The organism is Burkholderia sp. AU31652 (genome assembly GCF_002223155.1).
Taxonomy (GTDB): domain Bacteria; phylum Pseudomonadota; class Gammaproteobacteria; order Burkholderiales; family Burkholderiaceae; genus Burkholderia.
On the sequence record NZ_NKFG01000004.1, the window covers coordinates 618,261 to 731,298 of the forward strand.

Genomic DNA, 113,038 nt, shown 5'->3' on the forward strand with positions numbered 1-113,038 from the left:
AAAAATTTTCCCGCATTTCCCGCCTAAGCCCGAAGCAGGTGCACGATGAGCAGCCATGACGGCCTGATGGTTTTTACTGGCAACGCGAATCCCGCGCTCGCCCAGGAAGTCGTCAATATCCTTGGAATTCCCCTCGGCAAAGCAATGGTCAGCCGTTTCTCCGACGGCGAGATCCAGGTCGAGATCCAGGAAAACGTGCGTGGCAAGGACGTCTTCGTCCTGCAATCCACGTGCGCACCGACGAACGACAACCTGATGGAACTGATGATCATGGTCGATGCGCTCAAGCGCGCATCCGCCGGCCGGATCACTGCAGCCATCCCCTACTTCGGTTACGCCCGTCAGGATCGCCGCCCGCGTTCGGCGCGCGTCGCGATCTCGGCGAAGGTCGTCGCGAACATGCTGGAAATTGCCGGCGTCGAGCGGATCATCACGATGGATCTGCACGCCGACCAGATTCAAGGCTTCTTCGACATCCCGGTCGACAACATCTACGCAACGCCAATCCTGCTGGGTGACCTGCGCAAGCAGAACTACCCGGATCTGCTCGTCGTGTCGCCGGACGTCGGCGGCGTGGTGCGTGCCCGGGCACTCGCGAAGCAGCTCAACTGCGATCTCGCGATCATCGACAAGCGTCGCCCGAAGGCGAACGTCTCCGAAGTGATGAACATCATCGGTGAAGTCGAAGGCCGCACCTGCGTGATCATGGACGACATGGTCGATACGGCAGGCACGCTCTGCAAGGCTGCTCAAGTGCTGAAAGAGCGCGGCGCGAAGCAGGTCTTCGCCTACGCGACGCACCCGGTGCTGTCGGGTGGCGCAGGCGACCGCATCGCCGCATCGGCCCTCGACGAGCTGGTCGTCACCGACACGATCCCGCTGTCCGCCGAATCGCTCGGCTGCTCGAAGATCCGTGCACTGACGAGCGCGAGCCTGCTGGCCGAAACGTTCTCGCGGATCCGCCGCGGCGACTCGGTGATGTCGCTGTTCGCGGAATCCTGATCGCGAATCGACTGAACAAAGCATGCGCAGAAAGCGAAGCGGCAACGCTTCGCTTTTTGCACAATCGGACGGGATAGACGAAACCCCGGCCGTTTCATCGGGGGCCGCAATTTGACGGCCCCGTTTTACTGCCTGGTCGCGGGCAGCTATTGGAGAATCACATGAAAGTCGTCGCTTTCGAGCGCCAAGAGCAAGGTACGGGTGCGAGCCGCCGCCTGCGCAACGCTGGTAAGACCACGGGTATCGTTTACGGTGGCGAAGCAGCCCCGCAAAAGATCGAACTCGATCACAACGCCCTGTGGCACGCCCTGAAGAAGGAAGCTTTCCACTCGTCGATCCTCGACCTCGAAGTGGCTGGCCAGTCGCAACAGGTTCTGCTGCGCGACGTGCAATACCACCCGTTCAAGCAACTGGTGCTGCACGTGGACTTCCAACGCGTTGACGCGAAGAAGAAGCTGCACACGAAGGCTCCGCTGCACTTCCTGAACGCTGAAATCAGCCCGGCCGTGAAGCTGTCGAGCGCGATCGTTTCGCACGTCGCGACGGAAATCGAAATCGAGTGCCTGCCGGCTGACCTGCCGGAGTTCCTCGAAGTCGACCTGTCGAAGATCGAAGCCGGTCAATCGCTGCACGCGAAGGACATCACGCTGCCGAAGGGCGTCGCGCTGGTCGCGCACATCGACGCGGAAAACCCGGTTGTCGCATCGGCGACGGTCCCGGCTGGTGCCGTGTCGGACGCAGCAGAAGGCGAAACGCCGGCTGCCTGAGCGGGCTGCCCACGCGCCCCATCGATCCGTTTCTCGAAACGGTCGACGCAACCCGCCGCGGCTTGCCCGGCGGGTTTTTCTTTTTCTGCGCCCAGGCGGCCGTTGCCGCCTTCGAAACGTCATGATCAAACTGATCGTCGGCCTCGGCAATCCCGGGGCGGAATACACCGCGACGCGCCACAACGCCGGCTTCTGGCTGATCGACCAGCTCGCCCGCGAAGCCGGCGCGACGCTGCGCGACGAGCGCCGCTTCCACGGCTTCTACGCGAAAGCGCGCCTGCACGGCGAGGAAGTCCACCTGCTCGAGCCGCAAACCTACATGAACCGCTCCGGCCAGTCGGTCGTCGCGCTCGCGCAATTCTTCAAGATCCTGCCCGACCAGATCCTCGTCGCGCACGACGAGCTCGATCTGCCGCCCGGCACCGTGAAGCTGAAGCTCGGCGGCGGCAGCGGCGGCCACAACGGCCTGAAGGACATCACCGCGCACCTGTCGTCGCAGCAGTACTGGCGGCTGCGGATCGGCATCGGCCATCCGCGCGACCTGATTCCGGAAAGCGCGCGCGCCGGCGCGAAGCCCGACGTCGCGAACTTCGTGCTGAAGCCGCCGCGCCGCGAGGAACAGGACGTGATCGACGCGTCGATCGAACGCGCGCTCGCCGTGATGCCGATGGTCGTCAAGGGCGAACTCGACCGCGCGACGATGCAGTTGCATCGCAACTGACCGCATCGCACCGCTCCGGTGCATCGAGCCGTCCGGCGCCGCCGGGCGGCCCCGCCCGCCCCTTCCTGCGCGCACATGCGGTAATCTGGTCGCTTTGCCCGACAGGAGCCAAGCGGTGAGCCGTTACTGGAGCGACATCGTTCAGCAACTCGTGCCTTACGTGCCGGGCGAGCAGCCTGCGCTCGCACACCCCGTCAAGCTGAACACCAACGAGAATCCCTATCCGCCGTCGCCGCGCGTCGTCGCGGCAATCGCACGCGAACTCGGCGAGACCGGCGACACGCTGCGCCGCTATCCCGACCCGGTTGCGCGCGCGCTGCGCGAAGCGGTCGCGGCGCATCACCGGATCAAGCCCGAGCAGGTGTTCGTCGGCAACGGTTCCGACGAGGTGCTCGCGCACACGTTCCAGGCGCTGCTCAAGCACGACCGGCCGCTGCGCTTTCCCGACATCACGTACAGCTTCTATCCGACCTATGCGCGCCTGTACGGCGTCCAGACGTCGATCGTGCCGCTCGCGGACGACTTCTCGATCAGAGTCGACGACTATCTCGACGACGCCGGCGGCGTGCTGTTTCCGAACCCGAACGCACCGACCGGGCGCGCGCTGCCGCTCGCTGACGTCGAGCGGATCGCAGCGGCGAATCCGTCGTCGGTCGTCGTGATCGACGAAGCGTATGTCGACTTCGGCGCGCAGTCCGCGATCACGCTGATCGACCGCTACCCGAACCTGCTCGTCGTCCACACGACGTCGAAGGCGCGCTCGCTCGCGGGCATGCGCGTCGGCTTCGCATTCGGTGACGCAGCGCTGATCGACGCGCTGAACCGCGTGAAGGACAGCTTCAACTCGTACCCGCTCGACCGGCTCGCGCAAGTGGCCGCGCAGGCCGCCTATGAAGACACCGACTATTTCAACGCAACCTGTCGGCGCGTGATCGACAGCCGAACGCGTCTGACGCATGCGCTGGACGCACTCGGCTTCGACATCGTGCCGTCGGCCGCGAATTTCGTGTTCGCGCGCCATCCTGCGCACGACGCGGGCGCGATCGCAGCGAAACTGAAGGAACGGGAGATTTTCGTGCGGCACTTCCGGCTGCCGCGGATCGACCAGCACCTTCGCATCACCGTCGGCACCGACGCCGAATGCGATGCGCTCGTCGCGGCGTTGCGCGAGCTGCTGGCCTGAAACGGAAGAACCGGCGCCGGGCGGCGCCGACCCGGATGCGTGACGGGCGTGCCGAAGGACTCGAGCGCGCGCGTCACCGCTGAATCACGACGCGTCGTCGCCCTTTTCGGCGGTCAACGCGTGATACTTCTCCATCAATTGCGCGTGCGATTCGTCATGCTGCGGATCGCGCGGAATGCATTCGACCGGACACACCTGCTGGCACTGCGGTTCGTCGAAATGGCCGACGCACTCGGTGCACTTGTTCGGGTCGATCACGTAGATGTCCGGGCCCATCGAAATCGCGCCGTTCGGGCACTCGGGCTCGCACACGTCGCAATTGATGCACTCGTCGGTAATCATCAAAGCCATACTGATCTCACTTCTTCAGGCCGACGGCCGGCTTCACGACGAAACCGGCCGGCGCCGCATCACGCGGCAGGGCCTCCGATCGCAGCGACTTTCTCGGTCAGCCACTTCTCGACGGACGGGAACACGAACTTGCTGACATCGCCGCCCAACTGCGCGATTTCGCGCACGATCGTCCCCGAGATGAACTGGTACTGATCGGACGGCGTCATGAACATCGTCTCGACGTCGGGCAGCAGGTAGCGGTTCATCCCCGCCATCTGGAACTCGTATTCGAAATCGGACACGGCGCGCAGGCCGCGCACGATCACGCGCGCATTGTTGGTGCGGACGAAATCCTTCAGGAGGCCGGTGAAACTCATCACCTTCACGTTCGGATAATGGCCGAGCACCTCGTTCGCAATCGTCAGACGTTCTTCGAGCGAGAAGAACGGCTTTTTCGCGCGGCTGTCGGCCACACCGACCACCAGCGTATCAAAAATGCTCGACGCACGCCGCACGAGGTCTTCGTGCCCGCGCGTCAGCGGATCGAACGTACCGGGATACACGGCGACTACCATGTCGCTCCTCCTGTCATCACGCAAACGGGATGGCAGCCGTGCGATGCGCACGCCGCTGCCGAGATGGGCATGCGTCGCCTTTGCGGCGCGCCGCCTCGTATGGAACGCGCATTATTCATCATTTTCGCGCCGCAGCAAATGATAGTGAACCGCACCGGCCTTGCCGTGCTTCACGACCTCCCAGCCGGCGAGTGCGTCGTGCGCGGCCGGATCGAGCTCCGCCCCCGTCTCGACGTACAGCGCGCCGCCCGCCGCGACGAGCGGCGCCGCCAGCGCAATCGCGCGCTCGAGCGCGGCCAGATCGTCGAACGGCGGATCGAGAAACACGACGTCGAACGCGCCCGGCGTGAGCCCGGCCGCGAGCCGCAGCGCGTCCGCCTCGGCAACCTCGACCGCACGCGCGCCGAGCTTGTCCTTGATCGCTCGCAGCTGCTGCGCGGCGCGCGGATGGCGCTCGACCATCACGACGCTCGCCGCGCCGCGCGACACCGCCTCGAAACCGAGTGCGCCGGTGCCCGCGAACAGGTCGAGGCAACGCCGGCCTTCGAGATCCTGGCCGAGCCAGTTGAACAGCGTCTCGCGCACGCGATCGGGCGTCGGCCGCAGGCCGTCGAGATCGAGCACCGCGAGCGGCGTGCGTTTCCAGTCACCGCCGATGATGCGGATCGTGTGCGGCTTGCCGCGGCCAGAAGGGGCCGCCGGGCGGCCGGGAGAGGAACGGGACATACGGAATATCGACGACGGAGGGACCGGGCGCGCGCGGGGGCGCACCGCTAAACAGGCGCACGTTACCACAGCGGCGATGCGCGCTGGCGCGAGCGCCACGCCGCACTGATAAAATGCACGGTTTCGGCCGCCGTGCGCCGCGCCCGCGCGAACGCAGAACGGCCCGTCCGGTGCCCGCCCCTGGCGGCGGCCCGCCCTCTTCCCGACGTCAGACCATGTTCAGCTTCTTCAAACGATTCAAGAAAACGCAGGAGCCCGATCCGGCGGAATCGCAATCGGCCGACGCGCAGCAAACGGACGAGCCGTCCGAAGCGCCTGCGGTCGAGGCCCCGCCTGCGGCCGACGTGCCGCAAGTGCCCGCGCACCCGGCCGCGCCGGCCGTCGTGATGACGGTCACGCCGACCAACGACGGCCGCGACGAAGTCGTCGAGACGGTCGAAATCGTCCCGCCGCCGCTGCAGGACGCCACCGCGAAGAAATCGTGGCTCGCGCGCCTGAAAACGGGGCTCGCCAAGACGGGCTCGAGCATCACCGGCGTGTTCGTCAACACGAAGATCGACGAGGATCTGTACGAGGAGCTCGAGACCGCGCTGCTGATGTCCGACGCGGGCGTCGACGCGACCGAGTACCTGCTCGGCGCGCTGCGCGAAAAGGTGCGCACGGGCCGCCTGACCGACCCGCAGCAGGTGAAATCCGCACTGCACGACCTGCTCGTCGAGCTGCTGACGCCGCTCGAGAAATCGCTGATGCTCGGCCGCGCGCAGCCGCTCGTGATGATGATCACCGGCGTGAACGGTGCGGGCAAGACGACCAGCATCGGCAAGCTCGCGAAGCACCTGCAGAGCTTCGACCAGTCGGTGCTGCTGGCCGCGGGCGACACGTTCCGCGCGGCCGCGCGCGAACAACTGGCGGTCTGGGGCGAGCGCAACAACGTGACGGTCGTGCAGCAGGAAAGCGGCGATCCGGCCGCGGTGATCTTCGATGCGGTCAGCGCCGCGCGCGCGCGCAAGATCGACGTGATGATGGCCGACACGGCCGGCCGCCTGCCGACGCAGCTCCACCTGATGGAAGAGCTGAAGAAGGTGAAGCGCGTGATCTCGAAGGCGCACGACGGCGCGCCGCACGAAGTGCTGCTGGTGATCGATGCGAACACCGGCCAGAACGCGCTCACGCAGGTCAAGGCATTCGACGACGCGCTCGGCCTCACCGGCCTCATCGTCACGAAGCTCGACGGCACCGCGAAGGGCGGGATTCTCGCCGCGATCGCGCGGCAGCGCCCGGTGCCGGTCTACTTCATCGGCGTCGGCGAGAAGGTCGAGGATCTGCAGCCGTTCAGCGCGGTCGAATTCGCGGACGCGCTGCTCGGCTGAACACCGCGGGCACGCATCGCACAGGGCGCCGTCGGGCGCCCTTTTTTCATGCGCGCCCGGTCACGCGTGGCCCGGGCGCGCCGCGCTCATTCGGCGTCGGGCTGTGCGCCGGGCTCGGCGGCCTTGAACGCATCGAGCGTCGACGCATGGTCGACGATCCGCTGGATCGTCGGATAGCGCGTCGTGTCGATCGAGAAGCGGTTCGCGTTGAACACCTGCGGCACGAGGCATATGTCGGCGAGCGTCGGCGTATCGCCGAAGCACAGCTTGCCGGTGCGCGGATCGCTCGCGAGACGCGTCTCGAGCGTCTCGAAGCCCGCCTCGATCCAGTGCCGGTACCACGCGTTCTTCGCCTCCTCGGGCACCTTCAGCGTGTGCTTCAGGTACTTCAGCACGCGCAGGTTGTTGAGCGGATGGATTTCGCACGCGATCTGCAGCGCGACCGCACGCACATACGCGCGATCGACAGGCTGCTTCGGCAGCAGCGCCGGCTCCGGATGGGTTTCCTCGAGATATTCGATGATCGCGAGCGACTGCTGCAGCGTCGCGTCGCCGTCGATCAGCGTCGGTACGACCGCATCCGGATTCAGCGCGCGGTACGCGTCCTTCAGTTGCTCGCCGCCGTCGCGCAGCATGTGCACGGGGACATAGTCGAACGGCAGCTGCTTCAGGTTCAGGGCGATCCGCACGCGGTACGACGCGGAACTGCGGAAATAGCTGTAAAGCTTCATGGGATGTCTCTCGTAGTCGTATTCGGCCGGCGACGGCACGGGCGCGGCGCAGCCGGCGCGCACCGCCGGGACTCAGAGTGTAGCGCGCCGCGCCGCGCGGCCTCGCTTGGCGGCAGCCGCACCCGTGCGATACTCGGGGCATTCCTCACCGCTCACAGCGCGGCCCGATGCCGGCCGCCCGCCCCACGCCCCGATGACCGCTTCCCACGATCCCGCCGCCGTTCCGTTCCCGTGCGCCCGCTTCATCAAGGAAATCGGCCGCGGCCCGCACGGCGCACGCGCGCTGTCCGCCGAGGACACGTTCGAGCTCTATCGCGCGATGCTCGACGCACGCGTGTCGGACGTCGAACTCGGCGCGATCCTGATCGCCTATCGGCTGAAAGGCGAATCCGCCGACGAGCTGGCCGCGATGCTCGCCGCCGCGCAGGCGTCGTTCGAGCCGGTGCACGTGCAGGATGCCGCATTCCGCCCCGTGTCGATCCCGAGCTACAACGGCGCGCGCAAGCAGCCGAACCTCGTGCCGCTGCTCGCGCTGCTGCTCGCGCGCGAAGGCGTGCCGGTGCTCGTGCATGGCGTCGAGCAGGATCCGGGCCGCGTGACGAGCGCCGAGATCTTCTCGGCGTTGTCGCTCGCACCGTCGGCTTCGCACGATGCCATCGAGGACATGCTCGCCGAGCGCCGCGTCGCGTTCGCGTCGATCGAGGTGCTGGCGCCGCGCATCGCACGCCTGCTGTCGATGCGCAGCGTGCTCGGCGTGCGCAACTCGACGCATACGCTCGTGAAGATCCTGCAGCCGTTCGCGCCGGCCGGCCTGCGGCTCGTCAACTACACGCACCCGCCGTACCGCGACAGCCTGGCGCAATTGTTCCGCGACCATCCGGATGCCGCGCTCGGCGGCGCGCTGCTGGCACGCGGCACCGAGGGCGAAGCCGTTGCCGACACGCGGCGCCAGGTGCAGGTCGACTGGCTGCACGACGGCGTGTGCGACACGCTGATCGAGGCCGAACGCTCGTCGACCGATGCGCCCCCTGTTCCCCTGCCCGAATCGCGCGACGCGGCCACGACGGCCGCGTGGACCGACGCCGTATTGCGCGGCGAAGTGCCGGTGCCCGACACGGTCGCCCGGCAGGTCGCGACGATCGTGCAGATCGCCCGCATCGCACGCTGACGGCACGCTCGCGAACCGGCCCCACTTGCAGGGCATTTGACACGCGAGCGCATCCTGGCATAGAGTGGCCCTCATGCGTTCCTTTCCGAACACCCTCCGAATTACCTCCGGCCGCCTAGCGCGGCCGCTATCGCTACGACTAGCCTAAGGCTTTCGTAGCGCCGTGTGCTGTCCGCACGGTCCCTCCCAGCAGTTCCTCGCAGTACCCCTCTCGTAGTTTTTACAACCCGAAGTCGTCAGCATTCGTCCGTCTATCCGTCGGCCGACTCGCGAAGATCATCCGCATCCGCAGCGCGTTTACGTGCCGCGGAGCGAGGCAGCGCCAACCGTCGCCCATGCCGCCCGTCTTCGCTCGCGACTTGAGACCCGAGGTCCAGAAGATGCAGCGCAATCCGCAAGACAAGTACCGTCCGTTCGAGCCCGTCCGCCTCAATGGCCGCAAATGGCCGTCGCGCACCATCGAGCGCGCGCCCGTCTGGATGAGCACCGACCTGCGCGACGGCAACCAGTCGCTGATCGAGCCGATGAGCATCGAGCAGAAGGTCGAGTTCTTCGAGATGCTGGTCGCGATCGGGTTCAAGGAGATCGAAGTCGGTTTTCCGTCGGCGTCGCAAACCGACTTCGATTTCGTCCGCAAGCTGATCGACGACAAGCGGATTCCCGACGACGTGACGATCGAAGTGCTCGTGCAGGCGCGCGAGGACCTGATCGCCCGCACGTTCGATGCACTCGAAGGCGTGCCGCGCGCGATCGTGCACCTGTACAACGCGGTGTGCCCGTCGTTCCGCCGCATCGTGTTCGGGATGTCGAAGGCCGACGTGAAGGCGCTCGCGATCGACGGCACGCGCATCATCAAGGAACACGCCGCCGCGCGCCCCGACACGCAGTGGACCTTCCAGTACTCGCCGGAAACCTTCAGCATGACCGAGCTGACGTTCGCGCGCGAGATCTGCGACGCGGTCGCGCAGACCTGGCGGCCGACCCGCGATCACAAGATGATCATCAACCTGCCGGCCACCGTCGAAGCCGCGAGCCCGAACGTGTTCGCCGACCAGATCGAATGGATGGACCGCAACCTCGCGTACCGCGACAGCATCGTGTTGTCCGTGCATCCGCACAACGATCGCGGCACCGCGGTCGCGGCGGCCGAACTCGCGCTGCTCGCGGGCGCCGACCGCATCGAGGGCTGCCTGTTCGGCAATGGCGAACGCACCGGCAACGTCGATCTCGTCACGCTCGCGCTGAATCTCTACACGCAGGGCATCGATCCGGGCCTCGATTTCTCCGACATCGACGCGGTGCGCCGCGTCGTCGAACGCTGCAACCAGATTCCCGTGCATCCGCGCCACCCGTACGCGGGCGACCTCGTGTTCACCGCGTTCTCGGGCTCGCACCAGGACGCGATCCGCAAGGGCTTCGCGCAGCAGCGCCCCGACGCGGCCTGGGAAGTGCCGTACCTGCCGATCGACCCGGCCGACCTCGGCCGCAGCTATGACGCGGTGATCCGCGTGAACAGCCAGTCCGGCAAGGGCGGCGCGACGTTCCTGCTCGAACGCGGGATGGGCTTCACGCCGACGCGCCGCGTGCAGATCGAATTCAGCCATGCGGTGCAGACGCTCGCCGACGCGTCCGGCGAGGAAGTGACCGGCGACGCGATCTGCGCGTTGTTCGCGCGCGAATTCTTCGACACCGACGGGCCGGCCGAGCGACACGGCAACGGCGCGCGCTGGCAGAACCGCGAGATCGCGGCAGCGCCTGCGGCAGATGCAACGCCCGACGAGGCCGTGCGACGTTTGGCCGCGGCATTCGCGGCGGCCGCCGGCGCGGCGATCGACGTCGCGTCGTGCGAACACGCCCGCGCGACGGATGGACGGATCGCGGTATCGGTCGGCTGCCGGGTCGGCGATGCCCCGCTGCGGCACGGCGTCGGCCTGCACGCCGATGCGGCGAGCGCCGCGCTCGACGCGGTCGTCAGCGCGATCAACCGCTCGGCCTGGCACTGCGCGGATCGCCGCGCGGCGGCCTGAGCGGCAGGTTCCGTTCAGGGTTCAAACGTCAGCGAGCGGGGCGTGACCGCCCGTGCGCCGCGCGATCCGCGTCGCACGAGGCAGCAAAAAGCGGCCCAGAAGGCCGCTTCGCTGGGGACATGAAAAGGAGCGCCACGCGCGCTCATGTCTCGGTCGCGCACCGCGTCGCCTGCCACGCGAACAGGCTCCAGCGGCCCTGTTGGTGGGTGTGGACGGAGGTATAGGCAATCGGGAAGACCAGGCCGCCGTTGTTCGTTTCCATCTCGATCAACGCGCGCCCGGTGACGACGCAGGTTTCATCGCCGACGGGCAGCACGTCCTGCGACTGGATTTCGATCTGGCGATAGCGGCGGCGGCCGGCGACGATGGCGTCGATGAACTGCTGCTTGGTTTCGCGTTTGCCGTTGGTGTGGACGAAGAACACCTTGTCCGACAAAAGCGTGTCGAGCGCCTCGCCGTCCCCGTCCACCATCGCCCGGAACCGATCGCGCTCGAGCGCGCGGATCGCATCGACCACCTTCGCCATCGCCTGACTCCTCGGCAACGCGCACGCCGTGCGCGGGCGTGCGGATCAGAAGTTGTACTGCAAGTAGAACTGGTGGAAATTTATACCAGGATTCGGCTCTTTGATACCCGCGTTAGACACATGTTCAAAACGGTAGCCGACCTGATACTGTTGCCGTTGGCCGAACTGCACGCCCACGCCCCCCGTCGGCGCGAACTGGAACGCGGTGCCCAACGAGAAGTGATCCGAGATCGTCGGGTGCGTCAGCAGCCTCACGCCGCCGCCGGCCTCGATGAACGGGCGGATCTCCCCGGCGCTCTTGATGAAGCGGAACATCGGCGTCACGCCGAATTCGCCGATGTTGCCGTGGACGTTGCCGCCCGTGTGCCAGTAGGCGGCGTGCCCTTCCACGACGAACGCAAAGTGCCAGCCGCCGATTTCCCACCAGTTCCAGCCCGGATCCCACACCACGCCGAGATCGGCCTTGTCGACCCCGCGGCGATCCGAAAAACCACCGCCCGCCTGAATCCCCCATCGATCCGCACATGCCGCACCCGATCCGGCCAGAAGGGACGCCGCCAGCATCGCGTGCAGCGCAAGCCGGCTGCGGGGCCGGCGATTCTTCTTATTGTTCATCTGTCACTCCAACTTTGGGGGTTGAATGGAGCCAGCCGCATCGGCCGGCTCAAGCGAACTGAATGGTATGGTAAAGGACTTTTCGGATCGGCATCACAAAGCGAAATGGCTTGCTTCCAAAACGACAAAAATTGAAATCGTCTACTGATTACCATCAGAAACAACGGCTTACGGAACTTCGCTTCGCCCCCTCTGTCGCAGAATAGACTATCGACTCGACTTGCTCGATAGAAAAAACGGGAACTCCGATGCCCACGCTTGCTCTAAGGAATTAGCACTCGGTTTCCGGGAGTGCTAAGATGGCTCCCGGAATCTCATCCGAGACCGGGGGTTTGTCCCTGATTCCAAAGGAGTTTTTTAGTGAGCAACGCCCTGACCCTCCCGAACACCCTGAGCCCGACGCCGGCCAAGGCCGCATCGGCAGGCTCGCTGGCGCTCGCAGCCCAATCGATGTTGCCGGGCCAGCTTGGCAACATCGACGCGTATATCCAGGCCGTCAATCGCATTCCGCTGCTGACGCCGGAAGAGGAACGCCAGTACGCGACCGAATTCCGCGAGGGCAACAACCTCGACTCGGCACGCCGCCTCGTGCTGTCACACCTGCGGCTCGTCGTGTCGATCTCGCGCAACTATCTCGGCTACGGTCTCCCGCACGGCGACCTGATCCAGGAAGGCAACATCGGCCTGATGAAGGCCGTGAAGCGCTTCGATCCGGCCCAGAACGTGCGTCTCGTGTCGTACGCGATCCACTGGATCAAGGCCGAGATTCACGAGTACATCCTGCGCAACTGGCGCACGGTGAAGGTCGCGACGACGAAGGCGCAGCGCAAGCTGTTCTTCAACCTGCGCAGCCACAAGAAAGGCCTGCAGGCGATGACGCCCGAGGAAATCGACGGCCTCGCGAAGGAACTGAACGTCAAGCGCGAAGACGTGACCGAAATGGAAACGCGCCTGTCGGGCGGCGACATCGCGCTCGAAGGGCAGGTCGAGGACGGCGAGGAGTCGTACGCGCCGATCGCCTACCTGGCCGACTCGCACAACGAACCGACCGCCGTGCTGGCCGCGCGTCAGCGCGACACGCTGCAGACGGACGGCATCGCGCAGGCACTCGGCGCACTCGACGCGCGCAGCCGCCGCATCATCGAGGCGCGCTGGCTGCACGTCGACGACGACGGCTCGGGCGGCTCGACGCTGCACGATCTCGCCGCCGAGTTCGGTGTGTCGGCAGAGCGCATCCGCCAGATCGAGGCGAGCGCGATGAAAAAGATGCGCACCGCCCTCGCCGAATACGCGTAAATCGCTGCGTTTTAGAGCGCTTCATCAAAAACCGCTGCCCGACCGGCAGCGGTTTTTTTTCGCCCGTCTTTTCCCCTGCTTTTCATGCGCTGCTTCGTTCGTTTCTCGACGCGTTTCAGTGCGGATTAATTGACCTGATTCGTCAGGTAATAGGCCGTTTGGGGGCCCCTTCCGCATAACCTTGATCTGCCTCAAGTTTCGGCCCGTGTTTCGCGACGGTCTGCCGCAGCGCAGCACTCGGCATCGGAAAGCCGTCCTTTTAAAATTGGCATGTCAGGCGCAAAAGGATTAAAACAGCTTCACGGCCGTCATAAATCCGACGTAAAGTCGCCCCAAATCAGATTTAAATCGATTCAGGATATTCGCCTTGATCTCGATCAATAAAGAGCCTGCGCCGCCGCCCGCGCGGCCGGCCGGCACGATCGGCTGGCGCGCGCGCATCGCCGCGTGGGCACGCGGACCGACCCTCGCCCGCGACATCACCCTGGTGCTGATCGTCAAGCTGATCCTCCTGATGTCGCTCAAATACGCATTCTTCAATCATCCGCAGGCCGAGCACATGTCGTTGCCGCCTGCCGCCGTCGCCGAGAAGCTGCTCTCGGTACCGGCGCCTGCATCTACCGAGGGAGACCACCATGATAAGTAGTGAAGTCGTCGATCTGTCACGTCTGCAGTTCGGCATCACGGCGCTCTACCACTTCCTGTTCGTGCCGCTGACGCTCGGCCTGTCCTGGCTGCTCGTCATCATGGAAGCGGTGTACGTGATGACCGGCAAACAGGTCTACAAGGACATGACCCAGTTCTGGGGCAAGCTGTTCGGGATCAACTTCGCGATGGGCGTGACGACCGGCATCACGCTCGAATTCCAGTTCGGCACGAACTGGTCGTACTACTCGCACTATGTCGGCGACATCTTCGGCGTACCGCTCGCGGTAGAAGGCCTGATGGCGTTCTTCCTCGAATCGACGTTCGTCGGCCTGTTCTTCTTCGGCTGGAACCGCCTGTCGAAGGTCAAGCACCTGATGGTCACGTTCCTCGTCGCGCTCGGCTCGAACCTGTCCGCGCTGTGGATCCTCGTCGCGAACGGCTGGATGAACAACCCGGTCGGCGCCGAGTTCAACTACCAGACGATGCGCATGGAGATGACGAGCCTGTTCGACGTGCTGTTCAACCCGGTCGCGCAGGTGAAGTTCGTGCACACGGTGTCGGCCGGCTATGTGTCGGCGGCGATGTTCGTGCTCGGCGTGTCGTCGTGGTACCTGCTGAAGAAGCGCGACGTCGACTTCGCGCTGCGCTCGTTCGCGGTCGCGGCCGGCTTCGGCCTCGCGGCGACGCTGTGCGTGATCGTGCTCGGTGACGAATCGGGCTATACGACCGGCGAAGTACAGAAGATGAAGCTCGCCGCGATCGAATCCGAATGGGAAACGCAGCCGGCACCCGCATCGTTCACGCTGATCGGCATCCCGAACCAGGAAGAACAGCGCACCGACTATGCGATCAAGATCCCGTACGCGCTCGGCCTGATCGCGACGCGCTCGATCGACGAACCGGTGATCGGCCTGCGCGAGCTCGCGAAGCACAGCGAGGAGCACATCCAGAGCGGGATGGTCGCGTACGGCGCGCTGCAGAAGATCAAGCAGGGCGACACGAGCGACGCGACCCGCGCGCTGTTCGACCAGCACAAGCAGTATCTCGGCTACGGGCTGATGCTCAAGCAGTTCACGCCTAACGTGGTCGACGCGACGCCCGAGCAGATCAAGGCCGCCGCGAAGAAGACGATCCCGCCGGTCGCGCCCGTGTTCTTCTCGTTCCGGATCATGGTGGCCCTCGGCTTCCTGTTCGTCGCGACGTTCATCGCCGCGTTCTGGTTCTGCGCGCGCCGCGAACTGCTGCAGGACAACCGCCGCTGGTTCCTCCGCTATGCGGTGTGGGCGATCCCGCTGCCGTGGATCGCGATCGAATTCGGCTGGATCGTCGCCGAGCTCGGCCGCCAGCCGTGGACGATCGCCGGCGTGCTGCCGACGCACCTGTCCGCGTCGAGCCTGCAGCCGAGCGACCTGTACCTGAGTCTCGCGGGCTTCATCCTGTTCTATACCGCGCTGTTCGTCATCGAGATCAAGCTGATGTTCAAGTACGCGCGCCTCGGCCCGTCGTCGTTGCATACCGGCCGCTATCACCACGAAATCGCGGCCGCCAGCGAGCGCGCCACGGCGTGAGCACGCACCTGAAACGGAACAAGGAATCGCTATGGACTATGCAACTCTCAAGCTGATCTGGTGGCTGCTCGTCGGCGTGCTGCTGATCGGCTTCGCCGTCACCGACGGCTTCGACATGGGCGCGACCGCGCTGCTGCCGTTCCTCGGCAAGACCGACGAGGAGCGCCGCATCATCGTCAACACCGTCGGCGCGACGTGGGAAGGCAACCAGGTGTGGCTGATCACGGCCGGCGGCGCGATGTTCGCGGCCTGGCCGCTCGTCTACGCGGCGTCGTTCTCCGGCTTCTACTTCGCGATGCTGCTCGTGCTGTTCGCGCTGTTCTTCCGGCCGGTGGGCTTCGACTACCGCAGCAAGCGCCCTGACCCGCGCTGGCGCGCGGGCTGGGACTGGGGCCTGTTCGTCGGCGGCTTCGTGCCGGCGCTCGTGTTCGGCGTCGCGTTCGGCAACCTGCTGCAAGGCGTGCCGTTCAAGTTCGACAGCGACCTGCGCGTGACCTACTACGGCGGCTTCTGGGCGCTGCTGAACCCGTTCGCGCTGCTGTGCGGGCTCGTCAGCCTCACGATGCTCGTCGCGCACGGCGCAGCCTTCATCAAGATGAAGACGGACGGCGTGATCGCGCGCCGTGCGTCGGTCGCGCTGCGCGTGGCGTCGTTCCTCGCGGTCGTGCTGTTCGTGCTGGCCGGCGTGCTGGTCGCGTCGACCATCGGCGGCTTCCACATCACGCACGCCGCGCCCACCGATACGGTCGCGAACCCGCTGCTCAAGGACGTCGCCGCCGGCTCGGGCCTGTGGCTCGCGAACTACGGCGAATTCCCGTGGATGATCGCAGCGCCCGTCGTCGCGATCGCGGGTGGCCTGATCGCGCTGCTGCTCGCCGGCTCGAAGCAGGAGAAGACGGCGTTCTTCTGCACGGGCCTGATGATCACCGGCGTGATCCTGACCGCCGGCTTCTCGATGTTCCCGTTCATCATGCCGTCGTCGCTCGACCCGCGCAGCAGCCTGACCGTGTGGGATTCCACGTCGAGCCACATGACGCTGCAGGTGATGCTGTTCGCGGTGATCGTGTTCCTGCCGATCGTCCTGCTCTACACGAGCTGGGTGTATCGCGTGATGCGCGGCAAGGTCACGCGCGAGGTGCTCGAAGAGAACAAGCATTCGCTGTATTGATGCTTTGAACCGGGCCGGGGCGCGCACGCGCCCTCGCCCACCGTTTCGCAAGGAGTCGGATCATGTGGTATTTCAGCTGGATTCTCGGTATCGGCGTCGCGCTGTCGTTCGGCATCGTCAATGCGATGTGGCTCGAAGCGCGGCAGAAGGCGCAGGAAGCACGCGTTCGCCACGACTGATGCGCGCGCGGCCGATCGCGCCGCCGCCGTCCCGAAGGAACCTCGCCGCGCGCGAGGTTTTTTTTCGCCCCCGGCCGGCTGGAGAGGCCCGCCGGCGCGATGCCAATTTAGCGCCAGATTGATACCACTTGAATACCAATAAAAGGTTTCATAAGATCTTTGGACACGGCCGCTGACAGGCCGAATCCTTCCGGGTGGGGGAGACATGCGAATCCCGTATGTGGCGCGCGCTGGCGCGCCGTCTCGTCGTCGGCGCGTGGCGGCCGGTTGTGCGTCGTCGGCGAGTGTCGCCGTCATCGACCGCGCAGGTCGCGCACGCGCCTTTGCCCATGGGCACGTCGTCACGGCATCACCATCAGCAGCAGCCGCTGCCGTGCACCGCCGATGAAGACGCGCACCCGCCCGCGCCGATCCGACCGGCACGCCTGCCCGCCACCCGTTCCGTAACGCACGCGCCCGCGTGCCGACTTCGCGCGGAGCAGCCGCATCGCCCGCGCACCCTGTTGTCCCCGCAGCTCCGTTGAAAGACCCGCTCGCAGCGACGTCATCCCGTGACGCCGCTACGCCCCCTTTTGTCTCAGGAGTCCGCATGAACCGAACCTTGTCCACCCTGTTTGCCGGCCTGCTGATCGCGGCGCTGTCGCCGGTCGCGCTCGGCGCGCCGCCGGCGTCGAGCGCGGCGGTCGCGACGGCCGGCACCGTCCGGCCACCCGTGCCGCCGGCCGATCTCGCGGCGCGGTTGTCGAACGGCCTCGCGTTGCGCGTCGCCGTCGACAACAATCATGCAGCCGCGGCCGGCGTGCCGTGCGCCGATCTCGGCGCCGACGGCGCGGCCTGCGCAACCGGCCGCCTGATCCTGCAGAACCGCGGCCACCAGGCGATTGCCGACGGCGGCTGGAGGCTCTACCTGCACAGCATCCGCCGCCTGCTGCGGATCGACCGCCCCGGGTTCGCGCTGCGGCGGCTCACCGGCGACCTGTACGAACTGACGCCGCAACCGGGCTCGGTGCGGCTGGCACCGGGCGAGCGCATCGAGCTGCCGTTCGTCGCCGAATACTGGCTGCTGCGCTACAGCGACGTGATCCCGCGCCCGTACGTGGTCGTCGACGGCGCGCCGCCCGCCGTGCTCCGCTACAACGACACCGACGACGAACTGCGCTACGTCGAATCGCTGCCGGCCGACGCGCAGAACAACTCGACCGGCAATGCGCCGCCCGTCGCCGCACGGCCCGACGCGAGCCGCGCGCTGCCGAGCGTGAAGCGCGAGCAGCCGCTGCCCGGCACGCTCGACCTGCGCGGCGTCGAGCTCACGCTGCCGAACCTGCCGGACGCGCAGGTCGCGGCGCTGCGCGAGCGCGCGGCGACACTCGGGCTCGACGGCGCACGCGTGCCGGTGTGGGGCGCCGTCGCGCCGCGCCGGCTGCCGGCCGACATCGCGACGCCGGGCGGCTACCGGCTCGCGATCGGGCCGCGCGGCGCGTACATCGAAGCGTACGATCGTGCCGGCCTCTACTACGGCGTGCAGACGCTCTACTCGCTCGCGCCCGCCGGCGGCGGCCCGATCCCGGCGATGCTCGTCGAGGATGCGCCGCGCTTCACGCATCGCGGAATGCACGTCGATCTCGCACGCAACTTCAAGCATCCGGCGACGCTGCGCCGGCTGATCGACCAGATGAGCGCGTACAAGCTCAACCGTCTGCACCTGCATCTGTCCGACGACGAGGGCTGGCGCATCGAGATTCCCGGCCTGCCCGAACTCACCGAGATCGGGGGGCGCCGCTGCCATGACCCGAGCGAGACGCGCTGCCTGCTGCCGCAGCTCGGCTCCGGCCCGGACAACCGCTCCGGCGGCGGCTACCTGACGCGCGACGACTACGTGTCGCTGGTGCGCTACGCGGCCGCGCATTTCGTCGAGATCATCCCCGAGATCGACATGCCCGCGCATGCGCGGGCGGCCGTCGTGACGATGGAGGCACGCTACAAGCGGCTGCATGCGGCCGGCCGCGAGCAGGAAGCGAACGCATACCGGCTGCTCGATCCGCAGGACACGTCGAACCTGACGACGGTGCAGTTCTACGACCGGCGCAGCGACCTGAACCCGTGCGTGCCGGGCGCGCTCAATTTCGCGTCGAAGGTGATCCGCGAGATCGCGGCGATGCATGCGGACGCGCAGGCGCCGCTGCACACCTGGCACTACGGCGGCGACGAGGCGAAGAACATCTTCCTCGGCGGGGGGTTCCAGCCGCTGAACGGCACCGATCCGAGCAAGGGGCGCATCGACCTCGCCGCGCAGGACAAGCCGTGGGCGCGTTCGCCCGCGTGCACGGCACTCCTCCAGCGCGGCGAGATCAAGTCGATCGACGAGTTGCCGACACGTTTCGCGCAACAGGTGAGCGCGGCGGTCAGCGCGAACGGGATCGACACGATGGCCGCGTGGCAGGACGGCATCAAGCATGCGAACGGGCCGCAGGACTTCAGCACGCGCCACGTGATGGTGTCGCTGTGGGACACGATCTTCTGGGGCGCATCGGACAGCGCGCGCGACCTGAGCGGCAAGGGCTACCAGACGGTGCTCGCGCTGCCCGACTACCTGTACTTCGACTTCCCGTACACGCTCAACCCGCGCGAGCGCGGCTACTACTGGGGCTCGCATGCGACGGACGAGTACAAGGTGTTCTCGCTCGCGCCGGAGAACCTGCCGCAGAACGCCGAAGTGATGGGCGACCGTGACGGCAACACGTTCGAGGTGACGGGCACGGGCCCCGCGCCGCGCATCGAAGGCATGCAGGGGCAGGCGTGGGGCGAGGTGATGCGCAACGACACCTTCCTCGAATACATGGCCTATCCGCGGCTGCTGGCGCTCGCCGAGCGTGCATGGCACCGGGCCGACTGGGAGCTGCCGTATGCGGCCGGCGTGCGCTTCAGGCGCGGCGACACGCATCACGTCGACACGGCCGCGCTGCAACGCGACTGGGCCGGCTTCGCGACGCTGCTCACGCAACGCGAACTGCCGAAGCTCGACCGGGCCGGCGTCGGCTACCGGAAGCCGACCTTCACGCTGACGAATCCGTGAACGGCTGAGTGACGAGGTGATGCGCGTTGCACGATGCGCGCGGGCGCATCGCATCATCCATCACCCGCACCAAAGAAAAACGGCTTGCGACGCATCGCAAGCCGTTTTCGTTTTGCCGGCCGGCCCGAACCCGCAGCGCGGATCGGATCGGCTTCATCGCATCAGCATCAGGCCGGTTGTGCGGCCGCCCCGCTGCCCGACGGCGGCAGGCGCGCGCCGAGCTGTTCGGCATAGCGCGCCGCCGCGTTGCCGCAGACGATGTGGAACGTGTCGAGCGACACCCATGCGACGTCGAGCGCACCGAGACGATCGCGATCGACCGCCGACGGATCGCGCACGACCACCCGCAGGCGCGTGGTCGCGACCGCGTCGAGCGACACGACGTTGGTCGCGCCGCCGAACACCGCGAGCCAGCGCGTCGGCTCCGGATCGAGCGGGCCGGCGGCCGCGCCCGTGACGGGCTGTGCCGCGGCGGCCGTCGCCGTCGATGCCGCGCCTGCCGCGCCGCTGCCGATGGCCGCACGCATCTCGTCGGCAATGATGTCGGCCTCGGGCCCGATGATCACCTGCACGCTGTTGCCGCCGCGCTTGAGCACGCCGCGCGCGCCGATCGACTTCAGTTCCGGCTCCGAGACCTTCTCCGGATCGACGACGGTCAGGCGCAGGCGCGTCGTGCACGCGTCGACGACCGACAGGTTGCCTGCCCCGCCGAGCGCGGCGATGTAGCGTTGCGCACGCGGTGCAGCGGCAACCGCAGCGGCACCTGCAGCCGGCGCGACGAAACCGCCCGATGCGTACGATTCCGCGGCCGCGTCGGCCGATGCCGGCTCACGGCCCGGCGTGGCCATGTTGAACTTGCGGATGAAGAAGCGGAACAGCCCGTAGTACGCGGCGCCGTACGCGATGCCGAGCGGGATCGCGATCCAGCCCTTCGTCGACAGCCCGTAGTTCAGCACGTAGTCGATCGCGCCGGCCGAGAACGTGAAGCCAAGCTTCACGCCGAGGATCTGGCAGATCGCGAGCGACAGCCCCGTCAGCACCGCGTGGATCACGTACAGCACCGGTGCGAGGAACATGAAGCTGAATTCGATCGGCTCGGTCACGCCGGTCAGGAACGACGTGAGCGCCATCGAGAACAGCAGGCCGCCGACCATCGCGCGGCGTTCCTTCGGCGCTTCGTGCAGCATCGCGAGGCACGCCGCCGGCAGGCCGAACATCATGATCGGGAAGAAACCGGCCATGAAGGTGCCCGCGGTCGGGTCGCCCGCGAAGAAGCGGTGCAGGTCGCCGTGCACGATCTCGCCGCCGGCGGGCGGCGTGAAGTTGCCGAACACGAACCATGCGAGCGAGTTGATGATGTGGTGCAGGCCCGTGACGAGCAGCAGACGGTTCAGGAAGCCGAACACGAACGCACCGATCGCGCCCGCCGTCGTCAGCCACTGGCCGGCCGCGTCGATCGCATGCTGGACCGGCTGCCAGACGTACCCGAACGCGATGCCGAGTACCACGCAGACCAGGCCCGTGATGATCGGCACGAACCGTTTGCCGCCGAAGAACGCGAGGTAGTCCGGCAGCTTGATGTCCTTGTAGCGGTTGTACAGCAGGCCCGCGACCACACCCGCGATGATCCCGGACAGCACGCCCATGTTCAGCTTGGGATCGATGTCCTTCATGATCGCGGTTTCGATCAGGTAGCCGATCGCGCCCGCGAGCGCCGCCACGCCGTTATTGTCCTTCGCGAAACCGACCGCCACGCCGATCGCGAACAGCAGCGGCAGGTTGTCGAAGATCGCACCGCCGGCGTCGGCGATCATCTTGATGTTGAACACGTCCGGCTGGCCGAGTCGCAGCAGGATGCCGGCAACCGGCAATACCGCGATCGGCAGCATCAGCGCCCGGCCCAGGCCCTGTATTTTCAGAAACGGATTCCCGTTCATTCAGTCCTCCAATCCTTGTCTCGTCATTAATCGTCGTTGACCTAATTGCTTTCGTCTTGAAACCGGTCGCGAACCTGCCGTCGACGCTCAGTCGAGCGGCCAGACTTCGCGGCTTGCTGCCCTTACCGCCTGTGCCGATTCGAGCGCGAGCAGATCCTGCGCGCGCTGACGGCACAACTGGTAATCGAGACGGCGCACACGCGCCTTGATGCCCGGCACCGACACGGGGTCGACCGACAGTTCGGTCACGCCGAGGCCCACCAGGATCGGCACCGCGAGCGGATCGCCGCCGAGCGCACCGCACACGCCCACCCACTTGCCGTGCTTCTCGGCGCCGCGCACCGCGATGTCGATCAGGCGCAGCACGGCCGGATGCAGGCCGTCGGATTGCGCGGCCAGGTCGGCCTGGCAACGGTCCATCGCGAGCGTGTACTGCGTCAGGTCGTTGGTGCCAATCGACAGGAAATCCGCGTGCTGCGCGAGCTGGTCGGCCAGCAGCGCGGCGGACGGCACCTCGATCATCACGCCGACCTCGATCGGCTCGGTGCGGCCCTGCGCGCGCGCGAATTCGTCGATGCGCTTTTTCAGGCGCACGAGCTCGCCCGCATCGGTCACCATCGGCAGCAGGATGCGCACCGCACCGAACGGCTTCACTGCCAGCAGGCCCTGCAACTGATCGTCGAGCAGATCGGGGCGCACCTGCGCGAGACGGATGCCGCGCAGGCCGAGCGCCGGATTCGGTTCGGGCGGCAGCGTCAGGTAGTCGACTTCCTTGTCGGCGCCGACGTCGAGCGTGCGGATGATCGCCGTGCGGCCCTGCAATGCGTCGACGATCGACTGGTAGCTCTGCTGGTGCTCGACGACCGTCGGCGCGGCCTGGCGATGGATGAACATCAGCTCGGTGCGCAGCAGGCCGACCGCGTCGGCGCCGTTGTCGACCGCGGTGTTCGCGTCGTCGAGCGTCGCGATGTTCGCGGCGACCTCGATCGCGCGGCCATCGACGGTCGCGGCCGCTTCACCGGCCAGTTGCCGGTTCGCCTCGCGCACGCCGTCCAGGCGCTGGCGTTCGTGCCGCGCGCGCTCGACGTCGAGCGCGGTCGGGGCGTGTTCGAGGCGGCCCGCGCTCGCATCGACGACGACCTGCGTGCCGTCCGGAATCGCGTACAGCGCATCGCCGACCGCGACCAGCGCCGGAATGCCGAGCTGCCGCGCGATGATCGCCGCGTGCGACGTCGCGCCGCCGCGCGCCATCACGAGCGCGGTCACGCGCTGGCGATCGAGCGACGACAGGTCGGACGGCGTGAATTCCTCGGCCGCGAGCACCGCTTCGTCGGGCAGCGCCCGTGCAGCACCGTTCGTATGGCCGAGCGCGCGCAGCACGCGCTTCTCGATGTCGCGCAGGTCAGCCGCACGTTCGGCGAGCAGCGCATCGTCGAGCTTCGACAGCGTGTCGATCTGCGTGCGGATCGTCGCGCGCCACGCGAAGCCCGCGCTCTTGCCGAGGCTGATCAGGTCGCGCGCCGCGTCGATCAGCGTCGGGTCTTCCAGCAGCACGCGGTGCACCGCGAAGATGCCCGCTTCGCCGACCGCGCCGCGCGCCGATGCGTTGCGCACCGTTTCGTCGAGTTCGGCGTCGACGGCCTTCAACGCCTGGTCGAGCTGGCGGCTTTCCGTGGCCGGCGTGCCGGCGGCCTGCTCGGGCGGCACGATTTCCGCAGCGTCGAGACGCACCAGCGTGCCGACCGCGATGCCGGGCGCCGCGCACACGCCTGCGAGCGTGTTCGGGTCGATGGGCGCACCGACGTTGCGCGCGACCGTCTGCGGCGCGGGCGACCTCAGCCGCGCCGGTTTCTCCTCGACTTCGCCGTGCGCTTCGCGCAGCAGCTCGTGCTCGACCGCATCGACGGCCTGCTGCGCATGCGCGCCACGGCCGACCAGTTCGACCGTCGCGCCTTCGCCGGCGCCGAGGCCGAGCAGGCCGACGACGCTCGCGATCGACGCCTTGCGGCCGTCGAACAGCACGTCGACGGTCGCGTCGAACCCGCGCACGGCTTCACGCGCCCGCGCGGCCGGCCGCGCATGCAGGCCGCCCGGCTGCGCCAGCACGATTTCACGGCGCACTTCGTTTTGCGCCGCGGCGCCGGTTTGTGCCGCCTGCGCGGCCGCTTCGCCCTTGCCGCGCAGTGCCAGCAGCGGCGTCTCGCCGGCCGTCGCGAAGCCACTGGCACGATCGACGACCTCGAACGCATCCGAGTTCGCGATCGCGATCACCGACACGAGCGAATGCGCGCTGCGCGCCACCGCATCCTGGTCGAACTCGATCAGCAGCGTGCCGGCCTCGACACGCTCGCCGGCCTCGACGTGCGCGATGAAACCCTGCCCGTTCAGCTCGACCGTGTCGATGCCGATGTGCAGCAGCACTTCCGCGCCTTGCGGCGTCGTGATCGTCACCGCGTGGCCCGTGCGCGCGAGATGCGACACGACGCCCGCGCACGGCGCGACGAGCTGGCCCGCGAGCGGGTCGATGCCGATGCCGTCGCCGAACATCCCGCCGGAGAACACCGGATCGGGCACGTCGGCCAGTGCGACGATCGGCCCCGTCATGGGGCTAAGCAGGACGATCTGATCGTGGGTGGGGCTCTTCAACTGGGACTCCTCGGCGCGTCTCATCGGCGGTCTCGGCTATCAGTGCGTTTCGGTGACTTTGTTCAGGTGGCGCGGCGTGTCGGGATTGCGGCCGCGCGCAACGGCGAGATCCGCCGCCATCACGTAGAACGAAAGAATGGCGGCGATCGGGTCGAGCGCCGAATGGGCAGACTGCGCGAGCGGCAGCGTCGCACCGGGTATGCCGGCGGGCGCCGCGAGCAGCACGGCGGCGCCGCGGGCGCGCATGTCCGCGGCAAGCTGCAGCAGGCCGGCCTGCTCGGGCCCCGGCGGCGCGAACACGAGCAGCGGATAGTCGCGGTCGATCAGCTCCATCGGGCCGTGACGGACTTCGGCACTCGAGAACGCCTCGGCCTGTATACCGGACGTTTCCTTCAGCTTCAGCGCGGCTTCCTGCGCGATCGCGAGGCCCAGGCCGCGGCCGATCACGATCATCCGCTCGACACCCGCGAGCGCCGCGACGGCCTGCGACCAGTCGAGCTGGCCGGCCTGTGCGAGCACGTCGGGCAGGCCGCGCAGTGCGGCCATCAGCGCGGCGTCGCGCTGCCAGTACGCGACGATCTGCGCGGACAGCGACAGCATCGCGATATAGCTCTTCGTCGCGGCCACCGACAGTTCGGGGCCGGCGAGCAGCGGCAACTGGTGCTCGCACGCGTCGGCGAGCGGCGACGGCAGGACGTTCACGGCGGCGACGGTACGCGCGCCGGCTTCGCGCAGCGCGGCCATCGTATTGACGAGATCGGGGCTCTTGCCCGACTGGGAGAAGGCAATCGCGAGCTGGTCCTGCACCTTCAGCGGCGCCTGCTGCAGCGTCGCGACCGACATCGGCAGCGACGCGACCGGCACGCCGAGGCGGCTCATCGTCAGGCTCGCGAAATAGCTCGCGGCGTGATCCGAGCTGCCGCGTGCGACCGTCAGCGCGACGGCCGGCGGGTGATCGAGCAATTGGCCGGCGAGCGCTTCGACGCGCGTCGTGTCGGCGAGCTGCGCGGCGACGACCTGGGCGGACTCGCGCGCTTCCTTAAGCATATTCGACAATCGATTCTCCTTCGACGTAGGTCGCGGTGAGGTTCAGGTCGCGGTCGAACACCGCGAGGTCGGCCCATGCGCCGCGCTCGAGGCGGCCGCGATCGGCAACGCCGAGGTAGTCGGCCGCATAGCGCGACATCCGGTTCGACACGTCGGCGATCGGCAGGCCCAGCGACACGAGGTTGCGCAGCGCCTGGTCCATCGTCAGCGTGCTGCCGGCGAGCGTGCCGTCGGCAAGGCGCACGCCGCCGAGGCACTTCGTCACGTGCTGGCTGCCGAGCCGGTATTCGCCGTCGGGCATGCCGGTTGCCGACGTGCTGTCGGTCACGACGTACAGGCGCGGGATCGCGCGCAGCGCAGCACGAATCGCGCCCGGGTGCACGTGCAGCAGGTCGGGGATGATTTCCGCGTATTCGGCGTGGGCAAGCGCCGCCCCCACCAGGCCCGGGTTGCGGTGATGCAGCGGCGACATCGCGTTGAACAGGTGCGTGAAACCGCACGCGCCGTGCTTGAGCGCGGCCACCGCGTCGTCGTAGGTCGCGAGCGAATGGCCGAGCTGGACGCGCACGCCGCGCGCGGCCATCTCGCCGATGATCTCGATGTGGCCGGCGATTTCCGGCGCGAGCGTGACGACGCGGATCGGCGCGATCGACAGGTACTTCAGGACTTCGTCGAGCACGGCCGACACAGCTGCGTCGGGCTGCGCGCCGAGCTTGCCGGGGTTGATGTACGGGCCTTCGAGGTGCACGCCGAGCACGCGCGCGCCGCCCGGCGTGCGGGTGCGCGCGACGGTGCCGAGGTTCGCGACGACCTGCATCAGTTCGTCGCGCGGCGCGGTCATCGTCGTCGCGAGCAGGCTCGTCGTGCCGAATTGCGCGTGCGTGCGGGCGATCGTCTCGATCGCGTCGCCGCCTTCCATCACGTCGGCACCGCCACCGCCGTGCACGTGCAGGTCGATGAAGCCGGGCAGGATGTACGGCGCGTCGTTCTTCGCGGGATCGACGGGCGTGCCGTCGAGGGTCGTGATGCGGCCGTTCTCGCTATCGAGCGAACCGTGAATCCAGCCGTCGGGGGTAAGGATGTTTCCAGTCAGCATGACGTTCTCTTGATGATCTGGTGACGCGGGCATCCGCGTCGTGATTTGCCAATCCGTGTCGTTGCTTCACGCGTGTCGCGCGCGGGCAGTCTCGCGCGTCAGCGTTTCAGTTCGGCGACGAAGTCGTAGTAATCGTCGCGGCAATACGTTTCACTCACTTCGATCGCGCGCTGGTCGGCGCCGTAGCCGATCCGCGTGATCACCAGCAGGGCCGAACCCGGCTTCACCGCCATCCATTTCGCGATCGCGTGGGTCGCGTTCGCCGCGCGAAAGTGCTGCAGCGCGCGCACGACGGTCATGCCGCGCGCTTCGAGGTATTCGTACAGCGACGCGCCGAGCACCTGCGGATCGGGCACCACCGCGGCCGGCAGCGTCGAGTGCTCGACGGCCATCACGATGCCGTCCGCGCGGCGCAGCCGTTCGAGCCGCGCCACCGTCGCGCCGGGCGCGAGGCCGAGACGCGTGATCTCGTCGCGGTTTGCGGCGCGCAGCGTGCGCGACAGCCACACCGAATCGGGCACGAAACCGCGCTGCTGCATCTTCGCGGTGAAGCCGACGAGACGCGACAGCGGATCGGCGACGCGCGGCGTGATGAAGCTGCCCGCCCCGCGCGCCCGCTTGATCAGCCCCTGCTCGACCAGCAGCGCGAGGGCGCGACGGGCCGTGATCCGCGACACGCCGACCGACACCGACAGCAGCCGTTCCGACGGCAGCGCCTCGCCGGCCCGCCACGCGCCGGCGTGGATCGCGCTCGCCAGGTTGCGGGCAAGCTGCAGATAGAGCGGCGTATCGCTGAGGGGATCGGGCGCCAGTTCGGACCAGCCGGTTTCCATGTGCCTCCGGGTGTCGGACGACGACCGCAGGCCGTCGAAAGTGAGGGCATTATATAACCACCATAATACCAGTCAACGAACTGGTATTAGCGATGCCGAAATCGCTAGGAGCCTTGCCCGGCAAGCGTTTTAGTCCTCACAAACCCTTTGTTTACAATGAAGTACGGGATAGGGATTTACCCGGATTGGTATGCAAGGGGACAGTTCCAGTATGTGGTTCGGCTTGGTTTTGGGCACGGATATGAGACCTGGATAGAACCAATTGAGCCAACTGGTATGCACGGATGGCGAGGCACCGCGCGTTCGGCGGCGCGCGCCGGTTGTGTCAGTGGAATCAGTGGAATTCGCGGCTCGACGTGCGCAGGCCGCCGAGCAGCGGCGTCAGATCCTCGAAATGCTGCACGACGAGGTGCCTCACGTCGCTCGCGACCTGCCACACGCCGGACGCGGCAAGCAGCCGCGAATCGAGGGTTTCGCGGCGCTGCCGCGCGAGCAGCTCGGGCCGGACGATCAGGTTCACGCAGCCCGTTTCGTCCTCGAGCGTCATGAACATCACGCCTTTTGCGGTGCCCGGCATCTGCCGCGCGGTCACGAGCCCGCACGCGCGCGCGAGCCGGCCGTCGGGGCGGTCGTGCAATTCGGCCGCGGACGACAGCCGCCGCGCGCGCAGCTCGGGCCGCAGCAGCGCGACGGGGTGGCGGTTCAGCGTGAGGCCGGTGGTGTGATAGTCGGCGAGGATGTCGTCGGCTTCCGACGGCGCGCCGAGTGCGGGCTTCTCCACTTCGTCGATCGGCGCGGTCGCGAGCAGGTCGCGTTCGGGGGCGGCCGCAACCGCTTGCCATAGCGCATCGCGGCGATGGCCGGCGAGCGTCGCAAGCGCGTTCGCGGCGGCGAGCACTTCGAGATCGCGGCGTTCGAGCTGCGCGCGGCGTGCGAGGGTGTCGACGTTGTCGAACCGGCCGGCCGTGCGCGCGGCTTCGATGCGGCGTGCGGCGGCTTCGCCGAGCCCCCGCACGAGCGACAGGCCGAGCCGCACGGCCGGCTGGCCGTGCGGCGGCGGCTGATCGGGCAGCGCTTCGAGCGATGCTTCCCAGTTGCTTTGCGTCACGTCGATCGGCAGCACCTGCACGCCGTGCCGCTTCGCGTCCTGCACGAGCTGCGACGGCGGGTAGAAACCCATCGGCTGGCTGTTCAGCAGCGCGGCGAGGAAGATCGCCGGTTCGTGACATTTGAGCCAGCTGCTGGCGTACGCGAGTTTCGCGAAGCTGGCTGCGTGGCTTTCGGGGAATCCGTATTCACCAAAGCCTTTGATCTGTTCGAAGATCTGTTCGGCGAATTCACGCGTGTAGCCTCGTTCGAGCATGCCGTGGACGATCTTGTCGTGGTACTTCTCGAGATTGCCCTTGCGCTTCCATGCAGCCATCGCGCGGCGCAGCTTGTCGGCTTCGCCGGGTGTGAAACCCGCTGCCACGATCGCGATTTGCATCACCTGTTCCTGGAAGATCGGAATGCCAAGCGTGCGCTCCAGCACCTTCTCGAGCGCTTCGCTCGGATAGGTGACCTCGCCATCCTCTTCACCGGCCACGATCCTGCGCCGCTTCAGATACGGATGCACCGCGCCGCCCTGAATCGGGCCGGGCCGCACGATCGATACCTGGATTACGAGATCGTAGTAGTTGCGCGGCCGCAGGCGCGGCAGCATCGACATCTGTGCGCGCGATTCGATCTGGAACACGCCGACCGTATCGGCGCGACAGATCATGTCGTAAGTTGCTTTGTCATCCTGCGGAATGTGTTTCAGCGCAAATGGCTTGCCGTCCTGTGACGGCGGCCCGCGCCACGCTGTGCGCAGGTCAAACGCGCGATGCAACGCCGACAGCATGCCGAGCGCGAGCACGTCTACCTTCATCAGCCCGAGTGCTTCGAGATCGTCCTTGTCCCACTGGATCACGCGCCGCCCGTCCATCGCTGCATTTTCGACCGGCACGAGTCGCGTAAGCTTGCCGCGGCTGATCACGAAGCCGCCCGAGTGCTGCGACAGATGACGCGGAAAGTTGAGGAGCCGCGCGGCAAGCCGGGCCCATGCCTGGATAAGCGGCGTCTCGGGATCGAGCCCGATCGTCGAGAATTGCTGCAGCAGGTCGCGGCTACCGTCGAACCAGCGGTGCGCTTTTGCGACACGATCGACCAGCATCGGATCGACGCCGAGCGCCTTGCCGGTTTCGCGCAGCACGCCGCGCGGACGATACGTCGATACGGCGGCGGCGAGTGCGGCGCGGTTGTGTCCGTATTTTTCGTAGATATGCTGGATCACTTCCTCCCGACGCTGATGCTCGAAGTCGACATCGATGTCGGGCGGCTCGCCGCGCTCCACGCTGATGAAACGCTCGAACAGCATCGTGCTCTGATCGGGATTGACTTCGGTGATGCCGAGGCAATAACAGACGACTGAGTTCGCCGCCGAACCTCGGCCCTGACACAGGATGTTCTGGCTGCGCGCGTATTTGACGATGTCGTAGACGGTCAGGAAGAACGGCTCGTAATTGAGTTTCGCGATCAGGGCGAGTTCATACCTGATCTGCCTTGCCACTTTCTCCGGCACACCATTCCAATAACGTCGAGCTACCCCAGCCCATGTCTCTTGCTTCAGGTAACTGGTCGGCGTGTGTCCGCGCGGCACGAGTTCGAGCGGATATTCGTACTGCAACTCGTCGAGCGAAAAATCGCACGCATCGAGAATCGCGCACGTCTCCGCAATCTCCTCCGGCGAGAACAGATTCCCGATCCGGTTCCACCCACGCAAATGCTGTTCCGCATTCGGCGCAAGCGCATACCCGCACTCGGAAACCGGCATGCCGACGCGAATCGCCGTCATCACGTCCTGCAGTTCCTTGCACGAGCGCCGGTGCATCGTCACGTCGCCCAGCGCGACGACACGCACGCCGCGCCGCTCACCCGCCGCACGAATCTCCTCGCGTTGCGCACCGTCCAGCGCGCGCTGCAGTTGCACGAGCCCCAGCCGCGCCCGCTCGCCGAACGTCGCGCGAAACCACGCGACCTGCGCATCGAGTACATCAGCACGCACCGGATACGTCGGCACGAGGATCGCGAAGCAATCAGGCATCCCGCGCAAATGCGCAAACTCGGCAGGCGGCGCCGACAGCATCCGCGACGTCAGCTTGTAAGTCCCCTTCGGCGACGCCATCCGCCGCCACGAAATCAGCTCGGACAGGTTGCCGTAGCCCTCGCGATTCTGCGCCAGCAACACGAGCCCGAACGCGCCGGGGCCCGGATCGTGGCCGGGCGCGACTTCATCCGGCGTAACTTCGAAATACGACCCGATGACGAGCGGCAGCCCTTTCGCCTTCGCCGCGACGTGCATGCGCGGCGCACCGGCAAGCGAGCATTCGTCGGTGATCGCGATCCCGCGATAGCCGAGCTCGAACGCGCGCTCGACCAGTTCCTCCGCATGCGACGCGCCATGCAGGAACGAAAAGTTCGAACGGCAGAACAACTCCGCGTAATCGGGCAGCCAGCTGAATTCCGCAACCATGACCGCTCACCCGAACAGGCCGTGCAGGAACCAGCGCGGCTCGGCCTCGCTCCCCGCCCGCTCCTTGAACACCCAGTAGCATGCCCCGGCTTCGTCCTGCGCAACGCAGTAGTCGCGTGCAGCGAACTGACCGTCGAACCACCCGGCCTCGATCCGCTCCACCGACGACATCATCCTGAGCGGCGTATGAAATACCGGCCGCTCCCCGCGCATCAACAGCGGCAGCGGCTCCGCCAGCAACCAGGCTGGCCTCGGCGGCACGGCGGGCGGCCCGGGAGCCGGCTTGCCCGCCTGCGCATCGAGCGGCAGCCAGCGGTTCGCCGCCTCGGGCCGGTGATCGGCGACGGGCGCCGCGCGCAGCACGTTGTCCGCGCCGAGCCGCGCGACCAGCAGCTCGAACAGCCGCGCGCGCGTCTCGCGCGTGCCGCCCGGCTCGGGGAAAAGATCGTCGGCCGGCGGCGCGACCGATTCGACGCGCGTGGCCTTCAGACGCACCGCAATCACCGCAGCCGGCAACTCGACGCGCGCGAGCCGCTCGCCGAGCAGCCGCATGAAATGCGCCTCGTCACGCACGGGCGACGCGAACGCGAGCTCGAGCGGCGTCGGCGGCACGGCCTGGCGGCCGCGCTCGTGTTCGAGATCGAACGTCATCGCGGCCAGCGACAGGTGCCGCGCGGCCAGCCAGCCGCACAGCTGCACGACGAGCCGCCGCGCCACGAACAACACGGCTTCCGCGTATTCGACGCGCTCCTGCAATTCGAGCCGCACGTCGAACACGGGCGGCACCGCCATCCACGCAAGCGGCTCGACCGCGTCGCCATACGCACGATCGAGCGCGGCCAGCAACGCGGGACCGCAACGGCGCTGCAGCCCCGCGCGCGGCAGGCCGCGCAGATCGGCGAGCGTGCGGCAACCGAGCCCGTCGAACCAGCCCGCATACGGACGCGCATCGGGCAGCAGCACGCAGGGCAGCCGGTCGAGCGCGCGGACAAGCGAGGCCGGGCTCGCGACGCGGCGCCGGATCCGCGCACGGGCCGACACACGCGCGAGCAGCCACGCGCCGCCCCCGGTCGGCGCGGCGGACAGGCGTGCCGCATAGCCGAGCGCCGCGAGCGTCGCGCGCACCTGGCGGCACAGCGACGGCAAGCCGCCGAACAAGCGCAGGCTCGGGCCGACGTCGACGAGCAGCGTGGCTTCGTCGCCGAGCGCGACGCACGGCGAGAAGCGCAGCAACGCGAGCGCGACCGCGCGCAGCGCATCGGCCTCGCGCGCGGGATCGCGTTCGACGAGCTGCGTGTGCGGCGCGAGCGTGAGCACGCCGCCGCGCTTCATGCCCGCGCGCACGCCCTGCCGGCGCGCGGCCGCGTCGGCGATCAGCACGACACCCTGCTCGAGCACCGCACTGCCTGCGCTGCCGGCCTCGCCCGCCTCGCCGTCAGACGGAAGCGCGACGCACACGTCGAGCGGCAGGCGCGGCAGATGGATGCCGAGCAAGACGCGCATAGCGGCTCTCCACGATGGGCGACGGCAGGTCGAGCACGAGCGGCTCGCTGCGGGCGGGGCCGCGTCGCTTGACGATGTCGAGCGACACGCCGCCCGGCACCGGGTACAGCGCAACGCGCAGCACGGCCGGCGACGGTTGCCGCTCGGCCGACAGCGGGCGCAGCATCACGAACAGCGTGTCGCCCGTGCGCGCGGCCGCGAGATGCAGGCGCCGCAGCGCATCGGGCCGCGCGTCCTGCCACAGCAGCAGCGCGCCGCAACAACCGGTCTTGAGTGCCTGCTCGGCGGCCCACAACGCATCCGTGCGGCTGCCGGCACGCAGCCACAGCAGCGCGTCGGCCGGCACGCCGAGACTGGCGAGCGCGGTCGCATGCGGCGACTGCGGCGGCGCGACGAGCGCGAGCGGCCGCCGGGCGCTGACGGTGCGCGCGAGCGCGGGCGCGAGCAGCCGCATCTCGCCGCAGCCCGGCTGCGCGGCCAGCAGCTCGACGAGCCCGCCGACCGGCCAGCCGCCGCCAGGCAGCTCGGCCGACAGCGGCGCGAAGCCGGTCTCGATCGTGCGCGGGCCGCCACGCGCGAGCTGCGAGCCGCGCCACAGCGACGGATGAAGGGATTCGGGAGAAATGGAGGATGCGAGCATGATGCCACCCACAACTGTATGGATATACAGTATATGGCAATGCGTCCACGCCGCACAGTACTGGTACGAAACCGGTATTTCGTAAGATGAAAGACGGGTGAAAAGCCGGCAGGCCCACGCCATGACGGCGGGTCGCCCCCGGCATCACCGGCTCGCACCGCCCCGACGCCCGCCACACCCCTCGGGCGCCGACGCGGCGCATGCGAACCGAAGCGCGCAGCCGGGCCGAACCGAGCAGAGCCCGGCCCGGCCGGCCAACCGGCACGATGCGCACCCTGCACACCGCGCCGATCCACCAGCTGCCCGTCAGCCGAGCAGCAACGCGTCGTCGTCGAGCTGCTCGTGCCGCACCTTCTCGAACATCTGCAGCAGGTCCGGCACGTCGAGCCCCTTGCGCGCGTCGCCCGACACGTCGAGCACGACCTGCCCCTGGTGCAGCATCACCGTGCGGTCGCCGTAGTCGAGCGCCTGCCGCATGCTGTGCGTGACCATCATCGTCGTCAGCTTGCTCTCGGCGACGATGCGCGCGGTCAGCTCCAGCACGAACGCGGCCGTCTTCGGGTCGAGCGCGGCCGTGTGCTCGTCGAGCAGCAGGATCCGCGACGGCCGCAGCGACGCCATCAACAGGCTCACCGCCTGCCGCTGGCCGCCTGACAATAGCCCAATCCGGTCGGTCAGCCGGTTCTCGAGGCCGAGGTTCAGCAGCCGCAGCTTGTCGCGGAACAGCTCGCGCGACGGCCGGTCGAGCGCGGCCCGGAAGCCGCGCCGCGCACCGCGCGCCATCGCGAGCGCCATGTTCTCCTCGATCGTCAGCGCCTCGCAGGTGCCGGCCATCGGATCCTGGAACACGCGCGCGACGAGGTGCGCGCGATCCCACGCGGCCTTGCGCGTGACGTCCGTGCCGTCGATCGAGATGCGCCCCGCATCGACGGCCTGGTCGCCGCTGACCGCATTGAGGAAGGTCGACTTGCCGGCGCCGTTCGAGCCGATCACCGCGACGAACTGGCCATCGGGAATTTCGAGCGACAACCCGCGCAGCGCGCGCGTCTCGATCGGCGTGCCGGGATTGAACGTGAGTTTCAGGTCTTGTGCGGACAGCATGTCAGACGCCTCCGTTCTTGCGCGCGAACAGCTTCTTGCGCGTCGCCGGCAGCACCAGCGCGATCGTGACGAGCGCCGCCGTCACGAGGTTCAGATCCTGCGCCTTCAACCCGATGAATTCGCTGTTGAGCGCAAGCGCGATGAAGAAGCGATAGACGATCGCGCCGAGCACGACGGCGAGCGTCGTCAGCACGAGCCGGCGCGCCGGCAGCAGCGTCTCGCCGATGATGACCGCGGCCAGCCCGATCACGATCGTGCCGATCCCCATCGAGATATCCGCGCCGCCCTGCGTCTGCGCGAACAGGGCGCCCGCGAGCGCGACGAGCGCGTTCGACAGCGCCATCCCGGCGAGCGTCGCGCGGCCGGTCGCGATGCCTTGCGCGCGCGCCATCCGCGGGTTCGCGCCGGTCGCGCGCATCGCGAGGCCGAGCTGCGACGAGAAGAACCAGTCGAGGCCGAGCTTCGCGACCACGACGACGATCGCGAGCAGCGCCGGGCGCAGCACGTAGTCGGGCATCCAGTCGGGCTGCAGCACGGTGAAGATGGTCGGCTCGGTGATCAGCGGCACGTTCGGCCGGCCCATGATCCGCAGGTTCACCGAATAGAGCGCGATCATCATCAGGATACTGGCGAGCAGGTCCATGATCTTCAGGCGCACGTTGAGCCAGCCGGTGATGAAGCCGGCCACCGCGCCCGCGACGATCGCGATGCAGGTCGAACTGAACGGGTCGTAACCGGCCGAGATCAGCGTCGCGGCAACGGCGCCGCCGAGCGGAAAGCTGCCGTCGACGGTGAGGTCGGGGAAGTTGAGGATGCGAAACGAGATCAGCACCCCGAGGGCGACGAGGCTGAAGATCAGGCCGATCTCCAGCGCGCCCAGAAACGAGAACAGAGACATGATGGGGAAATCCTGTTGCTTCCCGGCCGGACGTGTACGGCCGGGCGAAGCGGACGGGCGGCCCCGGGTGGGAGCCGCCCGTCCGGCGGTGTCGTTCAGGCCCGGATCGGGCCTGCAAGCGCGGCGGTCGGGCCGCGGCTTACTTGATGACCGTCTTCGCGTCCTTGAGCAGATCCGGCGACAGCGTCACACCCTGCTTCGCGGCCGCGCCCGTGTTCGCGAACAATTCGAGGTTGCTGCTCGTTTCCGATGCGATCGCGCCCGGCTTCTCGCCCTTCAGGATGCGCGCGACGACCTTGCCCGTCTGACGGCCGAGGTCGCCGTAGTTGATGCCGAGCGCCGCGATGCCGCCGCGCTTCACGCTGTCGGTGTCGCCGGCGACGAGCGGGATCTTCGCTTCGTTCGCGACCTTCACGAGCGCTTCGTACGCGGACACGACGTTGTTGTCGGTGTTCGTGTAGATCACGTCGACCTTGCCGATCAGGCTCTTCGCGGCCGGGCCGATGTCGACGGTACGCGGCGCGGCCGCTTCCTTCAGCGTCATCCCCTGCTTCGCGAGGATCTCCTTGAGTTCCTTCACGACGACGACCGAGTTCGCCTCGCCCGGGTTGTAGACCATCCCGACCGTCTTCGCATTCGGCACGACGCGCTTGATCAGCGCGACCTGGCGATCGAGCGGCAGCTTGTCGGATACGCCCGTCACGTTGGTGCCCGACGGGCCCCAGCCCTTCACGAGCTGCGCGGCAACCGGATCGGTCACGCCCGAATAGACGACCGGCACGCTCTTGGTCGACGCGACCACCGCCTGCGCGGCCGGCGTCGCGATCGCGACGATCACGTCGGGCTGGTCGCCGACGAACTTGCGCGCGATCTGCGCGGCCGTACCCGTGTTGCCCTGCGCGCTCTGGTATTCCCACTTGAGCTTGTCGTCGCCGTAACCTTCCGCCTTCAGCTCGGCGCGCACGCCGTCGCGGATCGCATCGAGCGCCGGGTGATCGACGATCGACAGCACCTTGACGGTCTGGGCGTGCGCGGCACCGGCCAGCGCGAGTGCGGCCACGCCGGCCGTGATCGAACGGATCGCGAAAGTCTTGAAACGCTTCATGGGTGTGTCTCCCCCGTATTGTGTCGGTTCTGGATGATGGATTCCCGCCGCCGTCGGGCGGGCGCCGCCATGCGTATGACGTGCTGGCGAGCGGCCCGCGCACGCTCCGGGAAAGCGTGCAGCGGCGAACGCACGAGGATACCATTTCCGCAGACCACCGCCTGACGCCATACTTTCACGCGCCACGCCGGATCGCGGCGCCGGGCGACCGATTCCGCGCTACTGATAAGAGAACGTGATCGTGCCGAGTGCTTCCACGATGCCCGGCGTAATCTTCTCGGCCGTCTTGACATATCTCGCCTCGAACGGCACCTGGATCATCGTGTTGGCCGTGGTGGAGCGTCCGACCAGCCACTGGTTCGTATTGCCCTTGGCCGACGAGTCGGGACCAAAACGCAACGGCGTGTCGGACCCTTTTTTCAGGATCTGAATCCCGATGCCCGAAGCCCCCGACCCACGGCCAAGGCTCAGCACGTTGCTCGTATTCGCGGGATTCGTCACGTCGCTCAGGGTCGCGTAAATGCTCAGGTCCGCATCGCACCGCAGATCGAACGAGAATGGCGCCGACTTCGCCGTAGCGACATCGCCGACCGCTTTCAGGCTGCCGGAATAGAGGCTAGGCAGCGTCACCGTTCTGGACGTGCCGGACGTGATCTTGCACGTTCTGGCCGTGACGGTCATGCTCGTCGCGCTCAACGGCGTCGACGCACTGCTGCCCGGCAGCAAATTCCCCTTGTACTTCAAGCGGAAATTGAAGAGCACCTGCCTTCTGGATGTATAGGAGCCCGTCGCGAGAGGCCCGACAGAAACATACGTCACCTTTGCGTTAAGCAGGCTTTTATCGATTGGAGGGATCGGTACCGACGTAGCGTCCGCGCCGATCGCAACCCATGCCCCGCCTGAATAGTCCGCAACCTCCACTGCGTATCCCACGCCAGGTATTCCCGATTCGAAAACGGCAGCGACTGCGCCGGTGCTCGTTTTGTATGTCACATTCGGGATGAGCACACCGGCCGGGCTGACGACGTACTCGTCATACATGCATACCGTACCGACGCTGTTGGCGACCCGTGCAACCATCGCTAACCCAATCGTGGACGATGGAAATTGAGTGCCGAGAAGCGTTCCGTCCTGTGCCACGCTGAGCGTAGCCGGGAGTGACGGCGAAATGCTTGACGCATGGCTGCTCAGTTCGCAAGTGGCAAAGGCATACCCGGACCAGAGCAGCGGGCACAGCATCAAAAGGCGCGCAAACCTCGCCGCCGCCGTGGCACGCCTCGACGACCGTCGCGTGACGCCGTCGGCGCCTGCATTTGTCCACTTCATATACGTTCCTGTCTGGTTTTGACCGACTGCCGGTGCGTCGACTTCCGGCGAGCCATGAAGCCGGCCCGGTCCGATAAATGGATAGCGGCGCGTCTCGACGGCATCAACGCGCCGCGCTCGTCTTCGCCGCACAAACACCCTTGAACTGCTCGAAGGCCCGGGCCTTGTTGCGCCCTTGCCGGACCGGCAGGTCGTACGCGATGCGGCAGCCCGACACGCCATCGTCGCCCCACTTCACCGTGAGTTCGCCCTTGTCCTTCAGGCCGCGTGCGAAGATCCTGCTCGCCTGACCGACGACGCCGAGGCTCTTGCCCGTTTCGTCGCTGACCGCCGCACCGAACGGCAGCGGCGTGCCGTCGGACCGAGTCGCCTGGATCACGGCCGCGCGCCCGGTGTCGGTGTCGAACTTGAGCAGCGGGACGGCGCCGGCGCGCGGCGCGACCTGCTGGCTGGTTTCCTTCAACTCGACGTCCATCGAGATGCCCTTCGGGTCGAGCTCGACGGTATTCATGTTGTACGGCGTGAGGTAAGGCACGACCGCATAGCCGCGGCTGTCGACCCGCACACCGGACGCATTCGTGACGCGCGCGCCTTCCGCACCTTTCGCCTCGACGATGCCGAAGGTCTCCGACAGCGGCTGCGACAACGTGATGCCACCCGGGTGGGCGACCGCCGCGCCGCGAATGCCGATCGAACCCTGCTGATAGTTCGAACTGCCGCCGGCGCTGAGATTGAACTCGGCGAAGCGCGCGCGGTACGTGAGGCTGCCGCTGCCGTCGGTGCTCGCATTGCCCTGCCCGTTCGTGTGGTTCGCGGCAAGGCTGTACGACAAGTCGTTGTCCACGCCGAGCGAGCCCGACAGCATCGACTGCAGCTGCGTGCGGCCCTCGGTATCGCGCGTCACGTTGCCCGTCAGCATCATCGGGCTGGACTTGCCGAGCGGAATCGACACGCTCGCGTAGTACAGCGTGCTCGCCTGGTTGCCCTGGCCGCGCTGGCGTGTCGCCGACAGGCTGTACGACACGTTCCTGAACGCGTTGTTGTACCCGACGGAGTAGTTGACGTCCGAGCCCGCGCGATTCCAGTAGTTCGACGCCGACGCGGTCACGCTCAGCTGCCCGCCCTTCTCGCCGAGACGCTGGCTGACCATCAGCGACGCGCGATTGCGCTGCCGCCCGACGGTATCCACGGAATAGCCCATGCGAACCGCATCGCGCGCGCTCATCGCGTCGTTGAGGTTGAAATAGCCGTTCGTCGAATAGCGATACGCGGCGATCGACACGTCGGTGCCGGTCGGTGCGACGGACTTCGAATAGCTGACCCGCAGGCTCGATCCGCTGAAGCGTTTCACGCCGGGAATCGACGTGGTGGCCTGCGTGAAGTCGACGCCGACCGCGCCGAATCGCGTATTGAACGCGCCGCCCGCCATGGCCGACGCGTAACCCGCCGCGACCGTGAGGCCGCCATAGGCGGTCAGCAGGTTCGTCAAGCCGCGCTGGTAGGTGAGCTGCGCGAACAGCGGGTTGCTGGTGTTCTGCTGGCTGCGCAGCGCACCCGCGACGAAGCTGTAGCGCTGGATGCCGGGGCGCAGCGACAGCGGGACCGACGCATAGGGCACGGAAAACGTGTGCACCGACCCATCCGCCTCGGTGACGGACACGCGCAGGTCGCCGCCATAGCCGGTCGGATACAGGTCGCCGATCTCGAACGGCCCTGGCGAAACGGTCGTTTCGTACAGCGTCACGCCGTTCTGGCGAATCGTCACCTTGGCGTTCGAGTTCGCGACGCCGCGCACGACCGGCGCATAACCGCGCAGCGAGTCGGGCAGCATCCGGTCGTCGCTCGACAGCCGCACGCCCCGGAACTGCGTCGAGTCGAACAACTCGCCGGACGTGAACGTCTCGCCGATCACGAGCTGCGAAGACAGCGACGGCAGATCCCGCTGCAGGTAGGTCGCAATATCCTGATAGCTGCCGCCACCACGCTCGGACCACGCGTACGAACCGTTGTGACGGAAATGCCAGTTGCCGACGTTGACGCCGCCGTTCAGCCCGAGATAGCCCTGCGTGTCCGCGCGGCTGCCCTTGACCTTCGCGCTGTAGACGTTCAGGTTGTAGTCGAGCATGCCGACGGGCACGCCGTCGTTCCATTGATCGGGGCTGACGTAGCCGCGCGCGCGGTGCGCCAGCGATGCCTGCGGGATGCTGAGCGCCAGGCGCTGTTCGTTGAAATCGAACGACGCGCTCGCCTCGGGCACGATCTGACCGATACGCAGGCATTCGCCCTTGGCCGTGATCGCCGCCGCGACGTCCGCGGGCAGCCTGGCGAAGTCGATGCCGATCCGGCGCAAGACCTTCTCGTCGAAGCAGGGCTGAGCTTCCGGCGTGTCCGGCGCGGCCTTGAACGCGATGTCGTAACGGCCTACCCAGTCCTGGCCGACGACGAGGTCGACGCCATACGTGCCCGGCGCGGTGAAGTTGCCGCGCTCGAAGTGCTTGATGTCGATCGCACGGCCGTTGCCATTGTTCACGAAATCCGGGTCGAACTGAACCTGCGCGAACTGCGTCTGTGCGAGGTCGACCTGCGCGACCTGCATCGTCATCGAATCGCCAGGCGCGGAATTGCCGGCGTCCGCGCGGCCGTCAGCCGACCACGCGGCGAGGCAGGACAGCACCAGCATGCACATCGGTTTGAGCCGAGGCAGGCAGGTTACGTCCGGGCGAGGATGTCGGATCGACGGGGTCATTCCGCAGGACTCCTATTGATAGTGAACTGGATTCGAATGCGAGAGCATTGGCGCTGCCGCTCAGCACACGCGGAAAGCGGTGTCGATCCGGAGGTGAAATCTGACGTTGAATCGACGCAGGCTGCCGTTGAATCGGCGAACGTACGTGGACGTGAATGCCACGTCAGCCGGCTGGCCAATGGCCCTGGCAGGCCGCAGCCCGGCCGGCACTACCGCATCGCAACGGGTAGCTCGTTGTTGGTCGACGCACCCCAGTCGTTGATGCTGCCGAACCGTACTTTCGCGTCCGGCGCCGGCGGAGCCTTGAGATCCGCAACGGGAAATTCCTGCGTGCCGCCGGGCAGGATATAGCCCGCACCGGCGTCGTATTGATGTGCGCCCGATCGGAGCTGGACGCTGCCGATATTGACGACGTAAGGCGTCGGGTTGCTCGCCTTCAACGTATAGCGGCCCGCCTGGCCGCGCTCGATCTGCCAGCGAATCTGCGCCGGCGCGTCGTGTGCCTTGCCCGGCAGACCTTGCGGGCGAAACATGATCTTGACGCGCGTCCGGAACGCGACCTGAAGCTGGTTGTGAGCGTCGCTCGACGCAACCTTCGGCGGAATTTCCAGCACGTTGAGCCAGAAAAGCGATTCCTTGTCGGCGGGAAGCGGCTCGCTCGTATACATCAACCGCAGGGTTTGCCCCTTGTTCGGCTCCAGGCGGAACATCGCGGGCGTGAGCACGAACGGCGCGTCGATGGTGTCAGGCGATGCGTTCGCGTCGCCCTTGTCGATCCAGGCCTGGACCAATGCCGGCGCCGAACCTTCGTTCGACAGCTTGATCGTCACCTCGCGCTCGCCGCCCGGAAAGATGACGCGGGTCGCCGAAATCACGACGCTCGCGCTGGCTTGCGAAGCGATCAGGACGGTGGCCAGTGCGATGGCCTGGAGCGATTTGATGATGGCATTCATGATGACTCGGGCGGATTTCTAATCGTTGTGGCCGACTGGCGGATCGGAGTGGCGGCGTGCGAAGCCCGCCGCCAGGCCCGCCGGCGGGCGGGCCTTCGGGTAAGCGCAAGACTTACTCGTAGGCGACCGTGTACTGAACCTTCGAATTCGCCGAACCGCCTACTGCCGCGCCCGTCGCCAGGTACTCGGCAAAGAAGTTCAGCTGGGCGGAACCGTCCGAGCCGATCGAGACGACCTGCGAGTTCTGGTCCGGTGCGTTCGCGCCGACCTTGATCACGTTTTGCTGGTCGTTGAGGATCTGCAGCACGACGTTCGTCGCCGCAGGCGCCTCGGCCGTGCCCTTGTCGAGCGACAGCTTGCCGTCGGCCGTCACGTTCGTGGCGTTCTCGAACGTAACCTGGACCTTGGTGGGGTTGCCCTTCGACTCGGCGGTATCCACCGCGCAACCCGTCAGCTTGAAACCGAAGGCGGTGCGGCCAGCTACCGAGCCGGCCGCGTTCAGCGCGCCGGTACTGACCGTCGGCAGGGCAACTGCCTTGTTCGACGTGGTGCCTGCCGCGGCACCGTCGATCTTGCAGGTTGCCGCGGTTACGTTGCCGGTGAACGTGATCGTGCCGTCTGCCGCGTGGGCGGCCGACATCAGACCAAGGCCCGCTACGGCCAGAAGCATCGAAATGACTTTGGTGCTAGTTGCGAGTTTCATTATGTTGATCTCAAAAAACGGTTATTGACGATATGAAACGCGCATTCATCATTTCATGAACTTGTATTTAAATTGACGGGGCGCGATTCAGGCATCATTATTTATTTTCCGCCGATGGCCCGCCATCTGACAAAGTATGGAAGTGGATCCAAAAATAATCGGACAAGTACTAAAGTTGTCTCATTCAGATGGCGAATTCGTTTGTTCAGACAAATAAAACGACCATTCCACTAGGATTTATCGCAAGATCTGAGCTACGGCGATCCGACCTCGCCGAACGTTCGGCATGCCTGGATCCGGCGTGACGGAAACACGTGACGGGAAATCAATCGATACCGTCTAACAAATGACAACGACATTCCCATATATCGCCTCGCCTGCCCGGAAAATTTTTTAGATAATTTTGTTTTTATATTTCCTCGGTTGGCGCACGACATTCCACTTCAGTCCTTCTTTCGCGCCGGTGAAGCATCGACGCCTCTTGCGTTGCGCGTCGCACCACCGATAAGGCCGCACGGGGCAGGCCCGCTTCGTACCCGACCTCGGCACAACCCGTCGGCCGTCATCGCCGCTTTACGTTATGCTGTCGACCGACCCAATCCACGCCATTGGAGAGCACATGAATCGGGCGATCCGAGCCATCGCATTCGCGGCCATCGCGCTGGCGCCGCCGGGCGCGGCATTCGCGCTGACCGACGGCTATGCGCAATACGACGACTGCATGCTCAATGCGCTGCGCGAAAGCCGCAACGGCGCGGCGGCGCAGCTGATCCAGCGCTCGTGCGACGCGCTGTATCGCAACAACGCGATGCTGCTGCCGCGCGAGCGGCGTTTTCACGAGTGCGTCGTGCAGTCACTGCCGGGCGTGCGAGACAACTATGCGATCCAGCAGATCATGTCGATCTGCTCGCGGCGCGGCGAGATGTGAGCCGGCGCTAAACGCCGGTCGCCGTCGCACCGTTGCGTGGCGGCCGCACCAATGAAAAAGGGCCTGCGCGATGCAGGCCCTTTCGTTTCAGCGGTCCGACCGGTGTGCGTCGCTCAGAACGACGCGACCATCGAGCCCTTGAACTGCTTCTTGATGAATTCCTTCACTTCCGGCGACTGGTACGCCTTGACCAGCTTCTTCACCCACGGCTGATCCTTGTCCTTCGCGCGCACGGCGATCAGGTTCGCGTACGGGCTCGTCAGCGATTCGAGCGCGATTGCGTCCTTGGTCGGCTGCAGGTTCGCGGCGAGCGCGTAGTTCGTGTTGACCACGGCTGCGTCGACGTCCGACAGCACGCGCGGCAGTTGCGCGGCGTCGAGTTCGGAGATCTTCAGCTTCTTCGGGTTGTCGGCGATGTCGAGCACCGTCGCGTTGTTGCCGCCCGTGCCGGCGCCCGTCTTCAGCTTGATCAGGCCCTGCGTCTGCAGCAGCAGCAGCGCGCGGTTCTCGTTCGACGGATCGTTCGGCACCGCGACCTTCGCGCCTTGCGGCAGGTCCTTCAGCGCCTTGAACTTCTTCGAGTACACGCCCATCGGCGAGATGTAGGTCAGGCCCGCGCTGACGAGCTTGTAGCCGCGCTGCTTCACCTGGCTGTCGAGGTAGGGCTGGTGCTGGAAGCTGTTCGCGTCGAGGTCGCCCGAGTCGAGCGCCGCGTTCGGCTGCACGTAGTCGTTGAACTCGATGACCTTCACGTTCAGGCCTTCCTTCTCCTTCGCGACCTTCTGCACGAGCTGCCACACTTCCGAATCCGGGCCGGCGACCGTGCCGACCTTGATCACCTTGTCTTCGGCGTGCGCGCCTGCCGACAGCGTCAGCGCTGCACCGGTGGCCAGCACGGAAAATACCTTCAGGAGACTGCGACGCTTCATCTGTTTCTCGCTTTCTTGCTTACTGGATGACTGAAAATGGGGCGCGATACGGGTATGCCCCGACTCGCAGGAAGGGGCAAATGGTGTCACAGGATCGGCGGGAAGTGAAATACATCCCGCTCATATGGGTATGCACCGCAGCGGTGCTGGCAGGGGTGGCGCGACTCGGCCGTTAGTTGCATTTGTGCGAGTTGCGCATCGGCCCGAGCGCGTTACGCCACCGCCGCCCGGTCGGCCGCCTTCGTTTCGAATGCAGGCTCGCCCATCTGCCCGCCGACCCGGAACGCGCCGACCGTATCGCGCAGTCTCGCGGCCTGTTCCTGTAGCGACGCGGCGGCCGCAGCGGCCTCCTCGACGAGCGCCGCGTTCTGCTGCGTCACCTGGTCCATCTGCGTGACCGCGCGCCCGACCTGCGTGATGCCGCTCGCCTGCTCCTCGGATGCCGCCGCGATCTCGCCCATGATGTCGGTCACGCGCGCGACGGCCTGCAGGATCTCGCCCATCGTCGTGCCGGCCTGGCCGACCAGCGTCGACCCGTTGCGCACGCGCTCGACCGAGTCGACGATCAGCTCGCGGATCTCCTTCGACGCCGTCGCGCTGCGCTGCGCGAGCGAACGCACTTCGCCCGCGACCACCGCGAAGCCGCGGCCCTGCTCGCCGGCGCGCGCGGCTTCGACCGCCGCGTTCAGCGCGAGGATGTTGGTCTGGAACGCGATGCCTTCGATCACGCCGATGATGTCGGCGATCTTGCGCGAGCTGTCGTCGATCTGGCCCATCGTGCCGATCACGCGGTTCACGACGTCGCTCCCCGTGCGCGCGATCTCCGACGCGCTGTTCGCGAGCCCGCTCGCCTGCCGCGCGTTGTCGGCGTTCTGCTTCACGGTTGCGGTCAGCTGCTCCATGCTCGCGGCGGTTTCTTCCAGCGAGGCGGCCTGCTCCTCGGTGCGCTGCGACAGGTCGTCGTTGCCGGCCGAGATCTGGCGGCTCGCCGACGCGATCGATCCGGCCGACTGGCGAATCCCGCCGATCGTCGCCTGCAGCCGTGCCTGCATGTCGTGCATCGCGGCCATCATGCTCGTGCGGTCGCCCGCGCGAACCGGCACCGGCTGCGTCAGGTCGCCCTGCGCGATGCGCGTCGCGAGCGCGGCCGCTTCGTCGGGCTCGCCGCCGAGGCTGCTGCGCACGTTGCGGATGATCACGAGCATCGCCGCGCTGATCACGAAGCCGATCACGAACACGACCACGAGGTGGCCGAGCAGCGTCCGGTAGTAGATGGTGTCGATGTCCTTCAGGAACACGCCGCTCGAGATGTTCCAGTCCCACGGCGCGAAGCGCGTGACGTAGCTGATCTTCGGCACGGCGGTCTCGCTGTGCGGCAGGCGCCCGCGATACTCGGCGAAGCCGCTGCCGGTTTCCTTCGCGGCGTTCAGGATCGTGACGAACAGCGGTTTGCCGTCCGGGTCGAGATAGTCGCCGACCTGCGTGTTGACGAGCTTCGGCAGCGTCGGATGCATCAGCACGACCGGCTTCGAGTCCATCACGAACACGTAGCCCGAATCGCCGTAGCGCATCGCGGCGAGGCTCGCGAGCGCGTCGCGCTTCGCATCGGCCTCGGGCAGCGTGCCGCTCTGCGCGAGTGCGTGATACGCCTTCACGATGCCGGCCGCCGAATCGACGAGATTCGCGATGCCTGCCTTGCGTTCGGCGAGCATCGTCGCGCGCGTCTCGTACGCGCTCCATGCGCCGACGCCCAGGAGACCGATCCATACCAGCGCAAGCGCGAGCCACAGCTTGCGGTTCAAACTCATTCTGCTCATCTGCGTGCCTCTGTCGATGTCGATGCGCACGCTGCGCGCGAACGGCCTGCCGCGCGCAAACGCTTGCCCATTCATTTACGGCACCGAGGCTTACAACTTGAATACGGCCGGCGCCGCGAACCGGCGATCGACAGGCCGCCCGCGCCCCGCGCCGCACCGCGACCGCCGGCGCGACAGTCCGCATCCGCTGTGCTAAAAAGACCGGCTAGCCGGCACACGAAGAGCCGGCGCCATTCCGAGGGCCACCCATGTACGTCATCGACATTCACTACACCGCATCGCTCGAGCGCATCGACGACGCGCTCGAACGCCATCGCGCATTCCTGCAGCCGCAATTCGACAAGGGCATCTTCATCGCAGCGGGGCCGAAGGTGCCGCGCGAAGGCGGCGTGATCCTCGCGGCCCGCATCGATCGCGACGAGCTGGACGCGATCCTGAAGACCGATCCGTTCGTCATCGAGGGGCTCGCCACGTATCGCGTGACGGAATTCCGGATCACGCGTGCCGCATCCGGCTTCAACGTGCCCGCGCTGCCGTAACGCGACGCCTGCGCGACATCTGCACGATACGCGCGCAGGCCGACACGCCGCCCGACGGGCGGCGCATGCAAACAACGAAGACAGAGGGAAAACGTGACGGCGCGAGGCGGCCGTCACGTGATCGCCGGGCCGGGCGCCCGGCGGCTACCGGTCAGTCGACCAGCAGCTTCAGGTCGTGGACCCACGGGCCGGGGCCCTGGCCGTCGCGCACGAACAGGCGCAGCTTGCCGTCGCGGTCGAACACGTAGCTCGCGGCCGTGTGATCCATCGTGTAGCTGCCGGGCGTCTTGCCGGGCACCTTCGCGTAGTACACGCGGAAATCCTTCGTGACCTTCTTCAGCGCGGCTTCGTCGGCCGGCCGCAGGCCGATGAACGACGGATCGAACGCGGGCACGTACTGGCCGAGCAGCGCCGGCGTGTCACGCTCCGGGTCGACGGTGACGAACAGCACCTGCACGCGCTTCGCGGCATCGGGCCCGAGCTGCTTCAGCGCTTCGGACAACTCGGCCATCGTCGTCGGGCACACGTCCGGACAGTGCGTATAGCCGAAGAACATCACGACGGCCTTACCCTTGAAGTCGGCGAGCGTGCGTACCTTGCCGGCCGTATCGGGCAGCGAGAAGTCGCTGCCGAACTGCGTGTTGCCGGTGATGTCGAGATTCTGGAATTTCGGCGCGTTGTCGCATCCGGCGAGCAGCAGCGCTGCCGTGAATGCGCACGCGAGCATCCAGCCTTGGCGCGCGCGGCGCCCGAACCGTGATTGGAGCATTGCGTTCAAACCGTGCGGTTACACGCCGAGCAGCGGACGTGCATAGTGATCGACGAGCAGCGCGGCGAACAGTAGCGACAGGTAGACGATCGAGTAGCGGAAGGCCTTGCGGGCGAGTTCGTCCGAGTAGTCGCGATGGATCTTCCACGCATACGCGAGGAACACCGCGCCGAGCAGCACCGCGCTCGTCAGGTAGACGGCCCCGCTCATCCCGGAGATGAACGGCATCAGCGTGACCGCGAACAGGATCACCGTGTACAGCAGGATGTGCAGCCGCGTGAACTTCTCGCCGTGCGTGACGGGCAGCATCGGCAGCCCTGCGTTCTCGTAATCCTTGCGGCGATACAGCGCGAGCACCCAGAAATGCGGCGGCGTCCACACGAAGATGATCAGCACGAGGATCCACGCGTCGCCCGGCACCGCGCCGGTGACCGCGGCCCAGCCGAGCGCCGGCGGCATCGCGCCCGATGCGCCGCCGATCACGATGTTCTGCGGCGTCATCGGCTTGAGCAGCAGCGTGTAGATCACCGCGTAGCCGACGAAGGTGGCGATCGTCAGCCACATCGTCAGCGGGTTCGTGAACGTATAGAGCGTCCATGCGCCGACGCTGCCGAGCACGGCCGAGAACAGCAGGATCTGCGGGGTCGTGATCTCGCCGCGCGCGGACGGGCGCCACGCGGTGCGGCGCATCATCGCGTCGATCTTCTGTTCGACGAGGCAGTTGATCGCGAACGCGGCGCCGGCCAGCAGCCAGATGCCGACCGTACCGCCGATCAGCACGTGCCACGGCACCATGCCCGGCGTCGCGAGGAACATGCCGATCACCGCGCAGAACACCGCGAGCTGCGTGACACGCGGCTTCGTCAATGCCATGTACTGCGAAAACCGGCTACCGGGCGATTGGGAGAGGGTGCTTTGCATGGGGGCGGTCACGCCGGGGCGGCGTCGCGCACAGGCTGCGCGACACGGCCGGGGCGGCTTGAAAGGATGCGAAAGTTTAACATGACGACGAGCAGCAGCAGGATCGCGGCCCCGCCGTTATGCGCGACGGCGACCGGCAGCGGCCACTGCAGCACGATGTTGGTCAGGCCCGTCACGAACTGCAGCAGGACCACCAGCAGCACGCCGTTCGCGGGCCGCCGCAGCGACTCGAAGCGGCGCATCTTCAGCGCGAACGCGACCAGGTAGGCGACCACCACGAACGCAAACGTGCGGTGCGTCCAGTGGATCGCGACCAGCGCGTCCTGCGTGATCGCCTCGCCGTCCTTCGTCATCCCGAGCGCGCGCCACAGGTGGAAGCCGTGCTGGAAGTCCATCGGCGGGATCCACTGGCCGTTGCAGGTCGGGAAGTCGGTGCACGCGAGCACCGCGTAGTTGGTGCTCACCCAGCCGCCGAGCGCGATCTGCATGACCAGCAGCACGAGCGCCGCGAGCGCGGCCGCGCGATAGCGGCCGGCTTCGGGGTCATGCGACGGCAGCGGCGTCTGCCGCGCCGCGAGCCAGCCGAGCGTGCCGAGCAGCGTGAGGCCGAGCAGCAGATGGATCGTGACGATCACCGGCTGCAGCTTCATCGTGACCGTCCACGCGCCGAACGCGCCCTGCACGAGGATCAGCAGCAGCAGGCTCGTCGGCCACCACGGCGACACGTGCAGCGGGCGGCGGCGCAGCCGCGCGGACCACGCGATCACGACCTGCGCGATGATCAGCACGCCGATCGCCATCGCGAAATAGCGGTGGATCATCTCGATCCACGCCTTCGACATGCTGACGGGGCCCGTCGGCATCGCCTGGTGCGCGGCCGTGATCGCGGCATGCGCGATGAACGGCGACGACGTGCCGTAGCAGCCGGGCCAGTCCGGGCAGCCGAGCCCCGAATCGGTCAGCCGCGTGAAGCCGCCGAACATCACCAGGTCGAGCGTCAGGAAGGTGGTGATCCACACCAGCTTGCGAAACTTGTTGTCGTCGGCCTTCACCCACACGTACGACAGCGGCAGCAGCGCGATGCAGAAGCCGATTAGGCCGAGTTGCAGTAGATACGCCATCGGTTCAATGCCTCTCGTGTTGCGTTAGCCGATGCTCGACCACTTCAGCAGCTTCGTCACGTCCGCCTTGATCTTGCCGGGGTTCGGATCCTTCGGGAAACGCATCATCAGGTTGCCGTTCGGATCGACCATGTAGAGGTGGTCGCTGTCCTTCGTGCCGGCGTCGGCCGGCAGCCACGCGGCCACCGCGGCCGGATCGGCGACGAGCCGGCGCGTGTCGGGGTACGCGTCCAGCACCTTCTGCGGCATCGCGCCCGCATCGCTGCGCAGCCACACCATCGTGAGCCGGTGCCGCTCGCCCGCCTGCGTGACGCGGATCTGGCGCATGAAATAGAGCTTCTTCGCGCAGGCCTCGTCGCACGCGCTGCGGTCGGTCATCACGAACAGCCACACGCCGCGCAGCGACGACAGCGGCACGGTCTTGCCGGTTTCGTCGGTCACCTGCAGATCCGCGGGGATCGGGCGCTGCGGCTCGATCAGCGTGCCGTAGTTGGTCGAGCCGCCCTTCGGCTTGATCACGTAATAGGTGAAGTACGACGCGATCATCGGCGCGGCGCACACGAGACCCAGCAGCACGAGCATCCAGCGGCCGCGCTTGCGGGCCGCCGGCGACATCGGCGCAGCGGCCGAACCCTGACGGGGAGATTGCATGGACAAATCAGACCTCTCGAAACGAACCCGCGGCGCGAGCGCCGCGTCCTGGCATGGCGCTCACGCGCCGGCCGACTTCTTCGCCGCACGCCGCGCAGCGTACAGGCCGAAGCCGAGCGCGGCCGCCGCCATCGCCCACCACTGAAACATGTAACCGTAATTGCGCTCGACGCCGGTCGTCGCCGCCGGCCAGTCACGCACGAGCTTGTCGCCGTCGTCGCTCGTCTGCTGGATCACGAACGGCTGCAGCGGCAGCCCCGTTTCCTTCGCATACGCGGCGACGTCCAGGTTCTGCCGGATCTTCTGGTGCGCCGCCGACCCGCCTTCGCCGAGCTCGAACGCCCGCGACGCGTCGGCGCGCGCGATGCCCACGATCTCGACGTCGCCCGCGGGCGTCGCGAACGGCTCGATCGCCGTGCGATCGGCGATATTGCGCGGCAGCCAGCCGCGATTCACGAGCACGACGCCGCCGCCCGTGAGTTTAAACGGCATCACGACGTAAAAACCCGGCTGGTCGTTATACGGCCGATTGTCGAGGAACACGGCCTGCTCGGGCAGGAAGCGGCCTGTCGCACGCACGCGATGGAACTCGATCGACGCGAGCGGCATCGGCTGCGCGCCGACGTCGACGGGCGGCGCCTGCTCGTAGCGCTCGATGCTCGCCTGCAGCGCTTCCTTCTGGTGCGCGCGGTCGCGCTGCCAAAAGCCGAGACGGATCGTGACCGCGACGACGACGAGAATCAGCAGCGCGGGCAGCCAGCGGATCTTCATCATGCGGCCCGCCCGGCACCTGCTGACAAGCGAAGTGCGATAATTATCCTCTTCCTTTCGAATTGCCGTCGTCCGGTTCGTGTCATGCACATACTCGTTCCCATCGCCTTCGTCCTCATCATTGCCAGCATGGGCTCGGCGCTCTACTTCATGATGCACGACCGCGGCCACACGAAACGCATGGTCTGGTCGCTCGCCACCCGCGTCGGGCTGTCGGTGTCGCTGTTCCTGCTCATCCTGATCGCGAACGCGATGGGCTGGATCCATTCGACCGGCCTGCCGATCGGGCGTTGATCGATTCGCCGCCGCCGCCGCTGTGACATTTCGCCGCACGGCCGCGGCACCAAGCAAAAGCGCCGCCTGACTGAGTCGCGGCGGCGCCCGAGGGGTGAAGGCCGGCAGTCACGCTGCCCGGCCGACCCAATGAAAACGGCCCGCGCATTGCTGCGCGGGCCGTTGTTCCATTTACAGCCAGTAGACGACGACGTACAGGCCGAGCCAGACGACGTCGACGAAGTGCCAGTACCACGCGGCGCCTTCGAATGCGAAGTGGTGATCGGGCTTGAAGTGGCCGCGGATCATCCGCACCAGCACCACCGCGAGCATCGTGCCGCCGAGGAACACGTGGAAGCCGTGGAAGCCGGTCAGCAGGAAGAACGTCGAACCGTACACGCCCGAGTTCAGCGTCAGGTTCAGTTCGTTGTACGCGTGGTAGTACTCGAAGCCCTGCAGGAACAGGAAGCAGATACCGAACGCGAGCGTCGCGGCCAGCCAGGCGATCGCCTTCTTGCGATGATCGTCACGCAGCGCGTGGTGCGAAATCGTCAGCGTCACGCCTGACGACAGCAGGAATGCGGTGTTCAGCGTCGGGATCGGCCACGGGCCCATCGTCTTGAAGTGACCGGCGAGCGCGGCGGGGCCTTCGTTCGGCCACACGGCGGAGAAATCCGGCCAGATCAGCTTGTAGTCGAGGCTGCCGAGCTGGTGCAGCGCGATTTCACGCGCATAGAACAGTGCGCCGAAGAACGCGCCGAAGAACATGACTTCCGAGAAGATGAACCAGCTCATGCTCCAGCGGTACGACTTGTCGACGTTCTTGCCGTAATGACCGCCTTCCGATTCGGCGATCGCGTCGCCAAACCAGTGATACAGCGTGAAGAGCAACCACAGCAGGCCGAGCAGCGCCGTAAACGGCGCCCAGTCGTGACCGTTGATCCACAGCGCCGCCGATCCGAGCATGACCAGCAGGCCGATGGCCGCACTGATCGGATGGTGCGACGGATGCGGCACGAAATAGTACGGGGTCTGGTTTTGACCGCTCATGCTTGATTCTCCACTTCTGTCCAATTTGTGTACCGGAAACCGCTCCGGCTTTATTTCTTGCGCGGCGTGACCACCACCGCTCCTTCCTGCACGCGCCGCCGTGGCGCCGCGCACTGCATTCTTCTTTCGTGGCCGCGGGCTTCAGCCCACGACGGCACGCACGACCAGGATCAGCACGCCGATGAACAAACCGGCTGCCAACAACGCGACGATCAGCACGTGCAGCGGATTCAGCTGCGTCGCGTCGGCCTCCAGGTCACGCCGCTTGCGCACCCCGAAAAACGACCACAACACTGCTTTCAGCGCCTGGCCGAACGACCCGCCCCGCTTGCCCTCCGTCATCGCCCCGCCTCCGTCGTCATGCGTCCGGCTTCGCCGCGCCCTGCGCCGCGGTCTTGCCCGGCGCCGGCGTGGCCGGCGTATTCAGCTCGAAGAACGTGTACGACAGCGTGATCGTCTTCACGTCCTTCGGCAGTTTCGGATCGATCACGAACACCACCGGCATCTTGCGCGACTCGTTCGCGGCCAGCGTCTGCTGCGTAAAGCAAAAGCACTCGATCTTCTTGAAGAACTCCGTCGCCTGCTTCGGCGCGTAGCTCGGAATCGCCTGCGCAACGACCGGCCGGCCCTGCCCGTTCGTCACGTCGTACACGATCGTCATCAGCTCGCCCGGATGCACGTCGAGACTGTTGTGCTCCGGCTTGAAACCGAGCGGGCCGCGCGCGTTCGCATCGAACTCGACCGACACCGTGCGGCCATAGTCGACCTGCGAGTTCTTCACCTCGCGCTCGCTGACATCGCGCTGCACCAGGTTGTTGATGCCGGTGATCTGGCAGATCGCCCGATACATCGGGATCAGCGCGAAGCCGAAACCGAACATCAGCCCGGCCACGACGAAGAGCTTCACCAGCATCGAACGATTGAACGCGCGATCGACGGCGCCCTCTTCCGGCTTCGACATACGACAACTTCCTCGCTACTGCGTCTGTTGCTGCATCAGTGAGTGGACAGCCACCACTGCTTGATCACGACACCCACAAAAAAAACGGCGGCGATGACGAGCAGGGTGAGGCCGAGCCGCTTGTTGCCCGCGCGGATCTGCTCGGGCGTTCGTCTTTGTTGTGGATTCCGGTTCATCTGAAACTTCGGTTCGGCGCCCGCCGCGCCTGCCTGCGCGGCAGGCAGCGGCGGAACGCACGGTGAAACTTACTCGACGTGCGGCGGTTGCTCGAACGTGTGGAAGGGAGCCGGGCTCGGCACCGTCCACTCGAGGCCTTCCGCGCCATCCCACGGCTTGTCCGACGCCTTTTCCAGCTCGCCGCCGCCACGGTAGGCCGGCAGCGCGACCGCGAACAGGAAGTACACCTGCGCGAGGCCGAAGCCGAATGCGCCGATCGTCGCCACCTGGTTGAAGTCCGTGAACTGCGCCGGGTAGTCCGCGTAGCGACGCGGCATGCCTGCGAGACCGACGAAGTGCATCGGGAAGAACGTCAGGTTGAAGAAGATCATCGACGCCCAGAAGTGGATCTTGCCGCGCGTCTCGTTGTACATCCAGCCCGTCCACTTCGGCGCCCAGTAGTACCAGCCCGAGAACAGCGCGAACAATGAGCCGGCCACCAGCACGTAGTGGAAGTGCGCCACCACGAAGTAGGTCCCGTGATACTGGATGTCGAGCGGCGCCATCGCGAGCATCAGGCCCGTGAGGCCGCCGAACGTGAACACGAACAGGAAGCCGATCGCGAACAGCATCGGGGTTTCGAACGTCATCGAGCCGCGCCACATCGTCGCGAGCCAGTTGAACACCTTCACGCCCGTCGGCACCGCGATCAGCATCGTCGCGTACATGAAGAACAGCTGGCCGGTCACCGGCATGCCCGTGGCGAACATGTGGTGCGCCCAGACCATGAACGACAGGATCGCGATCGAAGCCGTCGCGTACACCATCGAGCTATAGCCGAACAGCGTCTTGCGTGCGAACGCCGGGATCACCTGCGACACGATCCCGAACGCCGGCAGAATCATGATGTACACCTCGGGGTGGCCGAAGAACCAGAAGATGTGCTGGTACATCACCGGGTCGCCGCCGCCTGCCGCGTTGAAGAACGACGTGCCGAAGTGGCGGTCGAACAGCACCATCGTGATCGCGCCTGCCAGAACCGGCATCACGGCGATCAGCAGGTAAGCCGTGATCAGCCACGTCCACGCGAACATCGGCATCTTCATCAGCGTCATGCCCGGTGCGCGCATGTTCAGGATCGTCACGACGATGTTGATCCCGCCCATGATCGACGATGCGCCCATGATGTGGACCGCGAAGATCGCGAAGTCCATGCCCGGGCCCATCTGCGTCGACAGCGGCGCGTACAGCGTCCAGCCGGCGGCCGTCGCGCCGCCCGGCGCGAAGAACGAACCGACCAGCAGCACGGCCGCGACCGGCAGCAGCCAGAAGCTGAAGTTGTTCATCCGCGCGAACGCCATGTCGGACGCGCCGATCTGCAGCGGAATCATCCAGTTCGCGAAGCCGACGAACGCCGGCATGATCGCGCCGAACACCATGATCAGGCCGTGCATCGTCGTGAGTTCGTTGAAGAACTCCGGACGCATGATCTGCAGGCCCGGTTCGAACAGCTCGGCCCGGATGGCGAGCGCCATCACGCCGCCCGACAGGAACATGATGAACGAGAACAACAGGTACAGCGTACCGATGTCCTTGTGGTTGGTGGCGAACAGCCAGCGACGCCAGCCGTGCGGCATTTCGTGCGCGTGGTCGTCGTGCGCGTGGTCCGCGGCTACGTCGTGCCCGATGCTAGACATGAGAATCTCCTAATGCGAATACGTCGACTAACTCAGCGACACGTCAAGCCGCCGGGCCGATCTCGACACGCCGGGCTTCCTTCGCGTCAGCCCCGCCCGTGATCGTTTCCGGCTTTTTGAGAATAATGTGGTCTTCCGCCACGCCTGCTGCCTTCAGCGCGTCGCGCACGGCTTGTGCGCGATGCTTCGCCAGTTCGGCGTTCGCGTCGGCCGAGCCCGTCTTGTCGGTAAAGCCCGACAGCGCGAGCTTCGCGTCCGGATGTGCCTTCGCATAGTCGGCCGCAGCGGCGATCGCCGCCTTCGCGTCGGCCGGCAGCACGCTCTTGCCCGTCTCGAAGTAGATCGTCGACAGCGCGGCCGAGGCCGCTGCCGCCGGCTGCTCCGCGCCCGACGCAGCCTGCGCCGGTGCCGAAGCGGCTTCCGCCGGTGCCGCTGCCGCTGCGCCCGCCGCGTCTTCCGGCAGCTTGCCGTTACGCGCGTCGGCCACTTGCTTCGGCTGCAGCAGGTCGTTCTTGTGGTTGCCCCACGAATTGCGTTCGTACGTGACGACCGAGGCGATGTCGAGATCCGACAGCGACGCCCACGACGGCATCGCGCCCTTGCCGTGCAGCACGCGCTCGACGTGGGCGGCGATCGGGCCGTTCACGATCGGGCTGCCGTCCATGGCCGGGAACGCGCCGAGGCCCTTGCCGTTCACCTGGTGGCAGGCCGCGCAGTTCGCCTTGTAGACTTCCTCGCCGTGCGCGACGAGTTCAGCCATCGTGTAGACCTTGTTGGGATCGACTGCGGCGCTGGCCAGCTTGGCCTTCTGCGCGGTGACCCACTTCGCGTAGTCGTCATCCGACAGGACTTCGACCACGACCGGCATGTACGCGTGTTCCTTGCCGCACAGCTCGGTACAGAAACCGCGGAACGTACCGACCTTGTCGGCCTTGAACCACGTGTCGCGCACGAAGCCGGGGATCGCATCCTGCTTCACGCCGAACGCGGGCACGTACCACGAGTGGACGACGTCGTTCGCGGTCGTGATGATGCGGATCTTCTTGTTGACCGGCACGACGAGCGGGTTGTCGACTTCCTGCAGATAGGTGTCGGTGATCGGCTTCTTGCCCATCACTTCGTCACGCGGGGTGCTGAGCGTCGACAGGAAGCCGATGCCCTCGCCCGGGCCCTTCACGTAGTCGTAGCCCCACTTCCACTGGTAGCCGGTGACCTTGATCGTGAGATCGGCGTTGGTCGTGTCCTTCATCGCGACGACGGCCTTCGTCGCCGGCAGCGCCATCAGCACGACGATGACGAACGGCACGATCGTCCAGATGATCTCGACGGTCGTGCTTTCATGGAAATTGGCGGCCTTGTGGCCCTTGGATTTGCGGTGCGCGAAGATCGAATAGAACATCACGCCGAACACGCCGACGAAGATCACCGTACACAGGATGAGCATCATCGTGTGGAGATCGTAGAGTTCCTCGGCGATCTTCGTGACAGGCGGCTGAAAGTTGATCTCGTTGACACGGGGGCCGCCCGGGCTATCACCGACCGCCAGGGCGGCACCGGCAAAGAGCAATCCGCTGCATGCCAGCACGCCCGCGAGGGCTCGCTTGATTGTTTTCATAGCATCCTTACCCAAAATTTCCATTCAAACCCTCCCCCGTCGCAAGCGACCGGCCCTATCCGCCGGTGCCCGCGCCTCGTCAGCCGCAGCGCCTGAGCGATACGCGCAGTTCGTCGGCGAACTGCGCCCGCTTGTACTGCGCGAGATGCTGACCGATTACGACGGTCTGCCCGCGCGATACCAGCCGAATCGGATCGCGTGGCGTCGCACCCGGCTCGACCCGCACCCAGCGCGGGTTGAATTCGATCTGCGTGAGCCGCTCCGCATCCATTCGCTCGATCACGAGCCGGTGCGGATACAGCCTGATGCGTTCGTAATCGACCGCATGGCGAGCATAGATCGCAAATGCGACACCCACAGCCAGCAACTCGATTCCGGTGAAGGGCATGACGAGCCAAGCCCCCCGCCACATCAGCAATGTCGCGATCACCAGCGAGAAGCCCGCGAGCGACGCATAAAACAGCACGAACTGGCGCGGCGACGCCGAACAGTTGCGTTTCATCAGCCAGTCTTCCAGGACCGGCTCGCCGTTCGTCGTCTCCGCCAACACCCTCGCTGCTTCCATCGCCGCCTCACGCGAATGGCATGCGATGCATGCCTGCATCGGACTCGTCGGCCCGTATTGCGGGGACCCCGGGACGACAAGCTGACGCATTATAGGCGGGTTCAATGGCATCCACAAGCAAGCGACTATCGGCCCGCGAGCCAAGCGCGACAAGCTTTCCGGCCATTTTAGGCGCCAATTCGACCCCGCTTTGCGCCGCTAATTTCAGACATAACAAAACCCCTCTTTACCGCTTTACCGATTCTTCGGACGCCCCTTTCCGATGTCCTCGATGCGCACGATCCCGTGCCCTTCGGCGGTCGTGCGCGGCACGGCCTTCCACGCGTGGCCGTAGATCACTTCGAACGTCAGCGGAATCGTGCCGTCCTCGCGCCGGCGGGCCTCCAGCGCGTCGCCGAGCGCCGCGCGAAAGCGCCGCGTCGCGCGCTGCGGCGCCTCGCGGTCGAACGGATAGGCGCCCCAGCGGCGCACGTCGGCCAGCAGCGAGTCGGGGGATTTGTAGGTGACGGTCAGCACTTCCTGATCCATCACGGGAATCTCGAAGCCGCTCTCGACGAGCATGTCGCCGAGGTCGTGCATGTCGACGAAATCGATCACGCGCGCGGCGGGCGGCGCCATGCCCAGCGCCGCTTCGGCGTCCGCGCAGGCCGCGCGCAGTTCGCGCAGCGTATCGGGGCCGAGCGTGCTGAACATCAGCAGCCCGTTCACGCGCAGCACGCGCTGCCATTCGGGCAGCACCGCGTCCGGGCGCGAATGCCAGTGGAGGGCGAGATTCGACCAGATCAGGTCGAACGCGCCGCCGGGGAACGGCAGCGCGGCGAAATCGGCCTGCGCGACGCGCGGGCCGCGCGGGCCCAGTGCGCGGCCGAGCGAGGCCGGCAGCCAGCGGCGCCAGCTCGTCTGCTCGACCTCGCGCTGCCCTGCTCGCGCGAGCATCGCGCCGGACAGGTCGACGCCGAACACGGGCGCCTCGGGAAAGCGCGCGCGCAGCGCCGGCAGGTCGTCGCCCGGGCCGCAGCCCGCGTCCAGCACGGCTGCGGGGCTCACCTTGATGTATTCGAGGCGCTCGTTCATGCGCTGCGCGATCTCGCGCGGCAGGAACGCGACCGCATCGAACGTGGCGGCACGGCGATCGAAGATCCGCCGCAGGCGCCTTGCGTCATTGGCCGGACGGCCGGTTGAAGTCGAAGCTGGGGACATGTCGGGCACACTGGCGAAGAGCCCGAAGTATACTCGCTCGCCTCGCAGGCTTCATTGAGGCGGGGTGTCAGGAGTGTTGCAATGATCCGCCGTTCCGCCCCGCGCACGATGCGCGTCGCCTTGTCGCAGGTTCGCGCGCTGGCAGCGCGCGTCGCCGCGGTCGCGCTGCCGAATCGCTGCGCACTGTGCGGCAATTTGTCACACGCCGTGATTTGCGGTGCTTGCGACGCCGCGTACTGGAATGAAGCGCGACTGCGCTGCGACGTCTGCGCGCTGCCGCTGGGCATCGGGCCATCGCGTTCGCCCCCGCGACGCGGCGCTCGCGCCGGCCGCGTTACCGCATACCGTTGCGACGCGTGCCGCACGGCGCCGCCGCCGTTCGATGCGACGCTCGCGCTGGCGGATTACCGCGCACCGCTCGACGGGCTCGCGCGCGGCCTGAAGTTTCACCGGCAACTCGCGCTCGGCACCGAATTCGCGACGCGGCTCGCCCGGTTGATCGACGATACACCCGGCGCCGGCGGCTTCGACCTGGTGGCGCCGGTGCCGCTGTCGCACCGGCGGCTCGTCGCGCGCGGCTACAACCAGGCGTGGGCGATCGCGCGCCCGCTCGCGCGGCGGCTCGGCGTGCGCGCGGATGCGGTGCTGCTCGCGCGCGTCGCCGACACCGCGCCGCAGTCGCGGCTCGACCGGCACGCACGACGCGACAACGTGATGGCGGCATTCGCGGTGGCAGGTGGCGTCGCGGGCCGCCACGTCGCGCTCGTCGACGACGTGATGACGTCCGGCGCGACGCTCGCGGCCGCCGCGCATGCACTGAAGGCCGCGGGCGCCGCGCACGTGACGAATCTGGTTGCGCTGCGCACCGCCAGGGATTAATTAGATAGAGAGGCCAGCCGCCCGAGCACGGCGGCGGCCGCCACGAACCGGCCGGCCGGGAACGCGCACATGGCGCCGCCCCGGCCGGCCCAGCCAGACCGAAACATGTTCAACGTCGTCCTCGTCGCCCCCGAAATTCCGCCGAACACCGGCAACGTGATCCGCCTGTGCGCCAACACGGGCGCGCGTCTGCACCTGATCGAGCCGCTCGGCTTCCCGCTCGACGACGCGCGGATGCGCCGCGCGGGCCTCGACTACCACGAGTATGCGCAGATGCGCGTGCACCGCGACTGGGACGCGTTCGTCGCGACGGAAACGCCCGACCCCGCGCGGATGTTCGCGTTCACGACGCGCGGCTCGGGCCGCTTCCACGATCACGCGTTCCTGCCCGGCGACTGGTTCGTGTTCGGCTCGGAAACGCGCGGCCTGCCCGCCGAGCTGCTCGAGCGCTTTCCGAACGAACAGCGCGTGCGCCTGCCGATGCGGCCGGACAACCGCAGCCTGAACCTGTCGAACACGGTCGCGGTGGTCGTGTTCGAGGCGTGGCGCCAGGCCGGCTTCGAAGGCGGCGCCTGACGCCTGCACGGCGCAGCGCGCCACGCGGGACGCGTCACGTCCGTGCGAGCCGCGCGCGATACAGGTCGTAGATGTCGGGAGAAAAGCACGCGAACACCACGCGTGCGAGGTTCGGCGCCTGCGGCAGCATTTCGGCGACGGTGCCCACCGCGATCTCGACGGCTTCCTCGGCCGGATAGCGATAGATGCCGCAACTGATCGCCGGGAACGCGATCGACGTCGCCGCGACCTCCTCGGCCAGCTCGATCGCGCGCCGGTAGCACGACGCGAGCAGGTCGGCCTCGCCGCGCCCGCCGCCGTGCCACACGGGCCCGACCGCATGGATCACGTAGCGCGCCGGCAGCCCGTGGCCGCGCGTGAGCTTGGCGTCGCCCGTCTCGCAGCCGCCGAGCGTGCGGCATTCGGCCAGCAGGCCGGGGCCGGCCGCGCGATGGATCGCGCCGTCGACGCCGCCCCCGCCGAGCAGCGAGCCGTTCGCGGCGTTGACGATCGCGTCGACATCGAGCGTCGTGATGTCGACGACCTGCGCATCGAGCGTGGTGGAATGGATCTGCAGCATGACAACCTCCCGGAACGCCGGAGACTGTTCAAGCGTAGCGCGCTTTGACGCCGCGCGCCCGCAGCGAACACGGCACCCAAAGGCGCCGGGTCGTATTACTCGGCGCGCGCGTCGCGCCGCAGCAGGCCGCTGACGGCGTCGCGCGGCGCGATGCCGTCGAACAGCACGCCGCACACGGCTTCGGTGATCGGCATTTCGATCGACTGTGCGCGTGCGATGGCCAGCACGGCCTGCGCGCAGCGCACGCCTTCGGCCACGTGGCCGAGCGCGCCGAGGATGTCGTTCAGCGTGCGGCCGGCCGCCAGTTGCAGGCCGACCGTGCGGTTGCGCGACAGGTCGCCCGTGGCGGTGAGGATCAGGTCGCCAAGGCCCGTGAGGCCCGTGAAGGTTTCCGCCCGGCCGCCGAGCGCGACACCGAGGCGCGACATTTCGGCGAGGCCGCGCGTAATCAGCGCGGCGCGCGCGTTCAGCCCGAGGCCGAGACCGTCGGCGATGCCGGTCGCGATCGCGAGCACGTTCTTCACCGCGCCGCCAACCTCGACGCCGACCACGTCGTCGCCTGTATAGATCCGCATCGCGCCGTGATGGAACGCGGCGAGCGTGCGCTCGCGGCATTCGGCGGACGTGCTCGCCACCGTCAGCGCGACGGGCAGCGACTGCCCGACTTCGCGCGCGAAGCTCGGCCCCGACAGCACGCCGTTGCTGAGCTGCCCGGGCAGCTCGGCCGCGATCACCTGATGCGGCAGCAGATGCGTGTCGGCCTCGAAGCCCTTGCAGACCCAGACGACATGCGCGGGCACGCAGCCTGCGTCGCGCATCGCATGACACAGCGTGCGCAACCCGGCCACCGGCGCGGCGATCACGCACAGTGCGTCGTCCGCGGCGCCATGCGCGAGCGCGGCGCCGAGATCGGCGTCGTAGCGCAACGCGTCAGGCAGCGCGATGCCGTCCAGATAGCGGGAATTTTCGTGCCGGGCCTGCAGCCCGGCGATGAGCGCGGCGTCGCGCGCCCACAAAAGCGTATCGTGCCGCGCGGCCAGATGGCCCGCGAGCGCGGTGCCCCAGGCACCGGCGCCGAGAACGGCTACTTTCATACCCAGCACCGGTCCGAGTGAAACGTCAGTTCAGCGTCGTGCCGTTCGGTGCGCCTGCTGCGGCACCGGCCTGCTGCTGAAGCTGCGCGAGGCGTTGTTCGTACAGCGCCTGGAAGTTGATTTCCGCCAGGTGGATCGGCGGGAAGCCCGCACGCGTGATCGCGTCGGCGATGTTCGAACGCAGGTACGGGAACAGGATCGTCGGGCAGGCGATGCCGACGAGCGGGTCGAGCTGTTCATCCGGAATGTTGCGGATGTCGAAAATGCCGGCCTGCTTCGCTTCGATCAGGAACGCGATCTTGTCCTTCACCTTCGCGGTGACGGTGCCCGACACGACGACTTCGAACACGCTTTCCGCGAGGCGGTCGGCCTTGACGTCGACTTCGACTTCAACCGACGGCATGTCCTGCTCGAGGAAGATCGCCGGCGAATTCGGCTGCTCGAGCGACATATCCTTCAGGTAGACGCGCTGGATGTTGAAGAACGGTTGGTTTTCGACGTCGGACATGGTGTTTCCCTAAAAGTGGTGACGGGGCGGCCCGGCTTCACGCCGGCCGCCACGGATGAATCCTGCGCGCCCAAGCCGCGGCGCGGCCGGCGGCCATTCTGCCCTAATCAGGCCGCTTGCAGAAGCGGGACGAGCCCACCTTCGCGGTCGAGCTTCGACAGATCGTCGTAACCGCCGACGTGCGTGTCGCCGATATAGATCTGCGGCACCGTGCGGCGCCCCGTGCGCGTCATCATTTCGTCGCGGCGGGCCGGATCGCGGTCGATCAGCACCTTCTCGATCTGCTCGACACCGCGCAGCTTCAGCAGGCGCTCGGCCTGGATGCAATACGGACACACCTGCGTGCTGTACATCAAAACCTTGTTCACTTCGCCACTCCTTGTTTGACGACCGGCATCCCGGCCTGCTGCCAGGCGGCCACGCCGCCCTCGAGCACGTGCACCTCGGCGTAACCCGCCGCCTCGACCTCGCGCGCCGCCTTCTGCGACTGCTGGCCGTTCTGGCAGACGAGCAGCACCGGCGTGCTCTTGTTCTTCGCGACCTGCGCGATTTTCGTGCCGATCTCGCCTGCCGCGACCTGGCGCGCCGACGGCAGGTGGCCGGCAGCGAAATCGGACGCGGCGCGCACGTCGATCACGACCGCGTTGCGACGGTTGATGAGTTGCGTCGCCTCCGCGGCGGACAGGCCGCCGCGGCCGCGGCGCAGCGCGGGCCAGGCCAGCAGGCCGCCGGATACCACCAGGATCGCGATAAGGGCCAGGTTGGTGTAATTGGTAAAGAACGTCACGGAATTCCGCCGGAAAAAGAGAAATCGGATGAGGACAATCCCGCCATTATAAAATAACCGTCTTGCGCGATGGCGGGCCCGGGTCGGGTCCTGCGCGACGCGCCACAGCTTCCTTCACTACCGACCGCAAGATCCATGTACAAACTCGTTCTCATCCGCCACGGCGAATCGACGTGGAACAAGGAAAACCGCTTCACCGGCTGGGTCGACGTCGACCTGACCGAACAGGGTCGCAACGAGGCCTACCAGGCCGGCGAATTGCTCAAGGAGGCCGGCTACACGTTCGACATCGCGTATACGTCGGTGCTCAAGCGCGCGATCCGCACGCTGTGGCACGTGCAGGACAAGATGGACCTCATGTACCTGCCGGTCGTCCACTCGTGGCGCCTGAACGAGCGCCACTACGGCGCGCTGTCGGGCCTGAACAAGGCAGAAACGGCCGCGAAGTTCGGCGACGACCAGGTGCTCGTGTGGCGCCGCAGCTACGACACGCCGCCGCCCGCGCTCGAGCCGACCGACGAGCGCGCGCCGTTCAACGACCCGCGCTACGCGAAGGTGCCGCGCGAGCAGCTGCCGCTCACCGAGTGCCTGAAGGACACGGTCGCGCGCGTGCTGCCGCTGTGGAACGAGTCGATCGCCCCGGCGGTGCGCGCCGGCAAGCAGGTGCTGATCGCCGCACACGGCAACTCGCTGCGCGCGCTGATCAAGTACCTCGACGGCATCTCGGACAGCGACATCGTCGGCCTGAACATCCCGAACGGCGTGCCGCTCGTGTATGAACTCGACGAGAACCTGAAGCCGATCAAGCACTATTACCTCGGCGACCAGGACGCGATCGCGCAGGCGCAGGCCGCCGTCGCGAAGCAGGGCAAGGCGGGCTGACGCCCGTCGGCCGGGGCCGGGCGGCCCGCGTCCGGCGCGGCCCGCCCGGCCCCGGCCCAGCCCCTTGCCCTGCGCCCCGCGCGAACCTTCGCGGCGCCGGCGCTGTCGAATCCGCTTTCGAACCCGCGGCGCGCGCGGCGATGCCCGCCGGACCGGCTCCGGGCCCTTTTCGACGCTTTTCGCGCCGTTCCACTGAGTTATCGGACGAACAGTTATACTTGTCCGCTACATCATCCCCGCTACCGCCACGCGCTTCCCGACCGCACCAGATCTCTATGCGAATGAAATTGAAGAACATCGGCCTGATTGCCGCGGGCCTCGCCACGGGCGTGTTCGCCACGCTGCAGGTTTCCGCATCGGCCGAGCAGACCGCCACGGCGCCGCTTCCCCTCGACCAGCTCCGCCTGTTCGCGGAAGTCTTCGGACAGATCAAGCGCGAGTACGTCGAACCGGTCGACGACAAGAAGCTGCTGACGGCCGCGATCAAGGGCATGGTGTCGAGCCTCGACCCGCACTCGTCGTTCCTCGACAAGACCGACTATGACGAGCTGCAGGAGCAGACGAAGGGCCGCTTCGCGGGTCTCGGCATCGAGATCTCGCAGGAAGACGGCCTCGTCAAGGTGATCTCGCCGATCGAGGATACCCCCGCGTTCCGCGCCGGCATCCGTCCGGGCGACCTGATCACCCGCATCAACGACAAGCCGGTGCGCGGCATGACGCTCGACAAGGCCGTGAAGCAGATGCGCGGCGAGCCGGGCACCAAGGTCACGCTGACGATCTTCCGCAAGAGCGACGACCGCACGTTCCCGGTCACGGTCACGCGCGCGATCATCAAGGTCCAGAGCGTGAAGATGAAGATCCTCGATCCGGGCTATGCGTATGTCCGCATCACGAGCTTCCAGGAGCGCACGACGCCCGATCTCGCGCAGAAGCTGCAAGATATCGCACGCCAGCAGCCGAACCTGAAGGGCCTCGTCCTCGACCTGCGCAACAACGGCGGCGGCCTGCTGCAGAGCGCGGTCGGCGTGGCCGGCGCGTTCCTGCCGCCCGACTCCGTCGTCGTGTCGACCAACGGCCAGATCGCCGATTCGAAGCAGGTCTACCGCGATACGTATGACAACTACCGCCTGCCGTCCTTCGACGGCGATCCGCTGAAGAACCTGCCCCCGGTCTTCAAGACCGTGCCGATGATCGTGCTGACGAACGCCTATTCGGCGTCCGCGTCGGAAATCGTCGCCGGTGCGCTGCAGGATTCGAAGCGCGCGCAGATCATGGGCAAGACGACGTTCGGCAAGGGTTCGGTGCAGACGGTCCGCCCGATGACGGCCGACACCGCGCTGCGCCTGACCACCGCGTACTACTACACGCCGAGCGGCCGTTCGATCCAGAACAAGGGCATCACGCCGGACGTGCCGGTCGATCAGTACGCGGACGGCGATCCGGACGACGTGCTCGTGACGCGCGAGGTCGACTACACGAACCACCTCGCGAACACGCAGGATCCGAACGAGAAGAAGGAACAGGAAGACCGCGAGCAGCGCCGGATGGATCAGCTGCGCGTGCTTGAAGAGCAGAACGACAAGAAGACGCCGGAGCAGCGCCAGAAGGATCGCGATCGCAAGCCGATCGAGTTCGGCAGCGCCGACGACTTCATGATGCAGCAGGCGCTCAACAAGCTCGAAGGCAAGCCGGTCCAGGAATCGAAGTCGCTGCTCGCCGAAAGCACGAAGGGCCCGGCCGGCAAGGCCGCCACGGCCTCGAAGGCATCGGGCGCCAGCGCGAAGCCGGCTTCCGCACCGAAGCCCGCGTCGGCGCCGAAGTAAGCGCCGGCCGGCATCCGACGGGCCATCGCGGGAAGACCGCGATGGCCCGTTTTTCATGCGCGCCTAAAATAACGACACCTGTGCCGCCTCGCCACGACTCCCCATGAACGACGATCAACTCCTTCGCTACTCCCGTCACATCCTCGTCGACGAAATCGGCATCGAGGCGCAGCAGCGCTTTCTCGATGCGCATGCGATCGTCGTCGGCGCGGGGGGGCTCGGCTCGCCCGCCGCGATGTACCTCGCGGCATCGGGCGTCGGCACGATCACGCTCGTCGACGCCGATACGGTCGACCTCACGAACCTGCAGCGGCAGATCCTGCACGTGACGGCGTCGGTCGGCCGCCACAAGGTCGAATCGGGGCGCGACGCGCTCGCGCAGCTGAACCCCGAGGTGACCGTGCACGCGGTCGCGGAGCGTGTCGACGATGCGTGGCTCGATGCGCACGTGCCGCGCGCGAGCGTCGTGCTCGACTGCACCGACAACTTCGCGACGCGGCATGCGATCAACCGCGCGTGCGTCGCGCATGGCGTGCCGCTCGTATCGGGCGCCGCACTGCGCTTCGACGGGCAGATCAGCACGTTCGACTTCCGCGACCCGGCCGCGCCCTGCTATGCGTGCGTGTTTCCGGAAGACCAGCCATTCGAGGAAGTCGCGTGCGCGACGATGGGCGTGTTCGCGCCGACGGTCGGGATCATCGGCGCGATGCAGGCCGCCGAGGCGCTGCGCGTGATCGGCGACATCGGCAAGACGCTCAACGGGCGGCTGATGATGCTCGATTCGCTGCGGATGGAATGGACGACGATGAAAATCGCGCGCCAGGCCGACTGCCCCGTGTGCGGGAGCCGGCACTGACGCGCGACGGGCATGCGCCGGGCGGCGCATGCGTGGTGACACTTCGCTACGATTAGCGGCGACGCGGACGCCGACTACGCAGCCGCATCCGCGCGCGGCTCCGCAACCGACAGGCGCTGCAACGCGGCCTGCACTTCCTCCGGCTCGAACGCGGCGAGCACGTCGGCCGTCGGCTTTTCGAGCGCCTTCAGGTGCGCACGCAGGATCTCCTGCTTCACGACCAGCAACTGGCTCGGGTGCATCGAGAACTCGGTGAGCCCCATCCCGAGCAACAGGCGCGTGAGCGCCGGGTCCCCCGCCATTTCCCCGCACACCGACACGGACACGCCCGCGCGCTTCGCTTCGCGCAACGTATAGGCGATCAGGTGCAGCACCGCCGGATGCAGCGGGTCGTACAGGTGCGCGACCGCATTGTCCGCACGGTCGATCGCGAGCGTGTACTGGATCAGGTCGTTCGTGCCGATCGACAGGAAATCGAACCGCTTCAGGAACAGCGGTAGCGCGATCGCCGCGGCCGGAATCTCGATCATCGCGCCGATGCGCACGTTCGGGTCGTACGCGAGCCCCGCGTCGTCGAGCTGGCGCTTCGCCTCGCGGATCAGGTCGAGCGTCTGGTCGATCTCCTGCGCGTGCGCGAGCATCGGGATCAGGATCTTCACCTGGCCGAACGCGGACGCGCGCAGGATCGCGCGCAGCTGCGTGAGGAACATCTGCGGCTCGGACAGGCTCCAGCGGATCGCGCGCAGGCCGAGCGCGGGGTTCGGCGCCGTCTCGTAGCCTTCGTCGAGCGCCTCGAGCGGCTTGTCCGCGCCGACGTCGATCGTGCGGATCGTCACCGGCATGCCCTTCATCCACTCGACGGCCCGCTTGTACGCGGCGAACTGCTCCTCCTCTTCCGGCATCTCCTTCTGATGCATGAACAGGAACTCGGAACGGAACAGCCCGACGCCGACCGCGCCGGCCTCGACGGCCGCCTTCGCGTCGTCGGGCAGCTCGATGTTCGCGTACAGATCGATCTTGGTGCCGCACAACGTTTGCGTCGGCGAGAACTTCAGACGCTGCAGCTTGCGTTGCTCCAGCAGCTTCTCGGACTGCCGGTACGAATACTCCTCGAGGACGATCGGCGCCGGATCGACGATCACGATGCCCTGGTCGCCGTCGACGATGATCAGGTCGTCCTGGCGGATCAGCGCGCTCGCATGCTGCACGCCGACCGCGGCCGGAATGCCGAGGCTGCGCGCGACGATCGCCGTGTGCGACGTGCGCCCGCCGAGATCGGTGACGAATGCCTGGAACGACTGCGACTTGAACTGCATCATGTCGGCCGGCGCGATGTCGTGCGCGACGACGATCATCTCGTTCGTGCCGTTCTTGGCCGCGCGGTCGAGCGCCTGCGACGCGGACGGCGCGCCGGCGAGCGCCTTCAGCACACGCTCGACCACCTGCTCGATGTCGGCCTTGCGCTCGCGCAGGTATTCGTCCTCGATGTCGTCGAAGTGGCGCGTGAGCAGCTCGAGCTGCTCGGTCAGCGCCCACTCGACGTTGTAGCGGCGCGTGCGGATCAGGTCGATGGTTTCCTGAACGAGCATCTCGTCGCTCAGGATCATCGCGTGGACGTCGATGAATGCGCCGACTTCGCTCGGCGTGTCGTCGGTCAGGTCGGCGCGCAGCGCCTCGAGTTCGTAATGCACGACCTCGAGCGCGGTGCGGAAGCGCTCGACCTCCGCATCGATCTGGTTTGCCTCGACCAGGTAATGGGCGACGTCGAGCGCCGCCGGCGCGATCAGATACGCTCGCCCGATCGCGATACCACGTGAGACGGGAATGCCATGCAGCGTGAAGGACACGCGCACCTCCTCTGTACAAGTAAAGCCGCGGCACACTGCTGCGATGCGCTTATGACCCCGGTTAGCGATTATAAATTCCGCGACTCCCCGCTGACTGCATGCACCGCAGCATTGCGCATTCCGCATCAATGCTTGCGACGAAAAAAATGCCGCGAAATCCGCGGCATTCTGGCTGGAAACGGCAACGATCCCGCGTGAGGATCACTGGCCTTCGCCGAACTTGTCGGCGATCAGCTTCAGCAGCGCGTCCATCGCTTCCCGCTCGTCGGGCCCTTCGGTCTCGATCGTCACGGTGCTGCCGATGCCGGCCGCCAGCATCATCACGCCCATGATGCTCTTCGCGTTGATCTTGCGCCCGTTGCGCGTCATCCAGACTTCCGACTGGAAGTTGCCGGCCAGTTGCGTAAGCTTGGCCGATGCGCGCGCATGGAGCCCCAATTTGTTGACGATGGTGGTTTCTTGTTGAAGCATGATTCTCGGTCGGGTCGGTCGGGGCCGCCGGCGGCGCGCGCCGGCGGTGCGGTCTAAAACGGAAAACGGGAACTCAGTGCGACTCCGTGCGCGGCTGCGGTTCGGGCGGAATCGGCGCGCACTGGCCGCAGCCGGTTTCCGTCGGCGGCGGCGGCGTACCGGAGGACACCTCGTGGACGCCCTTCGCGCCGCCGGACAGCGCCTTGTCGACCAGCTTGTCGAGCGGCACGGTGCGGTAGCAGACGGCCCGCACGAGCATCGGCAGGTTCACGCCCGCGAGCACCCGCACGTTGTCGATCTTGGCCAGCTGGCCGGCGATGTTCGCGGGCGTCGCGCCGTACATGTCGGTCAGCACGACCACGCCGTTCTCTTCCTTGAGCCGTGCGAGCTCCGCGTGCGCGAACGCCATCACCTGGGTCGGATCGCTGTCCGCCATCACGTCGATACAGCCGATGCGGGCGGGCACGCCGCCATAGATGTGCGCGATGCAGTCCCGCAGCGCGGTGGCGAGCGGGGCGTGCGCGATGATCAGGATCCCGGCCATGTCAGATCGCTCCCGGCCGCCCCTGGCGGGCCGACACCCCGCGGCGGGGCAATGAGCGTAGCGAGTGAGGGAAACGTTCCATGTTCAGCCTTGCAACAGTTTCGGCCCGACCGCCGGGCCTATGGTGCGCGAGCGCGGCACCGGGCAAGCGGGCATTGTAGCAGGCCGGTCGAACTGCTCCGGCGACGGGGGACCTGCGCGGCCGCCGCCGGGGTTGCGCGGGAAAGCGGCCTAAACGGCCGCACGCTCCAGCGCGTCGATGAACATCGCGGCGACGTCGAAGCCCGTCTGCTCCATGATCTCGCGGAAGCACGTCGGACTCGTGACGTTCACCTCGGTCAGCCAGTCGCCGATCGCATCGAGGCCGACCAGCAGCAACCCGCGTGCCGCGAGCACCGGCCCGAGCGTGTCGGCGATCTCGCGATCGCGCGCGGTCAGCGGCTGCGCAACGCCGAGGCCGCCCGCCGCGAGATTGCCGCGCACCTCGCTGCCCTGCGGAATCCGGGCGAGCGAAAACGGCACCGGCTCGCCGCCGATCAGCAGGATGCGCTTGTCGCCGGCCTTGATCTCGGGGATGAATTTCTGCGCCATCACCGAACGCGTGCCGTCGTGGCTCAGCATCTCGATGATCGAACCGAGGTTCATGCCGTCCGGCTTCACGCGGAACACGCCCATCCCGCCCATCCCGTCGAGCGGCTTCAGGATCACGTCGCCGTGCTCGGCGTGGAATGCGCGCAGCCGTTTCGCGTCGCGCGTGACGAGCGTCGGCGCGACGAACTGCGGAAACTCGCCGATCGCGAGCTTCTCCGAATGATCGCGGATCGACTGCGCCTTGTTGAACACGCGTGCGCCGGCGCGCTCGGCCAGCTCCAGCAGCCAGGTCGACGTCACGTATTCCATGTCGAACGGCGGATCCTTGCGCATCAGCACCGCGCCGAACGATTCGAGGCGGCGCGCGTCGACCGGCCCGGCCTCGTACCACGTCTCGCGATGCAGGTCGTCCGGGTCGCCGACGAACGTGATGCGACGCACGTCGGCCTCGACGGCCGAGCCCGTCCATGCGAGATGGTTCGGCTCGCACGCGTACACCGCATGCCCGCGCCGCGCCGCCTCGGCCATCATCGCGTAGGTCGAATCCTTGTAGATCTTGAAGCGCTCGAGCGGGTCGGCGATAAAGAGAATGTCCATGAGGTCCTGTACGTGGCGAAGGTCCGTTACACCTGGATGGCTTCGGGATCGGTCTTTTCCAGTTCGATCGACGACGCGATCAGCGACAGCCGCGCGACGACGCCGTACATGTAGAAACGGTTCGGCGGCGCGGCACCCGGCTTCGCGCCCGCATCCGGCAGCGCGGTGTGCTCGAAGCCGAGCGGCACGTAGTGCATGCCGGGCGCGTTCAGGTTCTGGTCGCGCTCGCGGCCGGCGTGCGTGCGGTAGAAGCCGCCGACCACGTAGCGGTCGATCATGTACACGACGGGCTCCGCGACTTCGTCGCCGACGCGCTCGAACGTATAGACGCCTTCCTGCACGATCACGTCGCGCACCGCGAGGCCGGCCTTCGACTCGGCCATCTGCGCGCGTTCGGCCTTCGACATCCGGCCGATCTCGGCCGCGTCGTGCACGGTCATCACGCCGCGCCCCGCCGTGCCCGCGTCGGCCTTCACGACGACGTACGGCTTCTCGCTGATCCCGTATTCGCGGTACTTGCGCGCGATCTTCTTCAGCACGCCGTCGATCGCGTCGGCGAGCGCCTGCTCGCCTTCATGCGCCTGCCAGTCGACGCCTTCCACGTGTGCGAAATACGGATTCACCATCCACGGATCGACGCCGACCATCTTCGCGAACTTCTTCGCGACGTCGTCGTAGCACGAGAAGTGCGTCGACTTGCGGCGCACGGCCCAGCCCGCGTGCAGCGGCGGCAGCAGGTACTGCTCGTGCAGGTTTTCCAGCACGGCCGGGATGCCGGCCGACAGGTCGTTGTTCAGCAGGATCGAGCACGGATCGAAATTCTTCAGGCCGAGGCGGCGCTGCGAACGCTCGAGCGGTTCGAGCACGATCTTCTGGCCGTCGGCCAGCGTGATCGGCGTCATGTCGGTGATGCTCGGGTCGAGCGAACCGAAGCGCACGTTCAGGCCGGCCTGGCGCATGATCGTCGCGAGCCGTGCGACGTTTTCGAGGTAGAACGCGTTGCGGGTCGGCAGCTCGGGAATCACGAGCAGGTTCTTCGCGTCCGGGCAGATCTTCTCGATCGCGGCCATCGCCGCCTGCACGGCGAGCGGCAGCACTTCGGACGGCAGATTGTTGAATGCGCCGGGAAACAGGTTCGCGTCGACGGGCGCCAGCTTGAAGCCGGCATTGCGCAGGTCCACCGAACAATAGAACGGCGGGGTATGTTCCTGCCATTCGAGCCTGAACCAGCGTTCGATCGCAGGCGTCGCGTCGAGGATCTTCTGCTCGAGTTCGAGCAGCGGACCGTTCAACGCCGTAACGAGGTGGGGAACCATGAATCACTCGCGAGCGGGAGAATGAAGATTGTAGAGCAATTGCCCTGCCCATTTGGGGATTGTTCCCGGCTTCGCAAGGGTTTGGAGGAAGTTTTCGGCTATTGACCCGATAGAGTGAAGGGTTATCCGCTACGGCAGTGGATGGCAGGAGAAAAAAAGCCCGCCGGGTGGGCGGGCCGAAGTCGCTGCGCTCATTCGGAGCGGGCGCCGTCGTCGCGGCGGCCCGCCGTTGATTCGTGAGACTTATTCCACGTGCTCGCCATGCAGGATCACGTCGAGACCTTCGCGCTCTTCCTCTTCGGTCACGCGCAGGCCGATCGTCAGGTCGATCAGCTTCAGCAGCACGAAGCTCAGCACGCCGCTGTAGACCAGCGTGATCAGCACGCCCTTGGCCTGCAGCAGCAGGCTGCCGTCGGCGCCGCCGATGTCCTTGACCGCGAACACGCCGGTCAGCAATGCGCCGAGAATCCCGCCGATGCCGTGCACGCCGAACGCGTCGAGCGAATCGTCGTAGCCGAGCTTCGACTTGAGCCACGTCGCCGACCAGAAGCACACGACGCCGGCCGCGATGCCGATCACGAGGGCACCCGTCACGCCGACGAAGCCGGCCGCCGGCGTGATCGCCACGAGACCCGCGACCGCGCCCGACACGATGCCGAGCACCGACGGCTTGCCCTTGGCGATCCACTCGGCGAACATCCAGCCGAGCGCCGCGCAGGCCGTCGCGACTTGCGTCGTCAGCATCGCGAAGCCGGCACGGCCGTCGGCCGCGACCGCCGAGCCCGCGTTGAAACCGAACCAGCCGACCCACAGCATCGAGCCGCCGATCATCGTCAGCACGAGGTTGTGCGGCGCCATCGATTCACGGCCGAAGCCGATCCGCTTGCCGAGCACCAGGCACGACACGAGGCCCGCGATACCGGCGTTGATGTGCACCACCGTGCCGCCCGCGAAGTCGAGCACGCCGTCGGCCGACAGCCAGCCGGTCGGCTCCCACACCATGTGCGCGATCGGCACATAGACGATCAGCGACCAGAGCGTCATGAACACGAGCATCGCCGAGAACTTCATCCGGTCGGCGAACGCGCCGCAGATCAGCGCCGGCGTGATGATCGCGAACGTCATCTGGTAGACGAAGTAGACCGATTCCGGAATCGTCGTCGCGAGATGGCTGACGGTCAGCGTGGTCGCCTTGTCGCCCTTGATGTAGTTCATCCCGTGCAGGAACACGCGCGACAGGCCGCCGATGAAGCCGTTGCCCGGCGTGAACGCGAGGCTGTAGCCGACCACCGTCCACAGCACCGTGATCACCGCGGTGATCGCGAAGCTCTGCATCACGGTCGCGAGCACGTTCTTCTTGCGGACCATGCCGGCGTAGAACAGCGCGAGGCCGGGGATCGTCATGAACAGCACGAGCGCGGTGGAGGTCAGCATCCACGCGGTGTCGCCCGCGCTGATCTTCGACGAATCAACCGAGAACGGCGCGGTCGGCGCGGCGGGAGCGGCCGGTGCCGAAGCGGCGGCAGCAGCCGACGCATCGGTGGCGCCCGAGGCCGGTGCGGCGGCAGCGGCCGGGGCGGATGCGTCGGTGGCCGCCGGTGCCGAAGCGGCCGGAGCGGCGGCAGCCGACGCGTCGGAAGCCGTTGCGGCGGGCGCGGACGCAGCCGCGGCGGACGCCGCGTCGTCGGCGAGCGCGGGGCCGACGCCGGCCGCGATCAGCGAGCCGGCCATCAGCAGGGACATCAGAAGTTTGCGCATCTTGGGTTTCCTCTTGTCGCTTGTCTTGTCTGTTCTGTTACAGCGCGTCAGCGCCCGTCTCCCCGGTGCGAATCCGGATCACTTGTTCGATCGACGTGACGAAGATCTTGCCGTCGCCGATCTTGCCGGTGCGCGCGGCCCGCTCGATCGCCTCGACCGCCTGGTCGACGAGATCGTCGGACACGGCTGCCTCGATCTTCATCTTCGGCAGGAAATCGACCACGTATTCGGCGCCGCGGTACAGCTCGGTGTGCCCCTTCTGCCGACCGAACCCTTTCACCTCCGTCACCGTGATGCCCGAGACGCCAAGCGCCGACAGCGCTTCGCGCGTCTCATCGAGCTTGAACGGCTTGATGATTGCGGTAATGAGTTTCATGAAGTCCTCTCGCTGGGTTGTCCCGTCGAATTGGTTGGAATGTTGTAACGGACTCTTCTCAGCAACTCGCATGCCAAGTCGGTTCGAGCACCGTTTCAAAGGGCTTCACCAAGGGGTCGCATCGCGTGATGTAAGGTGCGGAAGCCCGGCCGAATGGCCAACGTGGCCCGGTTTGCTGGCGCAGCGAAAGGATCGTTGCTAGAGTGCACGCACGTCCCGGATCGCCGGGGCATTCACCCATGCGGGCGCCATGCCCGGAATTCGCGCTCCGGGCGCACCATTTCCGGTCATGCGTGCATCATGGGCACGTACGCAACTGAAGATGCACATTTTTTGTGCAAGGAAGGGGAATCACATGAAGCAACCCAGCGACGTTTTCAACGATCTGCAGTCGCGCGTCAGCGATCTGCTGAAAAACTCGCCGGCCAAGGACGTCGAGCGCAACGTGAAGGCCATGCTGTCGCAAGGCTTCTCGAAACTCGATCTCGTCACGCGCGAGGAATTCGACACGCAGGCGCAAGTGCTCGCCCGCACCCGCGTGCGCCTCGAGGAACTCGAGAAACGCGTCGCGGAACTCGAGCAGAAGCTCGCCGCGCCGCAAGCCTGACGCCCTGCCCGGCCGCAAGGTCCGGGCGCGGGCCGCCTCGTGCGGCCCGCGCCCGCCGCCTCAAGCACTGAAGCACTGAAGCACTGAAGCACTGAAGTCACCGTACCGCTATTCGTCGTCCGTCGTTCTCCGCAGCACCCCGCTCTTCGCTGTTCATCGCTCTTCGCAGTCCGTCGTTCCGCTGTTCCTCGTTCTTTCCCCGCGCCACGCCGGCAAGCGCGCACCGATTCCTCCGATTCCCGCGGCATGCGGCCTCGAACGGCCGTCGTCCGTCCGCCTTGTTTACAGGAGCCTCGCCATGTCGCTCGCCGTGGTGCGCAGTCGCGCGCCCGCCTCCGGCCGTGCGCCGGACGTCACCGTCGAAGTCCATCTCGCCAACGGCTTGCCGTCGTTCTCGATCGTCGGCCTGCCCGATCTCGAAGTCCGCGAAAGCCGCGAGCGGGTGCGCGCCGCGCTGCAGAACTGCGGCTTCGAATTCCCCGTGCGCCGCATCACCGTCAACCTCGCGCCGGCCGACCTGCCGAAGGAGTCGGGACGGTTCGACCTGCCGATCGCGCTCGGCATCCTCGCCGCGAACGGCCAGATCCCGGCCGACGCGCTGGCCGGCCGCGAATTCGCGGGTGAACTGTCGCTGACCGGCGCGCTGCGGCCGATGCGCGGCGCGTTCGCGATGGCGTGCGGCGTCGCGCGGGATGGGCAGTCAGCGGAAAGTGGCGCGGCTTCCGGCCTGGGTTCCGGTACGCTGTCCGGTTCAGGCAACGGTGGCCAAGGGGCCGGCCCGGCGCCGCGCTCCACCGCCGCGTCGAACACCCCCGAGCTGTACCTGCCGCTCGCCAGCGCCGCCGAGGCCGCGCTCGTGCCGGGCGTCACCGTGTTCGGCGCGCCGGACCTGCCCGCGCTGTGCGCGCACCTCACCGGCGCACCCGACGGGCGGCTCGCCCCGGTCGCGGCGCCCTGCCTCGACGGCCTGCCGACGCCGGCCGCCCCCGATCTCGCCGACGTGGTCGGCCAGCGCGGCGCCCGCCGTGCGCTGGAAGTCGCGGCCGCGGGCGGCCATCACATGCTAATGGTCGGGCCGCCGGGGGCCGGCAAGTCGATGCTGGCCGCCCGGCTGCCGGGCCTCCTGCCGCCGCTGACCGACGACGAGGCGCTGACGTCGGCAGCGCTCCTCTCCGCGAGCCGACTCGGCTTCTCGCCCGCGCAGTGGCGCCGGCGGCCGTTCCGCGCGCCGCATCACTCGTCGAGCGCCGCCGCGCTGGTCGGCGGCCGCAACCCGCCGCAACCGGGCGAGATCACGCTCGCGCACCTCGGCGTGCTGTTCCTCGACGAACTCCCGGAATTCGACCGGCACGTGCTCGAGATGCTGCGCGAGCCGCTGGAGGCCGGCCGCATCACGATTTCACGCGCGGCCCAGCAAGCCGACTTCCCGGCCGCGTGCCAGCTGATCGCCGCGATGAATCCGTGCCCGTGCGGCTGGCACGGCGATCCGTCGGGGCGCTGCCGCTGCTCGCCGGACGTCGCCGCGCGCTACCTGCGCAAGCTGTCGGGGCCGCTCGTCGACCGCATCGACATCCAGATCGACCTGCCCGCGCTGTCGCCGGCCGAGCTGGCGACGCGGGCGTCGGCGCCCGGCGAGCCGAGTGCCGCGGTCGCCGCGCGGGTCGCGCAGGCGCGTGCGCTGCAACTCGTTCGGCAGGGCAAGACGAACCACATGCTGAGCGGCCGCGAGACCGACGACCTGTGCCGGCCGACCGACGAAGGCGAACGGCTGCTGCGCGAGGCCGGCGAGCGCTTCGGCTGGTCGGCGCGCGCGTATTTCCGCGTGCTGAAGGTCGCGCGGACGATCGCCGACCTGGCCGGCGACCCGCTGCCGACGGCCGCGCAGATCGCCGAAGCGATCCGCTACCGGCGCGCACTGACGGCGCTCTGAACGCCCTCGGAGGACAAAATCCGGCTGTCAAGACTTGACTTATGCACAATTCCACGAATCCGGCCCCGGATCAGGGCTCGGCGAGACCTTTGCGGCACGGAATCCGTATCCCATTGTTTTAATTGACTTTTATCAAAACGCGAGCGAGCGGCCAAACGGGCCGGAAGGCCGTCCCGCGCGGCTTGGCGGGAAATCCGGGCAACTTTTCAACAAAGTTATCCACATGCGCTGTGGATAGCCGAAAAAACCTCGCAAAATCCGGCGACTAGCGTCGAAAGCTGCGAATGAACTTTCAGTTGTCACAGAGTGTCTGAGCGCCCTCTCCGGCCGCCGTCAGTCGAGTTTGAACGACCCGAAAAACTGGTCGAGCTGCTCCTGCGTGAGCGGGCCGTCGGCGATCACGACGGCCTGGTACGCGTGCCGGCCGCGCGCGACGAGTCGCGCCACGATCGTCTTGTGCGCGCGATCGCCGCCGGCGGCCGCGCCCGCGACGCGCAGCTCGAGCCCGTTCACCGCGCCGCCGGCCGCGAGCGGCACGGGCACGGAAGCCGTCTGCGGCGCGCCTTCGAGGTTGCGGGACAACCCGGCACGCAGGAACTCGAGCGCCGCGCGGCGCGTGTCGTCGCGGTCGTCCGGCAGCGTCAGCGTGCCGACCGCGAACACCGCGCCGTCGACGTGCGCGGCCTGCATCCGCATCGGCATCGACGCGCCGCCGATCGCCACCGGCTGCTCCTCGACGGTCGGCTTCGCCGGCAGGTCGATCGTGTAGCCGGCGTCGTTGTGCAGCGTGCGCCAGTCGTACGACGGCGAGCACGCGGCCAGCACCGCGCTCATGCACGCAAGCGCGGCGAAGTGTCGCAGCGGACGAAAAAGGGGGTGCAACGAAACGGTGACTTCCTTCGGCATGGCGTGGATCGGGCAGGCAAAACGGGCATTATCCGCTGAACGTGACATCCGGGATGCGTGGCCGCCGTCGGTGCGCAAGCCGCATTCGCGCTAAAATGAGCGCCGAATTTCGATGTCCTTTGCATTGATCCGCGTCATCGACCGACTCCGAGAGCACCAGATGAACACCACGCCTCCCGTCCGGCGCAGCGCCGGCCCCGTCCGCTACATCGTCGCCGCCGCTGTCGTCGCGGCGATCGCCGTCGCCGGCTTCTTCGCGTTCAACGGCAAGTCCAGCGTGCCGGACGCCACGTTCACGCTGCTGTCGGGCCAGAAGGTCTCGACTGCAGGCGACCTGAAAGGCAAGGTCTATCTCGTGAACTTCTGGGCGACGAGCTGCGCAACCTGCATGCAGGAAATGCCGCAGATGGTCGATACCTACAATCGCTTCAAGGGTCAGGGTCTGGAATTCGTCGCGGTCGCGATGAACTACGATCCGCCGATGTACGTCGCGAACTACGCGCAAACGCGCCAGCTGCCGTTCAAGGTCGCGCTCGACGACGGCAGCGTCGCGAAGCAGTTCGGCAACGTGCAGCTCACGCCGACGACTTTCGTCGTCGACAAGGACGGCAAGATCCTGAAGCGCTACGTCGGCGCACCGCAGTTCGCGGAACTCGACGCGCTGCTCAAGAAGGCACTCGACGGCAACGCGGCCTGAGCGCCGCCCGATCCGGCTCGAAGGGCCGCGCACCGCGCCCTTCCCCGCACCACGGACCGCACGACCGGGCAAGCCGGTTCCGCGGTCCGTTTGCTTTTCAGCGCTCGGTTTCGCCTTTCGCCGACAGCCCGTAGCGCTTCATCTTCTCGTACAACGTCGCCTTGCCGACATGCAGCCGGTCGGCCGTCGCGGCGACCGCGCCGCCCGTCTGGTTCAGCGCCTCGGCGATCACCGCGCGCTCGAATTGCTCGATGCGCTCCTTCAGCGTCTGCTCGCTGTCGGCGTCGTCGCCGCTCGCGCCCGTCTCCTGCGGCATGTCGGCCACGCCGAGCACGAAGCGGTCGGCCGCGTTGCGCAGCTCGCGCACGTTGCCGGGCCAGTCGCGCTGCATCAGGCTCGCGCGCTGCCGGTCGGTCAGCACCGGCGCGGGCCGCGCGTAGCGCACGGCCGCATCGAGCATGAAGTGCTCGAACAGCGGCACGATGTCCTCGCGGCGCTCGGCCAGCGGCGGCAGCGCGATCGTCACGACGTTGAGGCGGTACAGCAGGTCGCGCCGGAACGTGCCGGCCGCGACGAGCTCGCTCATGTCGCCCTTCGCGGCCGCCACCACGCGGCAGTTCACGCGGATCGGCTGGTTCGAGCCGAGCCGCTCCAGCACGCCGTCCTGAAGCACGCGCAGCAGCTTCACCTGCAGCGCGAGCGGCATGCTCTCGATTTCGTCGAGGAACAGCGTGCCGCCCGACGCATATTCGAGCTTGCCGACGCGGCGCTTCGCGGCGCCGGTGAACGCGCCGGGCTCGTAGCCGAACATCTCCGACTCGAACATCGGCTCGGGCAGCGCGCCGCAATTCACCGCGATGAACGGCTTGTCGCGGCGCGGCGACAGCTCGTGCAGGCTGCGCGCGATCAGCTCCTTGCCGGCGCCGGTGTCGCCGTTGATCAGCACCGACGCATCGGTGGGCGCGACGTTCGCGATCAGCTTGCGCACCTGCTCGATCGCGGGGCTGCGGCCAATGATGCGCGGCGCGACGACGTTCTGCCCGGCCAGCTCGCGCCGCAGCGCGTGGTTCTCGAGCACGAGCTCGCGGCGCTCGAGCGCGCGGCGCACCGTCTCGATCAGGCGCTCGGCCGCGAACGGTTTTTCGATGAAATCGTATGCGCCGTCGCGCATCGCCTGCACGGCCATCGAGATGTCGCCGTGCCCCGTGACGAGGATCACGGGCACGTCGGGCACGCGCTCGCGGCACTGCGCAAGCACGTCGAGCCCGCTCGCGCCGGGCAGCCGGATGTCGCTGACGATCGCGCCGGCGTTATCCGCGACGATCGCCTTCTCGGCCGCCTCGGCCGACTCGAAGCCGGCGACGTCGAACCCCGCCAGCTGAAGGCTCTGCACGCTGGCCCGGCGAACGAGCGCATCGTCTTCGATATAGATCACTTGCAGCCGGTTGGCCATCGTACTCACTTGCTCCTGACGGGCCGCGCGGCGGCAGCGCGCGCGGCGTCGTTGATACCGATCGTGCGCCGATCGGGCGGGCGGCGTGGCGCGCCTAGCGCGAGCCCGCCGGCTCGGACACGGAGTCCGGATGATGCGTGCGGGCGCGCCGCAGCGTCAAGACGAACAGCGCACCGCCCGACGGCGCGTTGCGCGCGGTCAGCGCCCCGCCCGCGTCGCTCGCGATCGACGACGAGATCGCGAGGCCCAGGCCGAGCCCGCGCCCCATTTCCTTGGTCGTGAAGAACGGCTCGAACAGGCGCGGCAGCAGGTCAGGGGCAATGCCGCTTCCGTTGTCGCGCACCTCGACGGCGAGCGTGGCCGCCGACACCGCGATCGTCACCTCGATCGCCGGCGCCGCCACCCCGGCGACCGCGTCGAGCGCGTTGCCGAGCAGGTTGATCAGCACCTGTTCGAGGCGCAGATCCTCGCAACGGGCGACGAGTTCGGGATAGTCGCGCGCCAGATCGAGCGGCGCATCCTGCGCGGGCGACACGGTCGCGTCCTGCAGCGTCAGCGTGAGCGCGACGCCGCGCAGCCGCTCGTCGAGCAGCGACAGCACGCTGCGCAGCGCGCGCACGACGAGCGCCTGCTCGTTGCGCGGCTTCGCGCGGCCGACGAACAGCTTCAGCTGGTTCGTGATCTTGCCCATCCGCTCGGTCAGCGCGGCGATCGCCTCGAGATTCTCGCGCGCGGCCGCCTGCTCGCCGCGATCGAGCAACACGCGCGTGTTGTCCGAGAAGCTGCGCAGCGCCGCGAGCGGCTGGTTCAGTTCGTGCGTGATGCCGGCCGCCATCTGGCCGAGCGCGGCGAGCTTGCTCGCCTGGATCAGTTCGTCGTGCGCGGCGCGCAGCTCCTGCTCCGCACGGATCCGGTCGCCGACTTCCTTCTGCAATTGCTCGTTCGCTTCCGACAGGTCGGCCGTGCGCTCCTCGACGCGCCGGTTCAGCTCCGCGTACGCCTGTTGCAACAGCGCGCGGCCGCGGATCATTTCACGCACGCGCGCGCGGCGCATCCGCCAGTAGAACGCGAGCAGCGCGACCGACACGAAGCCGAAACCGGTGACGATCGTCGCGTTGCGCGCATCGGCGTCAACGGGCGCGATCGGCGCGAGCGTGACGAGCAGCCAGTCGGGCTCGCCGATCCGGCGCTTGCTCGCGAGGAACCGCGGCGCGCGCATGCCGGGGCCCAGGCGCACGATTTCCGCATCGGGGCCGAGCACCTGCTCGATGCGCAGCGGCAGCGGCGTGACGGGCTGCTGCGCGTACTGGCGCGTCTCGTAGATCGACGCGGCGACAGGGCCCGTGAGCGGGCGCAGCGTGTGGTACTTCCATGCGGGCACCGACGACAGGAACACGACGCCGTGATCGTCCGCGACGACGAGCGGCTCCGACGCATCGGCGCCCTGGAACCATTCGAGGTTGAGCTTCACGACGACCACGCCCGCGATCTTGCCGTCGCGCCACACGGGCTGCGAGATGTAGTAGCCGGGATCGCGCGAGATCGTGCCGATCCCGAAGAAGCGGCCGACCTGGCCGTTCATCGCATCGAGGAAATACGGGCGGAAGCGGTATTCGGTCCCGACGAAGCTGTCGGGCGCGCGCCAGTTGCTGGCGGCGACACACAGGCCGTCCGCGCCGATCACGTAGGTGACGGTCGCGTGCGCGTGTTCGTTGAGGTCTTCGAGATAGCGATTGACGCGCCCGGTGTAGTCGGCGCGCGTCGGCTCGGCGAGCAGGTCCTGCACGTACGGATGGCTGCCGAGCAGATAGGGCAGCGACTCGTAGCGGTCGAGCGTGCTCTTGAGCGCGTTGGTGGTGCGGTCGACGCGCACCGCGGCGTTGCGCTGCAGCTCGGCGACGCCGCGCCGCCAGGTGATCGTCCACGTCAGCGTGCACGCCGCGGCGAGCGCGGCGGCAAGCACGACGAGAATGAGCAGACGGCGCGTCACGGTCGAGGCTTCCTGGCGATGCGGATCACCTATTGTGTCATAGGCCTCCGCCCTTCCGCCTCGACCGCCGCGGCTCGCACCGCCGGCGGGCGGTGCCGCCGCCTGCTCCTTCATGACGTCAGACGCCGGCCGTCTCGGTCGGCGCCACTTCGCCGCCGCCCTTCAGCGCCTGGCGCAGCTTGTTGCGGTCGAGCTCCTTCTCCCAGGCCGACACGACGACCGTCGCGACGCCGTTGCCGACGATGTTGGTCAGCGCACGGCATTCGCTCATGAAGCGGTCGATGCCGAGGATCAGCACCATGCCCGACAGCGGGATCGTCGGCACGACGGCCAGCGTCGCGGCGAGCGTGATGAAGCCCGCGCCCGTGACGCCGCTCGCGCCCTTCGACGTCAGCATCGCGACGGCGAGCAGCGTGAGCTGCTGCATCCACGTCAGTTCGATGTTGGTCGCCTGCGCGATGAACAGCACGGCCATCGTCATGTAGATGTTGGTGCCGTCGAGGTTGAACGAATAGCCGGTCGGCACGACGAGGCCGACGACCGAACGCGAGCAGCCGGCCTTCTCGAGCTTTTCCATCAGCTGCGGCAGCGCGGCTTCCGACGAGCTCGTGCCGAGCACGATCAGCAGCTCTTCCTTGATGTAGGACACGAAGCGGATGATCGAGAAGCCCGTGACCCGCGCGATCGTGCCGAGCACGACGAGCACGAACACGACCGACGTCAGGTAGAACGTGCCGATCAGCTTGAGCAGCGGCACCAGCGAGCCGACGCCGTACTTGCCGATCGTGAACGCCATCGCGCCGAACGCGCCGATCGGCGCCAGCTTCGTGACGATGTGCACGATGCCGAACAGCACGCGCGTGAGCCCGTCGATGAAGTCGGTGACGACCTTGCCGCGCTCGCCGAGATGCGCGAGCACGCTGCCGAACAGCAGTGCGATCAGCAGGATCTGCAGGATCTCGCCCTGCGCGAACGCATCGACCATCGTGTTCGGGATGATGTGCATCAGGAAGTCGACCGTCGACTGCCCGTGCGCCTTCGCCGCGTACGACGCGACGGCCTTGCCGTCGAGCGTCGCCGGATCGATGTTGAAGCCGACGCCCGGACGCAGGATGTGCGTGGCCGCCAGGCCGAGCACCAGCGCGAAGGTCGACACGATCTCGAAGTACAGCAGCGCCTTGCCGCCGACGCGGCCGACCTTCTTCATGTCCTCCATGCCGGCGATGCCGGTGACGACCGTACAGAAGATGATCGGGCCGATCACCATCTTGATCAGCTTGATGAAGCCGTCGCCGAGCGGCTTCATGTCGGTGGCGATCGACGGATAGAAGTGGCCGAGGATCACGCCGACGATGATGGCGAAGATCACCTGCACATAGAGCACTTTGTAGAAGGGTTTCTTCTTCACGATGGTTCCTGCAGAAGTAGATGAGCCGATGGAAACGGCGTCACGCGCGCGGACGAATGTCACAGGGGAAGATTCACTCGCCCGCGCGGCTGCCGTGCCGCAACAAGCGATGCCTCAGGACGTCCGGAGGGGGAGGAAGGCAGTGGTCATCGATTGTCTCCTTGCTTGCTGTAGTAGTTCGGCCGGGGGAGGGCCGTGCGCTTTATATTGCAAGGTCAATGCCAGGTTCCTGAAACCCGTCAAACCTTTGTATTCATTGTATTTCTCATAATGCGGCAGGCAAGGAAATCCGGGTTTCCGGATTTCCGGAAAATATCCGTCCGGCGATCCGGACGGATGCACTCATTCATCCGACGAATCAATGCTGCACGGCGCGGCCGGCCAGCACGCCCGTCTGCGCGTAGAACTCCTGCTGCGCGAACGCGTCGCGCTCGCGCCGCGCGCGCTCGCCGCGATCCGCGAGCGAGCCGACGACGATCCCGATGAACGCGAGCGGCACCGACACGAGCGCCGGGTTGTCGAGGAACACCGGCGCGTGCGCGTGGTGCAGCACGTCGACCCACACCGACTTCGACAGCACCGTGAGCGCGACCGCCGACACGAGGCCGAGGCCGCCGCCGAGCACCGCGCCGCGCGTCGTCATCCCGCGCCAGAAGATCGACATCGCGAGCACCGGGAAATTGGCGCTCGCGGCCACCGCCGCGACGAGGCCGACCATGAACGCGACGTTCACGTGCTCGAACAGGATCGACAGCCCGATCGCGACCGCCGACAGCGCGATCGTCGCCGCGCGCGAGATGCGCATCTCGACGCGCTCGTCGGGCTTGCCGCGCGCCCACATCTGCGCATACAGGTCGTGCGAGATCGTCGTCGCGCCGGCGAGCGTGAGGCCCGCGACCACCGCGAGGATCGTCGCGAACGTGACGGCCGCGATAAAGCCGTAGAACCAGTTCCCGCCGACCGCCTGCGCGAGCTTCACCGCGACCATGTTCGAGCCGCCGAGCAGGTCGTGCGTCAGGTTGAACGTGCCGTTCGCGCCGAGCTTGAAGAACTCCGGATGCTGCGCGAGCAGCACGATCGCCGAGAAGCCGATCACGAAGGTCAGCAAATAGAAGTAGCCGATGAAACCGGTCGCATAGAGCACCGACTTGCGCGCCTCCTTCGCGTTCGGCACCGTGAAGAAGCGCATCAGGATGTGCGGGAAGCCGGCCGTGCCGAACATCAGCGCGATGCCGAGCGACAGCGCGTTGGCCGGATCGCGGATCAGCTTGCCGGGGCCCATGATCGACAGCGCGCCCGGATGCACGGCCACCGCGCGGCGGAACATCTCGTCGACGCTGAAGCCGAATTCGCTCAGTGCAAGCACGACGAGCAGCGTCGCGCCGCACAGCAGCAGCACGGCCTTGATCACCTGCACCCAGGTGGTCGCGGTCATCCCGCCGAAGAACACGTAGACCACCATCAGCACGCCGACGATCAGCTCGGCCGTGCCGTACGACAGCCCGAACAGCAGCTGGATCAGCTTGCCCGCGCCGACCATCTGCACGACGAGGTACAGCACGACGATGGTCAGCGAATTCGCGGACGTCAGCAGCCGGATCGGCCGCTGCGCGAAGCGGTACGCGACGACGTCGACGAACGTGAACTTGCCGAGGTTGCGCAGCGGCTCGGCGATCAGGAACATCACGAACGGCCAGCCGACCAGGAAGCCGATCGAGTAGATGAGCCCGTCGAAGCCGAACATGAACACCATCCCCGACAGCCCGAGGAACGACGCGGCCGACATGTAGTCGCCCGCGATCGCAAGCCCGTTCTGCAGCCCGGTGATGCCGCCGCCGGCCGTGTAGAAGTCGCGTGTCGAGCGCGTGCGGCGCGCGGCCCAGCGCGTGAGCGCGAGCGTCGCGAACACGAACGCGAAGAACATCCCGATCGCGACCGGGTTCAGTTCGACCTTGTCGGGCATCGGGCCCGCGACGGATACCGCGTGCGCGGCGGTGGAAGCGAGAACGGCAGGCGCGCCGAGTGCCATCGAGAGTCGTCGCATGTCGGCCTCCGTCACGAACGCTGCAGGATCGCGTCGACGCGGCGGTCGAACGCACGGTTCGCGCGCAACACGTAGCACGCGGTCAGGCTGATCGCGACCAGGATGATCGCGACGCCGGTGGCGATCCCGACCGTCATCGTCGCGCCGCGGTACAGCGGCGCGGCGAGCACGTGCGGCGCGAGCGCGACGAGCAGGATGAAGCCGTAGTACGTGGCGATCATCAGCGCCGTCAGCGTGAAGCTGAAGCGGCGCCGCGCACGCACGAGCTGCTGGTAGTCACGGCGCGCCGTGACCGATTCGATGACGGAAAGCTCCATGGTGTCTCCAATGTCTCCTCGTCGTCGCGAGGAATGTCTTATGGATGGCTGGCGCGTCGACTGCTCCGCCCGCGCCACGGCGGCAAGGCATGAAACGCGTTACACAATGCGATCCGCACGCAGCCGCGCAACCTCGTCGGCCGACATCCCGAGCCAGCCGCCGAGCACCGCATCCGTATCGGCACCGAGCACCGGCGGCGCGCCGCGCACCGGCAACCGCGCACCATCGAACCGGTACGGCGGCGCCAGCACGTCGACGCCGCCCGCGACCGGATGCGGCTGCCGCGTGACGAGCCCTGCGCTCGTCGCGCGTTCCGACTTCAGCGCCTCGTGCAGCCCGAGCACTTCGCCGCACGGAATGCCCGCGTCGGCGAGCGCCGTGAGCAACGTCGCGCGCGACCGGCGTGCGAGTTCACGACCAATCTCCGGCAGCAGCTCGGCGCGGTTTTCCGAGCGGCCGAGGTTGGTCTTGTAACGCGTGTCGGCTGCGAGGTCGGGGCGTTCGATCGCCTCGCAGAAGCGCGCGAACTGCGCGTTGTTGCCGACCGTGATCACGAGCGGGCCGTCGGCCGCGTCGAACACGCCGTACGGCACGACCGACGGATGCGCGTTGCCGTAGCGCGGCGGGTCCTCGCCCATCAGCAGCGCGTCGAGCCCGTAGTACGCGGTAATCATCAGCCCGCAGTCGAACAGCGCCATTTCGATGCGCCGCCCGCGCCCCGTCGCATGGCGCTCGTACAGCGCGGCGAGGATCGCCTGCGCCGAATACATCCCGGTGAACAGGTCGACTGCCGCGACGCCGAACTTCAGCGGCGGCTGGCCGGCCTCGCCGTTCAGCGCCATCAGCCCGGCCTCGCCCTGCACGACGAGGTCGTAGCCGGGCCGCGCTGCCTCGGCGCCCGAGCGGTCGTAGCCGGAAATCGCGCAGTGCACGACGCGCGGGTTCAGCTCGGCCAGCGTGTCGTAGCCGAGCCCGAGCTTTTCCGCGCCACCGAACTTGAAGTTGTGGAGCATCACGTCGGCCTGCGCGGCCAGCTCGCGCGCGAGCCGCCGCCCGTCTTCGGTCTGCAGGTCGAGACAGATCGAGCGCTTGCTGCGGTTCACGCTGTTGAAGTAGGTCGTCTCGGTGTCGCCGATCCGCAGGCCCCAGTCGCGCGTGTCGTCGCCGCGCGCCGGATGCTCGACCTTGATCACTTCCGCGCCGAAATCGGCGAGCACCATCGCGCACCACGGGCCCGCGAGCACACGCGAGAAATCGAGCACCTTCACGCCGGCCAGCGGCAATGCGCGCGATTCGTTCGTCATCCTTGTCTCCTCCGTTCGCGTCGTTCGTCTTTACTGTTTCGCCAGCGCGATGTAGCGCGCGAGGTGATGATCCTCGTCGCCGAGCTGGTGATCGATCATCACGAGGCGCTTCGCGTAGTGCGACAGCGGCAGCTCCCACGTCATCCCGATCCCGCCGTGCAGCTGGATGCTCTCTTCGGCGACGAGCGTGCCGATCCGGCCGATCGTGTACTTCGCCGCCGCGAGCGCACGTTCGCGCACCCCGCGCGGCGCATCGAGCTGTGCGGCCGCGTTGATCACGGCCGAGCGCGCCTGCTCGACTTCGAGCAGCAGGTCGGCCATCCGGTGCTGCAGCGCCTGGAAGCTGCCGATCGGCAAGCCGAACTGCTTGCGCGTACGCAGGTAGTCGAGCGTGTATTCCTTCGCGACGTCCATCGCACCGAGCGCCTCCGCCGACAGCGCGAGCAATCCGTAGCCGAGCACGCGTTCGAGCAGCTCGGCACCTGCTTCACCGTCGTGCGTGCCGAGCGCGGCATCGGCCGGCAGCACGACGCGTTCGAAGCGCACCTCGGCCGCGCGGCCGCCGTCGATCTTCCGGTAGTCGCGCAACGATACGCCCGGCGCATCGGCCGGCACGACGAACAAGCCGATGCCGGCCGCATCGTCGTCGTGACCCGACACCCGCGCGCTGACGACGAAGAACGCCGCTTGCGCGGCCTGGTCGACGACGCCCTTCGCGCCCGTCAGCACCCAGCCGTCGCCCGAGCGTTCGGCACGCGTGCGCACGGTCGTCAGTTCGTAGTGCGAGCCGGGTTCGTCGTGCGCGAACGCGGCGCTCGCGCTGCCGTCGATCAGGGCGGCCAGCCGGTCGCGATGCGCGGCGCCGCCGGCGAGCGACAGCGCCCGCCCCGCGAGCAGCGCGCCGAGGAACGGCTCGACGACGAGCCCGCGCCCGAGGCATTCGAACACCACGGCGATGTCGAAGCCCGCGCCGCCGAACCCGCCGTCGGCTTCGGAAAACAGCGCGCCGACCGTGCCGAGTTCGGCAAGGCGCCGCCACATCGCGCGATCGAAACCTTCGGCCGACTGCGCGATGCGATCGCGCACCGGGAACGCGTACTGTTCGGCGATGAAGCGGTTCAACGTATCCGCCAGCATCCGGCGGTCTTCTGTGTGCTGGAAATCCATCGTCGCGTCCCTCGTTACAGCCCGAGCATCATCTTCGCGATGATGTTCTTCTGGATCTCGTTCGAGCCGCCGAAGATCGACAGCTTCCGGTTGTTGAAGTACTGCTGCGCGGCGCTCGCGGCTGCGTCCGGGCCGACCGGCTCGCCGTCGTAATCGGCGTCGAGCGCCTCCTCGACGAACGGCTGCGCGTACGGCCCCATCGCGCGCCGCATCAGCGCGGTGATCTCCTGGCGGATCTGCGTGCCGCGGATCTTCAGCATCGAGCTTTCCGCGCCCGGCGCACCACCGCCCGCGACCGCGGCCAGCACGCGCAGGTTGGTCGTGCGCATGTTCTCGAGTTCGATCTCGACCCGCGCGACGCGCGCCGCGAAGAACGGATCGTCCGCGAGCGGCCGGCCGTTCTTCGTGACCTTCGCGGCCACCGCGCGCAACCGGTCGAGCGCGGCCGTCGAGAAGCCGATTCCGGCGATGTTGGTGCGCTCGTACGTGAGCAGGTATTTCGCGTAGGTCCAGCCGCGGTTCTCCTCACCGACGAGGTTGGCCGCCGGCACGCGCACGTCGGTGAAGAACACCTCGTTCACTTCGTGTTCGCCGTCGAGCGTGATGATCGGGCGCACTTCGACACCCGGCGTGTTCATGTCGATCAGCAGGAAGCTGATGCCTTCCTGCTTGCGCACGTCGGTCGCGGTGCGCACGAGGCAGAAGATCATGTTCGCGTAGTGGCCGAGCGTGGTCCACGTCTTCTGGCCGTTCACGAGGTAGTGCTCGCCCTGCGCGTCGATCCCGCGCACCGCGCTCGTCTTCACCGATGCGAGATCGGAACCGGCGCCCGGCTCCGAGTAGCCCTGGCACCACCAGTCGGTGCCGTCGAGGAGGCGCGGCAGCCAGTGGCGCTGCTGCGCGTCGTTGCCGTACTTGATCAGCACGGGGCCGAGCATGTTCACGCCGAACGGCACGATGCGCGGCGCACCCGCGAGCGCGCATTCGTTGTCGAACAGGAACTTCTGCGCGACGCTCCAGCCGGGGCCGCCGTATTCGCGCGGCCAGTGGCTCGCGAGCCAGCCGCGCGCGTTGAGTGTCGCGTGCCATTCGCGCATGTCGTCGCGCGTGAGATGCAGGCCGCCCTTCACCTTGCGCGCGATGCGCGCGGGCAGTTCGGCTTGCAGGAAGCGCTGCACTTCGGTGCGGAAGGCTTCCTCTTCGGGAGTGAAATTGAGGTCCATCTTCGGTCCGTGGCGAATGCGGTGGGCGTTCAGTCGACGCGGTTCAGGCTCGCGAAATCCGCGCCGCGCGCGACGAGATCGACGAGCAGCGGCGACGGCTTCCAGAACAGCGGATCTTCCTTCGCGAACGCGCGGATATCGGCGAGCACGTTCGCGAGGCCGACCGTGTCCGCGTAATGCATCGGGCCGCCGCGATAGCGCGGGAAGCCGTAGCCGTGCAGGAACACCGCATCGACATCGAGCGGGCGCAGCGCGATCTTCTCGTGCACCACGTTCGCGCCTTCGTTGATCATCGCGGCGAGGTAGCGGCGCAGGATCTCGTCGTCGGTGAAGGTGCGCGACGTGACGCCCTTCTTCGCGCGCTCTTCCGCGACGATCGCCTCGACTTCCGGGTCCGGCGTGCCGACGCGCGCGCCGTCCGGATACAGGTAGTAGCCGCGCGCGGTCTTCTGGCCGAACCAGCCGCGCTCGCACAGCCGGTCGGAAATCGCCACGTAGCGTGCACGCGGGTCGCGCGTCGCCGCGCGGCGCTTGCGGGTCGCCCAGCCGATGTCGCCGCCCGCGAGGTCGACGACCTGGAACGGCCCCATCGGGAAGCCGAATTCGCGCACCGCGCGGTCGATCTGGTACGGCGACGCGCCGTCTTCCATCAGATAGTCGGCCGCCGTGCGATAGACCGCGAGGATCCGGTTGCCGATGAAGCCGTCGCACACGCCGGCGCGCACCGGCGTCTTCTTCAGTTGCTTGGCGAGCGCGAATGCAGTCGCGACGACGTCCGCGCTCACGCGGGCCGGCACGACGATCTCGAGCAGCTTCATCACGTTGGCCGGCGAGAAGAAATGCAGGCCGATCACGTCGGCCGGGCGGTCGATGCTGGCGGCCAGCTCGTCGATGTCGAGATACGACGTGTTGGTCGCGAGCACCGCGCCTGGCTTGCACACGCGCGCGAGTTCGGCGAATACGGCCTGCTTCACGGCCATGTCCTCGAACACCGCCTCGATCACGACGTCGGCCTGCGCGAGCGCGTCGTACGACGTGCTGCCCTTGAAGCGCGCGAGCCGCGCCGCGTGCGCGGCCGGCGTCATCCGCCCCTTCGCGACGAGGCCGTCGTACACCTTCTCGACGTGCGCGCGGCCGCGCGCGAGCGATGCTTCGTCGCGTTCGATCATCGTCACCGGCAGCCCGGCATCGAGCGCCGCGACCGCGATGCCCGCTCCCATCGTGCCGCCGCCGACCACGCCGATCCGCTCGACCGGCCGCGCGCTCGCGCGCCGCGCCTCAGGCGCCTTCGCCGCTTCGCGCTCCGCGAAGAACGCATGCACGAGGCCCGCGCGCTGCGGGCTGTCGATGCACTGCAGGAACAGGCTGCGCTCGAGCTTCATCCCCGCGTCGAACGACTGCGTGAGCGCGGCCTCGACGGCGTCGACGATCTTCGCCGGCGAGAACAGGCCACGCGATTTCTTCGGCAGCTCGGCACGCGCCGCATCGATCGCGGCCTGCGCGGCCGCGCGGTCGGCAAGCCCTCGCGCATCGCGCGTGCGACGCACCGTCGCGCCGAGCGACACGAGCTCCTGCGCATACGCGAGGCCTTCGGCGAGCGTGTCGTCGCTGTGCGCGACGCGGTCGACGAGGCCGAGCGCGAGCGCTTCGTCCGCGCTCACATGGCGGCCCGTCAGCATCAGGTCGAGCGCGGCCTTCGCGCCGATCAGGCGCGGCGCGCGCTGCGTGCCGCCCGCGCCGGGCAGCAGGCCGAGCGTGACTTCGGGCAGCCCGAGCTTCGTGCCCGGCACCGCGAGCCGGTAATGCGCGGCGAGCGCGACTTCGAGGCCGCCGCCGAGCGTCGCGCCGTGCAGCGCGACCACGACCGGCTTCGCGCCCGATTCGATCCGCTCGCATACATCCGGCAGCGACGGCGGCGCGATCGGCTTGCCGAACTCGCGGATGTCAGCGCCCGCGATGAAGTTGCGGCCGGCGCCGACGATCAGCACCGCACGGATCGCGTCGTCGGCCTGCGCCGCGTCGAGCGCGTCGGCAAGGCCGCGCCGCACCTCGGCGGACAGCGCGTTGACGGGCGGATGGTCGATCGTGACGACGAGCACCTTGTCGCGCCGTTCGCGCGTGACGGTGCCGGCCGGGCTGGCGGGGGAAGCGGGTGAGTTCATCGTGTCTCCTTGACGCGGCGGCTGGTGCGTCGACGCCGGTTCGTGGCTCACGGCCACGCGAGCGGCGCCGGGGCACCGGCCCCCGTCCCGCACGAAGCGGGACAAGATCCGGCCGTACGCCGGGCATGACCTGATTCTCGATTGATCTAGATTCATTGACAATTCCCTCCTGCTTTTACAAGCTGTCAAGTCTGACTTGACACTGAATGCTTCCGACCATTAACCGGGACGGATCAGGAGACGCGACGCATGGACCTGAACGCGCTGACGCTGCTCGTCGAGATCCTCGACGCCGGCAATCTCAGCAAGGCCGCGCAGCGGCTCAAGATGAGCCGCGCGAACGTCAGCTACCGGCTGAACCAGCTCGAGCGCTCGATCGGCCAGCAGCTCGTGCGGCGCACGACGCGGCGCATCGAGCCGACCGAGATCGGGCTGAAGCTGTACGAGCACGGCCGGCGCATCCGCAACGAACTGCTCGCCGCGCAGGAATCGGTGACGACGCTCGGCCAGGACCTGCAGGGCCGCGTGCGGCTGTCGGTGCCGAGCGGCTACGGGCAGATGGTGATGTCCGACTGGCTGCTCGCGTTCAAGCGGCTGCATCCGGGCATCGTGCTCGACGTCGTGTTCGAGAACCGCGTGGAAGACCTGATGCGCGACGAGATCGACATCGCGGTGCGCGTGATGCCGGAGCCGCCGCAGAACCTCGTCGCGCGCGACATGGGCGCGGTGCGCTACGTCGCGTGCGCGTCCGCCGCCTTCGCGGCCGAGCACGGGATGCCGGCGAGCCTCGGCGCGTTGTCGGCCGCCCCCGTCGTCACCGCGACGGTGATGGGCCGGCAGCTCAGGATCGCCGCGTATCTCGGCGACGAGCGCCACGAGGTGCTGCTCGAGCCCACGCTGGTTTCGGAGAACTTCCTGTTCCTGCGGCAGGCGATCCTCGGCGGGATCGGCGTCGGCATCGTGCCCGACTACGTGGTGCAGGACGACATCCGGCGCGGCACGGTCGTCACGTCGCTCGACGCGTACCGGCTCAGCATCTTCGGCACGCACATGTACATGCTCTACATGCCGAACCGGCACCACACGCGCGCGACGTCGACGTTCATAGAGTTCATCCTCGAACAGGCCGGAAAGACCGGCCGTGGCGGGCCCGGCGCGATGCGTCAGGGTTTCCTGTCGGGTGACAAGCCGCCGGGCACGCGGCGACAATAGCGCGCCGGGGCGGGCAGCCGCGTTGCGCCGGCACCGTCGCCTCCTTCGAATTCACTGCTGCCGAGGGTTCAATGTTCGACCGGATTCGTCCGCATTCGCGCTCCTGGACGCTGCTTGCCGCCGTCGCGCTCGTCGCGTTCAACGCCGGCTGCACGTCCCCGTCCACGCCACCGTCGGGCGCGGTGGTGCCCGTCGCCGCCGCCTCGGGCGCCGCCGTGCCGCTGCCCGGCTTCCACGCGCCCGAGCTGTCGTCCGGCTGGACCGACAAGCCGGGCTGGACCTCGCAGCACTTCATGATCGCGGCCGCGAACCCGCTCGCGACGCAGGCCGGCTACGAGATGCTGAAGGCGGGCGGCACCGCGATCGACGCGGCGATCGCGACGCAGATGGTGCTCGCGCTCGTCGAGCCGCAATCGTCGGGGATCGGCGGCGGCGCGTTCCTGCTGTACTTCGACGGCAAGGCAACGCAGGCCTACGACGGCCGCGAAACCGCGCCGGCCGCCGCGACCGACCGCCTGTTCTACGGGCCGACCGGCCAGCCGATGAGCTTCTACGAAGGTGTCGTCGGCGGACGCTCGGTCGGCACGCCGGGCGTGCTGCGCATGCTCGACGCCGCGCATCGCGCGCACGGCAAGCTGCCGTGGCGCCGGCTGTTCCAGCCCGCGATCCGGCTCGCCGAGCACGGCTTCACGATCAGCCCGCGGCTCGCGACGCTGATCGCCAGCGACAAGTACCTGAAGAACGACCCGGCCGCACGCGCGTACTTCTACAACCCGGACGGCACGCCGAAGGCAGCCGGCACGGTGCTGAAGAACCCCGCGCTCGCGACCGTGCTGCGCCAGGTCGCCGACCGCGGCGCGAACGCGTTCTACAGCGGCGCGATCGCGCGCGACATCGTCACGAAGGTGCGCAAGCACCCGACCAACCCGGGCCTGCTGTCGCTGCAGGATCTCGCGCGCTACAAGGCGAAGGTGCGCGCGCCGCTGTGCGCCGACTACCGGCGCTCGGTCGTGTGCGGGATGCCGCCGCCGTCGTCGGGCGGCCTCGCGATCGCGCAGATGCTCGGCATCCTCGAAGCGATGCCCGACTGGCAGCAGATCGGCGCGCAGAAGCCGGTGCGCAACGACGTCGGCTACGAGCCGACGCCGTTCGCCGCGCACCTGTTCAGCGAAGCCGGACGCCTCGCGTATGCGGACCGCGCGCGCTACGTCGCCGATCCCGATTTCGTGCCGCTGCCCGGTGGCAGCTGGGCGAGCCTCACCGACAAGACCTATCTCGCGCAGCGCGCGCACCTGATCGGCGACAGCAGCATGGGCGTCGCGCAGGCCGGCACGCCGCAGGGCGCGACGCTCGCGATGGCCGACGACCGCAGCCCCGAGCTGCCGTCGACGTCCGACATCGCGATCGTCGACCGCTACGGCCAGGCGCTGTCGATGACGACCAGCATCGAGGACGCGTTCGGTTCGCGGCTGATGGTGCGCGGCTTCATGCTGAACAACCAGCTCACCGATTTCTCGTTCGTGTCGAACGACAACGGCCGGCCGGTCGCGAACCGCGTGCAGGCCGGCAAGCGGCCGCGCTCGGCGATGTCGCCGGAGCTGGTGTTCGACAAGAAGACGAAGCAGGTGACGATGATCGTCGGCTCGGCCGGCGGCCCCGCGATCATCAATCATGTCGCGAAGACGCTGGTGGGCGTGCTCGACTGGGGAATGACGATGCAGCAGGCGATCGCGCTGCCGAACGTCGGGTCGATGAACGGGCCGACGCAGCTTGAACGCGGCCGCGTGTCGGAAGCGCTCGCCGACGGGCTGAAGGGCCGCGGGCACGACGTGCAGGTCGTCGAGATGAACTCGGGGCTGCAGGGGATCCAGCGGCTGAACGTGCAGGGGCAGACGGTGTGGTTCGGCGGCGCGGATCCGCGGCGGGAAGGGGTGGCGATGGGGGATTGAGGGTCCCCAAGCGTGGCGGCGCGGCGCGCTACGCGATGTCGTCCGGCCGCCCGGCCGTAACGACGCGTTGGCGTGCCCGATGCGGGCGGACCGCTCACTGCCCGCCCGCTCTGTCCACCCTGCGCATCGTGCTCGACACACGCATGTGTCCCGCACCATCCGCATCAATTTCGTATTCGTCTGATCGACGGCCCTTGCGTCAATCCGTATAGTCCGCTGCTCGTATCGGCATAGTCCGATCCAGGCCGGTCGTCGGCAGCGACGGCATGTTGCGGTCCCCCACAACGGCACCATCGCGCAGCCAACGAGCCGCCTGGAAGAAGACATGTCCGTATCGTGACGGCGCCTCGTCAGCCTGCGCCAACCATGCGACTCAATATCCCAAATTAATAAGGACTGCGACTCATACAATGGCCAGCATCCCCCTCCGCTCTTCCGGTCACGCGTGCCGCGCTGCTTGCGCCGCCAGCCTCTCGAAACTCGCCATCGCCATTGCCATGGTTGCACCGGGCTACGGTCAGGCCGCCGATCTGGTGCTGGATAATCTCATCATCAACGGTGGTTTGGGCGGCACGCCGACTGCCTCGGGAGCCGGCTCGATTGCCATCGGGCCCGGTGCGAAGGCAAACGGCGAGACCGGCGGCGATTACTCGGCCATCGCGATCGGCGCGGATGCCAGCGCCAATGGTCAGGCCACGATTGCGATCGGTGAAAAGGCCGGCGTTCACGGCGACCGGTCGAGCGCGTTCGGCGTATCGTCGAGCGTCAACGCGAACCGCGCGCTCGCGCTCGGCGCGGACACGAAAGTGACCGCGCACGATTCGGTGGCGCTGGGCCAGGGCAGCGTCGCCGACCGCGCCAAGACCGTCTCGATCGGCCAAGCCGGCAACGAGCGCCAGCTCGTCAATCTCCGCGCCGGCACGAAGGATACCGACGCGGTCAACCTGTCGCAGCTCAAGCCGGTCGTCGAGGCGCTCGGCGGCGATGCCGCGATCAACGCGGACGGGAGCGTGCGCGGCCCGAACTACAAGATCGACAGCCAGTCGTTCAACGACGTCGGCAGTGCGCTGACGAATCTCGACGAACGCGCCAAGACCAACACGCAATCGATCACGACGCTCGACGGCCGTGTCACGAACATCGAAGGCGACGTCAAATCCATCCGCATCGACGTCGACGATCTCGGCACGCGCCTCGACAACGGCGCCACCGGCCTCGTGCGCCAGGATCCCGCGAGCCTCGCGATCTCGATCGGCGCGAACAAGGGCGGCGCGTCGGTAAGCCTCGCCGGCACGGACGGTACGCGCGTACTGACCGGACTGTCGAACGGTGTCGACGACACCGACGCCGTGACCATCGCACAGTTGAAGGCGACCGGCCTGATCGACCCGAACGGCAAACAGCTCGGTGCGCTCGTGTACGACGATCTGACACTCGCCCGCGCGACGCTCGGCGGTGTGGGCGGCACGCTGCTTGCCAACGTCGCGCCCGGCCTGATCGCAGCGGGCAGCCTGGAAGCCGTCAACGGCGGGCAACTCTTCACGATGCAGCAGAAGATCGACTTGCTCGATACGCGCCTGACGAACTTCGAGAACGACAAACCCACGAGCCCACCGCCCGGCGGGAACCACGGCAACGACTTCGCGCAGCTCGGCGACGGCTCCGGCGCAACGGGATCGAACTCGCTTGCACTCGGGCAGAACTCGAAGGCATCCGGTGACGACAGTCTCGCGCTCGGCAACAACTCGACGGCATCGGGCAACAACTCGGTCGCGCTCGGCAACAACTCCGTCGCCGATCGCGACGACACGGTCTCCGTCGGCGCACCGGGCCAGGAGCGGCAGATCACCAACGTCAAGGCCGGCACCGCGCCGACCGATGCCGTGAACGTGCAGCAGTTGCACGACCAGATCGGCAGCGTGCGTAACGACATCGACCACTATCGTCGCGACGCCAGCGGCGGCATCGCGTCCGCCGTCGCCATCGCGAACCTGCCGCAGGCGTCGCTGGCCGGCGAAAGCATGGTCTCGATCGCCGGCGGCACGTACAGCGGGCAGTCGGCCGTCGCGTTCGGCCTGTCCACCGCCACGCGCAACGGGCGCTGGGTGGTCAAGGCATCCGGCTCCACCAATACGCGCGGCACGGTCGCGGTCGGCGCCGGCGCCGGGTATCGCTGGTAAGTCGTCGTCTCGCAGTCACCGGCATCATGCGACAGGGGCCGGGCTTCGCTCGACGCGAAGCCCGGCCCCTCTTTCGTTTGCAGCGCGGGGCAATCGACCTCCGTCACGCCCCGGTGCGACTCGCAGCCTATCCCCGCCCCTTCCACGGCACGATCCGCCGTTCGACCCACCGCATCGCGAGATCGAACAGCCACGCGATCGCGCCGATGATCAGGATCCCCATCACGACGATGTCGGTGCGCAGGAAGCTCGACGCGTTGAGCACCATCTGCCCGAGCCCGGCCGTCGCGGCGACCATCTCGGCCGCGACGAGCGTCGTCCAGCCGAAGCCGATCGCGATCCGCAGCCCGGTGAGAATCTCCGGCAACGCGGCCGGCAGCACCACATGCCGCACGATCTGCGCGAGGCTGCCGCCGAGCGAATACGCGGCGTTGATCTGCTCGACCGTCGCCGCACGCACGCCGGCGCGCGCCGCCATCGCGATCGGCGCGAAGCACGCGAGGAAGATCACGACGAGCTTCGCCGTTTCGTCGATGCCGAACCAGATCACGACGAGCGGCAGGTACGCGAGCGGCGGCAGCGGCCGGTAAAACTCCAGCAGCGGATCGAGCACGCCGCGCGCGACGCGGCTCACGCCCATCAGGATGCCGGCCGGCACGCCGATCGCGGTCGCGAGCAGGAACGCGCCGAACACGCGCGCCGCACTCCACAGCAGGTGCTCGGACAACGGCAGCCCACCCTGAATGCGACCATGCCAGGCATCGACGAATGCCGTCCACACGGCTTCCGGCGCGGGCAGGAACAGCGGCGGCAGCCACTGGCGATGCGTGGCGACCCACCACAGCACGGCCAGCACCGCGACCGTCGCCGTGCTCAAGGCCGCCGTCTTCCCCTCCCCCGGCAACCGGTAGCGGCGCGACGACGGCGCACGACGTTCCGCCGCTCGAGTCCGCGTGCGATCGCCCTGCTCGACACCTGCGGCCGTTCCGTCGGCCGCCCACGAATCCTGCGTGCTCATGCTGTCCTGCCTGTGCAAAGTGCTGATCCGACCGCGTCCGACCGACGCGCCCTGTCGCGCGAGTTCGCGCATCATGCGGCCGCCTCGGCCGCTTCGTCGCGATGCAGGTATGCGATCAGCCGCTCGCGCCACGCGATGAAATCCGGTGAAGACTTCACCGCGCGCGCATCGCGCGATTCGACGTAGTGGCGCGCGAACGGCAGTTCGAAGGTTTCCGCGATCCGGCCGGGGCCGGGCGTCATCACGACGAGACGCGTCGCGAGGAACAGCGCCTCCTCGACATCGTGCGTGATGAAGAACACCGTCTTGCCGGTGCGCGCCCACACGTCGAGCACGAGCGCCTGCATCGTGCCGCGCGTCATCGCGTCGAGCGCGCCCATCGGCTCGTCCATCAGCAGCACGCGCGGGTCGCTCGCGAGTGCGCGCGCGATGCCGACACGCTGCTGCATCCCGCCCGACAGCTCGTACACGCGCGCATGCGCATGACCGTCGAGCCCGACGAGCGCGAGCATCTCCCGCGCCCGCGCCGCGCGTTCGGCCTTCGACACGCGCGCGAAGCGCAGCCCGAGCGCGACGTTGTCGAGGACGTCGAGCCACGGCAGCAGCGCGTACTTCTGGAACACGACGCCGCGATCGGCGCCGGGGCCCGTGACCGGCACGCCGTCGACGCACACCTCACCGGTGGTCGGCGCGACGAAGCCGGCCATGCAGTTCAGCAGCGTCGTCTTCCCGCAGCCTGACGCGCCGAGCGCGACGACGAATTCACCGGCATCGATGCGCAGGTCGACGCGCGCGAGCGCCTGCGTCGTCGGCCTGCCGCGCTCGCCCGGATAGGCAACCGATACCTGACGGACTTCCAGCGTGCTCATGCTCAGGACTCCGCGATGATCGCCGCTTAGCGCGCGGCCTTCTGCACGAACTGCGGATCGACGCCGGCCGAATAGTCGGCGAGCACCGTCTGGATCGTGCCTTGCGATTTGAGGAAGGTGGCGGTCGCCGCCAGCGACTTCGCCGCGCCCGATTGCGCACCGCCGCCGAGCCACGTCGGCGACGCCTGCTCGGCCGCGGTCGGGAACGCATAGAGCGCGAGGCTGGCCGGCACGTCCTGCGCGTTCGCGCCCGACACCTTCGCGACCGCCGCGACCTGCGGCGAACCGACCTTCCATGCGGCCGCATGCGCGCGGTAGTCGGCATCGGCCGCCGCGAGTACCTTCACGAAGCGCGTGACGAACTCGGGGTTCTCGCGTGCGAACTTGCGGCTCACGACGAAGCCGTCGAAGGTCGCCTTGCCACTTTCTTTCGCAACCTGGCCGGACGTCGTCAGCACGGTGCCCGACTGCTTGACCTTCGCGAGCACCGGATCCCAGATGTAGGTCGCGTCGATGTCGCCGCGTGCCCACGCCGCCGCGACTTCGGGCGGACGCAGGTTGACGATCTTCACGTCGTTCGGATTGACGCCCGCGGCCTGCAGCGCGACGAGCGTGTGGAAATGCGACGTCGACACGAACGGCACGCCGATCTTCTTGCCCTTCAGCGATGCGACGTTCGTGACGCCCGAGCCGTTGCGCGCGACGAGCGCCTCAGCGTCGTTGATGTTGTCGAGCACCCAGAACAGCGAGATGTCGAGCCCCTGCGACAGCCCGGCCGCGATCGGGCTCGAGCCGGCTTCGCCGAGCTGCACGGAGCCCGACGCGAGCGCGCGGATCACGTCGGCGCCGCTGTCGAGCTTGCGGAACGTGACCTTGTAGCCGGTCGCCTTTTCGACTTCACCACTCGCCTGCGCATAGCGCCACGGCACCACCATGTCCTGGTACGCGATCACGACTTCGCGCGTTTCGGCGTGCGCCGCGCCGAGCGCGGCAAAGGCGGTCAGCGCGACGACGGCGCGGCGGATGAAGCTGAAACGGGACATGCGGCTCTCCTTCGGAATGCGGGCATTGCTGCGGGAGAGCCGACTATAGGAGCTTTGCGCGCGGCGGGAGCGAACTTATCCTGCGAAGCTATCGATGCTGTTTCAGCTTTGCTTTCCATGCTCGACCGGATTGCGTGTCCGGTCGGGTGGCGATTGCCGTGCGAACGCAAGCCGGGCGTCCGCGCCAACGAAAATCTATGGTCAGCCCGATTTTTGCAAGCGAGGCAGTGTTGACCTAAAGTGGACTTGCTCGAATCTATCCGGGGTCGCGGATGGGAAAGATCCCGCCCCATGATGGGAGCCGCGCCGGGCAAACCTCAAAAAGCCCACAGCATTGAGGTGCTGTTTTTTGTGTCAGGTTACTTGCCCGGCCGTTGAGTCGTTTATGCCTTCACGTATCTCGCGTCGCAAAACCAGAGGTGACTACTGAAACTGAAGCCGTAAGCGATAGGAAGCGTCAGACTGAGGGAACAGCCTCGATGCTCCGGTAGTGTGTCCCTTTGGCGAGGATGGCCCAGGCGATCCTCGCCAGTTTGTTGGCCAGGGCACAGGCCACCACGTTCGAGTGTCGTCGCGCCAACAGGCTGCGAATCCAGACGCCCAATGCATCCGTGCGGTGCTCGATGCGCTGCATGATGGCCCGCGCACATTGCACCAGCAGCCGTCGCAGTTCCTTGTCGCCACGCTTGCTGATGCCCAGTAGCGTTGGTTTGCCGCCGGTGCTGTACTGCCGCGGCACCAGACCGACCGAAGCTGCAAACTGCCTTGCTGAGCCATATTGCTGGGCATCGCCCAACTCTGACATCAACACGCTGGCGGTCATCGGGCCAATGCCAGGAATCTCGAGCAGTCGTTCGCTGCGTTCATCCTCGTGTAGCTGGGTAAGCAACTCACGTTCGAGCTGGTGGATCTGCTCGTCCAGATACTTGAAGTGCGCCTGCAAACGTTCGAGCACGACCACCAGCCTCGGCGGCAACGATTCTGCCTCGAGCACGGCAGGCAGTCGCCGGATCACTGCCATGCCGCGCGGCAAGCTGATACCGAACTCCAACAGAAACGCATGAATCTGATTGATCGTGCCGGTGCGGTCACGCACCAGCCGCTCGCGCACACGGTGCAAGGCTGAAACGATCTGCTGGGCTTCGTTGTGCGGGCTCACGAAACGCATGCTCGAACGAGCGGCTGCTTCGCAGATCGCCTGGGCGTCCGCGAAATCGTTCTTGTTGCCTTGCCGGAACGGTTTGACGAATTGCGGAGAAATCAGCTTGGCCTCATGGCCCAGCGCTTGAAGTCGACGTGCGATCCAGTGAGCACCGGCGCAGGCCTCCATGACCACAATGCAACGCGGAAAATTGCCCAGCAGCGTGAACATCTGGCTACGCGTGAGCTTTTTACGGAACGCCATCCTGCCTGACGCATCCTGTCCATGCAGGTGGAAGCAGTGCTTGCCGAGATCGATTCCGATCAGCGATACCGTGTCCATGATGGCCCTCCAGAAGGACAAAATCCTCACTCAGCGTAGTCCACTGAGTGAGGATCGGGCTGACCATCCTATTAAGCCCGCATCGCTGCGGGCTTTTTCGGGTTCGCCGGAAGACGACGAAGCAAGGACGCTCAGACCACCCCGGCCCCATGCGCCTGCAGATCGGCGTGATAGCTCGAGCGCACCATCGCGCCGACGGCCGCGTGCGTGAAGCCCATCTTGTACGCCTCTTCCTCGTACATCTTGAACGTATCCGGATGCACGTACGCCCGCACCGGCAGGTGGTGCTCGGACGGCTGCAGGTACTGGCCGATCGTCAGCATGTCGACGTCGTGCGCGCGCAGGTCGCGCATCACCTGCAGGATTTCCTCCTCGGTTTCGCCGAGGCCGACCATCAGGCCCGACTTCGTCGCGACGTCCGGATGTAGCGCCTTGAAGTCCTTCAGGAGCTTCAGCGAGTGCGCGTAGTCCGAACCCGGGCGCGCTTCCTTGTACAGGCGCGGCACCGTTTCGAGGTTGTGGTTCATCACGTCCGGCGGCGCGGCGTTCAGGATCGAGATCGCACGGTCGAGACGGCCGCGGAAGTCCGGCGTCAGGATTTCGATGCGCGTTTCCGGCGACTGCTCGCGCACTTCGCGGATGCACTCGACGAAGTGACCGGCGCCGCCGTCGCGCAGGTCGTCGCGGTCGACGCTCGTGATCACCACGTACTTGAGCTTCAGCGCGCCGATCGTGCGCGCGAGGTTCTTCGGCTCGTCCGGATCCAGCGGATCGGGGCGGCCATGGCCGACGTCGCAGAACGGGCAGCGGCGCGTGCACTTGTCGCCCATGATCATGAACGTCGCGGTGCCCTTGCCGAAGCACTCGCCGATGTTCGGGCAGCTCGCTTCCTCGCACACCGTATGCAGGTTGTGCTCGCGCAGGATCGTCTTGATCTCGTTGAAGCGCGAGCTGCCGGTGGCCGCCTTCACGCGGATCCACTCGGGCTTCTTCAGCTTCTCGATCGGAATGACCTTGATCGGGATGCGCGCCGTCTTCGCCTGCGCCTTCTGCTTGGCGGTCGGATCGTAGGCAGGGGTCGCGGCCGAATCGGCCGGTGCGGGGGAAGCGGTAACGTCAGTCATTCGAATGTTGTTCCAGTGCCTGCGGCTTGTCGGCGGCCGCGGATGCGCCGTCGAGGTTGGCGATCAGACGGCGCACCAGCGTGTGGGCGACGTCGTTCCAGTCGGCGGCAACCTCGAGGCTCGCCATGTCGACAGTTTCCAGTCCGGCATAGCCGCACGGGTTGATCGCAAGAAACGGGCGCAGATCCATCTTCACGTTCAGGCTCAGCCCGTGATAGCTGCAGCCGTTGCGGATCTTCAGGCCGAGGGCCGCGATTTTCGCGCCCTCGTGCACGCCGGACGCCACGTAGATCCCGGGCGCGCCCGCCTTGCGGACCGAAGCGAGATTATACGCCGCGAGGGTTTCGATCACGGCCTCCTCGATCTTCGTCACCAGCGTGCGCACCATCAGCTTGCGCCGGCGCAGGTCCAGCAGCAGGTACGCGACGATCTGACCGGGGCCGTGGTAAGTGATTTGCCCGCCGCGGTCGACCTTCACGAGCGGCACGCCGCTGTCGGCCACCAGCAGGTGGGCCGGGTCGCCGGCCTGGCCGAGCGTGTAGACCGGCGGGTGCTCGACCAGCCAGATCTCGTCGCCGGTGTCGGCGGTGCGCGTGTCGGTGAACGCGCGCATCGCGTCGAAGCTCGCCTCGTAGGTCTCGACGCCCCGCCACCGCACGGTGACCGGCGGGGCCGGCTGATCCGGGGACCCGGCGGGCGATGCGGAAACGGCAACAGGCGTGGACACGATGGAAACCGGCGAAACGGACATGGGCGGTAGTTTACCGAAAACCCGTGGGTCTCGCCGGCCTTGGGAGGGGGACGGATCGCCGGTATCCGTCGGAGGAAATGATGGTCAGACGGTGCGCCAGCCGTCGTGGAGCAGCGCGGACAGCCGTTCACGCAGCCGTGCCAGCCCGCCGAGCGCGACTTCCCGGGGCGGCCGCGACACCGAGAACGCCACGCGCGTGCCCTCCCGGCCCTCCGCGCTGAGCCACAGCCGCTCGCCGCGGCGCAGCTTCAGCGTTTCGCCGTCGACCAGGAAGTAGTCGTTGACGTCGTTGCTGCGCGTCGCCCACACCGGCCCGCTCTGGACGATCAGCCGCGTGCTGCGTTGTACCTTCATCGGCACGGTTTCGCCCGCGGGGATTTCGAACGTGATGCTTGAAGAAATTTCTTGCATGATCGACTCCGCCAAAAAGTGCTTCGATGGCTACAATCGTAGTCACTCCAAGGCGTCAGACAAAACGACCAATTTTCACGTCGATGTGAGGAAAATTAGCAAATGGACCTCCGCCAGCTACCTGCGCTGAACGCGATTCGCGCGTTCGAAGCCGCCGCCCGTCACGAGAATTTCTCGCGCGCCGCCGACGAGCTGTTCGTCACGCACGGCGCGGTGAGCCACCAGGTACGCGCACTCGAGGAGGAACTCGGCGTGCAGCTGTTCACGCGCAACGGCAAGCGGCTGTGCCTGACCGACGCCGGCATGCGCTACGCGCAGCAGATTCGCACCGCGCTGATGGTGATCGCCGATGCGACCCGCGACGTGCGCGCGAGCGACCGCGACCGGCGGCTCGTGGTGTCGATGCTGTCGTCGTTCGCCGCGCGCTTCATCACGCCGCGCATCGGCACGTTCATCGAGCGGCATCCGGAAATCGACGTCGAGCTGCAGTCGACCAACTCGCTCACCGATTTCGCACGCGACGACGTCGACATCGCGATCCGCTTCGGTCAAGGCAACTATCCGGGGCTGCATGTCGAGCCGCTGTTCGACGAGGTGTTCTTTCCGGCGTGTGCGCCGACGCTGAACGGCGGCAAGCTGCCGCAAACGCCCGCCGATCTCGCGCACTACAACCTGCTGCGCTCGGACGACGAGCTGTGGCGGCCGTGGTTCGACGCGGCCGGGCTCAAGACGCTGACCGAGCCGAAACGGGGGATTCTGTACCAGGATTCGTCGAACCTGCTGCTGGCCGCGATCGACGGCCAGGGCATCGCGCTCGTGCGCCGCTCGCTCGCGGTGCACGACCTGCTCGACGGGCGCATCGTGCGCCTGTTCGACATCGACGGGCCGAGCCCGTGGCACTATTTTTTCGTGTGTCCGCCGCCGCTCGTGAACACGCCGCGCGTGCAGGCGTTCAGGACCTGGCTGCTTCAGGAAGTCGCCGAATACAAGCGGCTGTGCGACGAGCTGGACGCGCGGCGCGCGGCGGGGAAGACCCCCGCCGAGTGCGCGCAGGAAGGAGGATGGAAGGCGCTTAGAGTACGACCTTGACCATAGGGTGGCCGGTCAGTGCACGGTAGATGTTGTCGAGCTGTTCCTGGCTCGTCGCCCGCACGGTGATCGTGAGGCCCGTGTAATTACCGCCGCTCGACGCACGCTCCTCGATCTTCTCGACATCGATCTCGTTGTCGTGAACGGCGACGACCTTGAAGATCGTGTCCTTGAACTCGGGGTGCGCCTTGCCCATGATCTTGATCGGGAAATCGCACGGGAACTCCAGCAGCGACTCCTTCCGGGTATCGATCGCGCCGGTCACCTCGATGGTTTTGGTCGGTTCGCTCATCATTTGCTCCGGGTTAGGTCAAACTGTTCAAACTCGCGCGCTTTCGCGCGCTGGTACGCGTCGTACAACGCCGCGAATACGGGGCCCGGCTTGCCGCCCTGCACGGGCAGATCGTCGAGCGACGTGACGGGCAGCACTTCCTTCGTGGCCGACGTGATCATGATTTCGTCGGCCGCGCGCAACTCCACTTCGCTGATCTCGCGTGCGACGAACGGGATCTTGCATTCGTCCGCCAGTTCCTCGATCAGCGCGTAGCGGATCCCCTCGAGGATCTTGTTGCTGCGCGGCGGCGCGAGCAGCTCGCCGTTCTTCACGATCCACACGTTCGACGACGAGCCTTCCGTCAGGTTGCCGTCGCGCAGCTGCAGCGTCTCGAACGCATCGCGTTCGGCCGCATGCTGCGCCATCAGCACGTTGCCGAGCAGCGAGATCGACTTGATGTCGCAATGCAGCCAGCGACGATCCTCGGCCGTCACGCAACGCACGCCCCGCGCGCGTTCTTCGGCGGACGGCAGGCGCAGCGGGCTCGTCATCACGAACACCGTCGGCACCGCGTTCGCCGGGAACGCGTGGCCGCGCTTCGCGACGCCGCGCGTCACCTGCAGGTAGACGAGCGCGTTGCCGTCGCCGAGCCCTTCGGCATTCGCCGCGACGACGCGCTCGATCAGCGCACGCCAGCCCGCGTCGTCGTGCGGGCTCGCGATGCCGATCTTCTTCAGGCTGCGCTCGAGCCGTGCCAGATGCTGCTCGATCCGGAACGGCACGTGCGCGCCGTCGTGCGCATAAACGGGGACAACTTCATACACGCCGTCGCCGAAGATGAACCCGCGGTCGAGCACCGGTACACGGGCTTCCGACAGCGGCACCATTTCCTCCTGCGACGAGACGCTGAGGTAGACGATCGGTTCGAATTCGGTTTGGCTCATAGCTATGACAGATGGGGATGAAGTCGCGAAAACAAAGGCCCGTCGTGCTTACTTCTTCTTGCTGAACATCAGCAGGATCGAGTCCCAGATACGCCCGAAGATACCCGCTTCCGGCACGGCCTGCAGCGCGACGACCGGGAATTCCGACAGCGTCTTGCCGTCGGCGACGATCTTCACGGTGCCGACCTGCTGGCCTTCCGCGAGCGGCGCGATCAGCGGCGCGTTGACGTCGACTTCCGTCTTGATCTTGTCGCCGAGGCCGCGCGGCACGGTCGCCCACTGGTCGGCCTTCACGCCGACCTGCACGGTGTTGTCCTTGCCCTTGTAGACGCGCGGCGTCGACATCGCCTGGCCGCCCTTGAACAGGCGCACCGAATCGAACGCGCTGTAGCCGTAGTTCAGCATCTTCATGCTGTCCTGCGTGCGCTCGCCTTCCTTCTGCTCGCCCATCATCACCGACACCAGGCGGCGCTGGCCGTCCACGCCCGGGATCGCGCGCTTCGCCGACGCGATCAGGCAGTAGCCGGCCGCTTGCGTATGGCCCGTCTTCAGGCCGTCGACCGTCGGGTCGAGCCACAGCAGGCGGTTGCGGTTGCCCTGGCGGATGTTGTTGTACTTGAATTCCTTCTCCGAAAAGATGCTGTAGTACTGCGGAAAATCGCGGATCAGGTGCGCGGACAGCTTCGCGAGGTCGCCGGCCGTCGTGTAGTGGTTCGGGTCGGGCATGCCGTTCACGTCGGCGAAGTGCGTGCCCTTCATGCCGAGGCGCTGCGCCTCGTCGTTCATCAGCGTGACGAACTGCCCTTCGCTGCCGCCGACGAGTTCGGCCAGCGCGATCGCGGCGTCGTTGCCCGACTGGATGATCATCCCGTACACGAGGTCGTGCACCGACACCGGCTTGTTCGCCTCGATGAACATGCGCGACTCGTCGCGGCCGACGCGGCGCACGGCCTCGCTCGGCGTGACGATCTGCTCCATCGAGATCTTCTTCTTGTCGAGCGCCTCGAACACGAGGTACGCCGTCATCAGCTTCGTCAGCGACGCAGGCTCGACGCGTTCATCGGCATTGCCCGATGCGAGCACCGTGTTGCTGGTCGCGTCGACGAGCACCCACGAGCGCGCATTCACGCCCGGCGGCGGCACCGCGCCCGGCATGTAGGTCGCGGGCGCGCCGGTGAACTGCTCGGTGGCGGCCGGCGCCGCATGCGCGGCCTTGGCCTTGGCGGCCGGCTTCGCCTCGGCGACGACGATCGTCGGGGCGAGCGCGACGGGCAGCATCACGCCGAGCGCGACGTTGCGCGCGGCGGTGCCGAAGGCGATGGAGGAAGCGAGGGACTTGAGGCCTTGGGGAGACAGACGCATGATCGATTCAGGCTGATGGCAGAAAGTGCGGTGCGAAACGCGCAGGGTTGAACGGCAAGGCGGCGGGCGTTTCGGGCACTCGCCCGAGATCGTCGGGCGACGCGAAACGCGCCGGTTGGACTCGTGCGGACGCGTTCGGTTCGCGGCCGTCGCGAGCGGGCGGACAGCGGCAAAACGAGCGCCGCAATGGGCCCAGCCGGGCCGCGGGCGACGCGGAATCCGGCCATTATACGTGGGCGCGCAGGGCGTTTTCGCGAACCTGGCACCGGACAGTTGCACATGCGCATCCGGCGCGGGGTGACGACAAGCTGCCCGTCATCGCACGCGAAGGTGTGCGAAAGGCATGCGCAGGCGGGGTGGAAGTGAGGTGGCGCCGCACGGTGCGGCGCGATGTCGCGTGGGGAAAAGCGCGCCTCGGGCGAGGGCCGGAGGTCATGTGCACGAAGCGACGCAGGCTGCCGGCGTCATGCCGGCACCCGCGCACTGGCTAGCGCCATGCGTCGACGATGATGCGCTTCAGCACGTGCAGCTTGCGATGCAGGAAATGCTCGGCGCCGGGGATCACGACGACCGGCAGTTCCTGCGGCCGCGCCCAGTCGTACACGGAAGCGATCGGCACCGTGTCGTCGGTTTCGCCGTGAATCACGAGCGTGTTCTCGGGCACGTCGGCCACCTGCCAGCGGCTCGCGGCCGTGCCGACGAACACCATCCGCTCGATCGTCTCGCCCGCGTCGCGCAGCCGCTTCGCGACGTGCGACAGCACGAAGGTGCCGAACGAGAAGCCCGCAAGCACGAGCGGCAGGTCCGCATACGCGGGCTGCGCGCGCATGTGCGCGAGCACCGCGAGCAGGTCGTCGGCTTCGCCGGTGCCGTTGTCGTGCACGCCTTCGGTCGCGCCGACGCCGCGGAAGTTCGACCGGAACACGACGTAGTTCAGTTGCACGAGCGTGCGCGCGAGGGTTTGCGCGACCTTGTTGTCCATCGTGCCGCCGAACAGCGGATGCGGGTGCGCGACGAGCGCGATGCCGCGCGGCGTGGCGCCGCCTTCGCGCACGGCGTCGGGGAGGTCGACGGCGATTTCGATCTGCCCGACCGGGCCCGCGATCAGCGACTTCTGCGTATGAACGTTCATTCGGCCGGCCCGCTCAGATCTTCAGGCGGTCGACGACCTTGCCATCGCGCAGGTGCGATTCGACGATCTCGTCGATGTCGGCCTGGTCGACGTACGTGTACCACGTGCCTTCCGGATACACGACCATCACGGGCCCCTCCTCGCAGCGGTCGAGGCAGCCGGCCTTGTTGATGCGAACCTTGCCGGGCCCCGCGAGGCCGAGCTCCTTCACGCGCTTTTTCGCGTATTCCTGCATGGTCTGCGCGTCGCATTGCGCGCAGCTCGGGCGTTCGGCGCCCGGTTCGCGCTGGTTCAGGCAGAAGAAGACGTGGTGCTGGTAGTAGGAATCCATGATGGTGACGAGCGGCCCGGCGCGAGGCCGTGCGGAAAGAGGAGCGGTTGCCGCTGCGCGGGGCAACGGCGGGTTCGGACGATTATAGCGACCGGCGCACGCCGCTGCCTGCGATACCGCCGCCGCGCCAGATCAGCCACCGCGTCAGCGGCGCAGCACGGCCGGCAGCCATGCGTGCTCGACGCGCTGGCCGAGCCAGATCAGCGCCGCGTAGGGCCAGATCCACGCGAGCCAGCGCGCGAGGCTGTTGAAGTGCACGTAGCGGCCCTGCCGCCAGCCCGACAGCGTGAAGTCGAAGAACGGATTGACCGGCAGCAGGTTCACGAGCGCCACGCCGGCCAGCAGCGCGAGCGCCGCAAGCGTCGCGCGCCAGGTCGCCGGCACGTGCAGCGCGACGAGCGCGGCCGCGAAGCCGAGCTCGATCCCGAGCCGCGCGCCGGGCGTCGCCCACACGACGACGAGGCCGGTGGCCGACTGCATGAAGGTCGCGGCCGCCTTCAGCACGAGCGTCGCGACGACGAGCGCGATCAGGAGCCGGATGCGCGGCGCGCGCGGCCGCATCGCGAGCGACGCGATCGTCAGCGCGGCGAACAGCATCAGCCCGCCGAGCGCGGCCTCCCAACCGGAGTCGGACAGCCAGCCGTCGACGCGCTCCGGCCATTCGCCCACGCGCCATGCGGCCGGCAGCCACGCGAGCAGCGCGTCCTGCATCGACACGTCGGCGCGCTCCCACAGCGCGGCCGGCCAGTCGCCGATGCCGAACAGGAACGGCGACGGAAACAGGATCGCGAACGGCCACAGCCCGGCGAGCAGCAGCGGCGTCGCGCCGTCGTCCTCGAACCACGCGAAGCGCAGCCGGCGCAGCGCGCCGCGATCGAGCAGCGCACCGGTGGCCGGCGCGACGAGCGCGGCGCCCAGCAGCGCGCCGAGCGCGTTGGCCGCGAGATCGAGATTCGACGCGACGCGCGTCGGCAGGTAGGTTTGCAGCGCTTCCATCGCGCCCGACAGCAGCATGCCGAGCCCGGCCGCGATCAGCGTCGCGGCCACGCCGCGCCAGCGCGGGTGCAGTGCGAGCACGGCAAGCGCGCCGAACGGCATATAGCCGAGCACGTTCGTGACCACGTCGAATGCGGTCACGTAGCGCTGCATCGGCGCGAACAGGTAGTCGAACGGCCCGATGCCGAGCGACATCCAGCCTGCGAACGGATACAGCGACGCGTAGACGATGAGTGCCGCGTAAGCGGCAAAGGCCTGCCGCGCGAGCGGCGATGCACGCGGGGTGCCGGTCGCGCTCATCGCGGCTGCGCGGCACGCGTCACGGCGTGCCCGCGTACGCCTGCATGCCGACCCACGCGGCGATCTGCGACACGAGCTGGTCGCTCGCCGTCGCGAGCGCGCGGGCGCCGCCCGCCGCGTCCGGCGTGCTGGACGGTGCGCGTGCAACGAACGTGCGCTGGCCGAGCACCTTGCCGTCCAGCATCAGCGTCGCGCGTGCGGTGACGGCGCCGTGGCTCTGCGACTGGCCGTCGAACACCTGTTCGAATTGGTTCAGGTCGACCTTGAGCGTCGGCGCGCGCACGCCGTCGGAGCCTTCGAGCACCGTGCCGCGCGACGACAGCGCGCCGCGCAGCCGCTGCGTGAGCAATTGCGCGGGCGGCGCGGTCCAGCGGCTGTCGCGATAGGCGGCCACGTGCTGCGCGTCCACGTATGCGAGGCGGTAGGCGAATTTGTCGGAGTCGAGCGCGTCGGGCGCGGCGACGTCGAGCACCTTCAGCGCGGGGCCCGGGCCTGCGGTCACGACCGACGTGGCCGGCCCGAGGTCATAGCGGACATTCGACAGCACCGCGCTGTTGCCGGCGCAGCCGGCCGCGAGCGACAGCGTCAGCACGGCAAGCGCGGCCGCGGCGGGACGCAGCGCGCGGTCAAGGATTCGTGGCATGGCGTGTTCCTGCATGGAGTTTCCGGTTTCGATGGGTGTCACTGCCCGGCCGTCGCACCCGGCCAGACGAAGCCCGGCTCGCCGGGCCCCGGCGCCGCGCCGGGCGAACCGAACAACAGACTGCGCGGATTGCGGCCAAGTTCACCGGCCACGTCCTTCAATTGCCGCGATGCGTCGCCGACGCTGCCGGCGAGCGCGTTGAAACGCGGCAGCGTGTCGTACTGCACGCGCGTGTTGAGACCGTTCAGCGCGACGCTGATCTGCTCGGCGGCCGTGCCGGCCTTGTTCAGGTTCGACACGAGCGGCCCGTTCGGCTGCAGCAGCGTGTTCGCCGACGCCATCGCGCGGTTCACCTCGTGCATCGTTTCCGGCAGCGCAGTGACCGCCGGGCCGAGCTGCTTCGTCAGCGTGGCGGCGCCATCGGCCGCGTGCTGCAGGCTTTCGGCAGTCGCGCGCAACTGCTCGCGCATCTCGGGCGACATCAGCGCATTCGCGCTCTTCGCGGCCAGTTCGAGCTGCCGCAGCAGCACGTCGCCGCGCTCCTGGATCTGGTCGAACAGGCTCGGCCGCATCGGGATCTGCGCGATCGCCTTCGGCGACGACGGCAGCGGCGCCAGGTCGCGGCCCGTGTCCTCGAGCTGCACGAACGCGATGCCCGTCACGCCCTGGAAGCCGAGGCTGCCGTAGGTCGACTGCGTGATCGGCGCGTCATGGTCGACGAGAATGCGGATCCGGATCTGGCCCGGATGCGTGCGATCGAAACCGATCGACTGCACCTTGCCGACGTCGAGGCCGCGAAAGCGCACGGCCGCGTCCGGAAACAGCCCCGTCACGTTGGTGCGCGCGAGCAGGTCGTACGGCACGCGCACGGTGCGGTCGACGTTGAACCAGAACACGGTGCCCGCGATCGCGAGCGTCAGCGCGATCGTGAACAGGCCGGCCCAGAACGCATGTGATTTGTTTTCCATTCGCGGATTCCTTCGTGCCTACAGCTCGACGCTCGACAGCGCCGGTTCGAGGGCCGCCTTCGGCAGCTTCGCGCGCCGCTCGGGCGGCAGCGCCTGCAATGCGCGGCGCCCGCGCAGCCCCAGGAAATATTCGTGGATGAACGGATGGTCGACGTTCGCGGCCTCCTCGACCGGCGCGGCGACCAGCACCTTGCGGTCGGCCAGCACCGCGACGCGCGTCGACAGCGCAACCATCGTGTCGAGATCGTGCGTCACCATCACGACGGTCAGCCCGAGCGTGCGGTGCAGCGTCGCGATCAGCTCGACGAATTCGTCCGACGCCTGCGGATCGAGGCCGGCCGTCGGCTCGTCGAGGAACAGCAGTTCAGGCTCGAGCGCGATCGCGCGCGCGATGCCCACCCGCTTGACCATCCCGCCCGACAGCGCGGCCGGCATCTTCGACGCGTGCTTGCACGGCAGCCCGACCATCTCGAGCTTCAGCATCACGATGTCGTGCAGCAGGTCCGGCGGCACGCGGCCGAGCTCGCGCAGCGGCTGCGCGACGTTGTCGAACACCGTCATCGACGAGAACAGCGCGCCCTGCTGGAACAGCATCCCGGAGCGCGTGCGCATCATCCGCGCGCTCGCGTCGTCGATCGTCGCGGTATCTTCACCGAATACCTTGATCGTGCCCGACGTCGGCCGCTCGAGGCCGAGGATCTGCCGCACGAGCGTGGTCTTGCCGGAGCCCGAGCCGCCGACGATCGACACGATCTCGCCGCGCCGCACGTCGAAGTCGAGCTTCTGGTGAATGATGTTGCGCCCGTAGCGCTTGGTCAGGTTGCGCACCTCGATCACGAGGTCGCCGCCGTCGGCCGCCGCGGCCGGCCGGGTGCCGACCGAGCCGGCGCCGATGGCCGCGGCATGCGCGGTCGTTTCGTTCGATGCGTTCATCCGAGCCCCACGTTCTGGAACAGGATCGCGAACACCGCGTCGGCGAGGATCACGACCGTGATCGACGTCACGACCGACGTGGTCGTGCCTTCGCCGAGGCTCTGCGAGTTCGCCTTGATCCGGAAGCCGAAATGGCAGGCGACCAGCGCGATCAGCATGCCGAACACGACGCCCTTGCCCACCCCGATGTACAGGTTCGCGATCGGCACGACGCCCGGCAGCGAGCGCACGAAATAGTTGACGTCGATGCCGAGCACGAGCTTCGCGGCGAGCGCGCCGCCCGTCAGCGCGATGATGTTGGTCCACATCACGAGCAGCGGCATCGCGATGCCGAGCGCGAGCACGCGCGGCAGGATCAGCCGCAGCCCGTGCGGGATGCCCATCACGCGCATCGCGTCGAGCTCCTCGGTCACGCGCATCACGCCGATCTGCGCGGTGATCGCCGAACCCGAGCGGCCGGCGACGAGAATCGCCGACAGCACCGGGCCGAGCTCGCGGATCACCGACAGCCCGAGAATGTTCACGATATAGCGGTTCGCGCCGAACATCTGCAGCTGCTGCGCGGACAGGTAGCTGAGCACGATGCCGATCAGGAACGCGACGAGCGCGGTGATCGGCAGCGCCTGCGCGCCGGCGCTGTAGATGTTCGCCGAGGTTTCCTTCCACGGCATCGTCTTCGGCCGGCGCAGCACCGACAATGCATCGAGGATCACGAGGCCGAACATCGCGATACCGCCCTTCAGGTGTTCGCCGAACGTGAACAGCATGAAGCCCAAGCGCGTGATCGGGCCGAAGCGCACCACCCGTTCGGGCGCCTCGCGCTCGCTGTCGAGCCGCTCGATGCGCTCGAAGATCGTGCGCTGCGTCACGCTCAGCGCGACGCCGGCCGGCAGCTTGCGGCCCCACACGCGCCACAGCGCCTGGCCGCCGACGTGGTCGAGCCGCTCGATGCCGGACAGATCCCATTCGCTCACGTGCCCGGACGCGATGCTCGCGATACGGCGCGCCACCGCGCCGCGATTGCGTGCAAGCGCGAGCGCGGTCCACTGGCCGTACAGGCGCACCGTCTGGCCCTGGCTGCCGGCGTCGACCGACAGGCCGGGAGGAGTCTCGAAGTCCAAGGGCAGGTTGTTTGCAAAAAGGTGACAGCGGCCATTGTAGCGAACCGCCCGACGACGCGACGTGAGGATTTCCGTGGGGCGTCTGGCCCGGGGCGCCTGACCGGGAACGCCCGCCCCGGGAGCCGCGTGGAAGCCGCCGCTGCCGGCCCGTTGCCGGCTTCATCACCTTTCATTCTTCCGTCACGATTCCTTTCGATACTCTCACGCGCCGCACATCAGGCCGTCGGCGCCCCGCGCCGCCAATCGTTGCGACTCTCGCCTTTCATAAAACAGAACACCGAACAGGACAACCGATGCGTCTTCCCCTGCTTTCCCGCCGTCGCGTGCCGGCGATCGCCGCGCTCGCCAGCCTCGCCTTCATCCTCGCCGCCTGCGGCGGCGACGACGTCACCTCGCCGCCCGCGACGCCGCCGGAGGCCCAGGCGCCCGTCGGCACGACGGCCACGCTCGCCCTGCTCGAGACGACCGACCTGCACACCAACGTGCTGTCGTATGACTATTTCAAG

The 113,038-nt window shown here is 67.4% G+C and carries 105 protein-coding genes and 1 tRNA gene (2 of these 106 only partly in view); 31 read left to right on the forward strand and 75 right to left on the reverse strand.

All coding sequences use genetic code 11. The features are described 5' to 3' along the window. From CFB40_RS15290 to hisC, 5 genes are all read left to right on the forward strand, one after another. Window position 1, forward strand: a tRNA-Gln gene (locus CFB40_RS15290) (it extends 76 nt beyond the left edge of the window). Window positions 2-45: 44 nt separating this feature from the next. Next, on the forward strand, window positions 46-1,002 hold the full coding sequence (locus tag CFB40_RS15295; RefSeq protein WP_089426358.1) for a ribose-phosphate pyrophosphokinase: 957 nt from the start codon (window positions 46-48) through the stop codon (window positions 1,000-1,002). A gap of 161 nt (window positions 1,003-1,163) precedes the next feature. Then, window positions 1,164-1,769 (forward strand): 50S ribosomal protein L25/general stress protein Ctc, encoded by a 606-nt coding sequence (locus CFB40_RS15300; RefSeq protein WP_085042200.1) that lies wholly within the window; start codon window positions 1,164-1,166, stop codon window positions 1,767-1,769. Window positions 1,770-1,890: 121 nt separating this feature from the next. Continuing rightward, complete coding sequence (pth, locus tag CFB40_RS15305) at window positions 1,891-2,490, forward strand: aminoacyl-tRNA hydrolase (protein ID WP_021163050.1); 600 nt, start codon at window positions 1,891-1,893, stop codon at window positions 2,488-2,490. Between the two features lie 115 nt (window positions 2,491-2,605). After that, window positions 2,606-3,673, forward strand: coding sequence for a histidinol-phosphate transaminase (hisC, locus tag CFB40_RS15310; RefSeq protein WP_069248898.1), 1,068 nt, complete (start codon window positions 2,606-2,608; stop codon window positions 3,671-3,673). Between the two features lie 84 nt (window positions 3,674-3,757). Here the strand turns inward: hisC and CFB40_RS15315 are convergent, their stop codons facing one another. From CFB40_RS15315 to rsmD, 3 genes are all read right to left on the reverse strand, one after another. Beyond that, a complete protein-coding gene (locus CFB40_RS15315; protein WP_069248899.1) occupies window positions 3,758-4,024 on the reverse strand; it encodes a YfhL family 4Fe-4S dicluster ferredoxin in 267 nt (88 codons plus the stop codon). A 59-nt stretch (window positions 4,025-4,083) separates the two neighbouring features. Beyond that, a complete protein-coding gene (gene coaD, locus CFB40_RS15320; RefSeq protein ID WP_039346084.1) occupies window positions 4,084-4,581 on the reverse strand; it encodes a pantetheine-phosphate adenylyltransferase in 498 nt (165 codons plus the stop codon). Between the two features lie 111 nt (window positions 4,582-4,692). After that, window positions 4,693-5,307 carry a 16S rRNA (guanine(966)-N(2))-methyltransferase RsmD gene (gene rsmD, locus CFB40_RS15325; RefSeq protein WP_089431700.1) on the reverse strand — a complete coding sequence of 205 codons (615 nt, stop codon included), beginning with the start codon at window positions 5,305-5,307 and terminating at the stop codon, window positions 4,693-4,695. 215 nt (window positions 5,308-5,522) lie between these two features. On the opposite strand from rsmD, the gene ftsY reads away from it, so the two are divergent. After that, on the forward strand, window positions 5,523-6,677 hold the full coding sequence (gene ftsY / locus CFB40_RS15330) for a signal recognition particle-docking protein FtsY (RefSeq protein WP_089431701.1): 1,155 nt from the start codon (window positions 5,523-5,525) through the stop codon (window positions 6,675-6,677). An 86-nt stretch (window positions 6,678-6,763) separates the two neighbouring features. On the opposite strand, the gene maiA is transcribed toward ftsY, so the two are convergent. Then, window positions 6,764-7,408 carry a maleylacetoacetate isomerase gene (gene maiA, locus CFB40_RS15335; protein ID WP_089426658.1) on the reverse strand — a complete coding sequence of 215 codons (645 nt, stop codon included), beginning with the start codon at window positions 7,406-7,408 and terminating at the stop codon, window positions 6,764-6,766. Between the two features lie 193 nt (window positions 7,409-7,601). On the opposite strand from maiA, the gene ybiB reads away from it, so the two are divergent. Next, a complete protein-coding gene (gene ybiB, locus CFB40_RS15340; protein ID WP_089431702.1) occupies window positions 7,602-8,576 on the forward strand; it encodes a DNA-binding protein YbiB in 975 nt (324 codons plus the stop codon). A gap of 380 nt (window positions 8,577-8,956) precedes the next feature. Continuing rightward, window positions 8,957-10,603 carry a 2-isopropylmalate synthase gene (leuA, locus tag CFB40_RS15345; protein ID WP_089431703.1) on the forward strand — a complete coding sequence of 549 codons (1,647 nt, stop codon included), beginning with the start codon at window positions 8,957-8,959 and terminating at the stop codon, window positions 10,601-10,603. Between the two features lie 142 nt (window positions 10,604-10,745). Here leuA and CFB40_RS15350 read toward each other — a convergent pair whose 3' ends face one another. Both CFB40_RS15350 and CFB40_RS15355 read right to left on the reverse strand, forming a co-directional pair. After that, window positions 10,746-11,129: a nuclear transport factor 2 family protein gene (locus tag CFB40_RS15350; RefSeq protein WP_069248904.1), complete on the reverse strand. Its 384-nt coding sequence runs from the start codon at window positions 11,127-11,129 to the stop codon at window positions 10,746-10,748. Between the two features lie 45 nt (window positions 11,130-11,174). Further along, window positions 11,175-11,744: an acyloxyacyl hydrolase gene (locus CFB40_RS15355; RefSeq protein ID WP_089426364.1), complete on the reverse strand. Its 570-nt coding sequence runs from the start codon at window positions 11,742-11,744 to the stop codon at window positions 11,175-11,177. A 360-nt stretch (window positions 11,745-12,104) separates the two neighbouring features. On the opposite strand from CFB40_RS15355, the gene rpoH reads away from it, so the two are divergent. From rpoH to CFB40_RS15390, 6 genes are all read left to right on the forward strand, one after another. Next, a complete protein-coding gene (rpoH, locus tag CFB40_RS15360; protein WP_089426365.1) occupies window positions 12,105-13,040 on the forward strand; it encodes an RNA polymerase sigma factor RpoH in 936 nt (311 codons plus the stop codon). A gap of 367 nt (window positions 13,041-13,407) precedes the next feature. Beyond that, window positions 13,408-13,686: a cytochrome oxidase putative small subunit CydP gene (cydP, locus tag CFB40_RS15365; RefSeq protein ID WP_089426366.1), complete on the forward strand. Its 279-nt coding sequence runs from the start codon at window positions 13,408-13,410 to the stop codon at window positions 13,684-13,686. Beyond that, window positions 13,676-15,256, forward strand: a complete 1,581-nt coding sequence (locus CFB40_RS15370; protein WP_089431704.1) for a cytochrome ubiquinol oxidase subunit I — start codon at window positions 13,676-13,678, stop codon at window positions 15,254-15,256. The genes cydP and CFB40_RS15370 overlap by 11 nt, the downstream gene beginning before the upstream one ends. A gap of 31 nt (window positions 15,257-15,287) precedes the next feature. Continuing rightward, window positions 15,288-16,424, forward strand: coding sequence for a cytochrome d ubiquinol oxidase subunit II (gene cydB, locus CFB40_RS15375; protein WP_089431705.1), 1,137 nt, complete (start codon window positions 15,288-15,290; stop codon window positions 16,422-16,424). Window positions 16,425-16,486: 62 nt separating this feature from the next. Then, window positions 16,487-16,603: a cytochrome bd-I oxidase subunit CydX gene (gene cydX / locus CFB40_RS15380; protein WP_089431706.1), complete on the forward strand. Its 117-nt coding sequence runs from the start codon at window positions 16,487-16,489 to the stop codon at window positions 16,601-16,603. Window positions 16,604-17,192: 589 nt separating this feature from the next. After that, the gene (locus tag CFB40_RS15390; protein ID WP_089431707.1) at window positions 17,193-19,676 is read left to right on the forward strand and encodes a family 20 glycosylhydrolase; all 2,484 of its coding nucleotides are present in this window, start codon (window positions 17,193-17,195) and stop codon (window positions 19,674-19,676) included. A 167-nt stretch (window positions 19,677-19,843) separates the two neighbouring features. Here CFB40_RS15390 and nagE read toward each other — a convergent pair whose 3' ends face one another. The 15 genes from nagE to CFB40_RS15465 all read right to left on the reverse strand — a co-directional run bounded on the left by nagE (window position 19,844) and on the right by CFB40_RS15465 (window position 41,730). Then, window positions 19,844-21,613 carry an N-acetylglucosamine-specific PTS transporter subunit IIBC gene (nagE, locus tag CFB40_RS15395; RefSeq protein WP_089426370.1) on the reverse strand — a complete coding sequence of 590 codons (1,770 nt, stop codon included), beginning with the start codon at window positions 21,611-21,613 and terminating at the stop codon, window positions 19,844-19,846. Between the two features lie 87 nt (window positions 21,614-21,700). Next, window positions 21,701-24,283 carry a phosphoenolpyruvate--protein phosphotransferase gene (gene ptsP / locus CFB40_RS15400; protein ID WP_089431708.1) on the reverse strand — a complete coding sequence of 861 codons (2,583 nt, stop codon included), beginning with the start codon at window positions 24,281-24,283 and terminating at the stop codon, window positions 21,701-21,703. Window positions 24,284-24,298: 15 nt separating this feature from the next. Beyond that, complete coding sequence (locus CFB40_RS15405; RefSeq protein ID WP_174973222.1) at window positions 24,299-25,306, reverse strand: SIS domain-containing protein; 1,008 nt, start codon at window positions 25,304-25,306, stop codon at window positions 24,299-24,301. Then, window positions 25,299-26,402 carry an N-acetylglucosamine-6-phosphate deacetylase gene (nagA, locus tag CFB40_RS15410; RefSeq protein WP_089426373.1) on the reverse strand — a complete coding sequence of 368 codons (1,104 nt, stop codon included), beginning with the start codon at window positions 26,400-26,402 and terminating at the stop codon, window positions 25,299-25,301. Before nagA ends, CFB40_RS15405 begins: the two co-directional genes overlap by 8 nt. A gap of 98 nt (window positions 26,403-26,500) precedes the next feature. Then, a complete protein-coding gene (locus CFB40_RS15415) occupies window positions 26,501-27,235 on the reverse strand; it encodes a GntR family transcriptional regulator (protein WP_043187255.1) in 735 nt (244 codons plus the stop codon). A gap of 334 nt (window positions 27,236-27,569) precedes the next feature. Continuing rightward, window positions 27,570-30,788: an error-prone DNA polymerase gene (locus CFB40_RS15420; protein WP_089431709.1), complete on the reverse strand. Its 3,219-nt coding sequence runs from the start codon at window positions 30,786-30,788 to the stop codon at window positions 27,570-27,572. Window positions 30,789-30,794: 6 nt separating this feature from the next. Further along, window positions 30,795-32,291 (reverse strand): Y-family DNA polymerase, encoded by a 1,497-nt coding sequence (locus CFB40_RS15425; RefSeq protein WP_089431710.1) that lies wholly within the window; start codon window positions 32,289-32,291, stop codon window positions 30,795-30,797. Continuing rightward, on the reverse strand, window positions 32,224-32,931 hold the full coding sequence (gene imuA, locus CFB40_RS15430; protein ID WP_089431711.1) for a translesion DNA synthesis-associated protein ImuA: 708 nt from the start codon (window positions 32,929-32,931) through the stop codon (window positions 32,224-32,226). The genes CFB40_RS15425 and imuA overlap by 68 nt, the downstream gene beginning before the upstream one ends. Window positions 32,932-33,237: 306 nt before the next feature. After that, window positions 33,238-34,032 carry an ABC transporter ATP-binding protein gene (locus CFB40_RS15435; protein WP_011353261.1) on the reverse strand — a complete coding sequence of 265 codons (795 nt, stop codon included), beginning with the start codon at window positions 34,030-34,032 and terminating at the stop codon, window positions 33,238-33,240. Window position 34,033: 1 nt separating this feature from the next. Next, complete coding sequence (locus tag CFB40_RS15440) at window positions 34,034-34,930, reverse strand: ABC transporter permease (protein WP_089426377.1); 897 nt, start codon at window positions 34,928-34,930, stop codon at window positions 34,034-34,036. 139 nt (window positions 34,931-35,069) lie between these two features. Beyond that, window positions 35,070-36,035, reverse strand: a complete 966-nt coding sequence (locus tag CFB40_RS15445) for an ABC transporter substrate-binding protein (RefSeq protein ID WP_011353263.1) — start codon at window positions 36,033-36,035, stop codon at window positions 35,070-35,072. Between the two features lie 219 nt (window positions 36,036-36,254). Beyond that, window positions 36,255-37,361, reverse strand: coding sequence for a fimbrial protein (locus tag CFB40_RS15450; RefSeq protein ID WP_089426378.1), 1,107 nt, complete (start codon window positions 37,359-37,361; stop codon window positions 36,255-36,257). A 103-nt stretch (window positions 37,362-37,464) separates the two neighbouring features. Next, complete coding sequence (locus CFB40_RS15455) at window positions 37,465-40,047, reverse strand: fimbria/pilus outer membrane usher protein (protein WP_373452680.1); 2,583 nt, start codon at window positions 40,045-40,047, stop codon at window positions 37,465-37,467. 269 nt (window positions 40,048-40,316) lie between these two features. Further along, window positions 40,317-41,060: a fimbrial biogenesis chaperone gene (locus tag CFB40_RS15460; RefSeq protein WP_089426380.1), complete on the reverse strand. Its 744-nt coding sequence runs from the start codon at window positions 41,058-41,060 to the stop codon at window positions 40,317-40,319. A gap of 112 nt (window positions 41,061-41,172) precedes the next feature. Then, window positions 41,173-41,730 (reverse strand): fimbrial protein, encoded by a 558-nt coding sequence (locus tag CFB40_RS15465; protein ID WP_256976710.1) that lies wholly within the window; start codon window positions 41,728-41,730, stop codon window positions 41,173-41,175. Window positions 41,731-42,382: 652 nt separating this feature from the next. On the opposite strand from CFB40_RS15465, the gene CFB40_RS15470 reads away from it, so the two are divergent. Beyond that, a complete protein-coding gene (locus tag CFB40_RS15470) occupies window positions 42,383-42,691 on the forward strand; it encodes a VF_A0006 family four-cysteine protein (protein ID WP_089426382.1) in 309 nt (102 codons plus the stop codon). A gap of 113 nt (window positions 42,692-42,804) precedes the next feature. Here the strand turns inward: CFB40_RS15470 and CFB40_RS15475 are convergent, their stop codons facing one another. Together CFB40_RS15475 and CFB40_RS15480 are read right to left on the reverse strand one after the other, a co-directional pair. Next, on the reverse strand, window positions 42,805-43,620 hold the full coding sequence (locus tag CFB40_RS15475) for a MetQ/NlpA family ABC transporter substrate-binding protein (RefSeq protein WP_089426383.1): 816 nt from the start codon (window positions 43,618-43,620) through the stop codon (window positions 42,805-42,807). Between the two features lie 212 nt (window positions 43,621-43,832). Then, entirely contained in the window at window positions 43,833-45,437 is a 1,605-nt protein-coding gene (locus tag CFB40_RS15480; protein ID WP_089431890.1) for a methyl-accepting chemotaxis protein, read from the reverse strand. Between CFB40_RS15480 and CFB40_RS38655 the strand changes: the two genes are divergently transcribed. Next, window positions 45,412-45,633, forward strand: a complete 222-nt coding sequence (locus tag CFB40_RS38655) for a hypothetical protein (RefSeq protein WP_179255273.1) — start codon at window positions 45,412-45,414, stop codon at window positions 45,631-45,633. The two genes, CFB40_RS15480 and CFB40_RS38655, sit on opposite strands and share 26 nt — an antisense overlap. 52 nt (window positions 45,634-45,685) lie before the next feature. Then, window positions 45,686-45,976, forward strand: a complete 291-nt coding sequence (locus CFB40_RS15485) for a YciI family protein (protein ID WP_069248921.1) — start codon at window positions 45,686-45,688, stop codon at window positions 45,974-45,976. 151 nt (window positions 45,977-46,127) lie between these two features. Here the strand turns inward: CFB40_RS15485 and CFB40_RS15490 are convergent, their stop codons facing one another. Genes CFB40_RS15490 through CFB40_RS15510 form a run of 5 tightly spaced genes read right to left on the reverse strand, consistent with a single transcriptional unit; the run spans window position 46,128 to window position 50,209 of the window. Then, on the reverse strand, window positions 46,128-46,745 hold the full coding sequence (locus CFB40_RS15490; RefSeq protein ID WP_043187233.1) for an SCO family protein: 618 nt from the start codon (window positions 46,743-46,745) through the stop codon (window positions 46,128-46,130). An 18-nt stretch (window positions 46,746-46,763) separates the two neighbouring features. Continuing rightward, complete coding sequence (gene cyoE / locus CFB40_RS15495) at window positions 46,764-47,666, reverse strand: heme o synthase (protein ID WP_006477738.1); 903 nt, start codon at window positions 47,664-47,666, stop codon at window positions 46,764-46,766. Window positions 47,667-47,674: 8 nt separating this feature from the next. Next, window positions 47,675-48,787: a COX15/CtaA family protein gene (locus CFB40_RS15500; RefSeq protein ID WP_089431713.1), complete on the reverse strand. Its 1,113-nt coding sequence runs from the start codon at window positions 48,785-48,787 to the stop codon at window positions 47,675-47,677. Between the two features lie 24 nt (window positions 48,788-48,811). Beyond that, complete coding sequence (locus tag CFB40_RS15505; RefSeq protein ID WP_089431714.1) at window positions 48,812-49,438, reverse strand: SCO family protein; 627 nt, start codon at window positions 49,436-49,438, stop codon at window positions 48,812-48,814. Window positions 49,439-49,498: 60 nt separating this feature from the next. Continuing rightward, on the reverse strand, window positions 49,499-50,209 hold the full coding sequence (locus CFB40_RS15510; protein ID WP_256976801.1) for an SURF1 family protein: 711 nt from the start codon (window positions 50,207-50,209) through the stop codon (window positions 49,499-49,501). A gap of 84 nt (window positions 50,210-50,293) precedes the next feature. Between CFB40_RS15510 and CFB40_RS15515 the strand changes: the two genes are divergently transcribed. Further along, a complete protein-coding gene (locus CFB40_RS15515) occupies window positions 50,294-50,503 on the forward strand; it encodes a twin transmembrane helix small protein (protein ID WP_089426386.1) in 210 nt (69 codons plus the stop codon). A gap of 171 nt (window positions 50,504-50,674) precedes the next feature. Here CFB40_RS15515 and CFB40_RS15520 read toward each other — a convergent pair whose 3' ends face one another. The 8 genes from CFB40_RS15520 to CFB40_RS15555 all read right to left on the reverse strand — a co-directional run bounded on the left by CFB40_RS15520 (window position 50,675) and on the right by CFB40_RS15555 (window position 57,726). Further along, window positions 50,675-51,532, reverse strand: coding sequence for a cytochrome c oxidase subunit 3 (locus tag CFB40_RS15520; RefSeq protein ID WP_059233128.1), 858 nt, complete (start codon window positions 51,530-51,532; stop codon window positions 50,675-50,677). Window positions 51,533-51,673: 141 nt separating this feature from the next. Continuing rightward, a complete protein-coding gene (locus tag CFB40_RS15525; RefSeq protein WP_089426387.1) occupies window positions 51,674-51,874 on the reverse strand; it encodes a DUF2970 domain-containing protein in 201 nt (66 codons plus the stop codon). A gap of 16 nt (window positions 51,875-51,890) precedes the next feature. Beyond that, a complete protein-coding gene (locus CFB40_RS15530) occupies window positions 51,891-52,493 on the reverse strand; it encodes a cytochrome c oxidase assembly protein (protein WP_089431716.1) in 603 nt (200 codons plus the stop codon). A 35-nt stretch (window positions 52,494-52,528) separates the two neighbouring features. Then, a complete protein-coding gene (locus CFB40_RS38660) occupies window positions 52,529-52,669 on the reverse strand; it encodes a cytochrome oxidase small assembly protein (RefSeq protein ID WP_017334314.1) in 141 nt (46 codons plus the stop codon). A 69-nt stretch (window positions 52,670-52,738) separates the two neighbouring features. Beyond that, a complete protein-coding gene (gene ctaD, locus CFB40_RS15540) occupies window positions 52,739-54,346 on the reverse strand; it encodes a cytochrome c oxidase subunit I (RefSeq protein ID WP_069248929.1) in 1,608 nt (535 codons plus the stop codon). 43 nt (window positions 54,347-54,389) lie between these two features. Then, entirely contained in the window at window positions 54,390-55,985 is a 1,596-nt protein-coding gene (gene coxB, locus CFB40_RS15545; RefSeq protein WP_089426389.1) for a cytochrome c oxidase subunit II, read from the reverse strand. Between the two features lie 55 nt (window positions 55,986-56,040). Then, entirely contained in the window at window positions 56,041-56,565 is a 525-nt protein-coding gene (locus CFB40_RS15550) for a DUF2244 domain-containing protein (RefSeq protein ID WP_046544359.1), read from the reverse strand. Between the two features lie 195 nt (window positions 56,566-56,760). Then, on the reverse strand, window positions 56,761-57,726 hold the full coding sequence (locus CFB40_RS15555) for a methyltransferase domain-containing protein (protein ID WP_089426390.1): 966 nt from the start codon (window positions 57,724-57,726) through the stop codon (window positions 56,761-56,763). 81 nt (window positions 57,727-57,807) lie between these two features. Here CFB40_RS15555 and CFB40_RS15560 point away from each other — a divergent pair, with 81 nt between their 5' ends. Together CFB40_RS15560 and trmL are read left to right on the forward strand one after the other, a co-directional pair. After that, the gene (locus tag CFB40_RS15560; RefSeq protein WP_089431717.1) at window positions 57,808-58,605 is read left to right on the forward strand and encodes a ComF family protein; all 798 of its coding nucleotides are present in this window, start codon (window positions 57,808-57,810) and stop codon (window positions 58,603-58,605) included. Between the two features lie 105 nt (window positions 58,606-58,710). After that, window positions 58,711-59,181: a tRNA (uridine(34)/cytosine(34)/5-carboxymethylaminomethyluridine(34)-2'-O)-methyltransferase TrmL gene (gene trmL, locus CFB40_RS15565; protein WP_089431718.1), complete on the forward strand. Its 471-nt coding sequence runs from the start codon at window positions 58,711-58,713 to the stop codon at window positions 59,179-59,181. Between the two features lie 34 nt (window positions 59,182-59,215). On the opposite strand, the gene CFB40_RS15570 is transcribed toward trmL, so the two are convergent. From CFB40_RS15570 to CFB40_RS15590, 5 genes are all read right to left on the reverse strand, one after another. Next, on the reverse strand, window positions 59,216-59,740 hold the full coding sequence (locus CFB40_RS15570) for an O-acetyl-ADP-ribose deacetylase (RefSeq protein WP_089426392.1): 525 nt from the start codon (window positions 59,738-59,740) through the stop codon (window positions 59,216-59,218). A 95-nt stretch (window positions 59,741-59,835) separates the two neighbouring features. Then, a complete protein-coding gene (locus CFB40_RS15575) occupies window positions 59,836-60,834 on the reverse strand; it encodes an NAD(P)H-dependent glycerol-3-phosphate dehydrogenase (RefSeq protein WP_089426393.1) in 999 nt (332 codons plus the stop codon). 25 nt (window positions 60,835-60,859) lie between these two features. Beyond that, a complete protein-coding gene (gene secB, locus CFB40_RS15580; RefSeq protein WP_089426394.1) occupies window positions 60,860-61,342 on the reverse strand; it encodes a protein-export chaperone SecB in 483 nt (160 codons plus the stop codon). Between the two features lie 107 nt (window positions 61,343-61,449). Continuing rightward, a complete protein-coding gene (gene grxC, locus CFB40_RS15585; RefSeq protein WP_039346228.1) occupies window positions 61,450-61,710 on the reverse strand; it encodes a glutaredoxin 3 in 261 nt (86 codons plus the stop codon). Then, a complete protein-coding gene (locus tag CFB40_RS15590; protein WP_089426395.1) occupies window positions 61,707-62,129 on the reverse strand; it encodes a rhodanese-like domain-containing protein in 423 nt (140 codons plus the stop codon). Before CFB40_RS15590 ends, grxC begins: the two co-directional genes overlap by 4 nt. Window positions 62,130-62,264: 135 nt before the next feature. Between CFB40_RS15590 and gpmA the strand changes: the two genes are divergently transcribed. From gpmA to CFB40_RS15605, 3 genes are all read left to right on the forward strand, one after another. Next, the gene (gpmA, locus tag CFB40_RS15595; RefSeq protein WP_027789056.1) at window positions 62,265-63,011 is read left to right on the forward strand and encodes a 2,3-diphosphoglycerate-dependent phosphoglycerate mutase; all 747 of its coding nucleotides are present in this window, start codon (window positions 62,265-62,267) and stop codon (window positions 63,009-63,011) included. A 275-nt stretch (window positions 63,012-63,286) separates the two neighbouring features. Continuing rightward, on the forward strand, window positions 63,287-64,834 hold the full coding sequence (locus CFB40_RS15600) for a S41 family peptidase (protein WP_039346234.1): 1,548 nt from the start codon (window positions 63,287-63,289) through the stop codon (window positions 64,832-64,834). A gap of 103 nt (window positions 64,835-64,937) precedes the next feature. Continuing rightward, window positions 64,938-65,690, forward strand: a complete 753-nt coding sequence (locus CFB40_RS15605) for a HesA/MoeB/ThiF family protein (protein WP_089426396.1) — start codon at window positions 64,938-64,940, stop codon at window positions 65,688-65,690. 74 nt (window positions 65,691-65,764) lie between these two features. Here CFB40_RS15605 and ptsP (CFB40_RS15610) read toward each other — a convergent pair whose 3' ends face one another. The 7 genes from ptsP (CFB40_RS15610) to CFB40_RS15640 form a co-directional block, all read right to left on the reverse strand. Beyond that, on the reverse strand, window positions 65,765-67,537 hold the full coding sequence (gene ptsP / locus CFB40_RS15610; RefSeq protein WP_089426660.1) for a phosphoenolpyruvate--protein phosphotransferase: 1,773 nt from the start codon (window positions 67,535-67,537) through the stop codon (window positions 65,765-65,767). A 201-nt stretch (window positions 67,538-67,738) separates the two neighbouring features. Continuing rightward, complete coding sequence (locus CFB40_RS15615; protein ID WP_006477716.1) at window positions 67,739-68,008, reverse strand: HPr family phosphocarrier protein; 270 nt, start codon at window positions 68,006-68,008, stop codon at window positions 67,739-67,741. Between the two features lie 73 nt (window positions 68,009-68,081). Next, window positions 68,082-68,552 (reverse strand): PTS sugar transporter subunit IIA, encoded by a 471-nt coding sequence (locus CFB40_RS15620; protein ID WP_089426398.1) that lies wholly within the window; start codon window positions 68,550-68,552, stop codon window positions 68,082-68,084. A 231-nt stretch (window positions 68,553-68,783) separates the two neighbouring features. Then, window positions 68,784-69,740, reverse strand: a complete 957-nt coding sequence (gshB, locus tag CFB40_RS15625; protein WP_089426399.1) for a glutathione synthase — start codon at window positions 69,738-69,740, stop codon at window positions 68,784-68,786. 26 nt (window positions 69,741-69,766) lie between these two features. Beyond that, on the reverse strand, window positions 69,767-71,056 hold the full coding sequence (gene gshA, locus CFB40_RS15630) for a glutamate--cysteine ligase (RefSeq protein ID WP_011353295.1): 1,290 nt from the start codon (window positions 71,054-71,056) through the stop codon (window positions 69,767-69,769). Between the two features lie 243 nt (window positions 71,057-71,299). Then, window positions 71,300-72,814 (reverse strand): ammonium transporter, encoded by a 1,515-nt coding sequence (locus tag CFB40_RS15635; RefSeq protein WP_089426400.1) that lies wholly within the window; start codon window positions 72,812-72,814, stop codon window positions 71,300-71,302. Window positions 72,815-72,851: 37 nt separating this feature from the next. Then, window positions 72,852-73,190, reverse strand: a complete 339-nt coding sequence (locus tag CFB40_RS15640; RefSeq protein ID WP_004198020.1) for a P-II family nitrogen regulator — start codon at window positions 73,188-73,190, stop codon at window positions 72,852-72,854. A gap of 355 nt (window positions 73,191-73,545) precedes the next feature. Here CFB40_RS15640 and CFB40_RS15645 point away from each other — a divergent pair, with 355 nt between their 5' ends. Both CFB40_RS15645 and CFB40_RS15650 read left to right on the forward strand, forming a co-directional pair. Beyond that, window positions 73,546-73,797, forward strand: coding sequence for an accessory factor UbiK family protein (locus tag CFB40_RS15645; RefSeq protein ID WP_006489451.1), 252 nt, complete (start codon window positions 73,546-73,548; stop codon window positions 73,795-73,797). Between the two features lie 298 nt (window positions 73,798-74,095). Beyond that, window positions 74,096-75,727, forward strand: coding sequence for a YifB family Mg chelatase-like AAA ATPase (locus CFB40_RS15650; protein WP_089431719.1), 1,632 nt, complete (start codon window positions 74,096-74,098; stop codon window positions 75,725-75,727). 333 nt (window positions 75,728-76,060) lie between these two features. Here CFB40_RS15650 and CFB40_RS15660 read toward each other — a convergent pair whose 3' ends face one another. Next, complete coding sequence (locus tag CFB40_RS15660) at window positions 76,061-76,633, reverse strand: hypothetical protein (protein ID WP_089426403.1); 573 nt, start codon at window positions 76,631-76,633, stop codon at window positions 76,061-76,063. A gap of 160 nt (window positions 76,634-76,793) precedes the next feature. Here CFB40_RS15660 and CFB40_RS15665 point away from each other — a divergent pair, with 160 nt between their 5' ends. Continuing rightward, a complete protein-coding gene (locus CFB40_RS15665; protein ID WP_089426404.1) occupies window positions 76,794-77,330 on the forward strand; it encodes a peroxiredoxin family protein in 537 nt (178 codons plus the stop codon). Between the two features lie 97 nt (window positions 77,331-77,427). Here the strand turns inward: CFB40_RS15665 and CFB40_RS15670 are convergent, their stop codons facing one another. The 9 genes from CFB40_RS15670 to CFB40_RS15710 form a co-directional block, all read right to left on the reverse strand. Beyond that, window positions 77,428-78,783, reverse strand: a complete 1,356-nt coding sequence (locus CFB40_RS15670) for a sigma-54-dependent transcriptional regulator (protein ID WP_089426405.1) — start codon at window positions 78,781-78,783, stop codon at window positions 77,428-77,430. A gap of 94 nt (window positions 78,784-78,877) precedes the next feature. Then, window positions 78,878-80,887, reverse strand: a complete 2,010-nt coding sequence (locus tag CFB40_RS15675; protein ID WP_089431720.1) for a sensor histidine kinase — start codon at window positions 80,885-80,887, stop codon at window positions 78,878-78,880. A 4-nt stretch (window positions 80,888-80,891) separates the two neighbouring features. Continuing rightward, the gene (locus CFB40_RS15680; protein WP_060321844.1) at window positions 80,892-82,181 is read right to left on the reverse strand and encodes a dicarboxylate/amino acid:cation symporter; all 1,290 of its coding nucleotides are present in this window, start codon (window positions 82,179-82,181) and stop codon (window positions 80,892-80,894) included. A gap of 358 nt (window positions 82,182-82,539) precedes the next feature. Continuing rightward, window positions 82,540-84,225, reverse strand: a complete 1,686-nt coding sequence (locus CFB40_RS15685) for a cation acetate symporter (protein ID WP_089431891.1) — start codon at window positions 84,223-84,225, stop codon at window positions 82,540-82,542. 11 nt (window positions 84,226-84,236) lie between these two features. Then, entirely contained in the window at window positions 84,237-84,542 is a 306-nt protein-coding gene (locus tag CFB40_RS15690; RefSeq protein WP_089431721.1) for a DUF485 domain-containing protein, read from the reverse strand. Window positions 84,543-84,641: 99 nt separating this feature from the next. Next, the gene (locus tag CFB40_RS15695; protein WP_089431722.1) at window positions 84,642-85,847 is read right to left on the reverse strand and encodes a CaiB/BaiF CoA transferase family protein; all 1,206 of its coding nucleotides are present in this window, start codon (window positions 85,845-85,847) and stop codon (window positions 84,642-84,644) included. 30 nt (window positions 85,848-85,877) lie between these two features. Next, window positions 85,878-87,014 carry an acyl-CoA dehydrogenase family protein gene (locus tag CFB40_RS15700; protein WP_089431723.1) on the reverse strand — a complete coding sequence of 379 codons (1,137 nt, stop codon included), beginning with the start codon at window positions 87,012-87,014 and terminating at the stop codon, window positions 85,878-85,880. Between the two features lie 14 nt (window positions 87,015-87,028). Continuing rightward, window positions 87,029-88,237, reverse strand: coding sequence for an acyl-CoA dehydrogenase family protein (locus tag CFB40_RS15705; RefSeq protein ID WP_089431724.1), 1,209 nt, complete (start codon window positions 88,235-88,237; stop codon window positions 87,029-87,031). A gap of 29 nt (window positions 88,238-88,266) precedes the next feature. Beyond that, complete coding sequence (locus tag CFB40_RS15710) at window positions 88,267-90,399, reverse strand: 3-hydroxyacyl-CoA dehydrogenase NAD-binding domain-containing protein (protein ID WP_089431892.1); 2,133 nt, start codon at window positions 90,397-90,399, stop codon at window positions 88,267-88,269. Between the two features lie 249 nt (window positions 90,400-90,648). Between CFB40_RS15710 and CFB40_RS15715 the strand changes: the two genes are divergently transcribed. The 3 genes from CFB40_RS15715 (at window position 90,649) to CFB40_RS15725 (ending at window position 95,740) form a co-directional block, all read left to right on the forward strand. After that, window positions 90,649-91,611, forward strand: coding sequence for a LysR family transcriptional regulator (locus tag CFB40_RS15715; RefSeq protein ID WP_089426411.1), 963 nt, complete (start codon window positions 90,649-90,651; stop codon window positions 91,609-91,611). Window positions 91,612-91,682: 71 nt separating this feature from the next. Then, the gene (gene ggt, locus CFB40_RS15720) at window positions 91,683-93,560 is read left to right on the forward strand and encodes a gamma-glutamyltransferase (protein WP_089431725.1); all 1,878 of its coding nucleotides are present in this window, start codon (window positions 91,683-91,685) and stop codon (window positions 93,558-93,560) included. Window positions 93,561-93,970: 410 nt separating this feature from the next. Beyond that, a complete protein-coding gene (locus tag CFB40_RS15725) occupies window positions 93,971-95,740 on the forward strand; it encodes a YadA family autotransporter adhesin (protein ID WP_089431726.1) in 1,770 nt (589 codons plus the stop codon). 127 nt (window positions 95,741-95,867) lie between these two features. Here CFB40_RS15725 and CFB40_RS15730 read toward each other — a convergent pair whose 3' ends face one another. From CFB40_RS15730 to CFB40_RS15760, 7 genes are all read right to left on the reverse strand, one after another. Continuing rightward, a complete protein-coding gene (locus CFB40_RS15730) occupies window positions 95,868-96,830 on the reverse strand; it encodes an ABC transporter permease subunit (protein ID WP_089431893.1) in 963 nt (320 codons plus the stop codon). Next, entirely contained in the window at window positions 96,830-97,627 is a 798-nt protein-coding gene (locus CFB40_RS15735; RefSeq protein WP_089431727.1) for a taurine ABC transporter ATP-binding protein, read from the reverse strand. Before CFB40_RS15735 ends, CFB40_RS15730 begins: the two co-directional genes overlap by 1 nt. A 26-nt stretch (window positions 97,628-97,653) precedes the next feature. Then, a complete protein-coding gene (gene tauA, locus CFB40_RS15740) occupies window positions 97,654-98,670 on the reverse strand; it encodes a taurine ABC transporter substrate-binding protein (RefSeq protein WP_089431728.1) in 1,017 nt (338 codons plus the stop codon). Between the two features lie 457 nt (window positions 98,671-99,127). Next, window positions 99,128-100,153: an IS110 family transposase gene (locus CFB40_RS15745; RefSeq protein WP_089431894.1), complete on the reverse strand. Its 1,026-nt coding sequence runs from the start codon at window positions 100,151-100,153 to the stop codon at window positions 99,128-99,130. 131 nt (window positions 100,154-100,284) lie between these two features. Further along, a complete protein-coding gene (lipA, locus tag CFB40_RS15750) occupies window positions 100,285-101,277 on the reverse strand; it encodes a lipoyl synthase (RefSeq protein WP_039346279.1) in 993 nt (330 codons plus the stop codon). Next, on the reverse strand, window positions 101,270-102,028 hold the full coding sequence (gene lipB / locus CFB40_RS15755; protein ID WP_039346281.1) for a lipoyl(octanoyl) transferase LipB: 759 nt from the start codon (window positions 102,026-102,028) through the stop codon (window positions 101,270-101,272). Before lipB ends, lipA begins: the two co-directional genes overlap by 8 nt. Window positions 102,029-102,112: 84 nt before the next feature. After that, a complete protein-coding gene (locus CFB40_RS15760; protein WP_089426664.1) occupies window positions 102,113-102,439 on the reverse strand; it encodes a DUF2917 domain-containing protein in 327 nt (108 codons plus the stop codon). 102 nt (window positions 102,440-102,541) lie between these two features. On the opposite strand from CFB40_RS15760, the gene CFB40_RS15765 reads away from it, so the two are divergent. Further along, complete coding sequence (locus tag CFB40_RS15765) at window positions 102,542-103,528, forward strand: transcriptional regulator GcvA (protein ID WP_089426416.1); 987 nt, start codon at window positions 102,542-102,544, stop codon at window positions 103,526-103,528. Here CFB40_RS15765 and CFB40_RS15770 read toward each other — a convergent pair. The 10 genes from CFB40_RS15770 to CFB40_RS15815 form a co-directional block, all read right to left on the reverse strand. Further along, complete coding sequence (locus tag CFB40_RS15770) at window positions 103,512-103,820, reverse strand: HP0495 family protein (RefSeq protein WP_011353335.1); 309 nt, start codon at window positions 103,818-103,820, stop codon at window positions 103,512-103,514. The genes CFB40_RS15765 and CFB40_RS15770 overlap by 17 nt on opposite strands. After that, window positions 103,820-104,746, reverse strand: coding sequence for a D-amino acid aminotransferase (locus tag CFB40_RS15775; RefSeq protein WP_089431729.1), 927 nt, complete (start codon window positions 104,744-104,746; stop codon window positions 103,820-103,822). The genes CFB40_RS15770 and CFB40_RS15775 overlap by 1 nt, the downstream gene beginning before the upstream one ends. Window positions 104,747-104,794: 48 nt before the next feature. Beyond that, window positions 104,795-106,108 (reverse strand): D-alanyl-D-alanine carboxypeptidase family protein, encoded by a 1,314-nt coding sequence (locus CFB40_RS15780; protein WP_089431730.1) that lies wholly within the window; start codon window positions 106,106-106,108, stop codon window positions 104,795-104,797. Window positions 106,109-106,595: 487 nt separating this feature from the next. Beyond that, window positions 106,596-107,240 (reverse strand): alpha/beta hydrolase, encoded by a 645-nt coding sequence (locus CFB40_RS15785; protein ID WP_089426419.1) that lies wholly within the window; start codon window positions 107,238-107,240, stop codon window positions 106,596-106,598. Between the two features lie 13 nt (window positions 107,241-107,253). After that, window positions 107,254-107,571 (reverse strand): (2Fe-2S) ferredoxin domain-containing protein, encoded by a 318-nt coding sequence (locus CFB40_RS15790; RefSeq protein ID WP_011694422.1) that lies wholly within the window; start codon window positions 107,569-107,571, stop codon window positions 107,254-107,256. Window positions 107,572-107,715: 144 nt separating this feature from the next. Then, window positions 107,716-108,867 (reverse strand): VanZ family protein, encoded by a 1,152-nt coding sequence (locus tag CFB40_RS15795; RefSeq protein WP_089431731.1) that lies wholly within the window; start codon window positions 108,865-108,867, stop codon window positions 107,716-107,718. Between the two features lie 19 nt (window positions 108,868-108,886). Beyond that, entirely contained in the window at window positions 108,887-109,525 is a 639-nt protein-coding gene (locus CFB40_RS15800) for an ABC-type transport auxiliary lipoprotein family protein (RefSeq protein ID WP_441299786.1), read from the reverse strand. A gap of 23 nt (window positions 109,526-109,548) precedes the next feature. Then, window positions 109,549-110,478, reverse strand: a complete 930-nt coding sequence (locus CFB40_RS15805; protein WP_089426421.1) for an MlaD family protein — start codon at window positions 110,476-110,478, stop codon at window positions 109,549-109,551. 18 nt (window positions 110,479-110,496) lie between these two features. Continuing rightward, a complete protein-coding gene (locus CFB40_RS15810; protein ID WP_089426422.1) occupies window positions 110,497-111,411 on the reverse strand; it encodes an ABC transporter ATP-binding protein in 915 nt (304 codons plus the stop codon). Continuing rightward, complete coding sequence (locus CFB40_RS15815; protein WP_089426423.1) at window positions 111,408-112,532, reverse strand: MlaE family ABC transporter permease; 1,125 nt, start codon at window positions 112,530-112,532, stop codon at window positions 111,408-111,410. The genes CFB40_RS15810 and CFB40_RS15815 overlap by 4 nt, the downstream gene beginning before the upstream one ends. A gap of 293 nt (window positions 112,533-112,825) precedes the next feature. On the opposite strand from CFB40_RS15815, the gene CFB40_RS15820 reads away from it, so the two are divergent. Then, a protein-coding gene (locus CFB40_RS15820) for a bifunctional 2',3'-cyclic-nucleotide 2'-phosphodiesterase/3'-nucleotidase (protein ID WP_089431732.1) crosses the window boundary here: on the forward strand, window positions 112,826-113,038 show its start. 1,857 nt of this gene lie beyond the right edge of the window; the window shows 213 of its 2,070 coding nt (coding positions 1-213); its start codon is at window positions 112,826-112,828; the stop codon falls past the right edge of the window.

What these genes read in the sequence shown, in the direction of transcription:
- CFB40_RS15295 (WP_089426358.1), top strand. Translation starts at nt 46, where the DNA reads ATGAGCAGCCATGACGGCCTGATGGTTTTTACTGGCAACGCGAATCCC.
- CFB40_RS15300 (WP_085042200.1), top strand. Translation starts at nt 1,164, where the DNA reads ATGAAAGTCGTCGCTTTCGAGCGCCAAGAGCAAGGTACGGGTGCGAGC.
- pth (WP_021163050.1), top strand. Translation starts at nt 1,891, where the DNA reads ATGATCAAACTGATCGTCGGCCTCGGCAATCCCGGGGCGGAATACACC.
- CFB40_RS15315 (WP_069248899.1), bottom strand. Translation starts at nt 4,024, where the DNA reads ATGGCTTTGATGATTACCGACGAGTGCATCAATTGCGACGTGTGCGAG.
- coaD (WP_039346084.1), bottom strand. Translation starts at nt 4,581, where the DNA reads ATGGTAGTCGCCGTGTATCCCGGTACGTTCGATCCGCTGACGCGCGGG.
- rsmD (WP_089431700.1), bottom strand. Translation starts at nt 5,307, where the DNA reads ATGTCCCGTTCCTCTCCCGGCCGCCCGGCGGCCCCTTCTGGCCGCGGC.
- ftsY (WP_089431701.1), top strand. Translation starts at nt 5,523, where the DNA reads ATGTTCAGCTTCTTCAAACGATTCAAGAAAACGCAGGAGCCCGATCCG.
- maiA (WP_089426658.1), bottom strand. Translation starts at nt 7,408, where the DNA reads ATGAAGCTTTACAGCTATTTCCGCAGTTCCGCGTCGTACCGCGTGCGG.
- ybiB (WP_089431702.1), top strand. Translation starts at nt 7,602, where the DNA reads ATGACCGCTTCCCACGATCCCGCCGCCGTTCCGTTCCCGTGCGCCCGC.
- leuA (WP_089431703.1), top strand. Translation starts at nt 8,957, where the DNA reads ATGCAGCGCAATCCGCAAGACAAGTACCGTCCGTTCGAGCCCGTCCGC.
- CFB40_RS15350 (WP_069248904.1), bottom strand. Translation starts at nt 11,129, where the DNA reads ATGGCGAAGGTGGTCGATGCGATCCGCGCGCTCGAGCGCGATCGGTTC.
- CFB40_RS15355 (WP_089426364.1), bottom strand. Translation starts at nt 11,744, where the DNA reads ATGAACAATAAGAAGAATCGCCGGCCCCGCAGCCGGCTTGCGCTGCAC.
- CFB40_RS15370 (WP_089431704.1), top strand. Translation starts at nt 13,676, where the DNA reads ATGATAAGTAGTGAAGTCGTCGATCTGTCACGTCTGCAGTTCGGCATC.
- cydB (WP_089431705.1), top strand. Translation starts at nt 15,288, where the DNA reads ATGGACTATGCAACTCTCAAGCTGATCTGGTGGCTGCTCGTCGGCGTG.
- cydX (WP_089431706.1), top strand. Translation starts at nt 16,487, where the DNA reads ATGTGGTATTTCAGCTGGATTCTCGGTATCGGCGTCGCGCTGTCGTTC.
- CFB40_RS15390 (WP_089431707.1), top strand. Translation starts at nt 17,193, where the DNA reads ATGAACCGAACCTTGTCCACCCTGTTTGCCGGCCTGCTGATCGCGGCG.
- nagE (WP_089426370.1), bottom strand. Translation starts at nt 21,613, where the DNA reads ATGAACGGGAATCCGTTTCTGAAAATACAGGGCCTGGGCCGGGCGCTG.
- ptsP (WP_089431708.1), bottom strand. Translation starts at nt 24,283, where the DNA reads ATGAGACGCGCCGAGGAGTCCCAGTTGAAGAGCCCCACCCACGATCAG.
- CFB40_RS15405 (WP_174973222.1), bottom strand. Translation starts at nt 25,306, where the DNA reads ATGCTTAAGGAAGCGCGCGAGTCCGCCCAGGTCGTCGCCGCGCAGCTC.
- nagA (WP_089426373.1), bottom strand. Translation starts at nt 26,402, where the DNA reads ATGCTGACTGGAAACATCCTTACCCCCGACGGCTGGATTCACGGTTCG.
- CFB40_RS15415 (WP_043187255.1), bottom strand. Translation starts at nt 27,235, where the DNA reads ATGGAAACCGGCTGGTCCGAACTGGCGCCCGATCCCCTCAGCGATACG.
- CFB40_RS15420 (WP_089431709.1), bottom strand. Translation starts at nt 30,788, where the DNA reads ATGGTTGCGGAATTCAGCTGGCTGCCCGATTACGCGGAGTTGTTCTGC.
- CFB40_RS15425 (WP_089431710.1), bottom strand. Translation starts at nt 32,291, where the DNA reads ATGCGCGTCTTGCTCGGCATCCATCTGCCGCGCCTGCCGCTCGACGTG.
- imuA (WP_089431711.1), bottom strand. Translation starts at nt 32,931, where the DNA reads ATGCTCGCATCCTCCATTTCTCCCGAATCCCTTCATCCGTCGCTGTGG.
- CFB40_RS15435 (WP_011353261.1), bottom strand. Translation starts at nt 34,032, where the DNA reads ATGCTGTCCGCACAAGACCTGAAACTCACGTTCAATCCCGGCACGCCG.
- CFB40_RS15440 (WP_089426377.1), bottom strand. Translation starts at nt 34,930, where the DNA reads ATGTCTCTGTTCTCGTTTCTGGGCGCGCTGGAGATCGGCCTGATCTTC.
- CFB40_RS15445 (WP_011353263.1), bottom strand. Translation starts at nt 36,035, where the DNA reads ATGAAGCGTTTCAAGACTTTCGCGATCCGTTCGATCACGGCCGGCGTG.
- CFB40_RS15450 (WP_089426378.1), bottom strand. Translation starts at nt 37,361, where the DNA reads ATGAAGTGGACAAATGCAGGCGCCGACGGCGTCACGCGACGGTCGTCG.
- CFB40_RS15455 (WP_373452680.1), bottom strand. Translation starts at nt 40,047, where the DNA reads ATGTGCATGCTGGTGCTGTCCTGCCTCGCCGCGTGGTCGGCTGACGGC.
- CFB40_RS15460 (WP_089426380.1), bottom strand. Translation starts at nt 41,060, where the DNA reads ATGAATGCCATCATCAAATCGCTCCAGGCCATCGCACTGGCCACCGTC.
- CFB40_RS15465 (WP_256976710.1), bottom strand. Translation starts at nt 41,730, where the DNA reads ATGCTTCTGGCCGTAGCGGGCCTTGGTCTGATGTCGGCCGCCCACGCG.
- CFB40_RS15470 (WP_089426382.1), top strand. Translation starts at nt 42,383, where the DNA reads ATGAATCGGGCGATCCGAGCCATCGCATTCGCGGCCATCGCGCTGGCG.
- CFB40_RS15475 (WP_089426383.1), bottom strand. Translation starts at nt 43,620, where the DNA reads ATGAAGCGTCGCAGTCTCCTGAAGGTATTTTCCGTGCTGGCCACCGGT.
- CFB40_RS15480 (WP_089431890.1), bottom strand. Translation starts at nt 45,437, where the DNA reads ATGAGCAGAATGAGTTTGAACCGCAAGCTGTGGCTCGCGCTTGCGCTG.
- CFB40_RS15485 (WP_069248921.1), top strand. Translation starts at nt 45,686, where the DNA reads ATGTACGTCATCGACATTCACTACACCGCATCGCTCGAGCGCATCGAC.
- CFB40_RS15490 (WP_043187233.1), bottom strand. Translation starts at nt 46,745, where the DNA reads ATGCTCCAATCACGGTTCGGGCGCCGCGCGCGCCAAGGCTGGATGCTC.
- cyoE (WP_006477738.1), bottom strand. Translation starts at nt 47,666, where the DNA reads ATGCAAAGCACCCTCTCCCAATCGCCCGGTAGCCGGTTTTCGCAGTAC.
- CFB40_RS15500 (WP_089431713.1), bottom strand. Translation starts at nt 48,787, where the DNA reads ATGGCGTATCTACTGCAACTCGGCCTAATCGGCTTCTGCATCGCGCTG.
- CFB40_RS15505 (WP_089431714.1), bottom strand. Translation starts at nt 49,438, where the DNA reads ATGCAATCTCCCCGTCAGGGTTCGGCCGCTGCGCCGATGTCGCCGGCG.
- CFB40_RS15510 (WP_256976801.1), bottom strand. Translation starts at nt 50,209, where the DNA reads ATGAAGATCCGCTGGCTGCCCGCGCTGCTGATTCTCGTCGTCGTCGCG.
- CFB40_RS15515 (WP_089426386.1), top strand. Translation starts at nt 50,294, where the DNA reads ATGCACATACTCGTTCCCATCGCCTTCGTCCTCATCATTGCCAGCATG.
- CFB40_RS15520 (WP_059233128.1), bottom strand. Translation starts at nt 51,532, where the DNA reads ATGAGCGGTCAAAACCAGACCCCGTACTATTTCGTGCCGCATCCGTCG.
- CFB40_RS15525 (WP_089426387.1), bottom strand. Translation starts at nt 51,874, where the DNA reads ATGACGGAGGGCAAGCGGGGCGGGTCGTTCGGCCAGGCGCTGAAAGCA.
- CFB40_RS15530 (WP_089431716.1), bottom strand. Translation starts at nt 52,493, where the DNA reads ATGTCGAAGCCGGAAGAGGGCGCCGTCGATCGCGCGTTCAATCGTTCG.
- CFB40_RS38660 (WP_017334314.1), bottom strand. Translation starts at nt 52,669, where the DNA reads ATGAACCGGAATCCACAACAAAGACGAACGCCCGAGCAGATCCGCGCG.
- ctaD (WP_069248929.1), bottom strand. Translation starts at nt 54,346, where the DNA reads ATGTCTAGCATCGGGCACGACGTAGCCGCGGACCACGCGCACGACGAC.
- coxB (WP_089426389.1), bottom strand. Translation starts at nt 55,985, where the DNA reads ATGGAAATTTTGGGTAAGGATGCTATGAAAACAATCAAGCGAGCCCTC.
- CFB40_RS15550 (WP_046544359.1), bottom strand. Translation starts at nt 56,565, where the DNA reads ATGCAGGCATGCATCGCATGCCATTCGCGTGAGGCGGCGATGGAAGCA.
- CFB40_RS15555 (WP_089426390.1), bottom strand. Translation starts at nt 57,726, where the DNA reads ATGTCCCCAGCTTCGACTTCAACCGGCCGTCCGGCCAATGACGCAAGG.
- CFB40_RS15560 (WP_089431717.1), top strand. Translation starts at nt 57,808, where the DNA reads ATGATCCGCCGTTCCGCCCCGCGCACGATGCGCGTCGCCTTGTCGCAG.
- trmL (WP_089431718.1), top strand. Translation starts at nt 58,711, where the DNA reads ATGTTCAACGTCGTCCTCGTCGCCCCCGAAATTCCGCCGAACACCGGC.
- CFB40_RS15570 (WP_089426392.1), bottom strand. Translation starts at nt 59,740, where the DNA reads ATGCTGCAGATCCATTCCACCACGCTCGATGCGCAGGTCGTCGACATC.
- CFB40_RS15575 (WP_089426393.1), bottom strand. Translation starts at nt 60,834, where the DNA reads ATGAAAGTAGCCGTTCTCGGCGCCGGTGCCTGGGGCACCGCGCTCGCG.
- secB (WP_089426394.1), bottom strand. Translation starts at nt 61,342, where the DNA reads ATGTCCGACGTCGAAAACCAACCGTTCTTCAACATCCAGCGCGTCTAC.
- gpmA (WP_027789056.1), top strand. Translation starts at nt 62,265, where the DNA reads ATGTACAAACTCGTTCTCATCCGCCACGGCGAATCGACGTGGAACAAG.
- CFB40_RS15600 (WP_039346234.1), top strand. Translation starts at nt 63,287, where the DNA reads ATGCGAATGAAATTGAAGAACATCGGCCTGATTGCCGCGGGCCTCGCC.
- CFB40_RS15605 (WP_089426396.1), top strand. Translation starts at nt 64,938, where the DNA reads ATGAACGACGATCAACTCCTTCGCTACTCCCGTCACATCCTCGTCGAC.
- CFB40_RS15615 (WP_006477716.1), bottom strand. Translation starts at nt 68,008, where the DNA reads ATGCTTCAACAAGAAACCACCATCGTCAACAAATTGGGGCTCCATGCG.
- CFB40_RS15620 (WP_089426398.1), bottom strand. Translation starts at nt 68,552, where the DNA reads ATGGCCGGGATCCTGATCATCGCGCACGCCCCGCTCGCCACCGCGCTG.
- gshB (WP_089426399.1), bottom strand. Translation starts at nt 69,740, where the DNA reads ATGGACATTCTCTTTATCGCCGACCCGCTCGAGCGCTTCAAGATCTAC.
- gshA (WP_011353295.1), bottom strand. Translation starts at nt 71,056, where the DNA reads ATGGTTCCCCACCTCGTTACGGCGTTGAACGGTCCGCTGCTCGAACTC.
- CFB40_RS15635 (WP_089426400.1), bottom strand. Translation starts at nt 72,814, where the DNA reads ATGCGCAAACTTCTGATGTCCCTGCTGATGGCCGGCTCGCTGATCGCG.
- CFB40_RS15640 (WP_004198020.1), bottom strand. Translation starts at nt 73,190, where the DNA reads ATGAAACTCATTACCGCAATCATCAAGCCGTTCAAGCTCGATGAGACG.
- CFB40_RS15645 (WP_006489451.1), top strand. Translation starts at nt 73,546, where the DNA reads ATGAAGCAACCCAGCGACGTTTTCAACGATCTGCAGTCGCGCGTCAGC.
- CFB40_RS15650 (WP_089431719.1), top strand. Translation starts at nt 74,096, where the DNA reads ATGTCGCTCGCCGTGGTGCGCAGTCGCGCGCCCGCCTCCGGCCGTGCG.
- CFB40_RS15660 (WP_089426403.1), bottom strand. Translation starts at nt 76,633, where the DNA reads ATGCCGAAGGAAGTCACCGTTTCGTTGCACCCCCTTTTTCGTCCGCTG.
- CFB40_RS15665 (WP_089426404.1), top strand. Translation starts at nt 76,794, where the DNA reads ATGAACACCACGCCTCCCGTCCGGCGCAGCGCCGGCCCCGTCCGCTAC.
- CFB40_RS15670 (WP_089426405.1), bottom strand. Translation starts at nt 78,783, where the DNA reads ATGGCCAACCGGCTGCAAGTGATCTATATCGAAGACGATGCGCTCGTT.
- CFB40_RS15675 (WP_089431720.1), bottom strand. Translation starts at nt 80,887, where the DNA reads ATGAAGGAGCAGGCGGCGGCACCGCCCGCCGGCGGTGCGAGCCGCGGC.
- CFB40_RS15685 (WP_089431891.1), bottom strand. Translation starts at nt 84,225, where the DNA reads ATGCGACGACTCTCGATGGCACTCGGCGCGCCTGCCGTTCTCGCTTCC.
- CFB40_RS15690 (WP_089431721.1), bottom strand. Translation starts at nt 84,542, where the DNA reads ATGGAGCTTTCCGTCATCGAATCGGTCACGGCGCGCCGTGACTACCAG.
- CFB40_RS15695 (WP_089431722.1), bottom strand. Translation starts at nt 85,847, where the DNA reads ATGACGAACGAATCGCGCGCATTGCCGCTGGCCGGCGTGAAGGTGCTC.
- CFB40_RS15700 (WP_089431723.1), bottom strand. Translation starts at nt 87,014, where the DNA reads ATGGATTTCCAGCACACAGAAGACCGCCGGATGCTGGCGGATACGTTG.
- CFB40_RS15705 (WP_089431724.1), bottom strand. Translation starts at nt 88,237, where the DNA reads ATGGACCTCAATTTCACTCCCGAAGAGGAAGCCTTCCGCACCGAAGTG.
- CFB40_RS15710 (WP_089431892.1), bottom strand. Translation starts at nt 90,399, where the DNA reads ATGAACTCACCCGCTTCCCCCGCCAGCCCGGCCGGCACCGTCACGCGC.
- CFB40_RS15715 (WP_089426411.1), top strand. Translation starts at nt 90,649, where the DNA reads ATGGACCTGAACGCGCTGACGCTGCTCGTCGAGATCCTCGACGCCGGC.
- ggt (WP_089431725.1), top strand. Translation starts at nt 91,683, where the DNA reads ATGTTCGACCGGATTCGTCCGCATTCGCGCTCCTGGACGCTGCTTGCC.
- CFB40_RS15725 (WP_089431726.1), top strand. Translation starts at nt 93,971, where the DNA reads ATGGCCAGCATCCCCCTCCGCTCTTCCGGTCACGCGTGCCGCGCTGCT.
- CFB40_RS15730 (WP_089431893.1), bottom strand. Translation starts at nt 96,830, where the DNA reads ATGCGCGAACTCGCGCGACAGGGCGCGTCGGTCGGACGCGGTCGGATC.
- CFB40_RS15735 (WP_089431727.1), bottom strand. Translation starts at nt 97,627, where the DNA reads ATGAGCACGCTGGAAGTCCGTCAGGTATCGGTTGCCTATCCGGGCGAG.
- tauA (WP_089431728.1), bottom strand. Translation starts at nt 98,670, where the DNA reads ATGTCCCGTTTCAGCTTCATCCGCCGCGCCGTCGTCGCGCTGACCGCC.
- CFB40_RS15745 (WP_089431894.1), bottom strand. Translation starts at nt 100,153, where the DNA reads ATGGACACGGTATCGCTGATCGGAATCGATCTCGGCAAGCACTGCTTC.
- lipA (WP_039346279.1), bottom strand. Translation starts at nt 101,277, where the DNA reads ATGACTGACGTTACCGCTTCCCCCGCACCGGCCGATTCGGCCGCGACC.
- lipB (WP_039346281.1), bottom strand. Translation starts at nt 102,028, where the DNA reads ATGTCCGTTTCGCCGGTTTCCATCGTGTCCACGCCTGTTGCCGTTTCC.
- CFB40_RS15760 (WP_089426664.1), bottom strand. Translation starts at nt 102,439, where the DNA reads ATGCAAGAAATTTCTTCAAGCATCACGTTCGAAATCCCCGCGGGCGAA.
- CFB40_RS15765 (WP_089426416.1), top strand. Translation starts at nt 102,542, where the DNA reads ATGGACCTCCGCCAGCTACCTGCGCTGAACGCGATTCGCGCGTTCGAA.
- CFB40_RS15770 (WP_011353335.1), bottom strand. Translation starts at nt 103,820, where the DNA reads ATGAGCGAACCGACCAAAACCATCGAGGTGACCGGCGCGATCGATACC.
- CFB40_RS15775 (WP_089431729.1), bottom strand. Translation starts at nt 104,746, where the DNA reads ATGAGCCAAACCGAATTCGAACCGATCGTCTACCTCAGCGTCTCGTCG.
- CFB40_RS15780 (WP_089431730.1), bottom strand. Translation starts at nt 106,108, where the DNA reads ATGCGTCTGTCTCCCCAAGGCCTCAAGTCCCTCGCTTCCTCCATCGCC.
- CFB40_RS15785 (WP_089426419.1), bottom strand. Translation starts at nt 107,240, where the DNA reads ATGAACGTTCATACGCAGAAGTCGCTGATCGCGGGCCCGGTCGGGCAG.
- CFB40_RS15790 (WP_011694422.1), bottom strand. Translation starts at nt 107,571, where the DNA reads ATGGATTCCTACTACCAGCACCACGTCTTCTTCTGCCTGAACCAGCGC.
- CFB40_RS15795 (WP_089431731.1), bottom strand. Translation starts at nt 108,867, where the DNA reads ATGAGCGCGACCGGCACCCCGCGTGCATCGCCGCTCGCGCGGCAGGCC.
- CFB40_RS15800 (WP_441299786.1), bottom strand. Translation starts at nt 109,525, where the DNA reads ATGCAGGAACACGCCATGCCACGAATCCTTGACCGCGCGCTGCGTCCC.
- CFB40_RS15805 (WP_089426421.1), bottom strand. Translation starts at nt 110,478, where the DNA reads ATGGAAAACAAATCACATGCGTTCTGGGCCGGCCTGTTCACGATCGCG.
- CFB40_RS15810 (WP_089426422.1), bottom strand. Translation starts at nt 111,411, where the DNA reads ATGAACGCATCGAACGAAACGACCGCGCATGCCGCGGCCATCGGCGCC.